This window comes from Kribbella sp. NBC_00889 (assembly GCF_045207705.1).
Lineage (GTDB): Bacteria > Actinomycetota > Actinomycetes > Propionibacteriales > Kribbellaceae > Kribbella.
This window is the reverse complement of record NZ_CP108783.1, coordinates 8,101,921-8,215,944: the sequence shown is the minus strand read 5'-3', so window position 1 is coordinate 8,215,944 and position 114,024 is coordinate 8,101,921. Positions and strand designations below refer to the sequence as shown.

Annotated in this window: 106 protein-coding genes, 3 tRNA genes and 1 pseudogene (1 of these 110 only partly in view); 43 read left to right on the top strand and 67 right to left on the bottom strand. The window is 68.3% G+C overall.

All coding sequences use genetic code 11. The features are described from left to right. The 6 genes from OG817_RS40405 to OG817_RS40380 form a co-directional block, all read left to right on the top strand. A protein-coding gene (locus OG817_RS40405) for an RtcB family protein (RefSeq protein WP_406050251.1) crosses the window boundary here: on the top strand, nucleotides 1-1,122 show its 3' portion. 75 nt of this gene lie to the left of the window's left edge; the window shows 1,122 of its 1,197 coding nt (coding positions 76-1,197); its start codon lies beyond the left edge, outside the window; its stop codon occupies nucleotides 1,120-1,122. 369 nt (nucleotides 1,123-1,491) lie between these two features. Further along, a tRNA-Ser gene (locus tag OG817_RS40400) sits at nucleotides 1,492-1,580 on the top strand. A 36-nt stretch (nucleotides 1,581-1,616) separates the two neighbouring features. Next, nucleotides 1,617-1,689 (top strand) — tRNA-Glu (locus OG817_RS40395). Nucleotides 1,690-1,783: 94 nt separating this feature from the next. Then, on the top strand, nucleotides 1,784-2,620 hold the full coding sequence (locus OG817_RS40390) for an alpha/beta fold hydrolase (protein WP_406050250.1): 837 nt from the start codon (nucleotides 1,784-1,786) through the stop codon (nucleotides 2,618-2,620). 17 nt (nucleotides 2,621-2,637) lie between these two features. After that, the gene (locus tag OG817_RS40385; RefSeq protein WP_406050248.1) at nucleotides 2,638-3,045 is read left to right on the top strand and encodes a methyltransferase family protein; all 408 of its coding nucleotides are present in this window, start codon (nucleotides 2,638-2,640) and stop codon (nucleotides 3,043-3,045) included. Next, nucleotides 3,042-3,125, top strand: a tRNA-Tyr gene (locus tag OG817_RS40380). Before OG817_RS40385 ends, OG817_RS40380 begins: the two co-directional genes overlap by 4 nt. Nucleotides 3,126-3,485: 360 nt before the next feature. Here the strand turns inward: OG817_RS40380 and OG817_RS40375 are convergent. From OG817_RS40375 to OG817_RS40345, 7 genes are all read right to left on the bottom strand, one after another. Beyond that, a complete protein-coding gene (locus OG817_RS40375) occupies nucleotides 3,486-4,865 on the bottom strand; it encodes an FAD-binding oxidoreductase (protein ID WP_406050247.1) in 1,380 nt (459 codons plus the stop codon). Continuing rightward, the gene (locus tag OG817_RS40370) at nucleotides 4,862-5,728 is read right to left on the bottom strand and encodes a U32 family peptidase (protein ID WP_360445620.1); all 867 of its coding nucleotides are present in this window, start codon (nucleotides 5,726-5,728) and stop codon (nucleotides 4,862-4,864) included. Before OG817_RS40370 ends, OG817_RS40375 begins: the two co-directional genes overlap by 4 nt. After that, nucleotides 5,725-6,981: a DUF2088 domain-containing protein gene (locus tag OG817_RS40365; RefSeq protein WP_406050245.1), complete on the bottom strand. Its 1,257-nt coding sequence runs from the start codon at nucleotides 6,979-6,981 to the stop codon at nucleotides 5,725-5,727. Before OG817_RS40365 ends, OG817_RS40370 begins: the two co-directional genes overlap by 4 nt. A gap of 86 nt (nucleotides 6,982-7,067) precedes the next feature. After that, nucleotides 7,068-8,924 carry an IlvD/Edd family dehydratase gene (locus OG817_RS40360; RefSeq protein WP_406050244.1) on the bottom strand — a complete coding sequence of 619 codons (1,857 nt, stop codon included), beginning with the start codon at nucleotides 8,922-8,924 and terminating at the stop codon, nucleotides 7,068-7,070. After that, nucleotides 8,921-10,372, bottom strand: coding sequence for an aldehyde dehydrogenase (NADP(+)) (locus OG817_RS40355; RefSeq protein ID WP_406050243.1), 1,452 nt, complete (start codon nucleotides 10,370-10,372; stop codon nucleotides 8,921-8,923). The genes OG817_RS40360 and OG817_RS40355 overlap by 4 nt, the downstream gene beginning before the upstream one ends. Beyond that, nucleotides 10,369-11,259 carry a fumarylacetoacetate hydrolase family protein gene (locus OG817_RS40350; RefSeq protein ID WP_406050242.1) on the bottom strand — a complete coding sequence of 297 codons (891 nt, stop codon included), beginning with the start codon at nucleotides 11,257-11,259 and terminating at the stop codon, nucleotides 10,369-10,371. The genes OG817_RS40355 and OG817_RS40350 overlap by 4 nt, the downstream gene beginning before the upstream one ends. Before the next feature lie 11 nt (nucleotides 11,260-11,270). Continuing rightward, entirely contained in the window at nucleotides 11,271-13,985 is a 2,715-nt protein-coding gene (locus OG817_RS40345) for a UxaA family hydrolase (protein WP_406050241.1), read from the bottom strand. 120 nt (nucleotides 13,986-14,105) lie between these two features. Here OG817_RS40345 and OG817_RS40340 point away from each other — a divergent pair, with 120 nt between their 5' ends. The 3 genes from OG817_RS40340 (at nucleotide 14,106) to OG817_RS40330 (ending at nucleotide 15,889) form a co-directional block, all read left to right on the top strand. Further along, complete coding sequence (locus OG817_RS40340; protein ID WP_396392801.1) at nucleotides 14,106-14,798, top strand: GntR family transcriptional regulator; 693 nt, start codon at nucleotides 14,106-14,108, stop codon at nucleotides 14,796-14,798. Then, nucleotides 14,795-15,211: a hypothetical protein gene (locus OG817_RS40335; RefSeq protein ID WP_396392802.1), complete on the top strand. Its 417-nt coding sequence runs from the start codon at nucleotides 14,795-14,797 to the stop codon at nucleotides 15,209-15,211. Before OG817_RS40340 ends, OG817_RS40335 begins: the two co-directional genes overlap by 4 nt. Nucleotides 15,212-15,316: 105 nt before the next feature. Next, the gene (locus OG817_RS40330; RefSeq protein ID WP_396392803.1) at nucleotides 15,317-15,889 is read left to right on the top strand and encodes a DAPG hydrolase family protein; all 573 of its coding nucleotides are present in this window, start codon (nucleotides 15,317-15,319) and stop codon (nucleotides 15,887-15,889) included. 10 nt (nucleotides 15,890-15,899) lie between these two features. Here the strand turns inward: OG817_RS40330 and OG817_RS40325 are convergent, their stop codons facing one another. The 17 genes from OG817_RS40325 to OG817_RS40245 all read right to left on the bottom strand — a co-directional run bounded on the left by OG817_RS40325 (nucleotide 15,900) and on the right by OG817_RS40245 (nucleotide 32,711). After that, nucleotides 15,900-16,244: a VOC family protein gene (locus OG817_RS40325; protein WP_406050238.1), complete on the bottom strand. Its 345-nt coding sequence runs from the start codon at nucleotides 16,242-16,244 to the stop codon at nucleotides 15,900-15,902. Nucleotides 16,245-16,535: 291 nt separating this feature from the next. Then, complete coding sequence (locus tag OG817_RS40320; protein WP_396392805.1) at nucleotides 16,536-17,732, bottom strand: Gfo/Idh/MocA family protein; 1,197 nt, start codon at nucleotides 17,730-17,732, stop codon at nucleotides 16,536-16,538. Nucleotides 17,733-17,934: 202 nt separating this feature from the next. Continuing rightward, nucleotides 17,935-18,612: a glycerophosphodiester phosphodiesterase family protein gene (locus tag OG817_RS40315; protein WP_360445598.1), complete on the bottom strand. Its 678-nt coding sequence runs from the start codon at nucleotides 18,610-18,612 to the stop codon at nucleotides 17,935-17,937. After that, a complete protein-coding gene (locus tag OG817_RS40310) occupies nucleotides 18,609-19,943 on the bottom strand; it encodes an ABC transporter substrate-binding protein (protein WP_406050236.1) in 1,335 nt (444 codons plus the stop codon). The genes OG817_RS40315 and OG817_RS40310 overlap by 4 nt, the downstream gene beginning before the upstream one ends. Beyond that, nucleotides 19,940-20,755, bottom strand: coding sequence for a carbohydrate ABC transporter permease (locus OG817_RS40305; protein WP_396392808.1), 816 nt, complete (start codon nucleotides 20,753-20,755; stop codon nucleotides 19,940-19,942). Before OG817_RS40305 ends, OG817_RS40310 begins: the two co-directional genes overlap by 4 nt. Then, nucleotides 20,752-21,705: a sugar ABC transporter permease gene (locus OG817_RS40300; RefSeq protein WP_360445592.1), complete on the bottom strand. Its 954-nt coding sequence runs from the start codon at nucleotides 21,703-21,705 to the stop codon at nucleotides 20,752-20,754. Before OG817_RS40300 ends, OG817_RS40305 begins: the two co-directional genes overlap by 4 nt. Next, the gene (locus OG817_RS40295) at nucleotides 21,702-22,541 is read right to left on the bottom strand and encodes an inositol monophosphatase family protein (protein ID WP_406050234.1); all 840 of its coding nucleotides are present in this window, start codon (nucleotides 22,539-22,541) and stop codon (nucleotides 21,702-21,704) included. Before OG817_RS40295 ends, OG817_RS40300 begins: the two co-directional genes overlap by 4 nt. An 81-nt stretch (nucleotides 22,542-22,622) precedes the next feature. Next, nucleotides 22,623-23,318 (bottom strand): MgtC/SapB family protein, encoded by a 696-nt coding sequence (locus OG817_RS40290; protein WP_406050233.1) that lies wholly within the window; start codon nucleotides 23,316-23,318, stop codon nucleotides 22,623-22,625. A gap of 19 nt (nucleotides 23,319-23,337) precedes the next feature. Further along, entirely contained in the window at nucleotides 23,338-24,363 is a 1,026-nt protein-coding gene (locus OG817_RS40285; protein ID WP_406050232.1) for a 2-hydroxyacid dehydrogenase, read from the bottom strand. Next, nucleotides 24,360-25,820 (bottom strand): FGGY family carbohydrate kinase, encoded by a 1,461-nt coding sequence (locus OG817_RS40280; RefSeq protein ID WP_406050230.1) that lies wholly within the window; start codon nucleotides 25,818-25,820, stop codon nucleotides 24,360-24,362. The genes OG817_RS40285 and OG817_RS40280 overlap by 4 nt, the downstream gene beginning before the upstream one ends. An 11-nt stretch (nucleotides 25,821-25,831) precedes the next feature. Next, nucleotides 25,832-26,632: a DeoR/GlpR family DNA-binding transcription regulator gene (locus OG817_RS40275; protein ID WP_396392812.1), complete on the bottom strand. Its 801-nt coding sequence runs from the start codon at nucleotides 26,630-26,632 to the stop codon at nucleotides 25,832-25,834. Continuing rightward, nucleotides 26,629-27,246, bottom strand: a complete 618-nt coding sequence (locus tag OG817_RS40270; RefSeq protein ID WP_406050229.1) for a histidine phosphatase family protein — start codon at nucleotides 27,244-27,246, stop codon at nucleotides 26,629-26,631. The genes OG817_RS40275 and OG817_RS40270 overlap by 4 nt, the downstream gene beginning before the upstream one ends. Next, nucleotides 27,243-28,616, bottom strand: a complete 1,374-nt coding sequence (locus OG817_RS40265) for an FGGY-family carbohydrate kinase (RefSeq protein WP_406050228.1) — start codon at nucleotides 28,614-28,616, stop codon at nucleotides 27,243-27,245. The genes OG817_RS40270 and OG817_RS40265 overlap by 4 nt, the downstream gene beginning before the upstream one ends. Before the next feature lie 183 nt (nucleotides 28,617-28,799). Then, on the bottom strand, nucleotides 28,800-29,033 hold the full coding sequence (locus tag OG817_RS40260; RefSeq protein WP_360445576.1) for a hypothetical protein: 234 nt from the start codon (nucleotides 29,031-29,033) through the stop codon (nucleotides 28,800-28,802). A 260-nt stretch (nucleotides 29,034-29,293) separates the two neighbouring features. Continuing rightward, nucleotides 29,294-29,575, bottom strand: a complete 282-nt coding sequence (locus OG817_RS40255) for an excalibur calcium-binding domain-containing protein (protein ID WP_406050227.1) — start codon at nucleotides 29,573-29,575, stop codon at nucleotides 29,294-29,296. Between the two features lie 173 nt (nucleotides 29,576-29,748). Further along, on the bottom strand, nucleotides 29,749-32,391 hold the full coding sequence (locus tag OG817_RS40250) for a hypothetical protein (RefSeq protein ID WP_406050226.1): 2,643 nt from the start codon (nucleotides 32,389-32,391) through the stop codon (nucleotides 29,749-29,751). Nucleotides 32,392-32,468: 77 nt separating this feature from the next. Then, on the bottom strand, nucleotides 32,469-32,711 hold the full coding sequence (locus OG817_RS40245; protein WP_393384938.1) for a hypothetical protein: 243 nt from the start codon (nucleotides 32,709-32,711) through the stop codon (nucleotides 32,469-32,471). Nucleotides 32,712-32,838: 127 nt separating this feature from the next. Here OG817_RS40245 and OG817_RS40240 point away from each other — a divergent pair, with 127 nt between their 5' ends. After that, the gene (locus OG817_RS40240) at nucleotides 32,839-34,266 is read left to right on the top strand and encodes a glycoside hydrolase family 43 protein (RefSeq protein WP_406050224.1); all 1,428 of its coding nucleotides are present in this window, start codon (nucleotides 32,839-32,841) and stop codon (nucleotides 34,264-34,266) included. On the opposite strand, the gene OG817_RS40235 is transcribed toward OG817_RS40240, so the two are convergent. Continuing rightward, on the bottom strand, nucleotides 34,263-34,754 hold the full coding sequence (locus tag OG817_RS40235) for a DinB family protein (RefSeq protein WP_406050222.1): 492 nt from the start codon (nucleotides 34,752-34,754) through the stop codon (nucleotides 34,263-34,265). The genes OG817_RS40240 and OG817_RS40235 overlap by 4 nt on opposite strands. 76 nt (nucleotides 34,755-34,830) lie before the next feature. Between OG817_RS40235 and OG817_RS40230 the strand changes: the two genes are divergently transcribed. Then, entirely contained in the window at nucleotides 34,831-35,478 is a 648-nt protein-coding gene (locus OG817_RS40230; protein ID WP_406050220.1) for an alpha/beta hydrolase, read from the top strand. 4 nt (nucleotides 35,479-35,482) lie between these two features. Here the strand turns inward: OG817_RS40230 and OG817_RS40225 are convergent, their stop codons facing one another. Then, complete coding sequence (locus tag OG817_RS40225; protein ID WP_406050219.1) at nucleotides 35,483-36,340, bottom strand: phosphotransferase family protein; 858 nt, start codon at nucleotides 36,338-36,340, stop codon at nucleotides 35,483-35,485. A 39-nt stretch (nucleotides 36,341-36,379) separates the two neighbouring features. On the opposite strand from OG817_RS40225, the gene OG817_RS40220 reads away from it, so the two are divergent. The 5 genes from OG817_RS40220 (at nucleotide 36,380) to OG817_RS40200 (ending at nucleotide 40,081) form a co-directional block, all read left to right on the top strand. Then, entirely contained in the window at nucleotides 36,380-37,417 is a 1,038-nt protein-coding gene (locus tag OG817_RS40220) for a phosphotransferase enzyme family protein (RefSeq protein ID WP_406050218.1), read from the top strand. 110 nt (nucleotides 37,418-37,527) lie between these two features. Then, nucleotides 37,528-37,854: a YciI family protein gene (locus OG817_RS40215; RefSeq protein ID WP_406050217.1), complete on the top strand. Its 327-nt coding sequence runs from the start codon at nucleotides 37,528-37,530 to the stop codon at nucleotides 37,852-37,854. Beyond that, entirely contained in the window at nucleotides 37,851-39,014 is a 1,164-nt protein-coding gene (locus OG817_RS40210; protein WP_406050216.1) for an RNA polymerase sigma factor, read from the top strand. Before OG817_RS40215 ends, OG817_RS40210 begins: the two co-directional genes overlap by 4 nt. Before the next feature lie 42 nt (nucleotides 39,015-39,056). After that, nucleotides 39,057-39,629: a YceI family protein gene (locus OG817_RS40205; protein WP_396392824.1), complete on the top strand. Its 573-nt coding sequence runs from the start codon at nucleotides 39,057-39,059 to the stop codon at nucleotides 39,627-39,629. Continuing rightward, nucleotides 39,626-40,081, top strand: a complete 456-nt coding sequence (locus tag OG817_RS40200; protein ID WP_406050215.1) for an ester cyclase — start codon at nucleotides 39,626-39,628, stop codon at nucleotides 40,079-40,081. The genes OG817_RS40205 and OG817_RS40200 overlap by 4 nt, the downstream gene beginning before the upstream one ends. Nucleotides 40,082-40,500: 419 nt before the next feature. Here the strand turns inward: OG817_RS40200 and OG817_RS40195 are convergent, their stop codons facing one another. Genes OG817_RS40195 through OG817_RS40180 form a run of 4 tightly spaced genes read right to left on the bottom strand, consistent with a single transcriptional unit; the run spans nucleotide 40,501 to nucleotide 47,391 of the window. Then, a complete protein-coding gene (locus tag OG817_RS40195) occupies nucleotides 40,501-44,340 on the bottom strand; it encodes a hypothetical protein (RefSeq protein WP_406050214.1) in 3,840 nt (1,279 codons plus the stop codon). Nucleotides 44,341-44,342: 2 nt separating this feature from the next. After that, on the bottom strand, nucleotides 44,343-45,170 hold the full coding sequence (locus OG817_RS40190; RefSeq protein ID WP_406050212.1) for a carbohydrate ABC transporter permease: 828 nt from the start codon (nucleotides 45,168-45,170) through the stop codon (nucleotides 44,343-44,345). Further along, nucleotides 45,167-46,108 carry a sugar ABC transporter permease gene (locus OG817_RS40185; RefSeq protein ID WP_360456404.1) on the bottom strand — a complete coding sequence of 314 codons (942 nt, stop codon included), beginning with the start codon at nucleotides 46,106-46,108 and terminating at the stop codon, nucleotides 45,167-45,169. The genes OG817_RS40190 and OG817_RS40185 overlap by 4 nt, the downstream gene beginning before the upstream one ends. Then, nucleotides 46,105-47,391 carry an ABC transporter substrate-binding protein gene (locus OG817_RS40180; protein ID WP_406050210.1) on the bottom strand — a complete coding sequence of 429 codons (1,287 nt, stop codon included), beginning with the start codon at nucleotides 47,389-47,391 and terminating at the stop codon, nucleotides 46,105-46,107. The genes OG817_RS40185 and OG817_RS40180 overlap by 4 nt, the downstream gene beginning before the upstream one ends. Nucleotides 47,392-47,601: 210 nt before the next feature. On the opposite strand from OG817_RS40180, the gene OG817_RS40175 reads away from it, so the two are divergent. The 3 genes from OG817_RS40175 (at nucleotide 47,602) to OG817_RS40165 (ending at nucleotide 49,315) form a co-directional block, all read left to right on the top strand. Then, on the top strand, nucleotides 47,602-47,772 hold the full coding sequence (locus tag OG817_RS40175) for a hypothetical protein (RefSeq protein WP_406050209.1): 171 nt from the start codon (nucleotides 47,602-47,604) through the stop codon (nucleotides 47,770-47,772). Then, nucleotides 47,769-48,491 carry a hypothetical protein gene (locus OG817_RS40170; RefSeq protein WP_406050208.1) on the top strand — a complete coding sequence of 241 codons (723 nt, stop codon included), beginning with the start codon at nucleotides 47,769-47,771 and terminating at the stop codon, nucleotides 48,489-48,491. The genes OG817_RS40175 and OG817_RS40170 overlap by 4 nt, the downstream gene beginning before the upstream one ends. 128 nt (nucleotides 48,492-48,619) lie before the next feature. After that, nucleotides 48,620-49,315 (top strand): hypothetical protein, encoded by a 696-nt coding sequence (locus tag OG817_RS40165; protein WP_406050207.1) that lies wholly within the window; start codon nucleotides 48,620-48,622, stop codon nucleotides 49,313-49,315. On the opposite strand, the gene OG817_RS40160 is transcribed toward OG817_RS40165, so the two are convergent. After that, nucleotides 49,312-50,049 (bottom strand): ArsR/SmtB family transcription factor, encoded by a 738-nt coding sequence (locus tag OG817_RS40160; RefSeq protein WP_406050206.1) that lies wholly within the window; start codon nucleotides 50,047-50,049, stop codon nucleotides 49,312-49,314. The genes OG817_RS40165 and OG817_RS40160 overlap by 4 nt on opposite strands. Before the next feature lie 65 nt (nucleotides 50,050-50,114). Here OG817_RS40160 and OG817_RS40155 point away from each other — a divergent pair, with 65 nt between their 5' ends. Then, nucleotides 50,115-51,326: an MFS transporter gene (locus tag OG817_RS40155; RefSeq protein ID WP_406050205.1), complete on the top strand. Its 1,212-nt coding sequence runs from the start codon at nucleotides 50,115-50,117 to the stop codon at nucleotides 51,324-51,326. 194 nt (nucleotides 51,327-51,520) lie between these two features. On the opposite strand, the gene OG817_RS40150 is transcribed toward OG817_RS40155, so the two are convergent. Then, nucleotides 51,521-53,068 carry a serine/threonine-protein kinase gene (locus OG817_RS40150; protein ID WP_406050204.1) on the bottom strand — a complete coding sequence of 516 codons (1,548 nt, stop codon included), beginning with the start codon at nucleotides 53,066-53,068 and terminating at the stop codon, nucleotides 51,521-51,523. Nucleotides 53,069-53,129: 61 nt separating this feature from the next. Here OG817_RS40150 and OG817_RS40145 point away from each other — a divergent pair, with 61 nt between their 5' ends. From OG817_RS40145 to ptsP, 6 genes and pseudogenes are all read left to right on the top strand, one after another. Next, the gene (locus OG817_RS40145) at nucleotides 53,130-53,690 is read left to right on the top strand and encodes an RNA polymerase sigma factor (RefSeq protein ID WP_406050203.1); all 561 of its coding nucleotides are present in this window, start codon (nucleotides 53,130-53,132) and stop codon (nucleotides 53,688-53,690) included. A gap of 57 nt (nucleotides 53,691-53,747) precedes the next feature. Further along, nucleotides 53,748-54,986: an MFS transporter gene (locus OG817_RS40140; protein ID WP_406050201.1), complete on the top strand. Its 1,239-nt coding sequence runs from the start codon at nucleotides 53,748-53,750 to the stop codon at nucleotides 54,984-54,986. A gap of 45 nt (nucleotides 54,987-55,031) precedes the next feature. Continuing rightward, nucleotides 55,032-56,036, top strand: coding sequence for a dihydroxyacetone kinase subunit DhaK (dhaK, locus tag OG817_RS40135; protein ID WP_406050200.1), 1,005 nt, complete (start codon nucleotides 55,032-55,034; stop codon nucleotides 56,034-56,036). Nucleotides 56,037-56,038: 2 nt separating this feature from the next. Then, a complete protein-coding gene (gene dhaL, locus OG817_RS40130) occupies nucleotides 56,039-56,659 on the top strand; it encodes a dihydroxyacetone kinase subunit DhaL (protein ID WP_406057623.1) in 621 nt (206 codons plus the stop codon). Further along, nucleotides 56,656-57,066, top strand: a pseudogene (gene dhaM / locus OG817_RS40125) (dihydroxyacetone kinase phosphoryl donor subunit DhaM); the annotation flags it as partial. The gene dhaL and the pseudogene dhaM, both read left to right, overlap by 4 nt. A 21-nt stretch (nucleotides 57,067-57,087) precedes the next feature. Further along, complete coding sequence (gene ptsP / locus OG817_RS40120; RefSeq protein ID WP_406057621.1) at nucleotides 57,088-59,007, top strand: phosphoenolpyruvate--protein phosphotransferase; 1,920 nt, start codon at nucleotides 57,088-57,090, stop codon at nucleotides 59,005-59,007. Here the strand turns inward: ptsP and OG817_RS40115 are convergent. Continuing rightward, a complete protein-coding gene (locus OG817_RS40115; protein WP_406050199.1) occupies nucleotides 58,986-59,642 on the bottom strand; it encodes a hypothetical protein in 657 nt (218 codons plus the stop codon). The genes ptsP and OG817_RS40115 overlap by 22 nt on opposite strands. Next, complete coding sequence (locus OG817_RS40110; RefSeq protein ID WP_393384976.1) at nucleotides 59,639-60,196, bottom strand: GNAT family N-acetyltransferase; 558 nt, start codon at nucleotides 60,194-60,196, stop codon at nucleotides 59,639-59,641. Before OG817_RS40110 ends, OG817_RS40115 begins: the two co-directional genes overlap by 4 nt. A 270-nt stretch (nucleotides 60,197-60,466) precedes the next feature. On the opposite strand from OG817_RS40110, the gene OG817_RS40105 reads away from it, so the two are divergent. After that, nucleotides 60,467-60,679, top strand: a complete 213-nt coding sequence (locus tag OG817_RS40105; RefSeq protein WP_406050197.1) for a hypothetical protein — start codon at nucleotides 60,467-60,469, stop codon at nucleotides 60,677-60,679. 25 nt (nucleotides 60,680-60,704) lie between these two features. Here the strand turns inward: OG817_RS40105 and OG817_RS40100 are convergent, their stop codons facing one another. From OG817_RS40100 to purS, 5 genes are all read right to left on the bottom strand, one after another. After that, nucleotides 60,705-61,196: a DUF1707 domain-containing protein gene (locus OG817_RS40100; RefSeq protein ID WP_406050196.1), complete on the bottom strand. Its 492-nt coding sequence runs from the start codon at nucleotides 61,194-61,196 to the stop codon at nucleotides 60,705-60,707. Nucleotides 61,197-61,266: 70 nt separating this feature from the next. Beyond that, complete coding sequence (gene purL / locus OG817_RS40095; RefSeq protein WP_396392842.1) at nucleotides 61,267-63,528, bottom strand: phosphoribosylformylglycinamidine synthase subunit PurL; 2,262 nt, start codon at nucleotides 63,526-63,528, stop codon at nucleotides 61,267-61,269. Between the two features lies 1 nt (nucleotide 63,529). Continuing rightward, entirely contained in the window at nucleotides 63,530-65,587 is a 2,058-nt protein-coding gene (locus tag OG817_RS40090) for a hypothetical protein (protein ID WP_406050195.1), read from the bottom strand. Further along, a complete protein-coding gene (gene purQ / locus OG817_RS40085; protein ID WP_360456350.1) occupies nucleotides 65,587-66,258 on the bottom strand; it encodes a phosphoribosylformylglycinamidine synthase subunit PurQ in 672 nt (223 codons plus the stop codon). The genes OG817_RS40090 and purQ overlap by 1 nt, the downstream gene beginning before the upstream one ends. Then, nucleotides 66,255-66,509 carry a phosphoribosylformylglycinamidine synthase subunit PurS gene (purS, locus tag OG817_RS40080; RefSeq protein WP_131359615.1) on the bottom strand — a complete coding sequence of 85 codons (255 nt, stop codon included), beginning with the start codon at nucleotides 66,507-66,509 and terminating at the stop codon, nucleotides 66,255-66,257. The genes purQ and purS overlap by 4 nt, the downstream gene beginning before the upstream one ends. Before the next feature lie 115 nt (nucleotides 66,510-66,624). Here purS and OG817_RS40075 point away from each other — a divergent pair, with 115 nt between their 5' ends. The 4 genes from OG817_RS40075 (at nucleotide 66,625) to OG817_RS40060 (ending at nucleotide 69,734) form a co-directional block, all read left to right on the top strand. Further along, nucleotides 66,625-67,146 (top strand): PadR family transcriptional regulator, encoded by a 522-nt coding sequence (locus tag OG817_RS40075; RefSeq protein ID WP_360456347.1) that lies wholly within the window; start codon nucleotides 66,625-66,627, stop codon nucleotides 67,144-67,146. Continuing rightward, the gene (locus tag OG817_RS40070) at nucleotides 67,143-67,823 is read left to right on the top strand and encodes an ABC transporter ATP-binding protein (RefSeq protein WP_406050194.1); all 681 of its coding nucleotides are present in this window, start codon (nucleotides 67,143-67,145) and stop codon (nucleotides 67,821-67,823) included. Before OG817_RS40075 ends, OG817_RS40070 begins: the two co-directional genes overlap by 4 nt. Further along, on the top strand, nucleotides 67,820-69,148 hold the full coding sequence (locus tag OG817_RS40065; protein WP_406050193.1) for an FtsX-like permease family protein: 1,329 nt from the start codon (nucleotides 67,820-67,822) through the stop codon (nucleotides 69,146-69,148). The genes OG817_RS40070 and OG817_RS40065 overlap by 4 nt, the downstream gene beginning before the upstream one ends. 97 nt (nucleotides 69,149-69,245) lie before the next feature. After that, complete coding sequence (locus tag OG817_RS40060) at nucleotides 69,246-69,734, top strand: hypothetical protein (protein ID WP_406050191.1); 489 nt, start codon at nucleotides 69,246-69,248, stop codon at nucleotides 69,732-69,734. Between the two features lie 13 nt (nucleotides 69,735-69,747). On the opposite strand, the gene OG817_RS40055 is transcribed toward OG817_RS40060, so the two are convergent. Both OG817_RS40055 and OG817_RS40050 read right to left on the bottom strand, forming a co-directional pair. Continuing rightward, nucleotides 69,748-70,623 (bottom strand): phosphoribosylaminoimidazolesuccinocarboxamide synthase, encoded by an 876-nt coding sequence (locus tag OG817_RS40055; RefSeq protein WP_406050190.1) that lies wholly within the window; start codon nucleotides 70,621-70,623, stop codon nucleotides 69,748-69,750. Nucleotides 70,624-70,743: 120 nt separating this feature from the next. Next, nucleotides 70,744-71,814, bottom strand: a complete 1,071-nt coding sequence (locus OG817_RS40050; RefSeq protein WP_406050189.1) for an FAD-dependent monooxygenase — start codon at nucleotides 71,812-71,814, stop codon at nucleotides 70,744-70,746. Nucleotides 71,815-71,865: 51 nt separating this feature from the next. Between OG817_RS40050 and OG817_RS40045 the strand changes: the two genes are divergently transcribed. Further along, entirely contained in the window at nucleotides 71,866-72,453 is a 588-nt protein-coding gene (locus OG817_RS40045) for a TetR/AcrR family transcriptional regulator (protein ID WP_406050188.1), read from the top strand. Here the strand turns inward: OG817_RS40045 and OG817_RS40040 are convergent. The 12 genes from OG817_RS40040 to purD form a co-directional block, all read right to left on the bottom strand. Further along, entirely contained in the window at nucleotides 72,431-72,853 is a 423-nt protein-coding gene (locus OG817_RS40040) for a hypothetical protein (protein WP_396392850.1), read from the bottom strand. The two genes, OG817_RS40045 and OG817_RS40040, sit on opposite strands and share 23 nt — an antisense overlap. Nucleotides 72,854-73,511: 658 nt before the next feature. Then, complete coding sequence (locus OG817_RS40035; RefSeq protein WP_406050186.1) at nucleotides 73,512-75,506, bottom strand: ArnT family glycosyltransferase; 1,995 nt, start codon at nucleotides 75,504-75,506, stop codon at nucleotides 73,512-73,514. Nucleotides 75,507-75,516: 10 nt separating this feature from the next. Beyond that, complete coding sequence (locus tag OG817_RS40030; RefSeq protein ID WP_406050185.1) at nucleotides 75,517-76,749, bottom strand: glycosyltransferase; 1,233 nt, start codon at nucleotides 76,747-76,749, stop codon at nucleotides 75,517-75,519. A 67-nt stretch (nucleotides 76,750-76,816) separates the two neighbouring features. Beyond that, complete coding sequence (locus OG817_RS40025; RefSeq protein ID WP_360456318.1) at nucleotides 76,817-77,230, bottom strand: hypothetical protein; 414 nt, start codon at nucleotides 77,228-77,230, stop codon at nucleotides 76,817-76,819. A gap of 1 nt (nucleotide 77,231) precedes the next feature. Continuing rightward, nucleotides 77,232-77,588 carry a hypothetical protein gene (locus OG817_RS40020; protein ID WP_396392854.1) on the bottom strand — a complete coding sequence of 119 codons (357 nt, stop codon included), beginning with the start codon at nucleotides 77,586-77,588 and terminating at the stop codon, nucleotides 77,232-77,234. A gap of 3 nt (nucleotides 77,589-77,591) precedes the next feature. Next, nucleotides 77,592-79,028, bottom strand: a complete 1,437-nt coding sequence (purB, locus tag OG817_RS40015; protein WP_406050184.1) for an adenylosuccinate lyase — start codon at nucleotides 79,026-79,028, stop codon at nucleotides 77,592-77,594. A 14-nt stretch (nucleotides 79,029-79,042) separates the two neighbouring features. Next, nucleotides 79,043-79,477, bottom strand: coding sequence for a glutaredoxin domain-containing protein (locus OG817_RS40010; protein ID WP_406050183.1), 435 nt, complete (start codon nucleotides 79,475-79,477; stop codon nucleotides 79,043-79,045). 19 nt (nucleotides 79,478-79,496) lie between these two features. Further along, the gene (locus OG817_RS40005; RefSeq protein ID WP_360456306.1) at nucleotides 79,497-79,649 is read right to left on the bottom strand and encodes a hypothetical protein; all 153 of its coding nucleotides are present in this window, start codon (nucleotides 79,647-79,649) and stop codon (nucleotides 79,497-79,499) included. Nucleotides 79,650-79,677: 28 nt separating this feature from the next. After that, nucleotides 79,678-80,325, bottom strand: coding sequence for an RNA polymerase sigma factor (locus OG817_RS40000; protein ID WP_406050182.1), 648 nt, complete (start codon nucleotides 80,323-80,325; stop codon nucleotides 79,678-79,680). 105 nt (nucleotides 80,326-80,430) lie between these two features. After that, the gene (locus OG817_RS39995) at nucleotides 80,431-80,646 is read right to left on the bottom strand and encodes a phosphoribosylglycinamide synthetase C domain-containing protein (protein WP_406050181.1); all 216 of its coding nucleotides are present in this window, start codon (nucleotides 80,644-80,646) and stop codon (nucleotides 80,431-80,433) included. A 73-nt stretch (nucleotides 80,647-80,719) separates the two neighbouring features. Further along, complete coding sequence (locus tag OG817_RS39990) at nucleotides 80,720-83,488, bottom strand: ATP-binding protein (protein ID WP_406050179.1); 2,769 nt, start codon at nucleotides 83,486-83,488, stop codon at nucleotides 80,720-80,722. 313 nt (nucleotides 83,489-83,801) lie between these two features. Then, nucleotides 83,802-85,079, bottom strand: coding sequence for a phosphoribosylamine--glycine ligase (gene purD / locus OG817_RS39985; RefSeq protein ID WP_406050178.1), 1,278 nt, complete (start codon nucleotides 85,077-85,079; stop codon nucleotides 83,802-83,804). A 125-nt stretch (nucleotides 85,080-85,204) separates the two neighbouring features. On the opposite strand from purD, the gene OG817_RS39980 reads away from it, so the two are divergent. The 4 genes from OG817_RS39980 to OG817_RS39965 all read left to right on the top strand — a co-directional run bounded on the left by OG817_RS39980 (nucleotide 85,205) and on the right by OG817_RS39965 (nucleotide 89,305). Next, a complete protein-coding gene (locus OG817_RS39980; RefSeq protein ID WP_406050176.1) occupies nucleotides 85,205-86,107 on the top strand; it encodes a carbohydrate ABC transporter permease in 903 nt (300 codons plus the stop codon). Then, the gene (locus OG817_RS39975) at nucleotides 86,104-86,955 is read left to right on the top strand and encodes a carbohydrate ABC transporter permease (protein ID WP_406050175.1); all 852 of its coding nucleotides are present in this window, start codon (nucleotides 86,104-86,106) and stop codon (nucleotides 86,953-86,955) included. Before OG817_RS39980 ends, OG817_RS39975 begins: the two co-directional genes overlap by 4 nt. Before the next feature lie 22 nt (nucleotides 86,956-86,977). Next, nucleotides 86,978-88,390, top strand: a complete 1,413-nt coding sequence (locus OG817_RS39970; RefSeq protein ID WP_406050173.1) for an ABC transporter substrate-binding protein — start codon at nucleotides 86,978-86,980, stop codon at nucleotides 88,388-88,390. Between the two features lie 63 nt (nucleotides 88,391-88,453). Continuing rightward, on the top strand, nucleotides 88,454-89,305 hold the full coding sequence (locus OG817_RS39965) for an SMP-30/gluconolactonase/LRE family protein (RefSeq protein WP_406050172.1): 852 nt from the start codon (nucleotides 88,454-88,456) through the stop codon (nucleotides 89,303-89,305). Between the two features lie 6 nt (nucleotides 89,306-89,311). On the opposite strand, the gene OG817_RS39960 is transcribed toward OG817_RS39965, so the two are convergent. After that, nucleotides 89,312-90,034, bottom strand: a complete 723-nt coding sequence (locus OG817_RS39960; protein WP_406050171.1) for a hypothetical protein — start codon at nucleotides 90,032-90,034, stop codon at nucleotides 89,312-89,314. Nucleotides 90,035-90,474: 440 nt separating this feature from the next. Between OG817_RS39960 and OG817_RS39955 the strand changes: the two genes are divergently transcribed. From OG817_RS39955 to OG817_RS39945, 3 genes are all read left to right on the top strand, one after another. Then, a complete protein-coding gene (locus OG817_RS39955; RefSeq protein WP_406050170.1) occupies nucleotides 90,475-91,344 on the top strand; it encodes an alpha/beta fold hydrolase in 870 nt (289 codons plus the stop codon). 92 nt (nucleotides 91,345-91,436) lie between these two features. Next, on the top strand, nucleotides 91,437-91,808 hold the full coding sequence (locus OG817_RS39950; RefSeq protein WP_360456282.1) for an FKBP-type peptidyl-prolyl cis-trans isomerase: 372 nt from the start codon (nucleotides 91,437-91,439) through the stop codon (nucleotides 91,806-91,808). 165 nt (nucleotides 91,809-91,973) lie between these two features. Continuing rightward, complete coding sequence (locus tag OG817_RS39945) at nucleotides 91,974-92,585, top strand: hypothetical protein (RefSeq protein ID WP_406050168.1); 612 nt, start codon at nucleotides 91,974-91,976, stop codon at nucleotides 92,583-92,585. 2 nt (nucleotides 92,586-92,587) lie between these two features. Here OG817_RS39945 and OG817_RS39940 read toward each other — a convergent pair whose 3' ends face one another. The 5 genes from OG817_RS39940 to OG817_RS39920 form a co-directional block, all read right to left on the bottom strand. Next, the gene (locus tag OG817_RS39940) at nucleotides 92,588-97,732 is read right to left on the bottom strand and encodes an AAA domain-containing protein (RefSeq protein ID WP_406050166.1); all 5,145 of its coding nucleotides are present in this window, start codon (nucleotides 97,730-97,732) and stop codon (nucleotides 92,588-92,590) included. Then, on the bottom strand, nucleotides 97,729-98,898 hold the full coding sequence (locus OG817_RS39935) for a M48 family metalloprotease (protein WP_406050165.1): 1,170 nt from the start codon (nucleotides 98,896-98,898) through the stop codon (nucleotides 97,729-97,731). Before OG817_RS39935 ends, OG817_RS39940 begins: the two co-directional genes overlap by 4 nt. 171 nt (nucleotides 98,899-99,069) lie before the next feature. Next, nucleotides 99,070-99,975: an ABC transporter ATP-binding protein gene (locus tag OG817_RS39930; RefSeq protein ID WP_406050164.1), complete on the bottom strand. Its 906-nt coding sequence runs from the start codon at nucleotides 99,973-99,975 to the stop codon at nucleotides 99,070-99,072. 3 nt (nucleotides 99,976-99,978) lie between these two features. Then, on the bottom strand, nucleotides 99,979-101,019 hold the full coding sequence (locus OG817_RS39925) for a FecCD family ABC transporter permease (protein WP_406050162.1): 1,041 nt from the start codon (nucleotides 101,017-101,019) through the stop codon (nucleotides 99,979-99,981). Next, nucleotides 101,019-102,095: a FecCD family ABC transporter permease gene (locus OG817_RS39920; protein WP_406050161.1), complete on the bottom strand. Its 1,077-nt coding sequence runs from the start codon at nucleotides 102,093-102,095 to the stop codon at nucleotides 101,019-101,021. The genes OG817_RS39925 and OG817_RS39920 overlap by 1 nt, the downstream gene beginning before the upstream one ends. A gap of 112 nt (nucleotides 102,096-102,207) precedes the next feature. Here OG817_RS39920 and OG817_RS39915 point away from each other — a divergent pair, with 112 nt between their 5' ends. Continuing rightward, nucleotides 102,208-103,023 (top strand): siderophore-interacting protein, encoded by an 816-nt coding sequence (locus OG817_RS39915; RefSeq protein ID WP_406050159.1) that lies wholly within the window; start codon nucleotides 102,208-102,210, stop codon nucleotides 103,021-103,023. Between the two features lie 96 nt (nucleotides 103,024-103,119). Here the strand turns inward: OG817_RS39915 and OG817_RS39910 are convergent, their stop codons facing one another. Both OG817_RS39910 and OG817_RS39905 read right to left on the bottom strand, forming a co-directional pair. After that, a complete protein-coding gene (locus tag OG817_RS39910) occupies nucleotides 103,120-104,319 on the bottom strand; it encodes an alginate lyase family protein (RefSeq protein ID WP_406050158.1) in 1,200 nt (399 codons plus the stop codon). A gap of 322 nt (nucleotides 104,320-104,641) precedes the next feature. After that, entirely contained in the window at nucleotides 104,642-105,232 is a 591-nt protein-coding gene (locus OG817_RS39905; RefSeq protein ID WP_406050157.1) for a TetR/AcrR family transcriptional regulator, read from the bottom strand. Between the two features lie 89 nt (nucleotides 105,233-105,321). Here OG817_RS39905 and OG817_RS39900 point away from each other — a divergent pair, with 89 nt between their 5' ends. Beyond that, nucleotides 105,322-106,026: an SDR family oxidoreductase gene (locus OG817_RS39900; RefSeq protein ID WP_406050155.1), complete on the top strand. Its 705-nt coding sequence runs from the start codon at nucleotides 105,322-105,324 to the stop codon at nucleotides 106,024-106,026. Here the strand turns inward: OG817_RS39900 and OG817_RS39895 are convergent. After that, nucleotides 106,023-106,622, bottom strand: coding sequence for a DJ-1/PfpI family protein (locus OG817_RS39895; RefSeq protein ID WP_406050153.1), 600 nt, complete (start codon nucleotides 106,620-106,622; stop codon nucleotides 106,023-106,025). The genes OG817_RS39900 and OG817_RS39895 overlap by 4 nt on opposite strands. 77 nt (nucleotides 106,623-106,699) lie before the next feature. Beyond that, nucleotides 106,700-107,020, bottom strand: a complete 321-nt coding sequence (locus OG817_RS39890) for a DUF1330 domain-containing protein (protein WP_406050152.1) — start codon at nucleotides 107,018-107,020, stop codon at nucleotides 106,700-106,702. Between the two features lie 125 nt (nucleotides 107,021-107,145). Here OG817_RS39890 and OG817_RS39885 point away from each other — a divergent pair, with 125 nt between their 5' ends. Then, nucleotides 107,146-109,086, top strand: a complete 1,941-nt coding sequence (locus OG817_RS39885; protein ID WP_406050150.1) for a protein kinase domain-containing protein — start codon at nucleotides 107,146-107,148, stop codon at nucleotides 109,084-109,086. Between the two features lie 67 nt (nucleotides 109,087-109,153). On the opposite strand, the gene OG817_RS39880 is transcribed toward OG817_RS39885, so the two are convergent. After that, nucleotides 109,154-110,434: an adenylosuccinate synthase gene (locus OG817_RS39880; RefSeq protein ID WP_406050149.1), complete on the bottom strand. Its 1,281-nt coding sequence runs from the start codon at nucleotides 110,432-110,434 to the stop codon at nucleotides 109,154-109,156. 332 nt (nucleotides 110,435-110,766) lie between these two features. After that, nucleotides 110,767-111,723, bottom strand: a complete 957-nt coding sequence (locus tag OG817_RS39875; RefSeq protein ID WP_406050148.1) for a diacylglycerol/lipid kinase family protein — start codon at nucleotides 111,721-111,723, stop codon at nucleotides 110,767-110,769. Nucleotides 111,724-111,799: 76 nt separating this feature from the next. On the opposite strand from OG817_RS39875, the gene OG817_RS39870 reads away from it, so the two are divergent. After that, nucleotides 111,800-112,609: a DUF1206 domain-containing protein gene (locus tag OG817_RS39870; RefSeq protein ID WP_406050147.1), complete on the top strand. Its 810-nt coding sequence runs from the start codon at nucleotides 111,800-111,802 to the stop codon at nucleotides 112,607-112,609. Here the strand turns inward: OG817_RS39870 and OG817_RS39865 are convergent. Together OG817_RS39865 and OG817_RS39860 are read right to left on the bottom strand one after the other, a co-directional pair. Next, on the bottom strand, nucleotides 112,594-113,301 hold the full coding sequence (locus OG817_RS39865) for a phosphatase PAP2 family protein (RefSeq protein ID WP_406050145.1): 708 nt from the start codon (nucleotides 113,299-113,301) through the stop codon (nucleotides 112,594-112,596). The two genes, OG817_RS39870 and OG817_RS39865, sit on opposite strands and share 16 nt — an antisense overlap. Further along, entirely contained in the window at nucleotides 113,301-113,996 is a 696-nt protein-coding gene (locus OG817_RS39860) for a phosphatase PAP2 family protein (RefSeq protein ID WP_406050144.1), read from the bottom strand. The genes OG817_RS39865 and OG817_RS39860 overlap by 1 nt, the downstream gene beginning before the upstream one ends. Nucleotides 113,997-114,024 lie beyond the last annotated feature (28 nt).

The following is a 114,024-nucleotide window of genomic DNA, read 5'->3' as shown; positions in this document are numbered from 1 at the left end:
GGTGCGCAGGCGCTGCGGCAGCTGCGGAACATCGCGGCCCTGCCGTGGGTGTACGGCGTCCGGGTGATGCCGGATGTGCACCTCGGCAAGGGTGCAACCGTCGGGTCGGTGATCGCGATGTACCAGGCGGTGTCGCCGGCCGCGGTCGGCGTCGACATCGGGTGCGGGATGGAAGGTGTCCTGACCTCGCTGACGGCCGCGGACCTGCCGGATGACCTGTCCTCGATCCGTTCACGGATCGAGGCCGCCGTGCCGGTTGGGTTCCGGGCGCACGGGGACCCGGTGAGCATCCGGCGGCTCGGGCTGGACCCGCGGGGGTGGGAGCGGCTGTGGGGGTCGTTCACCAGCCTGCACGACGGGGTGCAGGACCGGGAGTCGAAGGCGAAGAAGCAGATGGGTTCGCTGGGTGGCGGCAACCACTTCATCGAGGTCTGCCTCGACGACGAGGACCGCGTGTGGCTCATGCTGCACTCGGGCAGCCGAAACATCGGCAAGGAACTCGCCGAGCGGCACATGCGGATCGCGCGGGACCTGCCGCACAACGCGGACCTGCCGGACCGTGATCTCGCGGTATTCCTGTCGGGTACGCCGGAAATGGAGGCGTACCGGCGGGACCTGACGTGGGCGCAGCAGTACGCGTCGGGCAACCGTGCGGTGATGCTGGCGCTGGTGATGCAGGCGGTGCGGGAGTCGTTCGAGCAGGAGGTGCGGTTCGAGCAGCCGATCTCGTGCCACCACAACTACGTGGCCGAGGAGAGCATCGACGGGCTCGACCTGCTCGTCACCCGCAAGGGTGCGATCCGGGCCGGGCGCGGAGACCTCGGGCTGATCCCGGGGTCGATGGGCACGGGGTCGTACGTCGTCCGCGGTCTTGGGTCGGAGCGGTCGTTCTACTCGGCCTCGCACGGGGCAGGCCGGCGGATGAGCCGCAACGAGGCGAAGCGCCGGTACACGGTCGACGACCTGGTCGCGCAGACCACGGGGGTCGAGTCCCGCAAGGACGCCGGGGTGATCGACGAGATCCCCGCGGCGTACAAGGACATCGAGTCGGTCATCGCGGCCCAGTCGGACCTGGTCGAGGTCGTAGCCCATCTCAAGCAGGTCATCTGCGTCAAGGGCTGAAGCGGTGGGCGGGTCCGCGGTCGTGGGCCTGCCTGCTGTGCGCCTCTTCCTTTGCACTAAGCGTACAAGTGCGAGGGCTGAGGACGTGGGAGTTATCCACAGGATGCGCCGCCCGCCGTCGTCAGGGGAGACGGCGGGCGGCGGAGTCGGAGGTCGGCACGGAGGTCCCGCGGCGGGCGCGGAGGTCGGGGGTGAGGTCGGTGGGGCGCGGCGGAGTTGGGGTAGTGAAGGTGCCTGGTGCGTTGGTTCGGCGTGGTTGGGGGACGTAACGACAGGAGGTACTTGGCGTCGGATGAATCTGTCCGGCGTCGTCAGGCGCAGGACGGGTAGGCGCCGGAGAGTACCTCCTGTCGTCAAGGCACGATTCGAGGTGAGGTCCGCCTGTGGGCAGGGGCAGCGGTTTGCTAAACCGTCGATCGGCTTCGGTTGGTCCGTGAGTTCGAATCTCACTCTCACCGCTGGGGCGGCCGGGATGGACCGGCCGCCCCTGCCAGGCCCCGTTGGTCTAGTGGTCAGGACGTCCGGTTCTCATCCGGAAGATCACCGGTTCGAATCCGGTACGGGGTACGTGGTTCTCCGCAGGTGTGGCCGCACCTGGTTGCGTGGTTCTTCGGAAGCGGAAGCGCGTAGCCAGTGCCTACGGTTGGTACCGAGGTGAGCCATGGACGACAGGGCGCGGTTGCTGCGAGGGCTTGCAGTCGATGAGCAGCGGGTCGAGATTGCCGGTGTTCCGACGACGATGCTCGTCGGTGGCGATGGCCCGCCGCTGGTCTTGCTGCACGGGGGAATCGAGTGTGGAGGGATCTACTGGGCACCGGTGATCTCCCGGTTGGCGGAGGAGCACCGGCTCGTCATTCCCGATGCACCAGGGCTTGGCGAGTCTGATCCGGTTGATCGCCTGGATACCGCGACCTTCGACGCATGGTTCACCGATCTGCTCCGGTTGACGTGTGACCGGGCGCCGACCTTGGTCGCGCATTCATTGCTAGGGACGCTGGCGGCGCGCTACGCGGGGAGACGTGGAAAGCTGCTTCAGCGGTTGGTTCTCTACGGTGCGCCGGGAGTCGGGGCGTACCGGATGCCACTTGGACTTCGGGTGATGGCGGTCAGGTTCGCGGTTCGGCCTTCCGAGCGGAACATGGAGAGGTTCGAACGCTGGGCGTTCGCCAACCTGGACCGTGTACGCGAGCGGGACCCGGATTGGCTCAACGCCTTCACCGCCTACACGCGGAGCCGCGCACGTGTGCCACACGTCAAACGGACGATGCGCCAGCTGGTGGCAACAGGTACCGAACAGGTCCACGAAATCGTCGACGTGCCGACGACATTGGTCTGGGGAGCGCAGGACCGATTCGTACCGCTGGCACTTGCCGAGGAAGCGAGGGCTCGGCTCGGCTGGCCGTTGCAGGTGATCGATGCGGCCGGACACGTCCCGCACATCGAGCAACCGGGTGCCTTCACGCGCGCCATCGAGGAAGCACTACGAACGCCGGTCTGACCGCCGCGCTGCGGAATGTGCCGATCCCCGAAGCCGGCCTGGCCGGGATCGCGGCTGGGATCGCGCTCGAGCAGGTCCGCCCGTGGCGGTTGATGCGCCGGCGCTCGGCTGGATGGGCAGCAGTTGGAGCCGGGAGCCTGATCGTTGCGGCCGCCGTGAAACCTGCCGCACGGACGGAGCTTGCAGAGCCGGACGAGCTGGTGACGAGCGGGGCGTACGGCGTGAGCCGCAATCCGATGTACGTCGGCTGCACCCTGCTGCACCTGGGAATCGGCCTTCTCACCCGGTCCGGATGGGTGCTGGCGACGTTGCCGTTGGCCGCTGCGGCGATGCACCGGGACGTAGTTGGTGAGGAACACAGGTTGAGCGAGAAGTTCCCCCATGAATTTCGGCAGTACTGCGAAGCAGTCCGTCGATACCTGTAGGAGCGCCGCCGTGGGAGAGGCGGGGTGGGCTGTAACCCCGTCGCCTTCGGGCTGAGCAGGTTCGAATCCTGTCTCCTGCACGCACAAGGATGCCTTGGGCAACAAACAAGATGAGAAGAGAGGAGGACCGGCCATGGCCGACCTCAGGAACAGGAAGCGAGTGCCCGGCGGTAGGACCGGTGCTCCAGTGAAGCAGGGTCATGCGCTGCGCCGGGTACACCTTGCCTGTGGGCATGTACAGCGTGATCGGATCGCCCACCGTGGCGATCACGTCTGGTGTGAAGCCGACTGCTCCGACTGGGTCCGCGTCGTCTCGGTCGAGGAGTAGAACGCTGCGGGTACGCCGCCCCACCGGCGGCGTACCGGAATCCCCCTGGTGACGGAATTCTCGCCTGGCTCTCCGAAGGCCGGGTTCCTGGTTCGACTCCGGGCAGGGGGACTCAGAGGAAGAGTTTGTCGGGGTTCAGAAGGTTGTCGGGGTCGAAGACCGCCTTGATCTCGCGTTGCAGACGCAAGCCCACCGGGCCCAGTTCCTGGGCGAGCCAGTGGCGTTTGAGTTTGCCGATGCCGTGTTCGCCGGTGATGGTGCCGCCTAGCGACAGGCCCAGTTCCATCACGGCGCCGAAGGCTTGCAGCGCTCGGGCTTCGGCGTCGGGGTCGTCGCGGTCGAAGACGACGGTGGGGTGCATGTTGCCGTCGCCGACGTGGCCGGGGCAGCAGATCAGTACGTCGAATTTCGTGCCGATCTCGGCGATGCCGCGGAGCAACGCGACCAGCTTCGAGCGGGGTACGGCGACGTCGTCGATGAGAGTGACACCGAGGGGTTCGAGAGCCGCATTGACCAGGCGCCGGGCCTCGAGAAGCATCCGGGACTCCTCGGCGTCCGACGCCTCGGCGACGTCGATGGCGCCATGCTCGGTGCAGATCGCCGCGATGCGCGCCACGTCCTCCGCAGCGCGCTGACCGCGGTCCGACTGCGCGATCAGCATCGATCCGACGTCGGCGGGGAGTCCCATGTCGCGATAGTCCTGGATGGCCCGCAAGGTCGGACGATCCAGGAATTCGAGCAGGGAGGGGCGGAGGCCGGAGGACATGACCGCGGCCGCGGCAGCGATCCCCTCCTCGATGGACAGGAAGGTAGCCGCCGCGGTCAACGAGGCTTCGGGGGCGGGCCGCAGCGCGAGCGTCGCCTCGGTGACGACGCCCAGCGTGCCTTCGGATCCGACGATCAACCGCGTCAGGTCGTACCCGGCGACGCCCTTCGCCGACCGGCGGCCGGTGCGGACAACCTCGCCCGACGCCAGCACCACCTCCAGTCCACGCACGAAGTCCGACGTCACGCCGTACTTCACACAACACAGCCCACCGGCGTTGGTCGCGATGTTGCCACCCACCGTGGACATTTCCCACGACGACGGATCCGGCGGGTAGAAGAGGTCCTTCTCGAGCACGGCCCGGGACAGGTCGGCGTTCACCACACCCGGTTGCACCACGGCGACCTGGTCCTCGACCGAGACCTCCAGGATCTGATTCATCCGCGCGGTCGACAGCAACAGGCAGCCGTCCGACGCGTTCGCCGCACCCGACAACCCGGTCCGGGCTCCCTGCGTCACCACAGGGACACGGAATGACCCAGCAGCCTTCAGAACCTCCGAGACGTCAGCGGTCGACGACGGCCGCACTAGCAGCCGCGGTACGCCGGCCGTACAGAAGGTCGCGTGGTCATTGCGATGACTGTCCAGTACGTCGGGATCGTCGACAACCGCGTTGTCGCCCAGGGCCGAACGCAACCGGGCGACCAGTGGATCAGCAGGCGTCATGCCTCATCCTGTTCGGCCAGCAACCGCAGGATCAACTCCGCCCGCCGTACCCGTTCCCGCCCGAGCGCCTCTGCCGTCCCGGTGAGATGCGCACCCACCGGATAGATGTTCGGTGCGTTCCGCAGACCCATCTTCAGATAGACCGGCGCCGCGACCCGGACGATCTCCGGTACGTCGTAGAACCGCACATGCCCACCCTGATCGTCAGGGACCTCGATGTACATGTCGATCGGCACCGACGTCACCGACCGGATCTCCGCCAGCACCGGCACCGGCAGGTCGGTCGACACGTTCAGGCTCGTCGCCCCCAACCGCTCGTACAACCGAGCCGTCGGGGCATTGGGCAACGGCATCAGCACCGACGTCTTCAGCACCAAGTCCGACGGCAACGACCCGTCGACCTTCAGCTCACCGAGGAGCTCCAGTACGCCGATGTCCCCGACCAGCAGGCTCCGCACCCCGAGCTCGACGGCCCGGAACGCGTCACAGAGCGACGCCGCAACCATCTCGTTGCCCCGCGCAACACCGCCGACAGCAGCGGAAACCTTGGCCTGACCACCGATGTCCCACGCACCACGCGGGCCGAGGAACAGACAGACCTCGACTCCGGCCGACGTACCGAGCGAGAGCATCTCCTCGATCTCGCCGTCGGTCAGCATCATCACGCCGCTGCCCTGCGACACCCGGTCGATCCGTACGCCACGGGTCTTGGCTTCCTCCAGCACCGCGGTCATCACCCGCGGCCCTTCACACGAAGGGATCTCCACCTTGTACGGCGCCCCGTCCGGGAACGTGCGCGCGGACGCGCCGCCCGGGCGGAAACCACGATCGGCCAGCAGTGCGTGTGCCTCGCGAAGGTTCATGCGTCTCTCCAGGGTCCGAGCCGGCCGGCCGCTGTCAGGTCCCGCGCCGGCCCGGTGATCTCCAGGTCGAAGCGGTCACTCACCTCGGTCAGCAGTGCCGGCGTCACCATCAACTCGTTCGGGGACAAGGTGTCCTTGATCCGGGCCAGCCGGAGCTCGGACCAGTCGCGCCGGCCGCACATCGTCGCGGCGGCGAGCACGGTGGCCTCGTCGTCTTCCATCACCATCGGCAACCGGGAGCGGCGGGCTCCCCCGGCGCCGGACGTCAGGGCGTTGACATAGCTGACCCTGAAGTCCACCTGCTCCAGCAGACGCGCCGGGATGACGTCGGCCAGGCCGAGGCCGGAGGCGTTCCCGTGCGACGCCGGGGTGAGCGAGTGCACGCTGATCGTCGCGATCGACGGCGACTCGAACTCGGGGATCCCGTGCACCCAGCACCGGCCGATCACGTTCGTGTCCATGCCGGCCCCGGACTTGTCCTTGCCCAGTTCATCGATCACCAGCACGTCCAGTTCGTCGAACGGCAACCGGCCGAGCAACGCGCCCGCCCGTTGCAGCAACGCCTGCTCAGCCACACCAGCGATACCGTCCGGCTCGAGCAGCTCGACCGCGGCGGTCTTCTCCCGTGCGTTCTCCAGGATCGCCAACCCACCAAGGACCTTGCCCTGCGCAACGACCATACGGGCGGCCGCCTCGACGTTCCCGCCCAGTGACGGGATGCCGCCGGCGTGCAGCGAGGCCGCACCGACGTGGTTGCCCAGGCCGATCGCGAGGATCTTCGCGATCCCGCTCTCGATCGGACCGCGGAAGTCGGTGTGCGGCTTGACCCGGTTCACCAGGAGTACGCCGTCCGCCTTGGCGGCAATCGCATCGTGGTGGATCTCGGTGCCGTCGGACAGCGTGCCGACGACCACCGTCTCCATGGTCGCCTCGATCGGGCAACCGACGGATTCCGGCGTGATGCCGAGCCCGGCGAGCATCTCCTTCTGACCGTCCGCGGTCGCACCGCCGTGCGATCCCATCGCGGGGATGACGAACGGCGCGGCGCCCGCCGACTTCAGCCAGTCGACAGCCGCCTTGACCACGGGGACGAGGTCGTGGATGCCACGGCTGCCCGCGGTCACGGCGATCCGCGCGTCAGGGGCGATGCGGGATCGCAGGGGTTCGAGCGCCGCCTGCGCTTCGGCGTACGGGTCTGCTGAGGTCGGGACATCCGAGAGCAACCGGCGGATCGGCGTGACCTGCGGGATCACACCCTTCGGCCGGAGCCCTCGGACAGCTTCAAAAGGTCCCCAAGACGAAACCCTCGCTTCGCTCGGAGGTTGTTGTGCGGATGCCATCAGTGGCTCTGCCTGGCTACGGCCGAACCGGTTCGGCCGATGAGGAAGTCCAGGTCGCAGCCCTGGTTGGCCTGCGTCACGTGGTCGACGTACAGCCGTGCCCAGCCGCGATCGGTCGGTGGCGCCGGCGGCTGCCAGTCGGCGCGCCGCTTCTCCAGCTCCTCGTCCGGCACGTCCAGATGCAACCGCCTCGCCGGCACGTCCAGCTCGATCCAGTCACCAGTCCGTACCAACGCCAACGGTCCACCAACAGCCGCTTCCGGAGTGACATGCAGTACGACGGTGCCGTACGCCGTACCGCTCATCCGCGCGTCCGAGATGCGCACCATGTCGTCGACACCGATCTCGGCGAGCTTGCGTGGGATCGTCATGTTGCCGACCTCGGGCATCCCCGGGTAGCCACGCGGGCCGGAGTTCTGCAGCACCAGCACGGTGTCCTCGTCGACGTCGAGATCCGGGTCCTCGACTGCCTTGTCGTACTCCTCGATGCTGCTGAACACGAGCGCCTTACCGCGATGCTGCAACAACCGCTCAGACGCCGCAGACTGCTTGATCACGGCACCGTCCGGCGCGAGATTCCCCTTCAGTACGGCGGTTCCCGCGCCACTGCCCAGCGGATCGCCGACAGGCCGGATCACGGCGGTCGCCGGCTGACCCTCCTGACCGCTCCAGTCGGTCCGCTCCGCGTTGGCGACGTTCTCGCCCATGGTCTTGCCGGTCACGGTGATCGCGTCGGCCTTGATCAGCGGCAGGATCTCCTTCATCACCGCGGGCAGGCCGCCGGCGTAGTAGAAGTCCTCCATCAGGTACTTGCCGGACGGCTGCAGGTCGACGAGCCACGGCACGCCGCGGGCCCACTCGTCCATGTCGTCCAGCGTCAGGTCGACGCCGACCCGGCCGGCGATCGCGAGCAGGTGGATGACCGCGTTGGTCGAGCCACCGATCGCCGCGTTCGCCCGGACCGCGTTCGCGAAGGCGTCGCGGGTCAGGATGTCGCTCGGCTTCAGGTCCTCGTGAACCATCTGGACGATCCGCTGACCGGCCTGCTGAGCGATCGAGTAGCGGCGGGAGTCGACCGCGGGGATGGCCGCGGAACCCGTCAGCTGCAGGCCCAGTGCCTCAGCCATGCACGCCATCGTGGACGCCGTACCCATGGTCATGCAGTGTCCGTTGCTGCGGGACATGCCGGACTCGGCCGCCGCGTAGTCGGCCTCGGTCATCCGGCCGGCATTGCGGTCCTGAGTGAACCGCCAGACGGCCGTACCCGAGCCGATGTCGCAGCCGCGGAATTTACCGTTCAACATGGGGCCGCCGGTCACCACCAGGGTGGGCAGGTCGACGCTCGCGGCGCCCATGATCGAGCCCGGTGTGGTCTTGTCGCAGCCGGTCAGCAGGATGGCCCCGTCGATCGGGTTGCCGCGCAGCGACTCCTCGACGTCCATGCTGAGCAGGTTCCGGAACAGCATGGCGGTCGGCCGGAGCATGGTCTCGCCGAGCGACATCACCGGGAACTCGAGCGGGAACCCGCCGGCCTGCCAGACGCCGCGCTTCACCGAGTCGGCCAGCCGGCGCAGGTGGGCGTTGCATGGGGTCAGCTCGGACCAGGTGTTGCAGATACCGATCACCGGGCGGCCGTCGAATACCTCGTCGGAGAAGCCCTGCGCACGCATCCAGGACCGGTGGATGAAGCCGTTGCGGTCCTTCTCACCGAACCAGTGGTCGAAACTCCGCCGCCCGATCGGCGCGTCGGGACGCTCCGGCACGCCCGCCGTACCGGTCTTCTCCGGCGTCGGATCACCGCTGTCCGGCGGCACGGCGGCGTCGCGCGGGTCACTGGTCGGTGGCAGATCGGTCATCGAGGCACCTCACCTGTAGTCACGGTCCCGTTCACCCGGCGGCTGATGCCGCTCGGGTTCGCATCCTTGAGTACGTCGGGCAGCACCGCATCCGGCGTGTCCTGGTAGGCAACCGGTCGCTGGAACCGGCGGGCCGCGGTCACGCCGACGCTGGTGTGGATCGAGCCGACGGTCGACGGGAACGGCCCGCCGTGGTGCTGTGCCCACGACACGGCGACACCGGTCGGCCAGCCGTTCCACAGCACCCTTCCGGCCCTTGCCGTCAGCAACGGCAGCAGCTCCGCGGCCAACTCGGTGTCAGACGACTCGGCGTGCAGCGTCGCGGTCAGGTTTCCGTCGAAGGCTTCGACAGCAGCGCGGAGCTCCTCCACGCCGCTGTATTCGACAACGATCGAGACCGGCCCGAAGCACTCCTCGAGGATCTCGTCGCGACGCGCGAGCAGCTCGGGGACTGTCGTCTGCAGCAACGTCGCACTACCGGAGGCCCAGACCCGGATGCCGTCGACCTTCTGCAGCCGGTCGAGGCCTGAGCCGAAGCCGTCCTTGATGCGGTCGTTCAGCATCGGCGCCTCGGCGACTCCACCGACCGCCGACGCCAACTGGTCCTGCAGACCGTGGCCGGCGGGCAGGAAGAGCAGACCCGGCTTCGTGCAGAACTGACCGACGCCGAGGGTGAACGACCCGACGTACCCTGTCGCGATGTCCTTGCCCCGAGCATCGATCGCGGCCTGGGTGACGAAGACCGGGTTCAGACTGCCGAGCTCACCGTAGAACGGGATCGGCTCCGGCCGGGTGACCGCGATCTCGTGCAGCGCCTTGCCGGCCGGAACCGAGCCGGTGAAGCCGGCCGCCGTGATCCGCGGGTCCTTCAGCGCGGTCACGCCAACGTCGAAGCCCTGGATCAGACCGAACGAACCAGCCGGGGCACCGGCCGAGGCCAGCGCCGCGATCATCACGTCGGCGGTCCGCGCGGACAGCTCAGGATGACCGGGGTGCGCCTTGACGATCACCGGACACCCGGCCGCCAAAGCTGAGGCGGTGTCACCGCCACAGACACTGAAGGCGAACGGGAAGTTGCTGGCAGCAAACACCAGCACCGGTCCGAGCGGCACCAGGACCCGGCGCAGATCCGGCCGGGGTACCGGCTTCGCCTGAGCGTCCGCCGTGTCGATGATGACCTCGAGCAGCGAGCCTTCTTCCAGCACCTCGGCGAACATCCGCAGCTGGCCGGTGCTCCGCGCGACCTCGCCGCGCAGCCGCGCCTCCGGCAGCGACGACTCCCGCATCGCGATCGGCACCAGTTCGTCTGCCGCCGCGTCCAGGGCGTCCGCCACCGTGCGGATCCACCCGGCCCGTACGGCGGGTTCCGCGGCGCCCAGCGCCGGTGCGGCAGCCGCGGCGCCGGCGAGAGCCTGCTCGAGCTCGGCGGGGGTGGTGTCCGGGATCATCGCTTCTCCTCCAGGTTCTCGGTCGCCAGGAACGCGAACGGTTCCCGGCCGACGGCCACCGTATTCGTCAGCGTGCCGACCTCGGCGATCGTGATCGTGATGACGTCGCCCTCGGCCAGCGCGAAGTCCAGCTCGGGCACGATCCCGGTGCCGGTCGCCAGGATCACGCCGTCCGGGAAGTCGTTCGGCACGAACAGGACGTCGATCAGGTCCTGCAGCTCCCGCACCAGCTTCGCGGTGGACGTCGTACCCGCGAACACCTCGTCGCCGTCGCGTTCGATGACCAGGTCGATGCTCAGGTCCTTCGGGTTCGCGACCTCCCACGCGGGCCGGATGCCGGCCGCCAGCGAGCAGCCACCGGCGAACAGCTTGGCCTGCGGTACGTACAGCGGGTTCACGCCCTCGATCGAGCGCGAGCTCATGTCGTTGCACACCGTGAAGCCGACGATCTCGCCGTGGCTGTTGGCGACGACCGCGAGCTCAGGTTCGGGTACGTCGTGACCCGAGTCGACCCGGATGCCGACCGGTTCGCCGTCGGCCACCACGCGCCAGGCCGGGGCCTTCTGGAAGAGCTCCGGCCGATCGGCCGTGTAGACCTTGTCGTACACGGACTGCTCGGTGCTTTCCTCCATCCGCGCACCACGCGACCGCTCATAGGTGACGCCCGCACACCAGACCTCACCCCGCCCGTCGAGAGGCGGCAGGAACCTCAGGCCGTCGACCGGGACCGGCTCCCCTAGCTTGGCGACCGCTGTCTTCAGGTCGTCGAGCGGAAGCCGCAGCAACTCCGCGAAACTGCCGACGCCTTCGACGGGCGCCACGGTGTCATCGGTACGCACACCGACAACGGGCCGACCGTCCGGGGATTGGTAACGGACCAAATGCATGGAGATGCCTTTCACATCGAGGTGCCGAGGAGACCGCGGGTGATCTGGAAGCCGACGTTGCCTGACGCAACCGCCTTCGGAACGAACTGCCGGCTCGCCACCGCCGCGATGGTGTCCAGACCGATCCGGGCCTGGTCCACGGCGTTGCCGGTGGCCACCGCGTCGAGGTCGTCGCCGTACTTCGCCACCGTCTCGGGATCGTTGCTGAACTCAACGACCGGGACGAAGCGCTGCGCGGACAAGGTGCCGCCGGCAACGTGCGCGAGGATCTGCTGGACGCCGGACGCGCCGAAGCCGGTCGCCGTCTCCATCCAGTCCGTGCCAGGCATCCGCATCACGTGCCACCCCCGCGCCGCGAACCGCTGCCCATGCGCGATGGTCGGCCCCACGGCCGCGTCAGAGCCGAACGCCGTACGACGGAAGCCGTCGTGCGCGAGCAGTCCGCCTCGGGACGAGAGGACAACGGATCCACCAGAGCCGACGATGTCGCGACCGACCAACGCCAGCGCCTCAGCGGTCTCGGAGGTCAGCGGGCCGCGCGCCTCCAACCCGATGGTGAGTTCGCCGAGGGTCCCGGCGTACTCGACCGGAGCGTCCAGGTCGAAGCTGTTGAACCAGTCGCGCACCTTCGCGCCGACCGCGTCCAGGCCACCGTCGGCCTGGATGCTCGCCCAGCCGAAGCGGGACGGGTCCGCGCCGGCTTCGACCAGGCGCGACCGGAAGTAGTCGTTGTGGGTCTTCTCGCAGCCGTGCTCGAGCAGGAGCGCCATCCGCGTGTTGGGGTGGAGCAGATAGCCGAGCATCGTGCGCGCGAACGTCTCCTCGGAGGCGCCGCCACTGCTGCCGCAGCCCTCGGTGTGCGGCAGCGCGACCATCCGCGTGACCGCGTCGCCGGCCCACTTCTCCAGGTCACCTTGCGCCGCGAGCCGCAGCGCGATCTGCCCAGAGCACAGGCTGGTCGGCAAGATCAGTCCCACGGCCTCCGGCACCAGCCGGTCGTCAACCTGCAACAGCCGTACGGCAGTCCGGGCGTTGGAGCCAAGACCCGCCAGCGGAAGACCGTCCAGCGGAGCGTCGCGGTCCTCGGCCGGGAGGTCGATGAGCTTGCGGCTCATCCGGCCGTCGGTGGTGATCGAGATGCCTTCGCGCGGACCGCTCTGCTTCCAGTTCCGCCAGATCGACACCTGGCTGTGGCCGGCCCGCTCCCCCGCGCTCGGCTCGCCGGACGCGACCCGGACGGTCAGGTCGAAGGTGTCCGCGGTCAGCTCGGCCATCGGCGTACCGGTGAGGTAGCGGCCGGCGTCCACGTCCATCTCGGAGTGCAGGCGCTCGTACCGGTCGTGGGTGGTGACGAACTTCAGCGTGGGCACGAACGGGAAGTTCGTGATCGAGCCGTTCCCGGTGGTGAAGAAGATCAGGTTGCAGCCGCTGCCGATCTGGCCCGCGACCGACTCGAGGTCGTTGCCGGGGCTGTCCATGAAGATGTAGCCGTTGCCGGGCAGCGGTTCGCCGTAGTCGATCACGTGGTCCAGCCGCACTTCGCGCGGCAGCTTCCGCGCCGCGCCGATCGACTTGAGGACGATGTTGTAGAGGCCGCGGTACACGTTGCCGCCGGACGGGTTGCCCTCCGCGGTGTGACCGTGCCAGCCGACGCGTTCCTTGAACGAGCGAATGGTGGCGAGGAACCGCCGCGCGGTCGCGAGGTCGCGGACGTTCTTCAGCACATAGGGTTCCGCGCCGATCAGCTCGTCGGTCTCCGCGAGTACGGCGACGCCACCGTGCTTGATCACCTCCGCACCGACGAGACCGGCGAGCGGGTTGGCGGAGATGCCCGAGAACGCGTCGGATCCACCGCATTGCAAGGCGATCTTGAGGTCGGCGAGCGGGACCTCCTCGCGCTGCTGGGCGTCCACGACCGGCAGCCACGGCTCGACCAGCGCGCCGGCTTCGGTGAGGTCGTGCCCGAACCCGGCCCTGCGGGTGAAGTACGCGTACGGGACCTTGATCGACGGATAGTCGTGCTCCGCCATGAAGTCCTTGATCGCCTGGCCGGACACCACGTCGTCCTCGGTGTCGACGATCAGTACGGCGCCGACGTTCGGATTCAGGGTGAAGCCGGCCAGCGTCGCGAGCAGGAAATGCAGGTTGTTCGGGACCTCGTCCTCGCCGCCCTCGGTGTGAGCCACGGGTACGACGCCGTCCCCGGCAGCCGCGCCGTCGAAGCGACGGGCGAGCTCGGTGACGAACCCACTGCTGCGGGAACTGGTCGCCATCACCACGACGTGGTTGCGGGTGCCGGCCGGGCCCTGCTCGCGGGGGTAGCCGAGGAACGTTCCGGGCTGCTCGACACTGGTCACCTGCGCGCCGAAGTTCAGCGCGGACTCGTCCAGCTCGTACGGGTCGAGCGGCTCGTTGGTGGCCGACGGCTCGTCCGGGAGGCCCTCGACCCCGCGGGCGGTGACTGCCGCGAGGCTGGTCGGCGTACACACGTAGTCGCCCGGGACCAGGTCGCGAGAAGCGCGGGCGAACGGGGTGTTCCAGGAAGTCAGCGCCTCACCGGGAGCCACTCGGGTGACTACGAAGCGGTGCCCCTCGAGCACGGTGTGTGGCAGCGTGACCACAGCATCGCCGAGCTCGATCTCCGCCCCGGCTTCGAGCCGGCGGGAGGCGATTGCAACGTTGTCCCCCGGCTCGGGCAGGACTCCGACCTGTTCGAACCTCACCATTCGTTTTCTGCCTTCCCGTAGCTAGCCCGGGTCGAATCGTGCATGATGCATGATTACAGTGCCACCCTGCCGAAGACGACCGGCCGGGTCAAGACCGCGACCAGGATCCGGAGAGAGCCGATGACGGAACCCACCCTCGGGACCGTGGCGCCGCAGGACCGGCGGCTGCTCCGGCGGCAGATGCTCGCCGACGACGTGTACGAGGCGATCAAGACGATGCTGATGGACCACGTCATCCGGCCCGGCGCGCGGATCTCGATCGACGGGCTGGCGCGGGAGTTCCAGGTGTCGTCGACGCCGGTGCGGGAGGCGCTGGCGCGGCTGGAGTCGGAGGGACTGGCGGTCAAGGAACCGCTCAAGGGGTACCGCGCGACGCCTCTGCTCACGCTGGACGAGTTCGACGACCTGTACCGGTTCCGGCTACTGCTGGAGCCGTGGGCGGCGCGGCGGGCGGCCGAGTTGATCGACGACCACGGGCGCGACCGGCTGCGGACCGAGCTGGCGAACGCGGTCGAGCCGACGTCGGTCGACTACGCCGGCTACAAGTCGCTGACCGCGCACGACAACCGTTTCCACTCGCTGATCGCGGGGCTGTCCGGCAGCGAGCAGGTCCGGCTCGCATTCGAGCGCACCCACTGCCACCTGCACATCTTCCGCCTCCACTACGACCGCGACATCGGCCCCGAGGTCCTGACCGAACACCGCACACTGGTCGAAACCATCGCCTCCGGCGACCCCGCCGCCGCCGAGTCCGCGATGACCCAACACATCGAGAACTCGATGACGCTCCGGCTGCGCAAGATCTACGAGTGACCCGCCGTCCCTTTCCCCTGGCGGACCAGGTCCCGCCGGAGCTGTCGTCGTACATCCTCGACTTCCACTGGGACCTCTCGCTCCTCCACCAGCTGGACCTGCCGACCCTTCGCGTTCCGCTGTGTGAGCTCGCCGGGCATCTCGACCTCCCCTTCTGGGCGTACGACGGCCGGCCGTTCCAGGTCACGCCGTACCAGGTCGCGGGTGATCCGATGCTGTACCGCGAGCAGTACGACCGGACGATGGCGGCCGACCTGAGTCACCCGCTGGACGTCGTACGCCGACCGGACGGACGGGTCACGATCCTCGACGGGATCCACCGGCTGTTGCGGGCCGAACTCGAGGGGCGGACGGCGGTCGACGTACGTGTGCTGCCGTGGGAATTGGTGGATCGGATCGCGGTTCGAGACTGAGGGTTTGGGGTGGGAGGGTTGGGGCACGGCGGGGGGATGGATGCTGTGGAACTCCCTGCTCCGCGGCCTGTTCTGTGGCCGTTGCGGCCGACGGAGTCGGCGCAGGTGTCCACGTCTTCGGACGGTGGGCGGACCGTCGTGACGATCCGGCACGCGCCGCTCGACCAGGTGACGCCGGAGATGCTCGCCTGGTGGTACGGCCACGTGCCCGGGACGATGCGGTACGCCGGTGCCACCTGGCCGCGGTACCTCGTCTGGCACCCGTTGGACCACATCTCGTACGAGCTGACGACCCCCGGCCAGGTGGTCGCTCCCGGCGCCCGGCTGCACATCAAGGAGGCGCTGGGCCGCGACCTCGCCAACCTGACCGATCTCCAGGTCACCGTCGAAACGGTCGACCAGCAGTTCGCGATCATCTCCAAACGCATCCTCGGTACGTCGATCGTCCGGTTCGAGAACGAGTTCGAGCCGTACCACGGCGGCAGCCGCTACACGACCCGCCTCACGCTGGGCGACACCACGGTGCTGGCCGGTCTGTTCCTGAACAGGGTGGCGCACACCCGCGCGTTCCCCGCCCCGAAGCTCGCGGCGTGGATCCGTCACCACATCGAGGAGATCGGCAACCTGGAGAACTTCCTCCCCGACCTCGTCCGCCACCGCGCCGACCACGAACCGTGACCAACCGGCGTTACTCCACTGGGGCGCCGCCGTACGAGATCTCGTTGCCCTCGGGGTCGTAGTACGTGACGTGGCGGACGCCGTTCTCGTAGGTCTCGCGTTTCGCGGGTTCGATGCCGCGTTCGGAGATCGCCTGGATCCGGGCCTCGAAGTCCTCGACGAACAGGGTGTGCTGAGCGTGCCCGGCGTGCTCGGGAACGACCTCGATGTAGAGGAACTGGTGGTCGCCGACCTCCCAGACCGCCTCGATGTCGTTCGGCAGAAAGCTCGGCGGCGCCCCCAGCAGCTTCGTGTACCAATCGACCGCGGCCGCGTAGTCGCTGACCGAGATCCCGGCGAACAAGTCCAGAGCCATACCGGATCCTACTGGCAGAGGAAGGCGGACGCCGGGCACTCACCAACCGGTGCGGGTGGTCAACGCGCCCGCTCAAGTCACCCGACGTCCGCCACCTGAGGTGACTTTGGTGAGTGCTGCAGGTCCGTCACAAGCCAGGAGATAGTCCGTGGGCTCGGCGAACGGAGCTGCCGCGGCAGCACACGAGGGCTCGCCCACTCGTGTGCTCCCGAAGAAGCTCCCAGGAGAAGCACGCCGGGGTGGAGTGGGAGCGGGTGCGGGAGCACCCGGGGGTTCGTGCTCGCGGGATGCTCAGGCCGGCGCGTCTCCGTGGTCGGGGATCTCGAGTTGTACGCCGCCCTGCAGGGCCGACTGGTGGGCGTAGATGCCGGGGAGGGTGTAGCGGGCGGCGACCCAGGCGTTGACGGGCGGGAGGGTCTTGTCGGCGACCGCGCGGACGAAGTCATCGGCGAGGAAGTGGTGCGAACCCTCGTGGCCGTTGTGCATGCCGTCGAACTCGGCGGGCAGCCGGCTCCGGTCGTGCACCGGCGACAGGCCGGACCGGAACGCGTCCCGCAGTGCCGGGTCGACGTTCGCCAGGTCGGCGTCGTCCATCGAGCTGCTCGGCTTCGTCTCCATCAGCTGGCTGATGTCCTCGACACCCTCCTTGGTCTGCCAGACCGTGGTGGTGGCGAGTTGCTCGAAGCTGCCCTCGGTGCCGAACACCCGCAGCCGCGACTCACGGATGTGCGACGGGTAGCCGACGCGGCGCATCTCGTTCGTCCGCATCACTCCGCCGTCGGCCAGCTTGAACAGCGCGGTGGCGTTGCTGAAGTCGTTGTCGAACTGGCTGACGTCCTTGTCGAAGACGCCGTCGCCGCGGTCGTCCTTCACACCGATGCACGACACGTGCGTGGCGTGCTGGCCGGTCACCGAGAGAACGTTGCCGACGGCATGCGTCGGGTAGAGCATGGGCGGGAACGACGCGGTCTTCTTCCACTCCTCGCCGCCGCTGTACTGGTACGCCGCGTAGAAGCCGAGGTCCATGTCGTGGACGTAGTCGCCCTCGGAGTAGAAGACCCGGCCGAACTCACCGGCGGCGAGCTTGTTCCGGCAGTAGACCGACGACGGGTAGTAGAAGCTGGTCTCGCCCATCATGTAGGTCAGGCCGGTCTCCTTGACCAGCTCGATGATGCGGGCGATCTGGTCCGCCTCGATCGCCATCGGGACGGTCGAGTAGACGTGTTTGCCGGCCTCCAGCGCGCGGATCGCCATCTCGCCGTGCAGCCACCGCTGGGTGAAGATCGCTACCGCGTCCACGTCGGAGGCGAGCATCTCCTCGAACGACTGGTAGGTGATCGAGATGCCCTGCTTGGCCGCCATCTCGGCGGTCCGTTCCGGCAGTACGTCGGTCAGTCGCACGTCGGACACATCCGGGTGCGCGGACCACAGCCGCAGGAACGAAGGGGCGAACTGGCCGGCGCCGACCACACCGATGCTGAATCCCATGCGGATAGGCAATCACACATTTTTCTTCCACGGAAGAACAAATTCAGACGTTGGAACGTGTGACGCGGGCCACGCACCCCCGACTCGCCGGGGAGGCTGGGGTGGGGTGCGGACCGCCAGGCCATCACAATGCGCGGATTCGCGGGAGTGGCACGCTGGGGCCCATCGGGGTGGGTCAGATGTGATGGCCTGGCGGTTCGCTCTATGCCACTCGGTGTAGCAAGTGCGGGTTGTCGGTGGTGATGCCGTTGACGCCGAGGGCCGCTGCCCGGACCAGGGTGTCCTGGTCCGGTACCGGCCAGGCGGTGACCTCCAGCCCCGTGGCCTGGAGCTCCGCCACACCGTCCGCGGTCAGGCCGGCGATCCCGCAGAGCGCCGTACCTGCGTCGGCCTCCTTCGTCAGCATGAGTACGTCGGAGATCGCAGGAGTACGCCCGAAGATCCGGCCGGTGGACGCAGTCGGCATCGCGCGCCGTACCGCCAGCAGGATCTCCGGGTGGAACGACGTGACCAGCGTCCGCGCCGCCAGCGACGGATCCGCCTGCAGCGACTCGACCAGCAGCGGGATGGCGTCGACCGCCTTCACCTCGGCCTGGAAGCGGATACCGATTTCGGCGGCCGTCTCGGCCCACGTCGGCACCACCTCACCGAGACCGGCGTCGAGCGACCGCAACTCGTCGTACGACATCGCGGCGATCTCGCCGGACCCGGAGGTCGTCCGGTCGACGGTGGCGTCGTGCATGATCACGAGCTCACCGTCGGCCGTGACCCGCAGGTCCAGCTCGATCTCGTCGCAGCCGTCGGCGACCGCCCGCCGGAAGGACCGCAGCGTGTTCTCGGGTTCGGTACCGAGCGCGCCACGGTGGCCGGTGATGATCACAGAACTTTCTCCTCGTAGAGTCGCTTGACCTCGTCGCCGATCGCCTCGAGCCGCTTGGCGACCGAGCCGAACACCTTCTTCACCGCCGTGTTGTCGGCGTAGATCTGCTGCAGCCCGGTGTAGATCGCGACGTTCGCGTTCCGGCCGTAGAGCCGGATGCCGTCCTGCTGCCGGGCGTTGGTGAGCTGCGCGATCGCGACGCCGAAGTTCGGCTGCTCGGCGATCAGCTTCTTCAGATCCGGATTCTCCCTGGCCTTGTCGACCACCGGGAGGTACCCGGTCTGCGCGGTCCAGAAGGCCGAGTTCTCCGGCAGGGCGAGGAAGGTCAGGAACGTCGCGGCGGCCTGCTTCCGCTCGGTGGAGATGTTGCGCATCATCCCGATGCCGCCTCCGCCCGTGGCGAGCCCGGACGCGACCTCGGACGGGATGAAGCCGGCGCCGACGGGGAACTTCGCCTTGCTGGTCATGCTCTTCAGGCCGCCGGTCGACTCCTGCATCATCGCGACCAGCCCGTTCGCGAAGTCGGTGCTCGGGCTGTGGGCCATGTAGGCCAGCTTGTCCACGTGCACCATCTGCCGCTGCCACTCGCCGGCCGCGACCGCACCGTCCTGGTCGATGGTGACGTCGAGGCCCTTGGAGTACGCGCCGCCGAACTGCCAGACGTTGCCCTGGAACTGCCAGTCGCCGTCGACCTTGGCGAGCGCGAGCGTGCGCAGCGAGCGTCCACCGGACTGCACCTTCGACAGCTCCGGCCCCCAGGACCGCAGCTCGCTCCAGGTCCGCGGCGCCCGGTCCGGCAGGCCGGCCTTCGCGAACGCGTCCTTGTTGTAGTAGAGGATCGGCGTACTGCGGGCGAACGGGACCGCCCAGCTCTGCCCCTTCACGACGTACTCGCCGAAGAGCTTCTGCTGGAACACGGCCGGTCCGAACCCGTCGGTGAAGTAGCTGTTCAACGGCTCCAGTGCGTCGTTGAGGAAGAACCGCTCCCAGGTCACGTCGGACAGAATGGCCAGGTCCGGCGCCTGCTTGGCGACCAGCGCTGCGGCGACCTTCTGGGCCACGTCGTCGTAGCTGCCCTGGAACTGCACCTCGACGTACACGTCCTGCTGCGAGTCGTTGAACTTGGCAACGAGTTTGTCGACCGCCTTGCCGTTCGTGCCGCCGTACGACGTCCAGAACACGACCCGGACCCGGTTGCCGTACTTCGCCGGCACCGCACCCGGCGGCTGCGAGTACTCCGCGTCGACCGACCTGTAGCCGCAGCCCGCGAGGGTGGTACCTGCCGCAAGTCCCAAGAACATTCTGCGGCGCATGATTGTGGGCATCGTCATCCCTTCAACGCTCCCTGGGTGAGTCCGCCGACGATGTAGCGCTGCGCGATGAGGAAGATCACCAGCATCGGCGCCAGCATCATCAAGGTGCCGGCCATGATGGTGCCCCAGCTCGCCACGCCCTCCTCGGTCTTCAGGATCAGCAGGCCGATCGGCAGCGTCCGCATCGAGGCCGAGTTGGTCACGATCAGCGGCCAGACGAAGTTGTTCCACTCCTCCACGGCGGTGATCACCACGACCGTGACCAGCATCGGCCGCGACATCGGCAGTACGACGCGCCACAGGGTCCGCAGGTGCCCGGCCCCGTCGACCGCGGCCGCGTCCGTCACCTCGGTCGGCAGGGTGAGGAAGTGCTGGCGCATCAGGAACGTCGCGAACGCCGACCCGATGCCCGGGATGATCAGACCCGCATAGGTGTTGATCCATCCCAGCGTCGCCACGGTGAGGTAGTTCGGCAGCAGCGTCACATGTCCCGGCACCATCATCGCGCCGAGCACTCCGAAGAACAGCACCTTCTTGAACGGGAACCGCAGGTAGGCGAAGGCATACGCCGTCAGCACCGCGTTCGTCACCTTGAGCAGGGTGCCGAGCACCGTCGTGATCGTCGAGTTCAGGAAGAACCGGTCGAACGGCGCCGCTTCCCAGGCCAGCTTGAAGTTCTCCCAGGTGAAGTGGTCCGGCCACCACGACGGCGGCCACTGGTAGATCTCGGTCGGCTGCTTCACCGTCGTACTGATCAGCCAGTAGAGCGGGCCGAGGAACACGGCCGCCACCCCGATCAGTACGACGTACTGGATCGCACGTGCCTTCATCGGTAGTGCACCCGCCTCTCCATCACCCGGGCCTGCACGGTGGTCACGACCAGCAGGATGACGAACATGATGATCGACAGCGTCGCCGCGCGGCCCGCGTTGAACGCCCGGAAGCCTTCGTTGTAGATCGACCAGCTCAGCGTCGTGGTGGCATCACCAGGGCCACCGCCGGTCATCACCGCGATCACGTCGAACGCCTGGAAGGTGCCGATCACCGTGGTGATCAGCAGGAAGAAGGTGATCGGGGCAAGCAACGGCAGCTTGATCGCCCAGAACCTCGTCCAGGTACTCGCGCCGTCGATCGCCGCCGCCTCGTCCAGGTCCTTCGGCAGGCCCTGCAGGCCGGCCAGGTAGATCAGCGCGGCGAAGCCGACGTTCTTCCACAGGTACACGATGACGAGTCCCGGGAGCGCCCAGTCGGAGCTGTTCATCCAGTCCGGCGGCTCGGCGCCGAGCGGTTCGATCAGTGCTCGCAGCAGGCCGTAGCCAGGGTCGAACATGAACGCCCAGATCGTCGCGACCGCCGCGCCGGACAGCACGTGCGGCGCGAACGCCATCGTCCGGACCGCGCCCCGGCCCTTCAGCGGCAGGTTGAACAGGAACGCCAGCGCGAGGCCGATCACCAGGCTGCCGACCACGATCAGTCCGGTGAACACGAGCGTGATCCACAGCGTCTTGTGGAACGCCGGATCGGACAGCGTACGGGCGTAGTTGGCCAGGCCAACGAACGTCGGCCGGGCCGCGATCATGTTCCAGTCGGTCAGGCTGAGGAACGCGTTGTAGATGATCGGCCAGTACGCGAAGACCGCGATCACGATCAGGTTCGGCGCCACCAGCAGCGCGAACAGGCCGTACTCGCGGCGGCGTCTGCGGCGCCGGTGGTTGTCGGCGTCGCCGGTCAGAACGCGTTCGTCCGGATGGGTCCGGACCGGCAGGTCCAGTGCGGTCACACCGGCCTCCTCGGGGTTGACGGGGCTAACAGTTCGACCAGCGCGGCCGCCAGGGAGGGCTCGGCCGCGAGGATGCCATGCGGTAGTGCGGTCCCGGGTCCGCCGATCGTCTGTGCACCCGCTTCGCGGGCGATCAGGGCGCCGGCGGCGATGTCCCAGGGCTGAATGAGGTGCTCGTAGTAGGCGTCCGCCGTACCGTCGGCGACCGAGCAGAGGTCGAGGGCGGCCGATCCGCCGCGGCGCACATCCCGTACGGCGGGCAGCACGCGCAGCAGGTGGTCGGCCTGTTCGGCGCGACGCTCGGGCAGATACGAGAAGCCGGTGCTCACCAGGGCCGACGCGAGTACGACGTCGCGCGGTGGGCCGAGCGGGACCACGTCGCGTGGTGCGCACACGCGGAAGTCGTCGCGCCATGCGCCCTGGCCGCGGAGCGCGGACCAGGTGATGCCCGTGCGCGGCTGGTGAACCACGCCGACCAGTGCACCAGCCTCGTCCTCGACCGCGATGGAGACACACCAGTCGAGACGGCCGTAGAGGTAGTTCACCGTCCCGTCCAGCGGGTCGATCACCCAGGTCAGACCGGTCTCAGAGGCCCGCGCCGTACCCTCCTCGCCGAGCAGACCGTCACCGGGCCGCGCCGCGCTGAGGCCATCGGTGATCAGCTTCTCGGAGGCGCGGTCCGCGGCGCTGACCGGGTCGCTGGCCGAGGATTTGGTCTCGACACCGACGGCGTCAATGGATAGACCTGGTTGGCGCGCCAGCAACTCCTCGCCGGCCGCGGCGGCCAGCCGCAGGGCCAGCGTCTGCAGCTCAGTGAGGGGCGGAGTGTTAAGCACGCCGCGAAATTATCATCGTTCTATGGTGACGTATAGAGAATCTATGTGATTTTCTCACTGACTTCACAACGATCAGGCAACTCAGTCGTCGACGTCTTCCCGCAGGCGGACGCCGGTGACGCCGTCGAGGTCGTCCAGGGCCAGCACCAGATTCTGCAACGGCGGCCGGCCGGTGAACCGCATCGACGCCCGGACCTGCGGCCGGCCGGCCTCCCGGTGCACGTCGGTTCCGAGCACCGACGCCTCGAAACCCATCGATGTCGCGGTCGCCAGGATCGCCCGCAGTACGCCGTAACCGTCCTCGTAGCGAACGGTCACGATGCGCCGGCGGTCCGGCGACGGCAGGAAGCGGCCGAGCCGGCCGAACGGGCCGACCGCGACAAGATGCAGCAGGGTCGCCGCCACAGCCAGCACCGGCATCCCCGCACCACAGGCCATTCCGATCGCAGCCGTCATCCAGATCGTCGCCGCGGTGGTCAGTCCGCGGACCACGTCGCGGCGCATGAAGATCACCCCGGCGCCGAGGAACCCGACGCCGGAGACGACCTGCGCCGCGATCCTCGACGGATCGAGGTTGACCTCGGTCCCCAGGACGGCGTCGAAGCCGAAGCCGGAGACCAGCGTGAACAGAGCAGCCCCGGTGCCGACCAGGGTATGCGTCCGCATCCCCGCACTCTTCTGCTGCAACTGCCGCTCGATGCCGATGACCATCGACAGCACGAACGCGACCAGCAGCAACACGAGCTCGGTCCAGGTGGTGGATGTTACGAGTTGCATGGTGTTTCCAGTTCCCTAACTACGCCGAGACCAGTCCTACGGGGTCGATCCCGGCCAGGTACGCCGCTACGGCTTCGGCGGCGATCGAGCCGGCGCGGAGGGCGGTCTGCTTGGTCGCACCGGCAAGATGTGGCGTCATCACTACGTTCGGTGCTGTCAGCAGGCGTGCACCTGCCGGTACCGGCTCAACCGGGAAGACGTCGAAGGCGGCCGCACCGAGCTGCCCGGACTCCAGCGCGTCCACCGTCGCGTCGTAGTCGAGCAACCCACCACGCGCTGTGTTCACGAGTACGGCGCCTCGTGGCATCAGGGCAATCTGCTCGGCACCGATCATGCCGCTGGTCTGGTCGGTCAGCCGCGCATGCAGGCTGACCACGTCCGACCGCCGCAGCAGGTCGTCCAACTCGACCACCTCGACGCCGGCCGGCGCCTCGGCCGGATCGATCGCCGGGTCGACCACGAGGACTTCGGCGCCGAAGGCAAGCATCACCCGGGCGACGCGCTGCCCGATCGCGCCGTACCCGACCAGGCCGACCGTGGCCCCGTCCAGCTCCAGGCCACACTCGTCGTACGCGTAGAGGTCGCTGCGCCACTCGCCCTGCTCCAGCGTCCGTTGCAGTCGCGGAAGGTTGCGCAGGGCACCCATCATCATCGCGACCGCATGCTCGGCGGCGGCGACCGCGTTGCGGCCCGGGGTGGAGGCGACGATGATGCCACGCTTGGTGGCCGCGGGCACATTCACGTTCACCGGGCCGCCGCGGCAGACGACCAGGAAGCGCAGGTCCGGCGCGGCGTCCAGTACCCGTTCGGTGAACGGGCCCATCTGGGTGACCGCGATCTCGACTCCGGGCAACGCCGCGATCAGTTGATCCTCGGCGTCGCTCGCCTCGTCCACCTCGGCCACCCGCCCGTATGGCGTCAGCGGCCAGGGCAGCGTGACCTCGCGGAAGTCGAACGTGACGTTCTGGACGGAGGACAATGCTGCGGCGAGCAGATCGTTGCGCACGAAGTGGTCGCCGGCGAGCAATGTCTTGATGGTTCTCATCGAACTCCTGAGGTGAAGGTTGGTGCTGGGTCAGACCAGCGCGGGCGGGCTGCCTCGATCCGGCGCAGGTAGTGGGCGTACCCCTCGGCGTAGAACTCGGCGCGGGCGGGATCGGGATCGACCTGACGGGTCTCGGCGATCCAGCCGTCGGCGCTGTCCGGGTCGACCGCGCGGCGGGCGCAGATCACGGCACCCCGGGCCGCGACCTGCTCGGCCTCGGCCGTGTGCAGCGGCGCGTTCAGCACGTCGGCCAGGATCTGTGTCCATTCGGTACTGCGGGCGCCACCACCGCACACCGTGACGCGGCCCTTCCATCCGGCTGCCTCGAGACAGTGCCGAGCGGCGTACGCGATGCCTTCGCAGGTTGCGCGCACGAGGTCGGCCGTTGTCGTGGACAGCGAGATCCCGTCGATCGTGCCTCGCGCGCGGGTGTCGACGAACGGCGCGCGCTCGCCGGCCTCGGACAGGTAAGGCAGCACGGTGACGCCTTGGGCGCCGACCGGGCTCTCGGCGAGCAGCTCGGGCAGTCGGTCTGTGCCCGCACCGACGAGTGCGAGAACCCGGTCGAGTGCGGCGGTGCCAACCATCGCGGGCATCGCGCGCAACCAGACGCCGGGGGTCCAGGTGCCGAGGAACAACCCCGCCGGTTCGCCGTCCACGCGGAGCTCTCGCGTCACGACTTGGCAGGCGAGCGTCGTACCGACAGTAAGTAGGGCATCGCCGGGGTCTTGGACGCCGGCGCCGGCTGCTGCGGCTGGGAGGTCGTACGGGCCGGCCGAGACCCTGGTGCCGCGGGCCATGCCGGTGGAGTTGTCGCATAGCTCGCCGACGGGTCCGCCGGGCTCGACCGGCGCGAGCAAGTGGCTCAACTCCGAGAGGCCCGTCGCCTTCAGGGCTTCTTCGTCGTACTGGTTCGTGCGGGGGTCGAGGAAAGGTGCGGAGGCATCCGACACGTCGGTCGCACGGACGCCGGTGAGTTGCTGCATCACGACGTCCTTGCAGTACGCCGCTGTCCCGGCGCGCTCGATGACGTCGGGCTCCTCGGCGCGGACCGCGGCCAGCAGCGGACCGGAGGCGCCCGGGAACATCCGGTTGCCGGAGCGGCGGAAGACACGTTCGGCCACGCCGTCGTCGGTCCAGCGCTCGAGGATCGCGCTGCTGCGGGCATCCAGCCAGGAGATCGCCGGGCGGACCGCCGTACCGTCCGCGTCGACGAGCCAGAGGCCGTCACCCTGGGCGGTGATCGCCAGGACGCCGGGGCGGTCGCCCACCGTGCCGGCCAGCTCACCGATCACCTCGTTGACCGAGGCAACTATCTCGACCGTCTCGTGCTCGAACCGCCCGATCGCCGGCCGGACCAGCCTGGTCGGCCGGGAGGCCTCGGCTACCGGCCGTCCGTCGTCGTCGAACGCGACAGCCTTGGTGACAGTGGTGCCAACGTCGACTCCGACGTCCATACGCTCCCCTCCTAGAGTTTGGCGACCTCCACGGTCGCGCCGTTGTCGCGCAGTGGCTGGATCAAATCGTCCGGGGTCTTCTCGTCGACGACCACGACGTCGAAGTCGGTGAGTGGGGCGAGCCTGTGCAGGGCGGTGCGCTGGAGTTTGCCGTGGTCGACCAGCAGGACCTTGGTCCTGGCCGACCGCAGCATCGCTCGCTTCACCAGGACGATCTCCTCCTCCTGGTGGAACGCGTGCGTCGGCGACACCGCCGACACCGAGCAGAACAGCAGGTCTGTGTGCAGCGCCTCGACCGCCTCCGCGCACGGCATCCCGCCGAACGAGTCGTGGGTCGCGGAGTACAGGCCGCCGAGGGCGAGCAGGGTGACGTCGCGCAACTCGGTCAGCCTGCTGATCGCGGGCAGGAAGTTCGTTGCCACGGTCAACGGAGTGATGTCCTCGAACAGCTCGACCAGAGCGAGCGCGCTGGTCGAGTCGTCGAGCATCACCGACATACCGGGCTCGATCATCGCGCGAGCGTGCCGGGCCAGCGCGGCCTTCTCGGCGGTCGCGGTGTTCAGCCGGTACGCGACGTTGCTCTCGAAGACGCTGGTCGGCTGCGCGCTGACGCCGCCGCGGTACTTGCGCACGACGCCCTGCCGCTCGAGCTCGTCCAGGTCGCGGTGCACCGTCATCACGCTCACCCCGAACGCCTCGACCAGGTCGTTGGCCGAGACCGAGCCGTGCTTCACGACGTACGCCGCGATCTCGGCCTGCCGGCGGGCAGGCCGGCTCAGTTCGGTGGTGTCACCGTCGACATCGGATGTCATGCCAGGGTCTCCATTCGGACAGCAGGAACGTTGTACGCCTCGAGACCCACTGTGCCGTCCTGCCAGCGGAAACGCACCAGCGCCGCGGGACCGAGCGCAGGTAGCAGTCTGCGGTACTCGCTCAACGGCAGTCCGAGCACCCGGCACACCAGCAATCGGATGAGCGTGTTGTGCGCCAGCACCAGCACCTTGCGGCCTTCGTGCTGCTTACCGATCTGATGGAAGACCTCGTGCACCCGGTCCGCCGCCTCGGCCGGATCCTCGCCGCCGGGGAAGTGATCCTTGACCGGGTCCAGCTCGAACGCCTTGGCGACGACCGGCGGAAGTTCGCTCAGCATCTTGCCCTCGGCCGACCCGAAGTCGACCTCGCGCAGCCGGGCGTCCACGGTCGGATCGAGACCGAGTGCCTCGGCGATCGGCGCGATCGTCTGCCGGGCGCGCAGCATCGGGGACGACCACAGAGCGTCCGGCGCGTAGTCGGACGCCCACTCCTTGAGCAACCGCGCCTGCTGAACGCCGACCTCGTCGATCGGCAGGTCCGTCGACCCGGTATAGCGGTTGCCGTGGTGCCATTCGGTCCGGCCGTGCCGGGCCAGAACGATCGTGGTCCTCATCCGCGGTACCCCCGCCAGTCCAGCTCGGCGACGAACTCGCCGTACAACGTGTCGAGGGGTTGCGGTCGCGGCTCGAGGACGCGCTCGACCCGGACCATCCGGCCGGCTGTTTCGGTCAGCGAGCCGCCGGCCGAGGCCGCGAGGACCGCCATCCCGTACGCCGGGTCCGGGGCCGCCGGGAGTTCGACGGGTACGCCGAGGACGTCGGCACGAAGCTGGTTCCAGTAGCCGCTGCGGATGGCGCCGCCGGTGAGAGAGACGGAGCGAACAGGCTCGGCGCCGAGGCCGACCAGGTGCTCGAAGGCGAGTCGTTCGATGAAGGCCACGCCCTGGAGGACGGCGGCGTACGTCCGCAGCTTGCCGGAGACGTCGCCGAGGGTGAACCGCTCGGCCTGCGGCGCTACGAACGGGAACCGCTCACCGGTCTTGGTCAGCGGGTAGATGACCGCATCGATCGGGCCCAGTTCACGCGCGGCCTGGTCGAAGGCGTCGAGATCCTCGCCGGGCAGCAGTTCGGTCAACACGCCCGCGCCGGTGCTCGATGCGCCACCGGGGAGCCAGCCGCCGTCCGGGTGGCGGTGGCTGTAGACCGCGCCGGTCGGGTCGTCGAGGAGGTCCCTGCTGACGCCCTTGAGGACGAGCGTCGTACCGAGGACCGAGTTCCAGGCTCCGGGGGCGAGTGCGCCGGCGGCGATCTGGGCCGCGCAGCCGTCGGTCATGCCGGCGTAGACGGGGACGCCGGCCGGAGTGCGGCCGAGCTCGGCGCCCGGGAGGACGACCTCGGGGAAGGCGGACAGGGGCAGGCCGAGTTTGTCGAAGGCCGCGGCCGGCCAGGTGCCGGCGACCAGGTCATAACCGGTCTTGAGGGCATGGCTCGTGTCGGTGGCGACCGGGTGACCGACCAGGTGTGCTGCCACGAGGTCGGCGCTGTGGACGATGCGGTGGTCGGCGAGGTCGTAACCGTCAGCGACCAGCGAGAGGATCTTGGGGAGCGCCCAGGTGGGCTGCATCGAGGTAGCCCAGCGCTCCGGGTCAGCGTCCACGATCTGGACCCGACGGTCGGCCGCGCGGGCGTCGTCGTACATCAGAGCGGGCGTCACCGGGCGGCCGGAACGGTCGGTCAGGAGGACAGTGCCGGAGGTGGAACAGATCGCGATGCCGGCCAAATGGTCCGCGTGCGGAGCGACTTCGGCGATGCTGGAGTCGACGGCGTCGAGCCAGCTCTGCGGGTCCTGCTCGTGCCGGACACCGTCGCGATGGCTGGTCAGCGGCCGGGCCGCGCGGGCCAGGACAGTACCGTCGGAGTCGGCCAGTACTGCGCGCACGCTCTGCGTGCCGAGGTCGACGCCGATCCAGGCCGGTCCTGCCACGTGTCGCCTCCCGACTGAGTGTTATCTACCCTGATAACATAACATCAGAAGACGATAAGAGAACGCCAGCCCTCCGTCCGATCCCGGCCACACCTGCCCGGAACGCACCGCGGCTCCCGCATCTGGGAAGCATGCGGGAGCCGGTCCTCCAGCCGGCTGCGCCTGGCCAGGAGGAGGTAACTGTCAGGAGTGCATCAGGACGAGGGCCGGGTCGACAGTGGCCAACTCGAGGCGGCCGGCGTCGATGGCTCCGTAGGCGCCGATCGGACCGCGGGACGGACGGCCGCTGCGGTTGAGCCAGAAGCCCCAGCCGGCCGGCGCGTCCGGCCACTCCGGGTCGGGCTCCCAGCCCGGCGGCGGACGCCAGGTGTCACTCGGCGGCTCGGGCCACTCAGGTGGCGGATTGAATCGGTGCACGGGCGGTCCTTCCCAGTTCCCCAGCGCGATGGACCCCAGCGATCCCTTGCTCACAAACTGTCTGACTGATCAACGACCTGGCGCGCCGGTGGTTACGACTAAGTTTTCGTAAAGTTTCGGCGCACAGCCACTCATGAGATCACCGCTGTGGAGCAGCAGGCAACCGTCCGCTCACCAGCCGGACTGCACGTGCATCAGCACCCGCGATCGTTGCCTTGTCCACAGCACACCCCTGGTTATCCACAGGCAACGCGGCGTGATCACTCGAACGCGACGCCGTCGTGATCCCGGTCGAGATGCGACGCATAGCCGGGATCCCCGGTGTACAAGGGCGCTTTGCCCGCGGCCCGGACCTCCGCGCAGTTCGCGTAGTACACGTCGGCGGGTGGTGCTGTCGTCCGCTTCGGCTTGGCGGTCTGGGTCGACCGCACCAACGGCGCCGGAGCACTGACCGTTGCCTGCGGCGCCTTCACCGTCACGGTCCTGGCCGGCAGCGGCGGCAGCGTGACCGTTGCCGTCGGCCCAGGAACGGTCTGCTGCACGGTGACAGTCGCCGTCGCGGTCGGCCCGGCCACGGTCGTGCGGGGCGCCGGCGGAGCAGCCGGGCGGTGGTTGCCAGTCGGGTGCCGGTGGTGCCGGCCACCCCGGCGGTGAATTGAATGTTGACATGGTGAGTTCCCCCTCGGGGGTTACATCCAGTCACGGTGACGGAGTGTTACAGGTCGTCGAGGCGGTCGCGGACCCGGTGGTGGTCGGTCAGGGATTGGGTCAGGGCGTAGCCGAGCGCCCGGTAGGCCTCGAAGTCCCATTCGTCGTAGAACTGGTCGTTGGTGGTCCGCCGCGGGAAGTCGGCGTGCTCGACGGCGTACTGCTCGACGTCCCAGTCGAGCGCCCCGGCCAGGAGCGCCTTCACGAAGAAGATCTCGGTCTTGTACGGCGTCCGTTCGCCGTCCTTCACCGGGTGCGTCGCGATGCCGTAGGCCCAGGCCCGGTCGGCCCGCTGCTTCGACCCGCGGATCATCGGCGACGGGTCGATGTCGATCCGGATCCCGTGGTCCATCCGCGCGGTCGCGATCGCCTCGGCCAGCGCGGTGAACCGGTCCTCGGCGTCGTTCGACGCGTCGATCACGATCACCTGGGCCGGCTCGCGGCGCAGCGCCTCGACCAGGCCGAGGTTGTCGTAGTGGCCGCCGTCGGTGACGTAGATCCGCCGGTCGTACATCGACGGCGACCCGATCGCCTCCCGCAGCAGCCGGTACGGTCCGGGCTTGTCGATCACGCTGCCGACGTACCGCCGTACCTTCGGGACGATGCCGTGAACCTCGGGAAACGCGGGTCGCGACCCGTTGTTCCAGTACGGGTTCGGCAGCCATACGCCCAGACGCGCGTTGAGTACGGCGAGCAGCAGCCGGACCGGCCTGGTCCGCGCGTTCACGCGGCCGGTGAGCGGGCTCAGCGCGGCGCCACTGATCGCCATCGCGGCCGGGACCGTCACCTCCCGCGTCAGTACGTCGGCCTCCCGCTCGTAGTCCGCGGTCTGCCGCCGGCCGCCGTCCGGCAGCGACCGGTCCCCGACGATCCCGATCTGCTCGGGATCGAACACGAACGGCACGCAGTCGCGCTGGGTCGGTACGAAGTCCGCATCGTCGACGTTCGCCACGCCCGCGATGACCAGCTGCGGCCCGCCGTTCGGCGGCGTCGCCCAGTCGGAGAACCGCAGCCGGAGGTGGTACTCGAGCGCGACCGCGGCGCCGTTGTCCTGCCGCTTCACCAGGAACGCGCGCGACAACCGCTCCCGGTAGAAGGAGTGCAGCGAGGTCCGGTTCGCGTCGGTGAGCACCTTGATCGCGACCGCGATCGCGGCCAGGATCAGCGCGACGCTCCAGTCGGACTGGTAGGAGCTGTCGATCGCGTAACCACCGGTCCAGCGCAGCAGCACGATGATCGCGGACACCACGATGATGGCGCTGGCCAACCACGGCGCGAGCTTGGTCCGCGCGAACGCGAGCAGCCGTGCGCGCATCCCGGTCGCCGCCTTTGCATCGACCGCGAGCCCGTTCCACACCGCCTTGCCGAGCCCGATCAGGACGAGGACCAACGCAGTGAACGACGCCACACCTTGTTTGGTGGGGTCGACCAACGCCAGCAGGGCGGACGGCAGGCTCGAGTCGCCGGGGAGTTTCCCCAGCAGATAAAGGCCTCCCGGTACGCCGAGTAGTAGTACGGCGACCGGGACGCCGTACCAGAGGGTGACGTTGCCGATTGTGGTCAGCACCCGCCGGATCACGTCGGGCATCCTGGCCCAGCGGTCCCAGACCTTCTCCACCACGAACATCGCGGCGCTGATCGCGAGCAGGGCGACCGAGAGCCCGATGAAGTGCCAGGAGCCGTGCGGGCGCAGGTCGACGTGGATCTCGGTATATCCGGCCACGACCACTTGCTGGTCGGCCAGGAACCAGCCGAGCACCCAGGCGATCGCGCGCAGCGTGATCCCGATCAGCAGCAGGTTGACGACGAGTCCGAACAGCACCGACAGCGCGGCCCGGAACATCGCGCGACCGCCCTGCAGGAGATAGCGGGTCTGCCGGCGCAGCCGGGCGAGCTCGGGCGAGCTCGGCGAGAAGGGATCGGTGCAGAACTTGCGGAGGATGTGGAACGCGGCCGCCATGTAGCCGCCACCGCTGACCCCGATCACGGTCGACGCCTTGTCGTACAACCCCTTCTCCCGCAGGAGTTGCAGCGCGCCGAGGCAGAACGACGCCGACCGGATGCCGCCGCCCGAGCAGGTGATCACGAGCCGGCCCGCATCCTTGCTTTCCTCCTTGATCGCCTTGAACGTCACCGGTGGTTCGAGCTGGACGCCGTACAGCTTCCGTTGCCCGAAGCGACTGGTCGCGAAGTAGCAGACGGCGAGGACGAGCGCCCCGGCCAGGCCCACCGCCCGCATCAGCCAGGTGAGCCAGCCCGTCGACAGATCCACGCAGGGGCTCGTCGGACCGAACTCGGTCCACAGCCGGATGTCCTCGACGACGTCCAGCGCCGCCGCACCGAAGACGAGCCACGAACCGATGGCCGCGATCTGCTTCCAGGACTGGCGATCGAGGAACTTGACGTACGTGTAGGCCTGGAACGCCGCGTAGGCGTAGGCCATGACGAACGTCGCATCGACCAGCAACGACAGCCGGGCCGGGACCTCACAGCCGAGCGCCGAGCCGGCCGCGTCGTGGACGGCGTCGCGCATCGGCCACTGGACCACGGCGAGCACGACCGCCAGTTGCAGGGTTCCGGTGAAGGTCCGGCGCCGGCCGACCTGCTCGATCGTGGCGTCGCCTTTGGTGCCTGCCGATTCCCCGAGCATCGCCCCATGATGCCGTGCCGTCACCCGCCCGGCCAGAGCTGCGGCCGGGTAGTCGCCGAGCCTTTTGACCTCATGCCCTAGGCGGCTGCTGTTCGGGACCGGGTCTCGCTGATGCGGCGCGGGAGCGTGCCTGCGGCAACCGCTTGGTCGAGGACCGCGAGCTGGGCGCACGCGGCCGTGATCGCATCCGCCTGAGTGCGGCAGCCGTCGGCGTACCAGAACGGGTCGTCCGGCTGCCGGTCGTCGGCGTCGTCGATGTCGGCGTACCAGCAGTCGCGGCCCTGACATCGGTAGTGCACGACCCGAACCTTCAGCTTCATGCCGGGTCCGACGCCCGCCCCGAGCGGCCGGTTCCGGTGGGTGGTATTCGATCCTGGTGGGAAGGGTTTACAACGTTGGTAAAGGCGGCATAGAACTACCGACAGGTCCACTTGGAAGAGGTGTGACATGCGGTTCCTCCGCCCCGTCCTCTGCACCATGCTCGCCGTCGTGCTGACCGGCGGCCTGGCCACCACCGCTCCAGCCGCCGAACGACAGGAGAGCGTGGTGGCGTCACAGAACTTCCGGAATCCGGTGAACCCGTCGGCGGATCCGTCGCTGATGTTCTACAACGGCAAGTACTACGTCGCGACCACGCGCGGCGACCGGATCGGGATCTGGTCGTCACCGAGCCTGGCGACGCTGCTCGTCCAGCCGGAGCAGGTGGTGTGGCGGGACACCGACACCAGCCGCAACACGCAGATGTGGGCGCCGGCGTTCCGGCATGTCGGCGGGCGCTGGTACATCTACTACACCGCGTCCGACGGGGTCGACACGAACCACCGGATGTACGTGCTCGAGTCCACCGGTGACGATCCGCTCGGGCCGTACAACTTCAAGGCGAAGATCGCGGACTTCGGCGAGTACGCGATCGACGGCGAGCCGATCACGGTGAACGGGCAGCAGTACTTCGTCTGGACCGGGCCCGGCCGCGGGCAGGGTGGGCCGGCGCAGCTCTACATCGTCCGGATGAGCAACCCGTGGACGTCCACCGGCGCGCGGGTGGCGATCCCGGCCGACGGCGGGTGCAGCGAGGTGCGAGAGGGGCCGACTCCGCTGTACGGCGCCGCGCGGACCTTCCTCACGTACTCGACCTGCGACACCGGCAAGCCGGACTACCAACTGTGGATGAAGAGCATCGCGAACGGCGCCGACCCGATGGTCGCGTCGAACTGGGTGCAGCACGCCGGGCCGATCTTCTCCCGCAACGACCAGACCGGGGTCTGGGGTCCGGGTCATCACTCGTTCTTCACGTCGCCCGACGGTACGCAGGACTGGATTGCGTACCACGGTAAGAACACCAGCACCTACACGTATTCCTTCCGGACCACGCGCGTACAGAAGATCAGCTGGAACGCCGACGGCACGCCGAACCTCGGGCAACCGCTGGCTGCTGGTGCGACTCAGACCTTGCTGTCGGGTGATCCGGGCTCGTCGAACTACTGGATCAACGACTTCGACACCGGGACCGGGCTCAACCAGGTCGAGTACGCCGGTAACTGGAACTCTGGCTCCGGGTGCGGCAACCAATGCTTCTGGGGAAACGACCATTGGAGCGGCGAACGGGACGCGTCCGCCACCATCCGCTTCACCGGCACCAAAGCCGCCCTCCTCAGCGTCGTCGACACCGGCAACGGGATCGCCGGCATCTCCGTCGATGGAGGTCCGGAACAACGGATCGACTACTACAGCTCGATCCGCGTCGGCGAACAACTCATCCACACCACGCCGACCCTCCCGGCCGGCCCGCACACCCTGAAGGTCCGGGTCACCGGCGACAAGAACCCAGCCTCCGGCAGCACCGTCATCAGCCTCGACCGCATCGAGGTGTACTAGTAGCCGGTGGTGCCGTCGATCAGTTCTCGGAGGGCGTCCAGATGGCCCAGGTGGCGGGCGGTTTCTTCGAGGAGATGGGTGATGATCCAGCGCAAAGAGACGAGATCCAGGCCTTCGGGCGCCCAGGCTTCCAGCTCGTCGAACTCGTGACCGGCGACGATCTCGCGGGACCGGGCGCACTGCTCGTCGTACTCGTCCAGCAGTTCATCGAGTGAGGCGTCGGGCGATTGCGGGAGCTCGAGAGGGTCTTGGACAGCCAACTCACGCGCACCCAGGAAGCTGGTCTCGAACCAGGACAGCTCCGCCCAGCGCAGGTGCGCGACCAGCGTCGTCACAGTCATCCGGGGCGACGACGGCAGTACGGCGAGTCGAGCCTGCTCGTCCGTCAGGTCGGCGCACTTCAGCCTGACCGTGGCACGCTGCACATCCAGCCAGCCGGTCAGCATCGTGCGTTCGTCAGCCGCGGCGGGCGGGAATCGGCGAGTCACCGGGTCAGCGTAGCCACGCTGTGATCTCTCCCAGGACTAGGTTGGTTGAGAGCCGCTACCAACCAGGAGGCGCATGATGCCGGAAGAGTTCGTCACCGAGACGTTCGAGTACGACGGTGGTCGGCAGGTCACGGCGTACGTCCCATCCGAAACGCCCCAGGCGGTCGTGTACGCCGGCGACGGTCAGCTGATCTCGCAGTGGGGCGCGTTCCTCAACGAGGCGGCCGACGTACCGCCGACGATGATCGTCGCCGCGCACCGCCTGGACGACGAGATGGAGCGGCTCTACGAGTACTCACCGGGTTTCGACGCGCAACGGTTCGCGGCTCACGAGGCGTTCTTCGTCGAGGACCTCCGCGACTGGGCGAAGTCACGCTTCGGCGTCGCCCTGCCCGCCGAACGTACGGCGGTCTTCGGTGTCTCGGCCAGCGGCGAACTGGCACTCGCCATCGGACTTCGCCATCCCGACATCTACGGCGCGATCTTCAGCGCGTCGCCCGGCGGGGGCTACAAGCCGCCCGGCGACATGCAGACCTCACTGCCACGCACCTACCTCGTCGCGGGCACGGACGAGCCGTTCTTCCAGGAGAACGCGGCCCGCTGGGCGGACGCGCTGCGCGATGCAAAGGCCGATGTCGTCATGACCGAGCGGGCCGGAGGGCACGGTGACCCGTTCTGGCGGGACGAGTTCCCACTGATGGCAGCCTGGGCGTTCGGACAGTGAGGCCTTAACGCCCCAACCGGATCACTGCGTCCTGGAGGAATGCGTCGCGGCGGTGCGTCGGGGCTCCGTCCAGCTCGGTGGGGGTGTTGAGGGCGGCCACGGCGTCCCAGTAGGCAACGTCGTTGGCCTTGGTGCCGGTTGCGCGTTGCCAGCCGTCGAGGACGTGATCGGGCGCATCCGGTCCGAACGTGATCGCGACCTGTTTGCGGAGCTCGCACAGGTCGACGCCCGGTGAGCCGACACCTGCGGTCTTCCAGTCGATGAGTGCCGCGACCTCATCACCGGACCAAATCAGGTTGCCGGGCCAGACGTCGCCGTGGAGAAACACGTTCTCCTCTGGCGGGCTGTCGATCGCCGTGACCAGTTCGTCGGCCGCCTTCAGAAGCGGTGTCGTCGGCATCCGGCCACAGCGGCGGTCACCGGCGAAGTCGTCCACGGCAATCGGCCGCGGGCGGAACGGCAGGTCGTCGCTTGGAGGCATCTCGAAGGTGTGCACGCGAGCGAGCGCGGCACCGGCGGCACGCAGCCGTTCAACGGACGGAGTCGGCCATGCTGTCGTACCTGGGACGAGGGTCTCGAGCGTCGTCGGTGCGTCGCCCTGGAGGTCGGCGCCAACAAGGCGCGGCGCAGGGAGCCGATGTCGTTCGGCCACCTCCAGTGCGGCGGCAGCGGTGGCAACCATCGCGGCGTCGATCCGCGGAGTCGGTGCCCGCAGTACGAAGCCCGCCGTACGACCGCGGTGGTCGATGCTCAGCCGCCACGGCCCCTGGCCATCGTGGAGAGCCCGTACGTCGACGATCCTGGCACCTGAGCCGACCGCTGCGGCCGCCCAGTCCAGCATGCGCATGTCACTTTCCCTCATGCCGGAGTCTACCGTCGGCCGCGTGAGAGAGTGGAGCTCATGCGCGAGCCGTCAAGACTCACGGGCGAGCAGATGGTGGCCGACACGTTGATCGTTGCCTATGGCATGCAGCCGGCCCAGATCACCAGGATCGCCGCTGGGACGGCGACGTTGAATTTCCACATCACCGATCACGAGGGTGATCAGTGGTTCGCCAAGGTCTACCGCGACCGCGCGGTCCTGCAGAACGAACGGGCTGCGGTGGAACTGGCCGAGGTCGCCCGAGCCGGGGGCGTGCCGGTGCCGGGCGTACGTCGTACCCGCACCGGCGAACTGATCGAGGACGCGGGTCCGTTGCCGATGTCCCTCTGGGAGTACGTCGCCGATGCCGAGACCGCCGAAGGCGGCCTCACCGGCGGGCGGTGGCAGGCGGTCGGCGCCGTACTCGGCCGGCTTCACCGCCGCCTCGCCGAGCACCCGGCGGCCGTGCCCACGGTGCGCCCCGCGGCTGGGCTGAAGGACGCGGATCGGTCCCGGGCGCGGTTCGACTGGCTGATCACGGAGTACAGCCGACGCGGAACACTCAGCCCGTTCGAGGAGTGGGCGTTGGATGCCGCCAAGCAGCGGCGGGGACTACTGCACAAGGTCGATGCGATCCTGGCGCGCCTGCCCAAGCTCACCGAGCAGGTCGTCCACGGCGATCTCGCCTCGCCGAACCTGATGCTGCGCGGCGACGACGTAGCAGCCGTGATCGACTTCATGCCGCCGACTCCCCGCTACGTCTCCTGGGAGATCGCCCGCATCGGCTGCGACCCCCGGACCATCCTCCTCGGCGACCAATGGATCACCGGCCTGCCCGACCTCCTCGCGGCCTACCGAGACGAACACCCTGCCGCCCGTGCGGACGACCTGACCTCCACAGTCGCCGTCGGCTGCGCCTACACCCTCGCCTCGACCTACCCGCTGGCCGAACCCCTGGACGACCCAACCGCAGTCACCCCCTCCCTGAAGACCTACGCCCAAGCCCGCCACCAAGCAGCCCTAACCCTCCTGTCCCACCTCACCGACACCCAAGACCTCCTCCACGACCAGACCTAGCCGAAACCCGGTGGCAACCCGGCCGGTCCACTGCCAGGCGCAGTAGGTCGTGTCGCATTTCTGGGCGTTCGTTCGTCAGGGGGGTGAGAGACGACTGTCTGGAGGTTGTGATGCAGTACGCCCTGATTGTTTACAACGAGGCTGAGTACGACGCGGCGCCGCCGGACGAGGTGCATGCGGAATACTCCGAGCTGGCCCATGAGTCCCGCTTCGTCGACATGGCGCAGTTGGCGCCGGCAGCGACGGCGACGAGTGTGCGGGTGGCCGGTGGGCGGACGCTCACGACCGACGGCCCGTTCGCGGACACCAAGGAGGTGCTCGGCGGATTCTGCGTGATCGAGGCGGCCAACCTGGACGACGCGATCGAGCTCGCGGCCCGGATCCCCGCCGCCCGGCTCGGCGGTGGCGTGGAGATCAGGCCGGTGGTACGCCGTTGAGCACGCTCGAGGACGTGTTCCGCGAGCAGTGGAGCCGGGTACTGGCCTCGCTGGTCGGCTTCCTCGGTGACTTCGACAAGGCCGAGGAGGCCGTCCAGGAGGCGTTCGTCATCGCGGCGCACCGCTGGCCGACGGAAGGTACGCCGTCCAGCCCGGCGGCATGGCTGACGACCACGGCGCGCAACCGCGCGATCGACCGGATCCGCCGGGAACGCACCCTGGCCGAGAAGATCCACCGGCTACCAGTACCCGAGGCAGTCATGGACGAGTTCGACGACACCGTGATCAAGGACGAACGGCTCGAGCTGATCTTCACCTGCTGCCATCCGGCTCTTCCGCTCGACGGTCAGGTGGCGCTCACGTTGCGTGCCCTCGGCGGCCTGCAGACCGCCGAGATCGCCCGGGCGTTCCTGGTCTCCGAGGAGACCATGAAGCGCCGCCTGACCCGCGCGAAGAACAAGATCAAGGCGGCAGGCATCCCGTTCGCGGTCCCCGCCGCACACCTGCTGCCGGACCGCCTCGATGCTGTGCTGGCCGTCATCTACCTGATCTACAACGAGGGCTACAGCGGTCGCGTCGACCTCGGCGCCGAGGCCATCAGCCTGGGGCAGGTGCTCACCGCGCTGATGCCGGATGAGCCAGAGGCGCACGGGCTGCTCGCGCTGATGACGATCCACCACGCCCGGCGCCGAGCCCGCTTCTCCGGTGAGGATCTCGTACTGCTCGACGACCAGGACCGCTCACTCTGGGACAGGCCTCAACTCGCAGCGGGCCGCGCCCTGCTCGACCGGGCGATCGCGTTGGGCGGCCGCGGTCCGTACGTCGTACAGGCCGCGATCGCATCCCTCCAGACGCGGGAGCAGATCGACTGGCCCCAGGTCGCCGAGTTGTATCGGCGCCTGGTCGAACTCACCAGTTCCCTGGTGGTCGAGCTGAACTACGCCGTTGCGGTCGCGCAGGCCGGTGACCCCGCCAAGGCGCTGCGCACGGTCGACCGCCTCGAGTTGGACGGCTACCTCTACTTTCACTCGACCCGCGGCGAGTTGCTTCGGCGTCTCCACCGCGACGCCGAGGCCAAAGCGTCGTACCGGCGCGCGCTCGATCTGGCCACCACGACACCGGAACGACGGTTCCTGGCCCGGCAGCTCGAACGACTCTGATCCGAGCTGTCCCCAGGGCGATCGTTCGTTCGTCACCTGGGTATGAGCGACCAACTTTCCAACCTTGCCCACGAACTGATCCCGGGGTACCTGCCCGGCACCTGGACAGCCGACCCGGCACATTCCGAGATCGCCTTCTCCGCCCGCCACCTGATGGTCACCAAGGTCCGCGGCCGGTTCACGACGTACGACGTCACGATCGTCACCGGCGAGGATCCGCGGGACTCGTCGGTCACCGCGACGATCGACCTCGCGTCCCTGGAGACCGGCTACGAACCGCGGGACAACCACCTCCGGACCGCGGACTACCTCGAGGTCGAGAAGTACCCGACGATGACGTACCGCTCCACCGGCGTCCGTCCATCCGACGACGGCTGGATCATCGACGGTGAGCTGACGGTGCACGACGTCACCCGTCCCGTACCGCTCGCCGTGGAGGTGAACGGGTTCACCGCGGACCCGTTCGGCGGACAGCGGGCCGGCTTCTCGGCGACCACGCAGATCAACCGGCGCGACTTCGGCATGACCAACACCATCCCGATGGACGGCGGCGGCGTCGTGGTCGGCGACAAGGTGTCGATCACCCTCGAGATCCAGGCAGTCCTGCAGAAATGACCATCCAGGAGAACCCCATGTCAGCAACCACGGAAACCACCAAGGCAATCTTCGCCCGTCTGCACGAAGCGATGAACAGCGCCGATCCCGACTTCGTCGCGAAGACCATCGACGAACTCTTCGACCCGGACGTCGAGCTCGGCACTCCCCTGCCGATCGAAACCACCGGCGTCGAGGCAGTGAAGCACGTCTGGTCCCTGCTCCTGCACGCCTTCCCCGACCTCGACGTTCACGTCGAGGACGTGATCGCAGAAGGCGACAAACTCGTCTGCCGCAATACCGTCACCGGGACTCACGAGGGCGAGTTCATGGGCATCGCCCCCACCGGAAAACGCATCACCTACAAGGAAATCATGATCATCCGCGTCACCGGCGGCCGAATCTCCAAAACCTGGGGCGTAGTAGACACCCTTTCCCAACTACGCCAACTGGGCGCCATCCCCACCCCCTGACCAGGCGGCCCGCAAGCCGCGGCTCGCCGCCCGGCTTGCGGGCCCTAGTGTCCTGAATCATGCGTCCTGCTGTGAATCCCGCCGGGAGCGGCCGACCCGCCGAGGCTGTCGATCAGTTCGCTTCCCCAGATGCGTTGCTGGCCCGAAACGTGACCGCCGTTGTCGCACGAGTGAACGGCACGCCCGCGTCCTGCGCGATGGTCATCCACAACGGAAACACCGCAGGCATCTACTGGGTAGCAACCACCACCCGCAACCGAGGCCTAGGCACCCTCGTCACCACCGCAGTCGCCCGCCTGGCTTCGAGTACGGCACCAAAGCCGTCGTACTCCAAGCCACCGACTCAGGCACCCCCGTCTACCGCCGAATAGGCTTCACCCCTTCACCACCTACCGACGCTTCCTCATCCCAGCTCCGGTCTAGCTCGTGCTGAGGGTTATTGGGCCGTGGAGTCCGGAGGTTTTTTGGGTGGGGAAGATGAAGTGGGTGGGGCTGGTGGCGTTCAGGTGGGGGGCGAGTGTGTTGAAGACTTCGATGGTGAGTGTGTGGGGGCCGGCGGGGGTGGCGGGCAGGTTGTAGGTGTAGGGGGTGCAGAAGCGGGTGCCTACGGAGACGCCGTCGAGGAGGACCTCGGCGGTGCCGCGGACACGGCCTAGGTCGAGCTGGAGATCGCGGGTTTCGGGGATGTGCAGTTCGCGGGTGTAGCGGACTCCGCCGGAGTACTCCGACAGGCCCTGGTCTTCCCAGTTGCCGAGGGACATGCGGCCAGGTCCGACGTGGGCTCGGATGGGTCCGGCGAGGGCGGCGCCGGCTTCGAAGCCGGGTTGGGTGAGGACAGTGAGCCAGCCGACGCGGGATCCGGCAGGTACAACGACGTCCAGGTGATCGGAGCTTGCAGGTACGGCGACGTCCAGGTGGCCGATGCCGGTGGGGTCGGCGGCGGACGACTGGCCGGTGGGGTCGGCGGCGGACGGTTGGCCGGTGGTGGCGAGTTCGGTGCCGTCGACCATGAGAACTGCTTCGCCGACCACGTCGAGCTCGAGCCGGGTCGTACCTGGTGGGAGGTCGAAGCGCAGGTGTTCGATGCGCTCCGAAGCCGACCGCGGTACGGCGAACGTCACGGCCACGACCGCGGACGACTCGAGAGCAGCCGTCGGGGTGCCGTCGAGCCAGGAGGCGGCGGGCAACGGGTGCGGTCGGCGGGTCAGGTAGAGGTCGGCCAAGGCACGGTGTTGCGGCCGGCGCCGGACGGTTGGTACGACGGCATCCGCGACCTCAGCCTTCCAATCGTGGTCGCTGATGGCCAGGCCGTCGACGAGGATCGGGGTCGGCTGAGTGACCTCGACGGCGATCGTATTGGCCCCCGGGTGCAGCGCCGACGAAGCGTCGTACCGGCGGACTCGCGGCGTTGTGCGTTCGTACGGCATGAACCCGCCCTGCCGCCCGACCTCCGCACCATTGACGAAGAGCTTCGCTGAACCCCATGCGGTCAGGGTCAGCTCGGAGCACTCTCCCGGTACGACGGTTGTGGTGTAGCGGATCGCGGTGCCGGGTTCCGGCGGCTCGGCGACAGCGATCCAATCAGGGCGGCGGTACGACGTGATGTCGCGGACGAAGGCGACATTCGCGCGGAGGTGGAGATCCACCTCGGGAGTCAACCTGAGCTCGAGGTGATGTGGACCGGCGGCGAGGCTGACGGCGCCCGACGCGAAGTGACCGCCGAAGTCGGTGATCGGTACGAGACTGCCGTCGATCAGGAGTTCCTTGGCCGCGGCGGCGCCGACGACGATCGTGGTCTCGAGGGCATCCACCGCGAACGTGGCGGTGAAGGTCACGGTGTCGCCCGCGGACACGGTGCCGAAGTCGAGGAAGTCCTCGGGGACGTGGCCTTTCGGACCGAGCGCGTGATGGTGGATCGGGTCCTTGTGGATGCCGAGCCTCTCGGAGTACTCGATCGGCCGGCCGTCGATCAGGCCGTGCGGCCCGAACGTCGCGTGGGCCGGGCGCCAGTCGTCGGAGCCCTCGACACGGTGCTCGAGTGCCCACCGCTCGACCACGGAACCCGAGGACGGCGAGGCCGGCCAGGCGAAGTCGCCCCACCTGTTGTCGAGCGTCGGGATCAGCGCCACGTCCCAATCGCCCTCCAAGGTCTCCACCTCCCGCACCACCGGGACCGCGAGAGACGCCGATGGGTTGCCTGAGGCAAACACCAGCAGGGCCGCGGGACCGGCGTCGAATGGTACGACGACCTCGGTCAGGTCGCCGACAGTCTTGTAGGCAAGGGCTCGAGGCTCACCACCAAACGGACCCACAAGCAGCGGCGGTCCCGGTACGTCGCGAACCTGTACGACGACCTCGCTGCGATAGCGTCCGGGATCGAAGGTGTAGCCGACACTGGCCCATTCATGACTGATCCCGCGCCCGACCGGCGGTCCCGCGATCTCCGTCGCACTCCATTCCGTCGGCGTGACGAACACGACCACCGAGCCGTCGACCTCGCGGGCCAGCACCGGTACGTCGGCCTCGACCCGTCGCTGCAACCTCCCAAGCTCCTCGGGGACCTCGGCGGCCGTGGAGACGAGTACGACGCCCTCCGGCAAGCCGGGCGGAACGGTGCCGACAGCAACCACCAACCCACCGGCAAGGACGAACTCGGAGAGTCGTCCCGCCACCTCGCCCTCGAGCACAGTTGCCGCAGGCAACACCACTGCAGCATAGGACTCGTCGGCAACGCACAACCGCGGATGGGCAGCGCCGCGTACCTCTGCGCCTGCCAACGATTCGTCGTCGATCACGTCGGCGTCGATCCGCGCCCGGTCGAGCACGCCGGGCACCGGCGAGAACCAGGTGGCGTCACCGATCAGCTCGCGATAGGTCTCCTGCGCGCGCAGAGCAGCTGGCCCAGGGCCGCTCAACGAGGTGTCGGATTGAGCGGTTGTCGTGGGGAAGAGCACAGCGACGTCGCACACATGCCGCCCCAGCGACAGCGCGGCGCACAACCGCGTCACCGCATCGGCGAAAGCCTTGTGATGGCGCCAGTACGGCTGGCGCCAATCCGTTGCCGGCGGCGCCCACTCCCACCACCCGGCGCGCGTCGTGTAGTAGACGGCGTGCGGGTTGTAGAGCGTCGCCCCGGTCCGCAACCACGGCAGCAACCAGTCGAACGTCTCCTCCAGCGTTCCGCCCCACCCGGTGGAGTGGAACGCCTCGATCCACGTCCGCGGCCGGTCGTACAGATGCGCCAACGACGAGTGGATTCGCGCATCCCCGTGATGATCGGACCCCGGCGCACTGAACCACCGGTGCGTCCGCGCATAGTCGGCGTACAACTCCACGCCCTCGACCGGACGCCCGGCCCGCGCCGGATCCTGCTGATCGCACCCGACGATCAGCCCGTGCTTCTCGTGCCACTCGTGCAGCGGCCGGAAGAACGCCGCCTCCGCGAGCGTAGACCGCAGCGCGTGGTAGTCCCGCCGTACGCGAGCACCATCCGGTACGTCGAGATCCCACACAGCGGCCAGATGGTCGCGAACGTCGTACCCGTAGCGCGCGACGAACCGTTCGGCGAAGTCGGCAGACCAGGTCGGCACGGATGGCAGTTCGTCCTGGAACGAGCCCACGACCACCTGGCCGAGGCGATCTCCCAACCGTCGTTCGAATTCCCCGTGCACCTGGTCGAGCAACGCGGCACACGCGGCAGAACTGAGGTAGTCGAATCCGTGATCCGTCTCGTAGAACAAGGACAGGCGTGACTCGGAAGAAGCCTCGCACTCGACAACGCCATCGACGACCGGCACAGACTCCGAGCCGAGCACAGCTGCCAGAACGCGGCCCCCGGCGGGGCAACGGAGTACCAACCGACCAGTGCCAGTCACGGTCAGCCGGTGCAGACGGCGACCCGCGAAGGCAGCCTGCCGAGCGACCAGTCGCGCCTGGATGTCCGCGCCGGAGAAGCCCAGCTGGTCATAGAACCACAACGACACCCCGAGCTCCGAAGCGTCGTCGCAGACGCCGAGGAAGATCTCCCACCACCGCTCGGAGAAGAACGGCGGGTCGTCGGCGTCGCAGCCGTGGTCGGTCCCGGCCGGCGCCAGGTTCATGACGACGAGCTGGTACACGCCGCCTTCGACGAACCGCTCCAGCTGCCAGCGCAGCCGCGCCGGGTCGAGCGGTTCACCGCTCCACCACCACAGCGGCGCAGGTGAGAAGGCCCTGGGCGGATCGGTGAGGATCGACGCCAGGCGCTCGGGGAGAGCCACAGTTATCCCTTCAGGCCACTGGAGAAGCCACGAATGACGTACCGCTGGAGAATCAGGAAGACGACCAGGATCGGCAGCGCCGCGAGAGCGAGACCGGCCGCGACGAGCCCGTAGTCGGAGGTGTATTCGTTGACGAAGGCAAAGACCCGGACAGGTACGGTCTCCCGGCCCGAGCCGCCCAGATACAGCAGCGGGGTGAAGAAGTCGTTCCAGATGTGTACGGCGTTCAGGATCAGCACGGTCCCGGTGATCGGCCGAAGCAGCGGGAAGATCACATGCGCGAACGCCTGCAGGTGCGAGGCCCCGTCGATCAACGCCGCGTTGGTGTAGTCGGCCGGCAGCGAGCGGATGAACCCGGTGTACAGGAACACCGTGAACGGCAACTGGATGCCCGTGTAGAACAGGATCATGCCCTGGTACGTTCCGAGCAGACCCATGTCGTTGACCAGCTGATACAGCGGGATCATCCCGAGCTGGAACGGCAGGATGATGCCGACCAGAAACAGGATGTAGAGGCTGTAGCTGAGCCGCGTGACGGTCCGGGCCAGGAAGTACGCCGCCAGCGACCCGAGAACGATCAGCACGATCACACTGGCAACGGTGATCAACGTGCTGTGCAGCAACGCCGATCCGAGCGATGCGGACTGCCATGCCTCACCGAAACTGCCGACGGACGGCGGCGAAGGCAGTGACAACGGCTTGTTCGCGATCTGCTGCGGATCCTTGAACGCCAGCGTCACCAGCGCGTAGACAGGGAACAGGAACGCGATCGCAACCGCGACCATGATGATCTCGAGCACGAACGTGCGGGGACGATAGCCGGTCCTCATGCCGCCGTCTCCCTCGATCGCAGGTACCCGATCTGGATGAACGACACCGCCGCGACGAAGATCGCCAGGACCAACGCGACGGCCGTGCTGTAGCCGAACTTCCCGTACACGAAGGCCTGCTTGTACAGAACGGTCGACAACGTGTCCGTCGCGTACCCAGGCCCGCCGTTCGTCATCGCGATGATCTGGGTGAACAACGTCAGCCCACCCACCGTCGACAGCATCACGTTGATCGTCACCGCCGGCGCGAGCAGCGGCCAGGTGATGTGCCGGAACCGCGCGACCGTGCCGGCACCATCCACCATCGCAGACTCGTGCAACTCCTGCGGTACGCCTTCCAGCCCGGCCAGGAAGATGACCATCGAGTACCCCGCGCATTGCCAGATCACCGTGAACGCGACCGACCAGATCGCGAGCGACGGGTTCCCGAGCCAGTCCTGCCGGAGGGCACCGAGCCCGATCGCGTTCAGGGCCGCGTTGAGGCCCGCGTCCGGCGCCGGGTTGTAGACGTACTTCCACAGGAACGACACCATCACCGGGCTGACCACGACCGGCGCGAAGAAGATCACCCGCAACGCCATCCGGCTCTTGATGTTCGTGTGTACGCCGAGGGCGAGCAGCAGGCCGATCCCGTTCTGTACGACGACGATCGCGATGGTCAGCAACAACGTGTTCCGCAACGCCCCCAGCGCCTGGTCGTCGTGTACCAACTGCTTGAAGTTGTCCACGCCCACGAACGACCGTGCCTCGCCGACGCCGGACCAGTCGGTGAACGCCGATCCCGCGCCGACGATGCTCGGGTAGAGCATCACCAGCGCGTAGACGACCAGGGCCGGCGCTGCGAACAACCACGGCGGCGCGACCCCGCCGCCCCGCCGCCGCGGTGGTTTCGAGGCCTCCCGTCGTACCGGCGCGACCGGCGGAGCGGTGACGGTCATGCGGTCTTCCGGTAGGCCTCGTCCATCTTCTTCAGCGCGCCCTGGACCGTTGTCTTGCCGCCGAGGAGTTCCTGGACGACGGCGAAGTGGGTCGGCTGGACCTCGGCGTTCGGCCAGCGCTGGTCCATGAACGGCACGGCCTTGTTGTCCTTCAGGTACGGCAGGAACGACGTCAGCACCGGGTCGACCTTCGCGTCGCCGTCGGAGTACAGCGGAACGCAGGCGACCGCCTGGGACCAGGCGCTCACGACCTCCGGCTGCCCGCAGTACTCGATGAACTTCTTCGCCTGCTCGGCCTTCTTGCTCTTCGCGCTGACCGCGATGCCGACCACGATGCCGCCCGGGATCCAGTTGTCGGCCGCGACGTCGGTGGCCGGGAACGGGAACATGCCGAGGTCGTCCGGCGACGGCGACGCGTCCCGGAACGCCTGCAGCACCGCGGACACCTGCACGGCCATCGCGGCTTTGCCGGTGCCGACCATCGAGGTGGCCTGCTCGTACGTCGTCCCGTTCGGGTTGTCGTTGAAGAAGCCCTTCTTCTGCAGCTCCAGGTACTTGTCCATCGCGTCGGCCCAGCCGGAGTCGCCGAACGACGCGTTGCCGGCGATCATCTTGTCGTCGAAGTCCGGGTTCTTCGCGTAGACCGTGCCGGGCACCAGCGCGTAGTCGATCAGCTGAGTGACCCACGGGGTCTGCGCGCCGAGTGCGATCGGGACGATGCCCTTCTTCTTCAGCTTGTCGCAGACGGTCAGCAGCTCCGACCAGGTCGTGGGCGGCTCGACGCCGGCGGCGGCGAACGCCTTCTTGTTGTAGATCGCGCCGAGCACGCTGGTGCCGGGCGAGAAGATGAACGTCTTGCCGTCCTGCTGGAAGGCGCCCTTGAAGCCGTCCGGGATCTTCTGCGTCCAGGACTGGGCGCTGAGGTCGGTGAGCAGGTTCGCCTTGCTGAGCTGGACCATCGACATCGCGCTGCCGTTGCCCGGGTAGACCGCGTGCATGTCGGGCGCGTTGCCGGCCGCGAGCTGGGCCCGGAGCGCGGTCTGCAACTGGTCGGCGGGCGAGAACGAGAGGTTGAAGTCGAAGTCGGCGTTCGCCTTCTTGTAGTCGTCGAGCGCCTTGCGCAGGCCGGCCTCCTGGCTGCCGGCGCCGATCACCTTCAGCTGCCCGCCGGACGACGACGAGCCGCCGCCGTTGCCTCCGCAGGCCGCCAGTGTCCCGACCGCGGCGGCGCCTCCCATCAGCTGCAGGACACGCCGCCGGCTGACGGTCTTATCGAGTGCCATGAGTTCCTCCTGAGCGAGGCGAGAGCCGCCTCCGAAATACCGCTGTGGGATGTGAAATAATCGCGCATTCGTGTTACTTTTTTCACGCGGGACGCTACGGTCGCCTCGGAGGGGTGTCAAGGCCTCGTTGAAAGGATTCAGTCCGAGCCGGCGGGGAAACCGGATCACACGTTTTGGGTCCCTGCCCGGGTCGCCTGAGAAGATGAGGATGTGTCCGCGACCGCCTGCGCCCGACCGGTCAGCCCGCCGTACGCTCCGCGGCTGCCCGGACGCTGCAGCCTGCCCTCGAGCCGATCCCCCGGCAGCCTGCGGGTCCCGCCGTACGACGCCCTCCTCGACGCCACCGAGCAGGCGCGGAACCGAGGATCGGTGGGCCGGTGAAACGTCCGATTCTGGTCATCGTTCTGCTGCTGATCACAGTCCTCGGGGCGGCCGGCGGCTACTTCGCCGGCGATCGCTGGGACATCCCGGCGGCGACGGCCTCCGGTGATGCGGCACCGCTCGGTCAGGTGACACCGGCCGGGCCGACCCCGTCCCAGACACCGTCCGATCCCCCGTTGCCGGTCAAGACTCCGGTGCCGAACACGATCCCGCCGCTCGAGACCGATCTGAGCTTCCGGCGGCGTACGTTCACGGTCTCACCGAAGGACTATCAGGCGGTGCAGATGGCGATCGACGTACCGGACGGCTGGCACTTCAAGACGGACCCGAAGCGTCCGGCCGAGGTCAAGTACCTCGATCCGCGCAACGAGCGGGGCGTCCGCGTGGAGGCGAGCCGCCCGCCGATCTCCACGAAGGACGCGCTGGACGGCCTCATCATCGACCTGAAGAAGAGCCTGCCGCCGCAGGACGACCTGCGGATCCAGTCCCAGACCACCGAGCAGATCGTGGGCGACGACGACCAGACGCGGACGGTCTCGACGCTGGTCTACACCTACATCCCGACCGACACCCTGCGCTACGTGATCGTCCGCTGGGTCTCGACCAACGGTGACGACCTGGCCAACGTCGAGATGAGCATCACCGGCCTGCCCGACGACTCGGCCGCGCTGGAGGAGGTCCTGCTCCGAGCCACCCAGTCGGTTCGCGAGACCGGCTGAGCCGGTGCCATCGGAGGTCTGCTGCCAGGACGGGCAGCTTTTTCATGGAATCGTTACCGGGATGCCGCAACCTTGCGGCGGGCTGAAGTGTCATTGAAGTAGAGCTTCAAGTGGGAGGTGAGGCAGGCGTGGCTCGTCGGGGGACTGTTGGCGCCCTGCTGGGATCCGGGCTCGTGGTGATCACGGCACTCGGAGGCGCGGGCGGATACGGGGTCGGACTGCTGATCGGCGAGGCGCAGCCCGCGGTGGCGTCCGGCGCGGCGGCTCCGCTGGGGACTTCGGTGACACCCATGGCGCCGATGCGCACACCCAAGCCCGACGACAGGCCTGCGTTGCAGGCGGACGACCTCAGCTACAGGACCCGGTCGTTCACCGCGGAGCTCGTGGTCAAGTCCCACGTCAGCGCCAAGGTGCCGTACAACTGGCGGATCACCCAGCCAGATCCACCCAACTACGCCCGGTTCACCGATCCGACCTCGAAGCGCTGGATCCGGATCGAGGCGGGCTTCACCATCAGCCGTCCCCCGGCGGCGTCGATGGCCGCGCGGATCAAGGACCTCAATGCCCTGGACAAGAACCAGTTGCTGAAGATCGTTTCCCAGCAGGTGGACGACGACCAGGCCACGCTCGCCTACACGTATCTTCCGCCGGAGTCGCAGTCATCCGAAGGGGTGATGCGGTACGTCATCGTCCGCTGGGTCGCCGACGACAGCGGCCTCTGTGCGATCGAGATGAGCTCGACCGGTCTCCCGCAGGACAAGGACGCGTTGCTGGACGTTCTCGACCACGCGTCGAAGAGCGTCGTACGCCGGGACACGCCCTAACCGAGTAGGTCGCGCAGAGCGTGCCGACCGGCATCCGTGAGGTCGACTGCTCGTTGGCGAGGCCTTCGGCGTACCCAGTCTTTTTCCAGCGTCGCGTTGGCGACCATCGCACCGAGGCGGCCAGCCAGGTGATGCCGTTGCTCACTCCAGTCGACGCAGAACCTCAGCAACCGCCGGCCGGATGCCTTCTCCGACAGGTCGACACCCAGCTCGCCGAAGACCTCGGCAGCCGCAGGACCCAACGCGTACGGCCCATCCGGGAGCTGCTGCGCCAGCGGGTCCTCCGGCCGGCGGTCCGTGCCGGTTCTGCCATCGGTCCGCACCAGTGCCTCACGTCGTACCAAGCCTTCCAGCAGAGCAACGCCTAACCGACCGGCCAGGTGGTCGTAGCAGGTGCGCGCCTCGCGGAGTGCCGCGGCGCGAGTGCTCTGCCGGAGCGAGTTGATCGGCTGCGGCTTGGCTATGCGTGCCACGGCTTCCACCGCCGCGGCCACCTCGGGACCGGCGAGCCGGTAGTACCTGTGCCGCCCGGAGCGCTCCATCTCCAGCAGACCGCCGTCCAGCAGCTTGTGGAGGTGTGAGCTGACCGTCTGCGGTGACACACCGGCCTCTGTCGCGAGCAGGGACGCGGGGAGCGCTCGGCCGTCCGCCAGCGCCATCAGCACCTTCGCGCGGGCCGGCTCAGCCAGCAGTGCGGCCGCGCGGGCCACATCAGCATCCCCGGTGAACTCCATGCCTCCATGCTCACACCGTCACACTTCGACGCAACCCGAAGTGATTCGGTGCGAGGTTGGAACACATGCTCCTCGCCCTCCTCTGCGTCGGCATCTTCCTGGTCCAACTCGACGTGACCGTGGTCAACGTGGCGCTTCCGGACATCCGGATCGACCTCGGTACGACGCTCGCCGGGCAGCAGTGGGTCGTCGACGGCTACATGATCGCGCTCGCCGCGCTGCTCCTCATCTGCGGTGCACTGGGCGACCGGATCGGCCACCGGCGCGTGGTGCTTGCAGGCCTCGCGGTGTTCGGTCTGGCCTCGCTGGGCTGTGGTGTGGCGCCGAACATCGAGCTACTCGTGGCAGCGCGCGCAGTACAAGGCATCGGCGCCGCGCTGCTCCTCCCCGGCACGCTGGCCGTCATCACCGACCTGTACGTCGACCGTGCGGCAAGGGCACGTGCGGTCGGCATCTGGGCCGGCGCCGGAGCACTCTCGCTCCCGTCCGGTCCGCTGCTGGGCGGTGCGCTGGTCAGTGGCCTCGGATGGCGGGCCGTCTTCCTGATCAACCTCCCGATCATCGCCGTCGGCCTACCACTGGCCTTCCGCCTGATCCCTCACCATCAATCGGCCAGGCAGGGAACGCGGAGCCCGCTCCGCATCGGCAAGGACTTCGTCGGCGCGAATGTCACCGCCGGCCTGATGAATCTGGTCGGTCTCGGCACGATCCTCGTACTGACGCTGTATCTGCAGGAACACCTTGGCCACAACGCGTTCCGGGCCGGTCTCGAGCTCATCCCCTTGTTCCTGCCGCTCGCCGTACTCGCTCCGCTGTCCGGCCGCATTACCGCCCGCTACGGACCCCGCCTGCCCATGACCATCGGCCTGGTGCTCGGGGCAGCCGGATCGGCCTGTCTGCTTATGGTCCACGGCGGCTACCGCGAACTCGTCCCCGTCGAACTCGGCCTCGGCATCGGCATGGGCTTCCTCACCGCCGCCGTCGTCAGCGCCGCGGTCGCCTCACTGCCGGCCGATCGCGCCGGATTCGCCAGCGGCGTCAACAACACCTGCAGGCAGGCATTCGGTGCCGTCGGCATCATTCTGTACGGCGCAATCGTCGGCAGACCCGCCGGCATGATCACCAGCCTCCACACCCTCGCCTACCTCGGCACCACCCTCTGGCTGCTGGGCCTCGCCATCACCTGGCTGACCGTACATCCCCACGCAGAAACGGCATCAGCCGACCGAGCGTCTCGGCCGGAGCTTCCCCGGACACCGGTGCGTCGAACTTCGTGAAACCGTCGAACACGCTGTACGCCGTACCCGAAGTCCGGTCAGTCAATCGGCCAGATGGCTCGGAAGACGGTGGAACGGAGGCGGTGGAAACTGCGGCGGATGGACTGGATCAGGGCAGGCGACGGCCGCAGCCGATCGAACGCGAAACGCAACACCAGGGACTTCCTCGGGACCGAGCAGGACAGAAGCGCTCGTCAGCCGGTGAACGACACCGAGTGGGCGATCTCGAGGGCCTGGTCGCGGCCATCGGCCGGCACCAGGACCTGAACGAGCATCGAGCCGGTGGTCCCCGTGTCCACGACTCGCTGCAGGAGCATACTGCTGCCCTCGCCGCAGCCGGTGGAGAACCGCTCGGTCACCGCGGAACCGTTGACCGTCGAGGTCGTGATCTCCTCGTCGGCGACGCAGCCGAACGACTTGCCGCTGCCGACCGACAGGCGCGTGACCTGCGCGTCGGTCATGCCGATGAAGACCCCGGGCGACCTCGTCGACCAGCTCGGGTCCTGGCTGACCCGGAGCGCCGGATAGGAGTTGGTAGTGCCCGGCGGCTGCCAGTCCGCGTCGGCGACCGACTTGGCCCAGCCCTTCGGCATCTCCAGGTTGACCCAGCTGTAGGACAGCGGCACGACCTCGCGCGCGGACAGGTAGCGCTGCGCTCCGAAGCCGACCCCACCGCCCACGATCAGTGCCAGAACGGCAGCGAGCACCCATCGACCTCGGCGCCGCCTTCGTTTCGGAGCAGCCGCAGGCTCTGTGGCGGGCTCGACCGATGCGACCGCGGGCGCCGTCTCCTCGGGCTCTTCGGGCGCCGGCTTGACGATCGTGGGCTGGTTGGCGTCGCTGAGGGCGGTCGTCTCGCTGTCGTCCGCCGGGCTGTCGACCACGGAGGTGTCGCGGATGCCGTACGACGCGGGGACGAACCCGTGGGTCGTCTCGTCCAGGCCCCCGACGAGCTCACGGGTGAAGGACTGCACATCCGGCCAGCGCTTCTCTGGGTCCGGGTCCAGAGCGCGCACGATCGCGGCGTCGACCTGCTCCGGCAGCTCGAACCCGAGTGAGCTGGGCGGTGGCGGCGCCGCGACCCGGCCGGCCGCACCCAGGCCGTCGAGCTGGTGGGGTGATCGCCCGGTCAGAGCGGCGTACGCGACGGCGCCGAGGGAGTACTGGTCGGCGCGCTGGTCCAGCCGTTCACCCATCGCCTGCTCCGGGGCGACGTACGACGGGGTGCCGCCGGGCATTGTGATCCGTGACACCTCGTCCAGCGACTTGCCGAGGCCCAGGTCGGACAGGACGGCCCGCTCGCCTTCGTCCGTGCTGCGGAACAGCACGTTCGCGGGTTTCACGTCGCGGTGGAGCAGGCCGCGTCGGTGCAGCGCCTGCAGGCCGCGGCCGACCTGGACGACGACGTCTACCGCCTCGGCCAGCGGCAGCGGTGCCTTCTTCAGGCGGTCGGCCAGGGTGCCGCGATCGGCGTAGGTGAGGACGAGGAACGGGCGGCCGTCGTCGAGCTCGCCGACGTCGTGCACCTGGACCACGTGCTCGGACTCGACCCGGCGCAGGAACCGGCCCTCCTCGAGGAACCGGCGCCGGACCGAGTCGTCGTGGCCCCAGTTGTCCGCGAGCACCTTGATCGCGACCTCGGCATCCAGTTGCTCATCGTGAGCAAGCCATACCGTAGCGAAACCGCCCGAGCCCAGGCGTCGGCGCACGACGTAGCGGCCAAGTCTGGTCGGGACCCCCATACAAGGCATTATGGATCACTGGGAGTCCCCTGCCGGGGGCGGAACGACAGCAAAGGCGCAGATGAGCGACAGCACCAGCCCGACGGACGACCTCGGAGCGCTGGCCGAGCAGGCCCAGGCAGGGGACAGGAACGCGATGGACGACCTGCTCAGGCTGGTCCATCCGCGCGTCCTGCGGATCTGCCGCAGCGTGCTGCCGTACTCCGCGGACGCCGAGGACGCGGCCCAGGAGGCGCTGCTCAACATCGCGACCAAGATCAACTCCTACTCCGGCCGGAGCAGCTTCTCCACCTGGGTCCACTCGGTCGCGGCGAACTCGGCGCGGTCGACGTACCGCAAGCTGAAGCGCACCGCCCAGGCTGCGCACAGCCCGGAGACGATGGAAAGGCCGGACCCCCGCACCACCAGCGTGATCGCCGGCACCCGCCTGGACCTGCTCGAGGCGCTCGAGACCCTGGAGCGCGACCGGCCCCAGATGGTCACCCCACTGGTCCTCCGCGACGTCTACGGCCTCTCGTACGAGGAGATCGCCGCCGAGGTCGGCGCCCCGCTCGGCACGATCAAGTCCCGCATCCACGACGCCCGCGAGGTCGTCCGGCCCCTCCTGCGCCCGAAGGACTGACTGCAGCAACCTGCAAGCGGTCCATAGTTGACCCGGTATAGACCTAACCTCCCAGTTATGTCGGGTCGGGGGCTACTGCGCAACGGTGACTACCTCAAGCTCCTGAGCGGTCAGACGATCAGCGCCCTCGGCTCGGCGATGAGCACTTTCGTCTTCACGCTGCTCGCCATGGCCATCACCGGCTCGCCGGCGCAGGCCGGTCTGGTCGGTGCGGCGTACGCCCTGGGCGCCACCATGTCCTCCTTGCCGGCCGGAGCAGTGGTCGATCGGACGAGCCGCCGCGTGATTCTGATCAGCTGCGGCGTAGCAGGCGCCGTACTGTACGGCTCGGTCGCCGTGGCCGGCTGGATGGACCGGTTGACCATCTGGCATCTGCTCGCGGTAGCCCTGGGTAGCGGCGTGAGCACCGCCTTCTTCATGCCGGCCCAGAACGCCGCCCTCCGGCAGATCGTCCCGCCTGAGGACATCGGCACCGCGGTCGCCGCCAACCAGGGCCGTGGGTACGTCGCTTCGCTGGCCGGTGCCCCTCTGGGCGGACTGCTCTACACCGTTGGCCGTGTGGTCCCGGTCGCGATCGACGCACTGTCCTACCTCGTGATGTCCGGTCTGCTGGCGCTGATCCGCCACCCACTGGGTGCTCCCGAAACCCGCGATGCCAAGCCCGAGCCGATGCTGCGCTCCATCCGCTCCGGTATCACCTGGCTGTTCCGGCAGCCCGCCCTGCGCACGATTGCACTGGTCGCCACCGCACTGAACTTCGCGGCCAACGGGACGATCCTGGTCCTCATCCTCGACCTGCAGCAGCGCGGCGTCCGGCCGTCGGTGATCGGGTTGCTGGAGACCGGTATGGGCGTCGGCGGACTGCTCGGCGCTGTCATCACGCCGAAACTGCTGGCCATGTTCAGCACCGGTGCCATCGCGATCGTCGGGTCCTGGATCGTCGCGTGCACGTTCACCGCGACCGCGTTCACCACTGCACCTGCCGCACTGGTCGTGCTGCTCTCCCTGGCGATGCTCCTGCTCCCGGCGCTCAACTCAGGTCTGTTCGGCTACCAGATGCTGATCACACCGGACCATCTGCAAGGCCGGGCACAGAGTGCCGTGATGTTCCTCGCCACCAGCTCCCAGCCGCTGGCTCCTGCCCTGGGCGGCCTGATGCTGGCGAGCTTCGGGCACCGGGCCGCGGTGGGCGTTCTGGGCGCGATCCTCACCGTCGCGTCTCTTCTGCTCACGCTGAGCCGACCGATCCGGACGATTCCGTTGCTGTCCGAGGTGAAGGCCGCGGCGACCGTCTGATCAGGGGACTCCCGTTCCGGGCGGGCGTGTGCTCAGATGGGTGACATGAAGAAGCTCATCAACGAACCTGGTGATGTTGTGAGTGAGGCGCTGCGGGGGATGGCGGCAGCGCATCCGGATCGGTTGCGGGTGGATCACGAGAACCGGATCGTGTACCGCAAGGACGCACCGAGGCCGGGGAAGGTGGGACTGATCTCCGGGGGTGGATCCGGGCACGAGCCGATGCACGGCGGCTTCGTCGGGCTCGGGATGCTGGACGCGGCCTGCGCGGGTGAGGTGTTCACCTCGCCGGTGCCGGACCAGATGATGGCGGCGACCAAGGAGGTCGACGCGGGCGCCGGCGTACTGCACATCGTGAAGAACTACACCGGCGATGTGATGAACTTCGAGATGGCCGCCGAACTGGCCGCGGCCGACGCGGGCACCGAAGTACTCTCGGTCGTCACCAACGACGACGTCGCCGTGCAGGACAGCCTCTACACCGCCGGCCGACGTGGCGTCGGGGTGACGGTGCTGCTGGAGAAGATCGTCGGCGCGGCCGCCGAGGAGGGTCAGCCGCTGCAGCAGGTCGCGGACCTGGCCAAGAAGGTCAACGACAACGGCCGCAGCATGGGCATGGCACTGACGTCGTGCACGGTCCCGGCAGCGGGCAAGCCGACGTTCGACCTGGCCGACAACGAGATGGAGGTCGGCATCGGCATCCACGGCGAGCCCGGCCGGCAACGGTTGCCGCTGGCACCGGCGCGCGACATCGCCGCCATGCTCGTCGACCCGGTGGTGTCCGATCTTCCTTACCAGCAAGGCGATTCCGTGATCGCCTTCATGAACGGCATGGGTGGTACGCCGCTGATCGAGTTGTACCTGATGTACAACGAGGTGGCCCAACTGCTCGACCGGGCCGGGATCACCGTCGCCCGCTCGCTGGTCGGCAACTACATCACCTCACTGGAGATGGCCGGCTGTTCGGTCACCCTGCTGAAGGTGGACGACGAACTGGTACGTCTCTGGGACGCACCGGTGAACACCCCCGGCCTACGCTGGGGCTCGTGAGTATGGGAGTCGACAACTTCGTCAACTGGCTGCGTGACGCCGCGAGTTCCTTGCACGACAACGCGGCGTACCTGACCGAGCTGGACTCGGCGATCGGCGACGCGGACCACGGGGCCAACATGGACCGTGGTTTCCAGGCGATCGTCGCGCTGCTGGACGAGACCAGCTTCGAGACGGTCGACGAGCTGATGAAGAAGGCCGGGATGACGCTGGTCAGCAAGGTCGGCGGGGCGAGCGGGCCGCTGTACGGCACGTTCTTCCTCCGCTTCGGGACCGCGCTGGCCGGCGCCGGCCTGACGCCGGCGACGATCGGCGAGGCCTTCAGGGCCGGCGTCGGCGGCATCCTGCAGCGCGGTAAGCCCGAGCTCGGCGACAAGACCATGTACGACGCCTGGGCGCCGGCGCTCGATGCGTACGACGCGGCGGTCGCGGGCGGATCGGATCTCGACGGAGCGCTCACCGCGGCGGCGGAGGCGGCCGCGAAGGGCCGGGACGCGACGATTCCGCTGGTGGCCCGGAAGGGCCGCGCGAGCTACCTGGGCGAGCGGAGCGCCGGTCACATGGACCCCGGGGCCACGAGTACGACGATGTTGCTGGAGTCGGCTGCCCGCACCCTCGCATGATCGGGATCGTGGTCGTGTCGCACAGCCACGCGCTGGCGACCGCGGCGGTCGGGCTCGCCACGGAGATGGTTGCCGCGGACAACCGTCCGGTGATCGCGGTCGCGGCCGGGCTGGACGCGACGACGTTCGGTACCGACGCGATGGCGGTCTCCGAGGCGATCACGACGGCTGACAGCCCGGACGGCGTACTCGTGCTGCTCGACCTGGGCAGCGCGGTGCTGAGTGCGGAGCTGGCACTGGAGTTCGTTGATCCGGATCTTGCCGAGCGCGTGCGGTTGTCGAGTGCGCCGCTGGTCGAAGGGCTGGTGGCGGCTGTGGTGACAGCCTCCACCGGTGCCTCGCTGGACGCGGTTGCGACAGAGGCTGAGCGTGGGTTGCTCGGGAAGCAGGATCATCTCGGTGAGGGTGGAGCTGCTGAAACGGCTGCCGTGGTGGAGTCGGATCAGACGGTGGAAGTTGTTGTCGGCAACGAGCATGGGTTGCATGCTCGGCCGGCGGCGCGGTTGGTGGGGCTGGCGAACTCGTTCGATGCTGTGGTGACGCTGACCGATCTGGACACCGGGCGAGGGCCGATCGACGCAGGCAGTCTGAGCATGGTCGCAACCCTGAACGCCCAGCAGGGTCACCGGTTGCGAGTCGGGGCGAGCGGGCCGCAGGCCGACGAGGCGCTCGCGGCGATCGGCAAACTGGCTGCCGAGAACTTCGGCGACGAGCCGGCCACAACCGCCGCTCCCGACAGCATCGGAATGGCAGCGACCTCCGCCGGTGGGTCCGGGCTTGATGTGGCTCTGGGGCCGGCGGTTGTTGCCGGGGCGCAGGTGGACGTGAGCGGCTACGTCGCCAGTGGTGACGAGTGGGCACGGCTCGAGGACGCGATGGCGACGGTTGCCGAGGAGCTGGGGCAACTTCGGGAGCGCAGTGGCGAGCTCGGCGGAATCTTCGAGGCACATCTCGCGCTTCTCGAGGATCGCAAGCCGCTCGACGAGATTCGGGCCGCGATCGCCGCAGGTACGCCGGCACCGGTCGCCTGGAAGCAGACCTACGACAACCTGGCGAAGACGTTCGAAGGGCTGGATGACGCCTATCAACGGGAGCGCGCGCAGGACGTCAGAGCAGTGCGGGATCGGGTACTGCGGGCTCTGACGGGAGCGACCGTCGACGAAGCGGCCGACGGTGGGATCCTCGTCGTACCCGAGCTGGACGCCGCGACCGCGGCCACTCTCGACGCCGCCAAGGTTGCCGGGATCGCGGTGCGGGCGGCCGGGACGACCGGGCACGGGGTGATCGTGGCTCGATCGCGCGGGATACCTCTCATCACCGGCATCGGAGATGTCGACGTGCCGGTCGGAGCGACCGTCGCTTTCGACGCCCGGGCGGGTTCGTTCGACGTCGCGCCGGACGAGGACGCGGTCCGGCGGACGATCACCGAGCGGCAGACCGAGCGGGATCGCGCGATCGCCGAGGCCGATCAGCCGGCGACGACCGTGGACGGCAGGACGATCGCCGTACTGGTGAACGTCGGCTCGGTGCAGGACGCTGTGGATGCGCGCGGTGCGGATGGGTCCGGGCTGGTGCGGACCGAGGTCCTGTTCGGCCACCGGCGTACGGCGCCGAGCGTCGACGAGCAGGCCGAGCAGTTCCGTGCGATCGCCCAAGCGCTGCAAGGAAAGCCGATCACCATCCGGACCTGGGACATCGGCGGCGACAAGCCGCTGCCGTTCCTCCCGCAGGACCAGGAGCCGAACCCGTTCCTGGGTGAGCGCGGCCTACGGGTCTTCCGTCGCCGTCCTGAGCTGCTGCAGGACCAGCTCGAAGCCGTACGCCGGGTCGCGGCCGAGACACCGGTGCACGTGATGTTCCCGATGGTGACGACCGCCGACGAGGTCGCCTGGGCGCTCGACCAGCTCGACCAACGAGGTCCGCGGCCCGACGGCCTGGAGGTCGGCATCATGGTCGAGATCCCGGCCGCCGCGCTCCGCATCGACACCCTCGCGGCCGGCCTGGACTTCGTCAGCATCGGCACCAACGACCTCACGCAGTACACAACCGCCGCCGACCGCACCAACACCGCGGTCGCGGCACTGGCCGACGGCCTGGACCCCGCCGTACTGCAGCTGATCGACCACGTGGTCAGGCGGGCCGGCGTCCGGGTAGCCGTCTGCGGTGATCTGGCCAGCGATCCGCAGGCCGCCGTACTCCTCGCTGCTCTTGGTGTGGACGAGCTCAGTGCGGTCGGTCCGCAGGTTCCGCTGGTCAAGGAACGTCTACGGCGCGCAGATCTCCACCAGATCGACACTGCCGCGGTGCTGGCTGCCCGGGACGCCGCTCAGGTGCGTGGCTTGCTGTAGTAGCGCAGCTCGACCAGATTGAAGCCGGACGTCCGCGTCGGTTTGGCGGGCAGCGTGTAGGACTCGCCGGGCTCGAGGTACGTGACGTCCGGGTGCTCCAGATCGAGGTCGACCACCAGAGCCGGGTACGCGCCGGTGTGCCAGGTGTAGGACTCCCCTGCGTCAGGCGTGACGTGCTGCACGCGGACGTCGTCCTCGTCCACGACAACCTTCGCCGGGACCTCGCCCACCTGCTCGAACCCCGCCTCCGCGGGCACGCCGGCGACCAGGAAGTACGGATCGCCCGAGGCCTCCTCACCCAGGTCGAGCACCTCGATCAACCGGTTCAGGTACGGCGTTTCGCCGTCGTTCGTGAGCATGTGGACCGGCGACACCGGACGGTAGACCGAACCACCGACGGTCTCGCTCAGCTGCCGGGCCGGGCTGCCGTCGAGCCAGTCCATGTGACACGGCGACGTCGACAGGCACAGCACGACGTACGGGTTGTGGTGCAGGTGCCAGCCCTGCGCCTCGCCCGGCGCGAGCGAGACCTCCCAGACGCGGACCCGGGAGTTCTTCAGCAGGACGCGCGTACCGATCTCACCGAGGACGACCTCGGTGCCGTCGGGTGCGGCGACGGTCGTGCCTGAGCTCATACGGACTTCTCCTTCACGGGCAGGTCGATTGGGCGTTCCATCGCGACGGCGCCGAGGACGACGCCGTCGGGCATGGGAAGTTCGGCGGATTCCACCTCGGTGAATCCGAAAGCCTTGTAGAGCGGTACGCCGGGCAGCGTCGCCATCAGGGCCAGTTGCGTGAAGCCCTCGGCCCGGGCCGCATCGGTGCAGGCGTCCAGGATCGCCCGGCCCAGGCCCCGACGGGTCCAGTCGCTGCGGACGAACATCGCACGGATCCGGGCCGGCTCGGTCGCCGGATCGAGCAGTCGCGCGTCGGCTCCCGCCGTACTGGCGTTGAACAGCTTGTTCCGCCGGCTCCAGCCACCGCACGCGACGATCTCCCCGCCGGCCTCGTGCACGTAGTAGGTCCCGTCGTCGATCAGCGCGGTGTCCAGCGTGGTGATGTGCTCCGCGGCGCTGGCCGTCTGGGCGGGGTCGTAGTACGCCGGGAACAGCTCCCGCACCGAGGCGCGCGCCAACTCGGCCACCGCGGGCCCGTCCGCCCGCACCGCGACCCGCAACACAGCCTCCACGCCTCACAGGCTAGTTCCGCAATACCCGTGCGGTGAAATGGGTCGGACCGTCGCCGGACATCTACCGGGTATGACGCAGACACCGATCAAGGCCTGGGCAGGGCCGGTGAGTGAGGGAGCCGTGCACCCACCACCGGATCCACGCAGGGACCGGTTCGAAGACCTGTTCGGCGGCCGAACTGTATCTCGGTGCTGCCGTCGTAGTGCCGGAAGGCCAAGCCGGGCGAGAGGTACAAGCATTCGTCGTCGTCGGCGACCGACAAGGGCGAGGTGCTGGCCGGTCTGGTCATCGACAACAAGACGGTCGCGCAGGTTCTGCCGCTGATCGAGGCCCGCGGCGTACAGGTCGAGGGCTACCTGGTCGGTTCGGGCCCGAACTACGACTCCAAGGACTCCGTTCCCGACGACTGGTACGTGTACGGGTCCGGGACAAGGCATCCGGGCAAGGTCAGCCTGTGGGTCGCTCCGAATCCAGCCAAGTAGATCCGCTGGAGCGCTCCCGCCGGCCTCAGGATCGGCGGGAGTGTTTGGTTTTGCCGGCTGCCCAGCGGTAGGCGACGAATGTCCAGAGGATCGCGGGCAGGCCGAAGATCGCGGCGGCGACCTCGCGACCGAAGACCAGGAAGACCAGTCCGAGCAGGAAGAACGGCAGGGCCAGCCAGACCGCACCGACGAACGCGGCCCAGCGCCACCGGCCCGTCTTGCGCGGCTCGAGCTGGTACAGCGACGGCGCCGGCAGCCCAGCGAAGATCGGCTGCAGTTCGCCGTGCGTGACGGCCTCGTTCAGCCGATCCACCCGCCGGTGCAACTCGTCCTCGTCCAGCCGCCCGACGGCGAACGCCTCCGCCAGGTCGTCGGTACAGATCCGGCGCTCCTCGTCGGTCAGCCGGATGTTCGCCAGCCGCCGCCGGGCCGCCGCCACCCGGGCTTCCTGCCCGGCCGCGGACGCCAACCCGATCAGGTCGCCCACAGACGGCTTAGCCGGCCGCTGCTCCACCATCCGCCTCACCTCACTCGTCCTTTCGAGTGTGCCAGACGACCGGGCAGCGGCCGGGTCCTCGAGGGGCTGGTCAGCTGAGGGCGGCCGGAAGCGTCTGGGTCCAGGCGGTGCGGAGCTCGGTGAGCGGGAGCTCGAACTGGTCCTGGACGTCCAGGGAGTCGCCGGTGATGACGCCGATCTTCGCGTGCGGGAAGCGGCGTGCGGTGCACATGTCGGTGAACCGGACCTCTTCGGTGCGCGGTACGGCGACGACCGCACGGCCGGCCGACTCCGCGAACAGGAACAGGAACGGGTCGAGCCCGTCCGGCGCCCAGACCCGGGCACCCACCCCACCGCGGAGCGCCGACTCGACCAGCGTCTGCGCGACACCGCCGTCGCTCACGTCGTGCGCCGCGTCGATCAGGCCGTCGCGGGACGCGTTGATCAGGATGTCGGCCAACTGCTGCTCCGCGGCCAGGTCGACCGCCGGCGGCCGCCCACCGAGGTGGCCGTGGACGACGTGCGCCCACTCCGACCCGGACAGCTCCTCCTCGGTCTCACCGAGCAGGTACAGCTGGTGGCCTTCCATCTCGGCCGTGAAGCCGATCGGCGTACGGCGGGTGACGTCGTCGATGACACCGAGCACGCCGACCACCGGCGTCGGCAGGATCGGGGTCTCGCCGGTCTGGTTGTAGAACGACACGTTGCCGCCGGTGACCGGGATGCCCAGCTCGATGCAGCCGTCGACCAGGCCGCGGATCGCTTCCGCGAACTGCCACATCACCGCCGGGTCCTCGGGCGAGCCGAAGTTCAGGCAGTCGGTCACCGCGATCGGCCGGGCGCCAGTGGTGGCCACGTTGCGGAACGACTCGGCCAGTGCGAGCTTCGCACCGGTGTACGGGTCGAGCTTGGCGAACCGCCCGTTGCAGTCGGTCGACACCGCGACCCCGAGGCCGCTGGTCTCGTCGACCCGGATCATCCCGCTGTCCTCGGGCTGCGCAAGCACGGAGTTGCCCAGCACGTAACGGTCGTACTGGTCCGTGACCCAGGACTTGTCGCACAGGTTCGGCGACGCGACCAGCTTCAGCAGCGTGTCCCGCAAGTCCTCCGGAGTGGTTGCGCGCGGCAACTTCTCGGCGCCGTCAGCCTGCAGGTCGTCCTGCCACGCCGGCCTGGCGTAAGGACGCTCGTACACAGGCCCCTCGTGTGCGACGGTCCGCGGCGGTACGTCGACCACCCGCTCGCCGTGCCAGTCGATCTCGAGCCGGCCGGTGCCGGTGACCTCGCCGATGACGTCGGCCTGGACGTCCCACTTCGCGCAGATCTTCAGGAACGCCTCGACGTTGTCCGGCGTGACGACCGCCATCATCCGTTCCTGCGACTCGCTCATCAGGATCTCTTCCGGCGCCAGCGACGCGTCCCGCAGCGGCACCTTGTCGAGCGAGACATACATGCCGCCGTCACCCGCGCTGGCCAGCTCGGAGGTCGCGCAGGACAACCCGGCGCCGCCGAGGTCCTGGATGCCCTCGACCACCCGCGCGGCGAACAGCTCGAGCGTGCACTCGATCAGCAGCTTCTCCATGAACGGGTCACCGACCTGGACCGCCGGCCGCTTGGTCGGACCGCCCTCGGCGAACGTCTCGCTGGCCAGCACCGACACTCCGCCGATCCCGTCGCCACCGGTCTTCGCGCCGTACAGGATGATCTGGTTGCCGAGACCGGTCGCGTTCGCCAGGTGCAGATCCTCGTGCCGCATCACGCCGACGCAGAGCGCGTTGACCAGCGGGTTGCCGAGGTACGTCGGGTCGAAGACGACCTCACCGCCGACGTTGGGCAGGCCGAGGCTGTTGCCGTAGCCACCGACGCCCGACACGATGCCGGGCAGCACGCGCTTGGTGTCCGGCGCGTCCAGCGGGCCGAACCGCAGTGGGTCCATCACCGCGACCGGCCGGGCGCCCATCGCCAGGATGTCGCGGACGATGCCGCCGACCCCGGTCGCCGCGCCCTGGTACGGCTCGACGTACGACGGGTGGTTGTGCGACTCGACCTTGAACGTGACGGCGTACCCCTCGCCGATGTCGATCACACCGGCGTTCTCGCCGATCCCGGCCAGCATCTTCCCGGCCGGTGTCTCCTGCGGGATGTCGCCGAACTTGCGCAGGTGCACCTTGGACGACTTGTACGAGCAGTGCTCGCTCCACATCACCGAGTACATGGCCAGCTCGCAACTGGTCGGCCGCCGGTCCAGGATGTCGCGGATCCGCTGGTACTCGTCCGGCTTCAGACCGAGCTCGGCCCAGGGCTGCTCGACGTCCGGGGTACTGGTGGCGTTGCTAACGGTGTCGGTAGACACTTCAGGACTCCTGCACTAGGTGGGACTCAGGTGAAACGGTAGCGGGCTGCTCGGAAGCCAACAGGTGGGCCACCAGCAGTGGAAGGCTGAAGCCGGTCATGATCGCGGGCAGTGCGACCCCGGCGTCGTTCAGCAGCATGCCGACCAGACCGCAGGCCGACAGGGCGAGCAGAGTCGGCCGGATCATCGGCAGACTCGGGTAGAAGGTCCGGTACGCCGGGAACGGCACCCGGTCCGGCAACACGGTGGCGAGCATGGCCAGCACCACACCGACGAGCATGGCCCAGCCGGCCGGCCCGGTGAAGAACTGCACCGCCATGTCCAGCTTGCGGATCAGTACGTCGCTCACGTCGCCGTCCAGCAGCCGGGCCACGAACGTGCCGAAGTGACTCCGCTGGTCCGGGGGCCGCAGGTAGTCGAGGAACGCGACAGCCGACACCGCCAGTACGCCGGCAACACCCACACCGATCAATGCACGCACCGAGATGCTGCCGCGCCAGGTCAGCCAGGCCATCAGCAGCACAGCCGGTGTGAGAGCGATGATGCCGCCGAAGTCGGTCCCCCAGCCCGGTCTGCCGTCCACCACGATCGCAGCGCCACCGATGACGAGGACAGCGACTGCGGCCTGCACTCTGCTCTTGTCGATCAGCTTCTGCGCGGCCCAGCCGGCGGTGACGAGTGCAGCAACCGCCAGCGTCGCGAACGTCGAGTTGCCGAAGCCGTAGAACCGTCCACCGATGACCGGACCGTCGGTGAACATGCTGCCGAACTGCAGCGGCGTCCCCAGTACGCCGTCCACCAGCAGGATCAGGTACGCCGCCAGGGTGATCCCCAGGAACGCATAGCGTTTCAGGACCAGCTGGGACACCGCCGCGAGGATCGCGCTGATCCCCAGAACCACGCAGTACAAGGAGAATCCGGGCGCCGGCCAGCGCCACCACACTGTCGCGGTGGACAGGAAGACCGCGATGAAGAACCCGCCCTGGGTGAGCAGCGTGAACACGAAGGTACGCCGGGACCGCGGGCTGCGGGTGAACCAGAACCAGGCGAGCGCGAGGAGCTCCGCGGCCAGGATCGTCATCGAGACCGCGACGAGCATCGGTCGCGGCTGCTCGAACCGCTGGTTGGTGTCCAGCCGGTTCTCGATGACCGCGTCCGCGTCGGTGTGCACGTCACCGGTGGAATGGATCTCGTTGCCGTCCAGCGGACCAGCCTTCGCCGCCCCGGCGGGATCCACCTCGGCGGCGGTTCGCCCCTTGAGGATCGTCGCGGTGATGTCAGTCAGCTGGATCAGACCGGGCCGACGGGTGCTGTCACTGGTCAGCCACCGCGGTCCGGTGTCCGGCGGGAGCTGCATGGCGACCAGGGGCTCCTGGTGCGAGTTGGCCAACTCCTGGCTGACACCGACGAGCAGAACCCACCCTCCGGCCGCTCGGGCGTCGGCGACGAGGTCCGCAACCTTCTTGCGGGCCTCGGCCCGCCCCTCGCGTAGCGGCAGCGCCCCGGCGTCGATGATCGCGTCACCGCACGCTGGGCTCGCCAACCGGGCCTGGTCGAGCTCTGGCTGCCAGTTCGTCACCGAGCCGTCAGTCCGCGCCAACGCGATCGCGGCGCCCGGACCGAACCCGCAGATCGGGTAGCCGGTCTGACCGAGCCGGCCGATGGGCGCACCGGTGTGGTGGTCGGCCTGGCGGTCGACGTACGTCTGCCAGCCTGCGACCTTGCCGTCCGTGACCGCCGGCAGCTCACCGCAGGGCTCGTCCGGGACGCTCCCCCAGGCCCGTGTGCCGGCGCTGATCGTCAGCCAGCCGTCCACCGGGCAGGTGTGCGGACCGGCGGTCTTCACCGTGATCGAGCCGACGTTGGACTGGTTCACCAGCGCGGTCAGCTCCGGCGAGGCCTTCACGTCGTTCCAGGTCAGCCCTGGTACGCCGATCACCACGACTTTGGCCATCAGGCTCGCCGGCTGCGCGTTCGCCGTACCGGCGGCTGCGATCAGGATCGCCGTGGTGAGGAAGAGAGTGCGGGCCAGCAGGCGCCACACTCCTGAAGACTTCATCAGCTGGAGACGACGGCCTTCAGCACCGAGGTGAAGAAGCCCAGGCCGTCCGTGGTCGGGCCGGTCAGTGTCTCGACGCAGTGCTCCGGGTGCGGCATCAGGCCGACCACGTTGCCGCGCTCGTTGGTGATCCCGGCGATGTCGCGGTACGAGCCGTTCGGGTTCTCGGCCAGGTAGCGGGCGACGACCAGGCCCTCGCCCTCCAGCCGGTCCAGCGTGGCCTCGTCCGCGACGTACGAACCGTCCTGGTTCTTCAGCACGATGGTGATCTCGTGGTTGGCGTCGTAGTCGCTGGTCCAGGCGGTGCGGTTGTTCTCGATCCGCAGCGGCTGGTCCTTGCAGATGAACTTGCGGTGGTGGTTCTTGATCAGCGCGCCGGGCAGCAGATGCGACTCACACAGCACCTGGAAGCCGTTGCAGATCCCCAGCACCGGCAGACCCTCGCCGGCCTTCTTGATGATGGTCTCCATCACCGGCGCGAATCGGGAGATGGCGCCGGCGCGGAGGTAGTCGCCGTACGAGAAGCCGCCCGGCAGGACGACTGCGTCCACGCCGCGCAGGTCGGCGTCGCCGTGCCAGAGGGCGACCGGCTCGGCGCCGGCCACCGCGGCCGCGCGGCGGGCGTCCGCGTCGTCCAGCGAACCCGGGAAGGTGACGACCCCGATCTTCACTGCGCGTCGCCCTCGACGTGCAGGGTGTAGTCCTCGATCACCGGGTTGGCCAGCAGCGTGTCGGCGGCCTTGCGGATCTCGGCGACCCGTTCCTCGGTCGCCTCGCCGTCCAGGGTGATCTCGAACCGCTTGCCCTGCCGGACATCGGCCACGCCGTCGAAGCCGAGCCGGCCGAACGCGCCGTGCACCGCCTTGCCCTGCGGGTCGAGGATCTCGGGCTTGAGCATGACGTCGACGACAACGCGAGCCACTGACTACTCCAGGTTTCGTTCCGGCGTGACGCCCTGAATCCTACCGACCGGGCGCCAGAACGCCGCATCGCGGACTATTCACTCAGTACATACACTAGGTGTATAGTCCTGGTTCATGGCAACAGCCGAGCTCGTTCTGGGACTACTCTCCGCCGGTCCGGCGCACGGGTACGACGTGAAACGCGGCCACGACTCCTGGTTCCCGGACAGCCGTCCGCTGGCGTTCGGGCAGGTGTACACGACGCTCGGGCGACTCGAGCGCGACGAGTTGGTCGAGGTGGTCGACCGGGCATCCGAGGGCGGTCCGGAGCGGACCGTCTACGCGCTGACCGCGAAGGGCCGCGAGCACCTGGCCCGCTGGCTCGCCGAGCCGATCGAGCCCTCGCCCGGGGGCGTCGACGAGATGGTCCGCAAGGTGGTGGCGACCATCCGGACCGGCGAGGACGCGTCCGCCTACCTGGCCCGGCAGCGGGCGATCTACCTCCACCGGATCCGCGAGCTCAAGTCCGCCGAAGCCGGGGGCGACTCGTCGTCCTGGCTGGTGCGGGACTACCTGGCGCTGCACCTGGACGCGGACCTGCGCTGGCTGGACCGGGCGCTGGACCGGATCACCGAGCAGAAGGAGATCAGTCAATGACCGACGCCGCCCTGGACATCCAGCGGGTGGAGTACGCCTACCGTCGTGATGTCGCCCTACGCGGCGTCTCGCTCCGAGTCGACCCCGGCGAGATCGTGGCGGTCACCGGGCCTAGCGGCTGTGGCAAGTCCACTCTGTTGCACTGTGCTGCCGGCATCCTCCGTCCGCACGCGGGCACGGTGGAGTTGGCCGGCCGCAACCTCGCCGAGCTCTCCGAGGCCGAGCGGACGCGGGTACGCCGTACTCAGGTCGGCATCGTGCTCCAGTTCGGCCAGCTCGTGCCCGACCTCTCGTTGAAGGACAACGTCGCCCTGCCGCTGCTGCTGGAAGGGCACGATGCCGCCGCCGCGCGCCAGGCAGCGCTCGACTGGCTGGAGCGGGTCGGTGTGGCAGCGGACAGCGAGGCCCTGCCGAGCGAACTGTCCGGCGGTCAGAACCAGCGTGCGGCAGTAGCGCGGGCGCTGGTGACCGAGCCGGCGGTCGTGTTCGCCGACGAACCGACCGGCAGTCTCGACAGCCGCGCCGGCGAGCAGATGATGGAACTACTCGTCGCCTCCACCCGCGATGGCGGCGCTGCGCTGGTGATCGTCACGCATGACAACCTGGTAGCCGCCTACGCCGATCGAGAGGTCCGGTTGCGGGACGGCGTCGTCCAGCACGAGGTGAGGCTGTCATGACCCTCACGACTCTGATCACCTTGGCTCGGCCGAAGTCGTCCAGCGACCAGCGCCGATCGACATTGCTGGTCGCGGCCGTCGCCGTGGCCGGCGTCTTCCTCCTCGCCGGCCAACGCATCGTGCGACTCGACGGTCTCGACAGCGCGACGTACAGCAGCTATCTGACCGAGGACGGCCTACGCCCCGGCGTCGTGACAGCCGCCGTACTCCTGGCGGCTGCCGCCTGCGCTCTGGCGTTCCAAGCGCTCCGGCTCGGTACGGCGGCACGCGACCGGCGACTGGCAGCGCTGCGACTGGCTGGCGCGACGCCCAGCCAAGTGCGGCTGATCGGCGCGGCCGAGGCCGGCCTCAGCGGTCTGCTCGGTGGTGTGCTCGCCGGGCCGGTGTACTTGGCGTTGGCGGCTGTCCTGCAGTCTCTGCCGCGGGTGGGTCGGGTGCTTCCGGCGCCCGCTCCGGGTGACCTGGTGGCCTGGCCTGTCCTCGCTGTCGTCCTCGCCCTGGTTGCCGGCGGCGCCGGCGGTCTCCTCCGCCGGCAGCTCTCGACCGAACCGAAGAACGAGCCGGATCGGGCAGGCTGGCAAGGCAGGTACCTGACCGTCGGCGCCGTCGGAACAGTTCTGGTCGTGCTGAGCCTGATGCCGATCAGCCCGATGCTGATCTTCGTCCAGGCCGCTGGGGTCCTCCTGGCGGCGTCCGGATTCGCGCCCGTCGCCGTTGCCGCGTACGGCCGGCGGCTGGAGCGGTCGGGCGACCCGGTGAGAATGCTGGCCGGCGGCCGGCTGCTCCACACCGCCCGATCGGTCGGCCGCATGCTCGCCCTGCTGGTCGTCTGCGGTGGCGTCGTCGGGGCGGTGCTGGCGATCGGCCGGGACCACCAGCTCAGTGAGCGTGAGTTGACCGCGAGCGGCGACTTCATCTACACCGGCCTCGGTTTCGTCGCGCTGCTCAGCCTGTTCGCGGCCTTGGCGGCCGGAGTGGCGATGCTGGCGGGAGCGGCGGACGACCTGATCGACCAGCGAAGCCAGTTGGCCGCGCTCAACGTCTTCGGGATGGGCGCATCGCAGGTTCTGCGGTCGGTGCGGATCCAGTTGACCGGCCCGGCCGCGGTAGCCGTCGGTGCAGGTGTGCTGATCGGCGGTGGGCTGGTCTGCCGCCTCCAGGCCCGGGTGGACCCCACCGCGGACACGTCGTCCGTGGTCGTGTTCGTCCTGATCGTGGCCGCCGTCGTCGGTGTACTGGCCGGGGTGCTGGCGGCGTTGGCGAGCGGCGTACTGAGTGGTCAGGTGCGGGACGCGGTCGACCCCGCCAACCTGCGCACCAGCTAGGGAGAGCCGGGATCCGGGGTTGAGGGGCCCCGGGTTCCTCCCTGAAGTGGTGCAGGCACCACTGCCCGGACTGTGGTCCGCCGCCTACGCTTCCAGCATGTGGGTGTGGCAGCTGGCGCTGGCGGTCGGATTCGGGATCGGGTCCGCCGTCATACCGGTGATGAACGCGGAGGCATATGTCCTCGGCGTCGGAGTCTCCGGCGCGCTGGACCCTGTGGTCGCCGCGATCGGGGTCTCGGTCGGCCAGACTCTCGGCAAGGTCGCGATGTTCCTCGCCGTCCGCTACCGCCCGGGGTACGCCGCCCGGATATCCAAGGAACCCAAGCCGGTGAACCTCGACACCCGCTGGGGACGGTTCGTGCAGTGGAACCGCGACGTCAGCAAGCGGCTCCTCGACGCAATGAGCGACCGCCGCTGGGGCGTCCCGGTCACTCTGCTGAGCGCCTCGGTCGGCATCCCGCCGCTGTACGGCGTCGCGATCATCGGCGGCGCCTCCCGGATGGGCGTCGTCACTTTCGCCCTCTCCACCCTGGCCGGCCGCGCCGCCCGCTTCATCACCCTGGCCCTAGGAGTCGGCCTCTTCTGAGCGGCGGTGCGGGTCAGGCGGTGAACGTCCGGCCGGTCAGTTGCTCGTACGCCCCGATGTACGCCGACCGGGTGCGCTCGATGACCTCGTCGGACAGCGGCGGCGGGGCGTCGCCGGACGTGCGGTCCCAGCCGGACTCGAACTGCAGCCAGTCGCGGACGATCTGCTTGTCGTACGACGGTTGCTGCCGACCCGGCGACCATTGGTCGGCCGGCCAGAAGCGGCTCGAGTCCGGGGTCAGCACCTCGTCGGCCAGCACGATCGTGCCGTCCGCCCGGGCACCGAACTCGAACTTCGTGTCGGCCAGGATGATCCCGCGCTCCTCCGCCGTCCCGTGCGCCCGCGTGTAGATGTCCATCGTCAGGTCCCGCAGCGCCGCCGCCACGTCCGGGCCGACGGTCGCGACCACAGCGTCGTACGAAACGTTCTCGTCATGCTCGCCGAGCTCGGCCTTGGCCGCCGGGGTGAAGATCGGCTCGACCAGCCGCGAGCCCTCGACCAGCCCGGCCGGGAGCGGGATACCGCAGACCGCGCCGGTGGCGTTGTAGTCGAGCAGCCCGGTGCCGCTGAGGTAGCCGCGGGCGACGCACTCGACCGGGAACATGTCCAGCTTCTCGCACACCACCGCACGGCCCGCGACCTCGGCCGGTACGTCGGTGGACAGGATGTGGTTCGGTACGTCGAGCTGCTCGAACCACCACAAGCTCATCGCGGTGAGCACCTTGCCCTTGTCCGGGATCGGCGTCTCCAGGATCCAGTCGAAGGCACTCATCCGGTCGCTCGCCACCATCAGCAGCTCGCCGGAATCCAGCTCGTACAGATCGCGGACCTTCCCGGAGTGGATGTGCTTCGCACCGGCGATCTCGGCTGCCTGAGGAGATGTGGTCACCCCAGGATTCTTCCACCCGGACCTGCGCCACTCACCAACCCCCCAAGTTCGGTCAGCGCTCCGCCTGGCCGGACCCCGGCCGCTCGGATCGGGCGAGGTTGGTGAGTGGTGGGGATCCGCTCACCGCCGACGGAGCCCTGCCAGCTTGCCGCCGATCGTGAAGAGACCGTCGCGGAGGGCGCGCACCAGCGGGTTCTCCAGTTGGCCGACTCGGCCGATGGCCCGCGATCGCTTGACCAGCTTGGTCGTCGCGGGGCGCCGCTCGGCGTCGTACTGGTTCAAGGCGGTAGCGAGCTCGGGGGTCTCGCGAAGGTGGCGTGCGAGGGCGCCGGCGTCCTCGATGGCTGAGCACGCACCGCGGCCGAGGTCCGGCGTCATCGCGTGGGCGGCGTCGCCGAGCAGGACCACGCGACCCCGGACGAACGGGACCAGCGGCAGTTGCAGGTCGTAGATGTCGCTGTGCAGCACGTTCCCGGTGCCGGCGAGGAGCTTCGGGATCGGGTCATGCCAATCGCCGAACGCGTCGCTCACCGCCGCGTGATCGCCGCCGTGGCCGGCCGGCTGGTTCGCGGTCGCGTACCAGTAGATCCGCCCGTCGATCAGCCGCGCGAAGCCGAACCGCCTCCCGCGTCCCCACGTCTCACCGCCGCCGTCGTCGACCTCGAGGTCGGCGATCCCCCGGTACGCCGTGTACCCGGAGTACCGCGGTCCCTCGTACTCCGGGTAGAGCGCGCCCCGGATGACACTGCGGATCCCGTCGGCCGCGACGACCAGGCCGGCCCGTAGCTCGTCGTTGATCGTCACGCCGGTCTCGTCCTGGCTGATCTTCGTGACCGTGTACCCGGTCCGGACCGTGACGGCCGGACCGAACTCGGCCGTGATCAGCTCGTGCAACTGGGCGCGGTGGATCATCACCGGGATCTCGACACCGAGGTCCGCCGCCGCCAGCACCCAGCGGCCGCTCGGCTTCCGCATCCCGGCCGGCTTGGCGATCACGGCCGCCTTCTCGACGCCGTTGACTCCGAGCTCCTCCAGAACGGCGACCGCCGACGGCCAGACGGAGATCCCGGCGCCCACCTCGCCCAGCTCAGGCGCCCGCTCCAGCACCGAGACCTGCCATCCGCACCGTTGCAGTGCGACGGCCGCCGTGACCCCGCCGATTCCCGCTCCCACCACGATCGCCGTACTCATGAGCGATACTCTACACTTGTAGAGTGTGAGACGGAATGGGAGACTGCCAGCGTGACGAAGCAGGTTCCGCTGGGTGCGGATCGCCGGGACGCCATCGCCGACGCCGCGATCCATCTCGTCGCGACCCGTGGTCTGCGCGGGCTCACCCACCGCGCGGTCGACGCGGAGGCGGGGCTGCCGCCGGGATCCACGTCGTACTACCTGCGCACGCGGAGCGCGCTGCTGACAGCCTGCGTGAACCGCATGGTCAGCCGGGATCTGGCGACACTGCCACCGGATGCCGAGCGCGGGCCGCTCGACCTTCTGATCGGATTGACGATCGGGCTGGCGCGAGACCGGCCGGACGACCTGGTCGCGCGCTACGAACTGTCACTGGAGGCGAGTCGTCAGCCTGAACTGCGGGCGGCGATCGACGAGGGCGGACGGCAATTGCGGGTGGGCCTGGCGCAGCTGCTTGACATGCTGGGCATTCCGCGGCCGGACGAAGCCGCCTGGCCGGCGGCCGCGATGATGGACGGCCTTTTGTACGACCGGGTCGCCGGAGCCGGCGCCACGCTGTCACAGGAGGACTTCGAGGCCGGCGTACGGCGGTCGATCGCCGCACTGCTGGACGGGCTCAGAGGCGATCCGTCAGCGTGATGAAGGTGAAGTAGCCGACGCCGATGACCGTCCCGACGTGGCCGAGCAGGGACAGGCCGGCGCCGGAGCCCCAGGCGTCTGTTGCCGCGTCCTCCGAATGTTTGCCGCCGCTCGGCAGCCAACGGGCCAGCAGCAACAATCCGACGATTGCCAGCAGCCACCATCCGACCAGGGCCAGGTAGGCGATCTCCTGCCGGCCGGTGACCAGGGCAACGATCCACACGAGCAACGTCAGCACGCCGACGGTGGTGTGAAGTCGCAGCAGGACAGCGGAATACCCGTGGCGGCCGGCGCCATGGCCCGTGCCGTCCACCACCGTTCCACCGAGCCGGACGCGCGTCAGTAGTACGACGACCGCCCCGAGGGCGGTCAGGAACCAGGTGACGTTCGACCATTCCACGCCCCCATCCCTACCCCACCCACGCCCAACCCGAACCGTCTGCGCGTGTCGTCACCTTCCTTCGCCGACAGTCCGCCCCATTTGGTTGCCTCTCTCACTGGGCGAAAATCACGGCGGTGCCCGACGGGCCGAGTGTCCGCTCGAGGCCCGCCGGGCTGCTCCGTCAACCATCAACTCGTCTGCGTCTGACCACCCGAGCTACCGCTCCCCGTCCCAGGCTGCGTACCGGTCCCCGGCTGAGTGCCCGTCCCCGGCTGAGTGCCGGTGCCGGGCTGAGTGCCTTGGCCCTGCTGACCCGGGAACTGTCGGCCACCACCGGGCCCGAACTGGTTCTGCTGCGTGGGGGCGCCGTCCCACGAGTGCCCAACCGCCATCCCACCAAGGAACGCGAGCACCGCAAGCAAAGACCCAGCCCCCGCCAACATCAGGTTGCCCGGCCGCCCCCCGCTCTTCCCCTCCCCCACACCCGCCGTCTGCGGCGCGGTCAGCGGGGTCAGTGGCGAAGAGGGCTGCGCCCCCCGAGCGCCCGCCGATGGCGCGGCGGGGTGTGCTGGTGGCGGGGCGGGTGGGTTGCTGGCGGCTCGGGCTGCTTGCCACTGGTTCTCGGGGTCGGCGCCCGCCGGGTAGGTGGGGTGCTGTGTCATCGTCGTGCTCCTGTTCAGGTTGTGAGGTCGTAGATGGTGGTGTTGCCGACGGTTTGGGCCTCGTAGTTCTCGGCTACCCAGGTGGCGATCTCGTTGGAGGTGCCGCCGCGGCCGCCGCTGAAGCCGCCACCACCGCTGCCGACGAAGTAGTGGATCTTGCCTTGGGCAACCAGACCCTGGAACTCCGCGAGGGACGGCGCCGGGTCCGTTCCGTTGAACCCACCGATCGCCATGATCGGCTCGCCAGCCGCGATCTGCAGTGGTGCGGCTCCGTTGGCCGTCACCGCGGCAGCCGCCCACGTGTAGCCCTTGGCCCCTTGCTGCAACAGCGTCACCAGCTCACTCGACACTCCACTGGTCCCACCGCCACCGAGGAATCCACCGGCACCACCGTTCCCGCCCCCCACGGCCCCGGCAGGCCCGTTGCCCGTCGTACCGTTGCCGGCCTGTCCGGGCGGCGTACCCATCTGACGTCCGCCGCCGAAGCCACCACCAGGCCCACCGCCCATCCCACCGGAGCCCGATGGCCCGGCGGACGGGAGGGCACCGGCATGCGCCGTGCTGATCGTCTCGACCGAGTACGCCGTTGGCCCGGCCAGCGCGCTCACCGCCAGCAGCACGGCCGCGAACATCCCGGCCCGCCGAGCCGCCGTCTTGTGCAACCCCAACTCCGGCAGCAACAACACGGCACCAGCTCCGAGTACGCCGGTCAGCAGCACCACCCACCGCAACCACGGATGCCAGGACGAGTTCTGGTTCAGCAGCGCAAAGCTCCACCCCGCGGTCAGCACGATCCCACCGACCAGCGTTGCCCGCGGCAACCACTCCGACCGTCGCCGCCAGAGCACGACCATCGCCGCACCGATCAGCGCACCGATCGCCGGCGCCAGCGCGATCATGTAGTAGCTGTGGATGATCCCCTGCATGTAGCTGAACGTCAGGCCAGTGACCACCAGCCATCCACCCCAGATCAGAGCGAACGCCCGCGTCCGATCTGTCCGCGGAGCCTTGCCCGCAGCAACCACCAGCACGATGGTCGCGAGGAGAGCGGCCGGCAGCAACCAAGCGATCTGCGAACCGAACTCACCACCGAACAACCGCTGCAGTCCGGTAGCACCACCCCAGCCCGGATTGCCGACACCTCCGCCGACAGAGCCCGTCTCGTTCCCGCTCAACCGCCCGAGCCCGTTGTAGCCGAGCGTCAACTCGAGAATGCTGTTCGTCGAGGAGCCACCGATGTACGGCCGAGCCGATGCCGGCAGCAGTTCCACGATCGCGATCCACCACCCTGCACTCACGATCAGCGAGACCAGCGCGAGCACGCTGTGGACGACCCGCTTCCCGAGCGCGGGCTTGCCGGCGACCAGATACGCCAATCCGAACGCCGGCAGGACCAGGAACGCCTGCAGCATCTTGGTCAGGAACCCGAAGCCGACCAAGGCCCCGGCCAGCATCATCCACCGCGCCGCGTGCTTCTCGGAGTCGATCGCCCGCGTCACCGCCCACGCACCCGCGCACAGCAGCAGGATCAGCAGCGCGTCCGGGTTGTTGAAGCGGAACATCAGTACGGCGACCGGCGTCATCGCGAGGATCGCACCGGCCAGCAAGCCGGCGTTCGCGGAGAACCATCGCCGGACCGACACGTACACGAACCCGACGCTCGCGACGCCCATCAGCGCCTGCGGGACCAGCATGCTCCAGGTGTTGAAGCCGAAGATCCGCCCGGACAATCCCATCGCCCACAGGGCGGCCGGGGTCTTGTCGACGGTGATGAAGCTCGACGCGTCGAGCGCCCCGAAGAACCAGGCCTTCCAGCTGGTCGACCCGGCCTGGACCGCGGCCGCGTAGTACTCGTTGGCGTAGCCGTTCTTGGACAGTCCCCACAGGTACGCGATCGCGGTCAGCGCCAGCAGGCCGCCGTACAGGATCTTGTCCCGGCCGATCGTGTACTGGGTCGCGACCGATCGTGGTCCGGTGCGGCGTGGGGACGCCTCGACGGGATCAGTCATGGTGGCCATGTCAGTTGCTCCGGGTCTGGTCGAGAACCGCGGGGGGTTCGAAGGTGGGCAGGGTGGGTGCGTCGTCGTTGAAGACCCAGGCCTGGAAGAGGCTGAACCGGACCACGGTCGCGGCCAGGTTCGCGATGGTCAGGACGGCGACCTCCAGCGCCTGATGGGGCGAAGCCACCGCGGTGTGCAGCAGCCAGAGGGACGACGCGGTCAGGCTCCAGCCGATCCCGAACGTGACGAGTCCGCGCAACTGATGTCGCCAACGGTTCTCCACGCCGGTGACCCCGAAGGTGATCCGCCGGTTCAGTGCGGTGTTGCCGACGGCCGTGATCAGCAGCGCCAGCAGGTTCGCCACCTGGGCCGGCATGCCTTGCCGCAGTACGAGATAGAGCAGCGCGTACGCCGCTGTGCTCAGCACACCGATCGCGCAGAAACGCAGTACCCGAGCGGCCAGCGCCGTCCGGGGATCGAGGATCCGCGGGCGGCCGTACGCCCAGCGGACCGGATTGAGATCGGTCCGCCCGCGACCGAGGTCACGTGTCAGCCGGGCGATCCCGCGCAGGTCCTCGCCGACGGTCTTGACGATCGCGACCCGTGAGTCGAGGTCGTCGATCCAGTCGACGGGTACTTCGTGGATCCGCAGGCCGGCCTTCTCGGCCAGGACGAGCAGCTCGGTGTCGAAGAACCAGCTGGTGTCCTGGATCAGCGGCAGCAGCTCGCGCGCGACGTCGGCGCGGATCGCCTTGAACCCGCACTGGGCGTCGGAGAAGTGCGCACTCAAGGTTGCCCGCAGCAACAGGTTGTACGAGCGCGAGATGAACTCCCGCGTCGGCCGCCGTACCACCCGGGAGCCGTTCGACAACCGGGTGCCGATGGCAACGTCACTGTGCCCGGCGAACAGCGGTGCGACCAACGGCAGCAGAGCGTTCAGGTTCGTCGACAGGTCGACGTCCATGTAGGCGAGCACCTCGGCGGTGCTCTCGGACCAGACCTGCTTCAGCGCCCGGCCGCGACCGGACTGCTCGAGCCGGACGATCCGGACTCCCGGCAGTTCGGCGGCCAGCCGCGCGCCGATCTCATAGGTGGCGTCGGTGCTTCCGCTGTCCGCGATGCAGACCTCGGCCGGGAACGGGAAGGCGGTGTCGAGGAACTCACGCAGTCGCCTGATGTTCGGGCCGAGGTCGTTTTCCTCATTCTTGGCGGGTACGACGATCTCGACCCGAGGATGACCGGATATCTGCATGTCATCGATGCTGTCCGGTCAACCTTGGCCAACCCCTGCGCGCGGCTGGCAGTTCGCTGGGAGATCGTCAGCGAGTACGCCGCAACCAGAGCAGACCGAGGACCGGCAGCACCACCGGGACGAACCCGTAGCCCTGACCGAAGTGCGACCACACGGTCGAGTCCGGGAAGTCGTCGGGGGCGGCGTAGCTGAAGGCGCCGATCGCGAGAACGCCGATCAGCTCGATCGCGATCGCAGCGGTCGCGACCCGGCGCGAGACCTTCGTTGCCTTGGCCAGCGCGAAGGTCGCGGCGCAGTAGATGATCGCGGCAACGGCCGACAAGAGGTAGGCGATCGGCGCCTCCGAGAACTGGGTCGCGATCTGTACGCCGGCCCGGGCGGTGGCCGACAGCGCGAAGACGCCGTACACCAGAATGAGGATCCGGCCAGGCCCGTGCCTGGTCGCCTCGGGATCATGCTGGGTCTCGACAGGGTCGGTCATGTCAGGCGGTCCAGATCTCGTACAGGCGCAACTCGACCACCGGGATCACCAGGCAGGCGACGGCCAGTGCGCCGGCACCCCAGCGACTGCTCTCCGCCAGCGCCCACAGCGCACCGATCGGCAGGATGATCAGCGAGCCGATCAGATAGCCGATGAAGAACGGGCTGGAGACATCACGGGACGTCCCGGCCAGCTGAACGATGCCGATGACCAGCTGGACCAGCAGACCGACCTCGATCACACCGAGGGCAGCCAGCAATGTCCAGTTGATCCGCTTGTTCAGCGCGGCCAGCACGATGGCGTAGACCATCGCGGCCAGCGAAAGGCCTACCAGCACCCAGGTCAGCGGTTCGAACACGAGCTAGAGGATGTCACCTGGCGTGTAGGTGGCGGCGTCCGGGTAGCGCTTGGCGAGGTCGTCGATCTGTGCGACCACGGCGTTGACCTGCGCGACCGCCGCGCCGGTGAAGGACAGCGGCTCGCCGACGATGCCGACGATCTGGTCCTCGGTCAGGCCGAGGCGGCCGTCCTGGCCGAGCCGGCGGAACAGGTCGTTATCCGCCAGGCCCTTGCGCAGGTCGAGCGCGGTGGCGACCGCGTGCTCCTTGATCACCTCGTGCGCGGTCTCCCGGCCGACGCCGTTCTTCACCGCGGCCATCAGCACCTTGGTCGTGGTCAGGAACGGCAGGTACCGCTCCAGCTCCCGGCTGACCACGGCCGGGTACACCCCGAACTCGTCCAGCACGGTCAGGAACGTCTCGAACAACCCGTCCAGCGCGAAGAACGCGTCCGGCAGGGCGACCCGGCGTACCACCGAGCAGAAGACGTCGCCCTCGTTCCACTGGTTGCCGGCCAGCTCGCCGGCCATCGCGGCGTACCCGCGCAGGATCACCGCCAGACCGTTCACGCGCTCACAGGACCGGGTGTTCATCTTGTGCGGCATCGCCGACGAACCGACCTGGCCCTCCTTGAAGCCCTCGGTGACCAGCTCGTTCCCAGCCATCAGCCGGATCGTGGTCGCCAGGCTCGACGGCGCGGCGGCGAGCTGCACCAGCGCCGAGACGACCTCGTAGTCGAGGGACCGCGGGTAGATCTGGCCGACGCTGGTCAGCGTCCGGCTGAACCCGAGGTGCTGGGCGATGTCGCTCTCCAGCTTGTCCAGCTTCGCCGGGTCGCCGCCGAACAGGTCCAGCATGTCCTGCGACGTACCGACCGGGCCCTTGATGCCGCGTAGCGGGTACCGCTCGATCAGCTCCTCGATCCGGGCGATCGCGACCAGCAGCTCGTCGGCGGCCGATGCGAACCGCTTGCCCAGCGTGGTCGCCTGCGCAGCCACGTTGTGAGAGCGGCCGGTCAGCACCAGCGCAGCGTGGTCGGCCGCCTTCTGACCCAGCCGTACGGCGGTCGCCACCGCGCGGTCCCGGACGAGTTCGAGACCGGCCCGGATCTGCAGCTGCTCGACGTTCTCGGTCAGGTCCCGGCTCGTCATGCCCTTGTGGATGTGCTCGTGCCCGGCGAGGGCACTGAACTCCTCGATCCGCGCCTTGACGTCGTGCCGGGTGACCCGCTCGCGGGCCGCGATCGACTCCAGGTCGACCTGCTCCAGCACCCGCTCGTAGTCCTCGATCACGCCGTCCGGCACCGCGACCCCGAGCTCCTTCTGAGCCTTCAGCACCGCCAGCCACAGCCGCCGCTCGAGCACGATCTTGTACTCCGGCGACCACAGCTGGGCCATCGACACACTGGCGTAGCGCGACGCGAGAACATTGGGAATCCGGGGCTTGCTGGGCTTCGACACCCGTCTATTGTCCGCTACTCGCCCACCGGTCCGGTACGCAGCCGATCCCGCACCCACCGCGGCCCGGGATTCACCCGGCTGACGCCGTCCACCACCACGGTCGGTACGGTCTCGTTACCGTTCGCCACCGCCCGCACCGCGGCAGCGGCCTCGGGATCCGCCCAGATGTTGACCCACGACGCTCGACCGGCCACACCGATCAGCGCCAACCGCAGCCGCAGGCAGTACTGGCACCCGGGTCGCCAGTAGACGACGAGTTTGCCTCGAGCGGCCGCCTCGGCGGTGCTCACGGATCGCGGGAACACCAGCGGCGAGAACAGGAACGCGAGAACGACGAAGGTCGCCAGCTGTACGACGGCGGACCCACCGGACCCACGGAACGCAGACCACGCTGCGAGCGCGACTCCGATCAGCAGGGCGAACAGGGCGACCTTCCAGCTGCGCAACACCCCGCCATCCTCGCAGGCGTCAGGGAAGCCAGTTCCAGGTGCTGGCGCGGAGACAGGTCTTGGGGTCCGGCATGCCGGCCGCGGGATGCTCGGTGGAGAGGTTCAGCTCGCGGTCGGTGATCTTGAAGCCCGGCGGGTACGGCTTCAGGAACTTCTCGCCGGTGGCGTCCACAACGCAACGAGCGTCCCTGGCCTGGCGCTCACCCCTGGTCTTCGGACCGGTATAGATGAGCGCGCCGCTCGCGTCGTACGCGCGGACCATGTACTCCATCGGAGTGCTGTCGGCGCCCCTCCCGGCGAAAGGCACGTCCGGCACGGACGCGTAGAAGAACCCGTGCTGGAGGTCCGCTTCGTACGGATGTCCACCGAGCGGAGACACAGAGCTCGACGATCTCGCGCTCGTGCCGGCGCAGGTGTTTCAGCGACTCGCGGGCCGCGCGGATCCGCCGGTCGTCGTCGAGCCGGCCGGCCACGTCGTCGGCGTGGTCGTCGATCTCGGTGGGCAGTTGTTCCGCCGCGGCCAGAGCACGCCGATAGCGCAGCTTGGAGCGCCGGTCGTTGCGCATCGTGTAGTCGGCGGTGCGGAGCAGCCAGGGCAGCGCGGAGTCGCGGTCGAGCACCAACTCGTGCCGTCGCCGCCACGCCTGCAGGAAGACCGCCGAGGCGAGGTCCGCGGCATCACTCCAGGACGCCGTCCGGCGGTGCAAGAAGTTGTAGACCGCCCGAGCATGCCGGTCGTACAGCTGTGCGAACGCCTCCGCGTCACCGTCCGCGGTCCGATCCCACAGCCGCCGCTCCGATCCCGCGGGCACCACCACTCCGTCCCAGACTGCCTGCAGCCCGCTCATCCGAACGGTCCGTTCGTTCCGCAGCGCATGCCGCTCCCTCCGACTCACGACCCTTGCACTGTGTTTGTGTCGGCCGGAGCGAGGAGGTTCCCGGGGAACGTCGGATCAGACGGTGATCTCGCCTCGAGCGGCTTTGAGAGCGATGTCGGTGCGGTGCTGGGAGCCTTTGATCCGGATCTGGCCGACGGCGGCGTACGCACGCCGGCGGGCCTCGTCCAGGTCCTCGCCGGCCGCACTGACCGCGAGCACGCGGCCACCCGAGGTGACCAGGTCGTCACCGTCGAGCGCCGTACCCGCGTGGAAGAAGTGGACGCCGTCCACCTCGGGCCGAACACTTGCCCACCCTACGTACGACGCAAACTCTTGACGAGATGCTGGATCGCTGCGATCCCCTTCAGACGCCAACCGCAGCCTTTATGGCTGCAGCAGCTACAGCGGTTCCGATCGTCGTAGCGGCACCCAATGCCCACCTGCCGGCACGCCGCAGATGGCCGGCCGTTGCCTCCATATCCTTAGAGTCCGCGGTCACGGCAGCAGCTTCAATTTCGGCAGCCACCGTCCTCTCCGCGGCGGTCGATGCCTGCCCCACAAGATGATTATGTAGAAGCGTCAGTTCCTCGACCAACTGCCTGGCCTGATCTGGTCCACTGGGTTGCCACGCGGACCCGATTGACACCGCGTGGGATGTCGCGCCTGGCCCAACCGCACCTGTCGGACCGTTAATGTTATAGGTGTCTCCCACGGAATTTCCCTTCCAAAGTGGCGCAGACGTCGACGAAACATTGTTGTATATGACGATCCCGTCTGTGCGGCCATCAGTTCTACGAGCAGAATCATCCCGCGTGGAACTCTCCTGCCCGGGCGAATCGGTCGATCTCGACAACAGCCGAACGCGATCAATAATTTGCGGTCTGATCACAGAATCCGCCGCCTCCAATCGCGTCAGGTCCACCGACAATCCGGTCAAACGGGCCGGAAGGCGCGGAAAGTAGAAGGCAGGGTATGTCTCGACAACGGACGGAATCTCGTCCCAGATCCTCAACCACAGATTCGGATCGGCACGTTCTTCCTCTGTCAGGCTTCTCCTAAGACAACGACCAAATGCACTCGCCGCGACCGCTTCCTTGTTTTCAGCAAGGGCAAGCACGCCACCGAGCCACTCGCTCGCTGGATTGGACACCATTAACCTGCCATAATACACCGAGGCTGCGCCCGCAATATCACCGCACACCAAGCGAGAAAAGGCTCGAGAGGAGGTGACAGCCTGATACCTTCCCGCCTCGATAGATCCGTATTGCGCCGCCGCTTCAAACTGATCGATACACTGGAGCTCCAGCAGTCGACAAAGAGTCTTCATGTGTTCAGTACGGTCACATTGGGGAATGAGCGACTCAAGTCTTCGAATAGTATCGACGTCACGCCGAGCAAGCGCGGGGAACAGTCCCCCCTCTAAGACTCGATGAAAATGCCCTCCATCAGGATCAACCGACCCCAGGCCTTCCACAACCAACTCAACCGCCGCGGGATAATCACCATCTCGCAGCATGAGCGCGCAGCCTAATTGATACAGGGTGAACTCGTGCCCGGGCGCACCTCTCGATAAGCATGAGCGGATCACGCCGATCCCTTGCTTAAGGTGTCCAGCCTGACCGAGGAGCTTTGCCTCCGCGATTCCTATTACCGCACTGCTGGCGCTCGACAGCTGCTTGTAAGCTTCTGCTGCGCTGGTGCGGACTGCATCAATGCCTTCAACCTTCGCCAGTAGTCGTAGGTGCAGAATCCAGACCGCTGGGTCCGCGGATTCTGACACAGCCACGCGAGTCTGCCGAAGTGCCACTATATCGTCGCCGGTCCGTCCCCGAGACATGAGAAGCCGTGCAAGGTAATGTCGCAATTTCGGGCTGCCGCGTCGCGAGTCGCTCAAGATCGAGGCAAGAAGCATGATCAGCTCCTCTATCTTGCCTTCGCTTTCCGGCACCTTGTTTGAGGTCGAGTATGTTGCAACGATCCGCTGATGCATCCGGCCAGCAATACGCGAGAACTCTTCACTGCGATCACTCTTCAGCAAGTGATACCGCGCCTCCACAAACTCACTCGCGTGAGCGACAGGATCATCGATCTTCTTGGCCACGAAATGGCGACTGTAATGATCGGCCGCTGAATTGTGTGCGCGTAGGAGTTGCCGAGGCTCAGCGTCGAGTTGCTTCAATGCCAACTGCCGTCCCACCGGATTCAGCGAATACCAATTCCGATGCAATTCAAGGAGGAACCGTGCCGTTAATACTTGCTTTGATTCAAGGTGCTCACCAGCGACAACATTAGCTCGCGCGATGGCATCCTTTACAAACGGTTTGCGGTAAACAGAGAGTTGGCGCAGCAGAATTAGTGAGGCGCTATTGAGACGCGATAGAGTCCGACTTAAGAACAGCTCCTCCAGGCGCTTCACCAGGGAGGGAGCAATAACATCATCCCTCAATTCCCATGCCTTCTGATCCAGCGCGATAAGGTCCTCGAGAGCGTCCTCTGCCAGACACCCAACCAAGACCTGCAGCGCCCTAGGATTCCGGCCGAGCCATCGCACTACATCAGAGCGCTGCGCTCTTGGTACGGCGTCACTCCGGCCGGCAGCAGTAAGCAGGTCGGCGAGGAGATCGGTGCACTCATCCTCCGATGGAGGATGCAGGGTTCGGACGGCAATATCCTCACGCCAATGCCCCTCCGGCAACGCCTCGTTCGTCACAAAAAGCAACCGACCGGGCCATGCCGGATGGTTGCCAATGCGTCTGATTATCTCAAGCAGCCCGCCACCCGGTAGGCGCGTTGTCGGATCGAGAATCTCGTGCAGATCGTCGACGACGATAAGACATTTCTTGCGCATGGCGTCATCAAGACCAAGCCGCAAATCAAGCTCCGGCTGTTCTGCCATGACGTCCAGACCAGTACTTTGAAGGTCGCTAGCAATCTCAAGTAGCAGGTCTTCGACCCCAAGACAGTCTTCTGTCACCTTAACGAAGGCAGTGGGCCCGTCAAACTTGCGCACCATCTCCCGGGCGACCCAACTCTTTCCGATGCCCGAGAAGCCCTGAAGTACACAGATAGGCGGGCCGACCTCCGGCCACTCCTGAAGCCATCGAAGTTGCCGATCCCGATCATTGTGATCCATTTCCCCCCACAACAGTCCCCAGCACAGCCTACGTCGTCAAATGCCTCTAGCAAGGGCACTCCGGCACCGTGCCGCTTGACCAAGAAGCGCACCTGAGTCCCCACCCAGCGCAACTGGCTGTATCTACTCTGGCGATGGATTGGCTCCGAGTCAATACGTTCGGCTCGGAGCGGAAACTACCTATGGTTGCTACAAGGCCCCCGGGCAGGCTGGCCTTCAGTCATCGATGACGTCGGCGCGATTGCAGCCCTAACTACGGTGCAGGATCTGCTTGGAGCGCACTTGCGCGACTTATACCCTTGCGCGCTCCAACTCAGACGGTGATTTCTCCGCGCGCCGCCTTGAGAGCGATGTCGGTGCGGTGCTGGGAGCCCTTGATCCGGATCTGGCCGACGGCGGCGTACGCACGCCGGCGGGCCTCGTCCAGGTCCTCGCCGACCGCACTGACCGCGAGCACGCGGCCACCCGAGGTGACCAGGTCGTCACCGTCGAGCGCCGTACCGGCGTGGAAGACTTGGACGCCGTCGGCCTCGGCCTGGTCGACGCCGCTGATCACGTCGCCGCCGCGCGGGCCAGCCGGGTACTTCTTTGCGGCGACCACGACCGCCACGGCGGAAGCGTTCTGCCAGGCCAGGGGCTCCTGGTCGGCCAGCTTCCCGGTGGCGGCGGCGTACAGGACTCCACCCAGCGGGGTCTTCAGCAACGGCAGCAGCGCCTGCGTCTCGGGGTCGCCGAAGCGGCAGTTGAACTCGATCACCCGGACACCGCGCGACGTCAGCGCGAGACCGGCGTACAGCAGTCCGGTGAACGGCGTACCGCGATGGCGCAGTTCGTCGATCGTTGGCTGGAGCACCTTCTCGGTGATCTCCTCGACCAGCCGTTCCGGTGCCCAGGGCAACGGTGTGTAGGCGCCCATGCCGCCGGTGTTCGGGCCCTCGTCGTTGTCGCCGAGGCGCTTGAAGTCCTGCGCCGGCTGCAGCGGCAGCACCGTCGTACCGTCGGTGATCGCGAACAGCGACACCTCCGGACCGTCGAGGTACTCCTCGATCAGCACCTGCTCGCAACCCGCCGCGTGCGCGAGCGCCTCGTCGCGGTCGGACGTCACCACGACACCCTTGCCCGCGGCCAGCCCGTCATCCTTCACGACGTACGGCGGCCCGAACGCGTCGATCGCGGTCGCGGCCTGCTCGGGCGTCGTACAGACGTAGGCCCGGCCGGTCGGCACGCTCGCCGTGGCCATCACGTCCTTGGCGAACGCCTTCGACCCCTCGATCCGGGCGGCGTCCTTGGACGGCCCGAACACCGCGATGCCCGCGTCGCGGAGCGGATCGGCCAGCCCGGCGACCAGCGGCGCCTCCGGCCCGACCACGACCAGGTCGGCGCCCATGTCCTTCGCGAGCGCGACGACCGCATCGTGGTCGGAGATGTCCACCGAACGGCAAACAATCGTTTGCCCGTCGTACGCCGGACGCAACACGGCGATGCCAGGGTTGCCCGGGGCCGCGACGACCTCGTCGACCTCAGGGTCCTGGGCCAGCGCCCAGACCAATGCATGTTCGCGGCCACCCGAGCCGACCACCAAGACCTTCACGGGCCCTCAGCCTAGGGCATGCCGGTCCGGACTGCCCCCGGGCGGTGGTAAGACTGCGCCTGACTGGAGGTAAGCGATTGACTACACGTACGGTATCGGCCGCAAGAAGCCGCCCGACCACTACGGTGTCGGCCACGGCGCGCCGCCGCCCCACACCTGCGTCCCTGCTGTCCTGGCTGATGCTCGTGCCCTGCCTGGTGGTGTTCGCACTCTTCATCGTCTGGCCGCTCGGCAAGTCGGTCTCGCTGTCGCTGCACGGCTCGGACCTGTTCGGCCGGCCGGATGCGTTCGTCGGACTGCAGCACTACCGCGACATGCTCGGCTCCGCTGAGTTCCGGCACATCCTCTGGGTGACCTTCGCGTTCGTGCTGCTCACCGTGATCCCCGGCGTCCTCGGCGGCCTGGCCGTCGTGCTGCTGCTCGAGCAGCACATCAAGGGGATCCGGATCTTCCGGACCGCGTTCGCGCTGCCGTTCGCGTTCTCGGTCGCGAGCGCGTCCGTCATCTTCGCCACCATCTACAACCCGGCGATCGGACTCGCGAACGGCCTGCTCGGCCGGTTCGGTGTGGACCGGATCGGCTGGCTCACCGATCCGTCCTGGGCGCTGATCAGCGTTTCGATCACCACGGTCTGGATGAGCATCGGTTACAACGTACTGGTCCTGTCCGCGGGCATCGGCGCGATCCCGACCGAGATCAACGAGGCCGCGACGCTGGACGGCGCCGGCGGCTGGCGGGCGTCGTGGCACATCACCATCCCGTTGCTCGGTCCGCAACTGTTCTTCCTGGTCGTGATCTCGACGATCCAGTCGCTGCAGGGCTTCGGCCAGATCAAGATCCTGACGCCGGAAGGCGGCCCGGAGCAGTCGACCAAGACGCTCGTCTACTCGATCTACCACACCGCCTTCGCGAACAACGCGAGCGACTTCGGCGCCGCGTCCGCGCAGGCGATCGTGCTGCTGGTGATCCTGCTCGTCTGCACGGCGGTCCAGTTCGGCGTACTGGAGAGGCGGGTGCACTACAAGTGAGGCGACTCACCGCCGGACGGCTGATCACGTACGCCGTCCTGATCCTCGCGGCCCTCGCGGTCATCTTCCCGGTGTACTACGTGATCGCGGGCTCGATCATGTCGCCCGGGCAGATCTCGTCGTACCCGCCGGATCTGTTCCCGCACGGGATCTTCACCGGCAACTACAAGGGCGCCTCGTCGTCCGGGACCCCGATCGGGCAGCAGTACCTGAACTCGATCCTGCAGACCTCGATCATCACCGTGTCGCAGCTGATCACCAGTGTGCTGGCAGCGTACGCGTTCGCCTTCATGAAGATGTGGGGACGCTCACTGCTGTTCGGGTTGTTCCTGGCCACGCTGATGGTGCCGTGGGAATCGATCGTGCTGCCGAACTACCTGACCATCACGGGCTGGGAGCTCGGTGGTCAACGGCTCACCGCGACGTACGCGGGGACCATGATCGCGCTGGTGCTGCCGTTCCTGGCGAACGCGTTCGGGGTGTTCCTGCTGCGGCAGTCGTTCCTGCAGTTCCCCACCGAACTAAGGGACGCGGCCACCATCGACGGCTGCGGGCATTGGCGGTTCCTGCGCCGGATCCTGCTGCCGCTGAACAAGCCGGCCCTGACCGCGGTCGGGCTGTACGTGTTCCTGTCCGCGTGGAACCAGTTCTTCTGGCCGTTGCTGATCGGCGACTCGGCATCCCGCCGTACCTTGCAGATCGGCATCAGCCAGCTCAACGACGTCGAGGCGGCCGACCCCGGCCTGATCCTGGCCGGCGTCACCCTGTCCATCGTGCCCACCCTGGCCATCGTGATCTTCGGCCAGCGATTCATCGTCCGCGGACTGACCGCGGGCGCCATCCGATGATCCTTCGAGAGAGGTGACTGTGATGCGATCAGTCCGACAACGACGTACGGCGATCGGCGCTTCACTGCTGGCCGTGCTCGCCCTGGTGGCAGCCGGCTGCGGCAGCAGCAACAACGACTCCGGCGACTCCGGCAGCGGGGGCCAGGACGTGCCCGGCGCGGACGCGCTGGACAAGGCGTCCGGCGTCACCAAGATCACCTTCTGGCACGGCATGAAGGGCGCCAACGGCGAGGCCGTCGACAAGTTGGTGAAGGCGTTCAACGCCGCCCACACCGGCAAGATCGAGGTCACCGCGGTCTACCAGGGTGACTACGACGAGACGATCACGAAGTACAAGACGTCGGTGCAGCAGGGCAACACGCCTTCCGTCGTACAGATCTACGACATCGGCTCGCGGTTCATGATCGACTCCAAGCAGACCGTGCCGGTGCAGAGCTTCGCCGACAAGGACGACTACGCGCTGGACTCGATCGAGCCGAACATCGCCAACTACTACTCGATCGACGGTAAGCTGAACTCGATGCCGTTCAACACGTCGATGCCGCTGCTGTACATCAACAAAGAGGCCTTCGTGAAGGCCGGCCTCGACCCGAACAAGCCGCCGACGAACCTCGACGAGATCATGGCGGACGCGAAGAAGCTGACGATCAAGCAGGGCGGGAAGACCGTCCAATACGGCTTCAACGCCGCGATCTACGGCTGGTTCATCGAGCAGTTGATCGCCCAGTCCGGGTCGACGTACTGCGACAACGACAACGGCCGCAAAGACCTGGCCACCCAGGTGAACTTCGCCGACGAGCAGGGCGTCAAGGTCGCCACCTGGTACCAGCAGATGGTCAAGCAGGGCCTGATGCCGAACACCGGCAAGAAGACCGACGACGCGCAGGCCGTCTTCAAGTCAGGTACGTCGGCGATGCACCTGGAGTCGACCGGATCGCTGCGCGGCTACCTGGACGCGGCGAAGGGCAAGTTCACCGTGCTCACCGCGCCGTTCCCGCACCTGACCGCCTCCGACAGCGGCGGCCCGATCATCGGCGGCGCGTCGCTGTGGATCGACGGCCCGGGCCACTCGGACGCCGAGAAGCGCGCCTCCTGGGAGTTCGTGAAGTTCGCTTCCTCGCCGGAGCAGCAGGCCGCGTGGCACACCGGCACCGGCTACTTCCCGATCAACTCCAAGGCCCTGGACCTCCCGGAGGACAAGGCGTGGGTGGCGCAGTACCCGCAGTTCACCACCGCGATCACCCAACTCCACAACACCAAGCCGACCAACGCGTCGTCCGGCTGCATCCTGGGCGTCATGCCCCAAGCCCGCAAGGCCTCCGAAGACGGCCTCGAAAAGGCAGTCCTGGGCACCGACCCGGCCCAGGCCATGAAGGCCGCCGCCGACTCCATCAAGCCCCAGATCGAGCAATACAACAAGACAGTCAAGAAGTAAGTCGGTACGCGGTGTCGATCACCACTCCTTCCGTTCGTATAGGGGTAAACGGAAGGAGTGGTGATGTCCGAGGTACTGATGAGTGGGCTGGTGATCGGGGAGTCGGCGCGGTGGCATGACGGGCGGTTCTGGTGCTCCAACTGGGGTGCTCAGGAGGTTCTGGCCGTTGATGCGTCAGGTAAGAGCGAGGTGATGGCCCGCGTCCCGACCACGCTGCCGTTCTCGATCGACTGGCTGCCGGATGGGCGGCTGCTGGTGACCTCAGGTCCGGAAGGACTGCTTCTGCGGCAGGAATCGTCCGGTGACCTCGTCGTCCATGCCGACCTCTCGTCGTACGGCGGACTGAACGAGATCGTCGTCGACGGTCGCGGCAACATCTACGTCAACGGTGGTTGCGACTTCCACCCGGATGAAGGCAAGCGCCCCGGCTTCATCCTGCTCGTGACCCCCGACGGCGCCGTACGACGCGTGGCCGACGAGCTCGCCTTCCCCAACGGCATGGTGATCACGCCGGACAACTCGACCCTCGTCATCGCCGAGTCCTTCGCCGAGACACTGACGGCGTACGACGTCTCACCCGATGGCTCGCTATCGAACCGGCGAGTGTGGGCACCTCACACCGGCGACGGCATGGTCATGGACGCCGACGGCGCCATCTGGACCCCCGGCTGGGCAGACAACGGCCCCGCCTGCCTCCGCATCGCCGAGGGCGGCGAGATCCTCGAGACCGTCCCACTGGAGCACGCCGGCTTCGCCTGCACCCTCGGCGGCCTGGACGGTCGCACCCTCTACATGCTGTCCGCAGACTGGCAGATGCAGGAGTCGTTCGAGGCCAACCTCGACCGCCTACTCTCCAACCGCACCGGCCGCATCCTCACCCACCCCGCGCCCCGCCCACCCGCCGGCTGGCCGTAACTCGGGTCAGTAGTGCCAGTAGTAGCGGGCGTCGGCGTTCCAGGGGACGGGGACGGTGGTGCGGTTGGTGAAGGCCATGCCTTTGCCGCGGGCGATCTCCAGGGTGCGGGAGAGCTGGAGGGAATAGGCGTGGTTGTTGTCGTCCCACCACTGCTCGAACTGCGTGATGCAGGTCTGGCCGGTCAAGTACGGGTTGGAGCAGGGGTGCGGCGGGAGCCACTTCTGCAGGTGGCGGAAGTTGACCGCGGTGGAGCCGCTCGGCGGCTTGATCGTGCCGGACGCGTCCAGGCAGTAGCCGGTCGTGGGGATGGTCCACTTCACGTAGTGCTGGCGGCCGTCGGCCGACGGGATCGGCTGCAGGTTGTTGCAGTCCGCGTCGCCGATCTTCTCGGAGGTGACGCGCTGGGCCTGGGTGAGCGGGCGGCCGGCGCCGTCGTTGTAGCCGTCGAGGAGGACCCATTCGCCGTCGTGGACGAAGTGCTCGGCGGACTTCGGCGGCCAGGTCTTCGGGTCTCCCCAGGAGATGTCCGACTCGGTGGCACTCAGCGGCGTCCACGCCCACTGGCCCGCCGCGGCCTGACCGGCCCAGTACTGTCCGGCCGACTTCTCGAACATCAGCGAGTACTGCCCGTAGTTCTCAGCCGCCGTGCTCGCGTCGGAATTCCGCGGGTGTACGACAGCGGCCACAAGGACAGCAGCGGCGGTCACGACAACGAGTCTCTTCAGCACAGAGTGCGAGTCTAGCCCTGAATCCGTGGGCACCAGTTGGTTGCTGCGGGCATCGGTAGCGCGATCCTTGCCCGCCGGGCAGACTACGTTGGCCGGTGTGACGCCAGGCCCGGGCGTGCACCGGGTTCGTGGAGACTTCCTACCCCGATCCGGACTGTTCGGCTCCCCGCATCGCGATGTTGATCTCCCCGAACCGGTTTGGGGAGGCCGGCCTCTGCTGATCCGGGAAGCCCCGCGCCCGATGATCCGCTGGCGGGTTATGTCATCGCTGGCCCCAAAAAGTGCGCTATCGGCGAGATAACCTGCCAGTGGGAGCGCGTCACTGGCGGTTGCTAGTGCCGGTTGGGTGCACTCTGCGTACCTGTTCCGGTCACCTGACCCGGTCTAGGCTCACCTCACGAGCCCAACCGGTGGGGATGGGCCGGACCAGAGGAGCTGTCATGCCGGACCCTGTCACCCGGACGCTCGACGTCCCCGGAGCCACCCTGACGTACGACGTCCGCGGTGATCTCGCCGATCGCGACCAGCCGGTGCTGCTGGTGATCGGTTCGCCGATGGGTGCGAGTGGTTTCCCGACCCTGGCGTCACACTTCACCGACCGGACGGTCGTCACCTACGACCCGCGCGGGGTGGAGCGGAGCGTCCGTAGCGACGGTGCCGGCGAACTGACGCCCGACGACCACGCCGCCGACCTCATCGCGCTGATCGAGTCGCTCGACGGCGGCCCGGTCGACATGTTCGCCAGCAGCGGCGGCGCGGTGAACTCGCTGGCCCTGGCCGCCAAGCGACCCGACCTCCTCCACACCCTCGTCGCGCACGAGCCGCCGCTGGCCGGGGTCGTGCCGGACAGCGAGGCAGCGCTGGCGGCGTGCGAGGACATCTACCAGACCTATCAGCGCGACGGCATGGGCGCCGGGATGGCGAAGTTCATCGCGATCGTCAGCTACGACGGCGAGATCCCGGCCGACTACACCCAGCAGCCGGCGCCCGATCCGGCCATGTTCGGCCTCCCCACCGAGGACGACGGCACCCGCGATGACGCTCTCCTCGGTCAGAACATCCGCGGCTGTACGTCGTACCAACCCGACTTCGACGCCCTGGACAAGGCCAAGGACCGCCTCGTCATCGGCGTCGGCGAAGAGTCCGCCAACCAACTCGCCGGCCGTGGCGGCACGGCAGCCGCAGAGCGTCTCGGCCTCGAGCCCGTCGTCTTCCCGAGCGGCCACGGCGGATTCCTCGGCAACGAGTACGGCCAGCCCGGCAAACCCGAGGAGTTCGCCACCAAACTCCGCGAGGTGCTCGCTCGCTAGTCGTGCCTTCGCGCGGCGCGAGGTATGAAAGCTCCTGGCGCGGGGGACCCTGGGCGCGCGGATCCGGGCGGAGGTCTGGTTAGCTGGTAGCTATGACTGAGAAGCCAGAGATCGACTTTCCGGACGGTCCGCCGCCGGCGGATCTCGAGATCACCGACATCACCGTGGGCGACGGCGACGAGGCCAAGGCCGGGTCGCGGGTGAACGTGCACTACGTGGGCGTGGCCCACTCGACCGGCGAGGAGTTCGACGCGTCGTACAACCGGGGCGCGCCGCTGGCCTTCCAGCTCGGCGTCGGCCAGGTCATCCAGGGCTGGGACACCGGCGTGCAGGGCATGAAGGTCGGCGGCCGGCGCAAGCTGGTCATCCCGCCGCAGCTCGGGTACGGCGACCGCGGCGCCGGCGCCTCGATCAAGCCCGGCGAGACCCTGATCTTCGTCGTGGACCTCATCAGCGTGAGCTGAGCCCGGCCCGTCTCCTCAGCTCAGCCGGCTGGGACCACAGGTCCGGCCGGCGAGGCCGACTGCTGTTCGGGACCCCCGCGATCCGTCACAATGGCGGTCATCGCGGGGGTCCTTCGCGTAGTTGTACTCATCCGCCTCGCCCAGCGGTCGGTTTGACTGAGAGGCGTGACGACGATGACTGCGACAACGGTCGCCGCGACGCGAGTGAGCTGGGCGCGGTACGCCGCCCTGGCCGCGAAGGTGCTGCTGTTCGGTTTGTTGCTGTCGGCACTGATCTGGCCGGACCTGAGTGGGATCAAGGGGAAGGCGTCCACCGCGCGGCTGGTCGTGTACCCGATCGGCGCGATGATCCTGCCGCTGTGGTGGTGGGCGTACGGGCGGACGAAGAGCAAGCTGCACCGCCGTTTCCCCTGGACAGCAGACCTCTTGATGACGTTGCCGTGGCTGATCGACCTGATCGGCAACCGGCTCAACCTGTTCGACACGGTCGGCTGGTGGGACGACGCCATGCACTTCATCCTCTGGGGCTTCCTCACCGCCGGCGTCCTGCTCGCGTTCGCGCCGCGCAATCTCTCCCGCGGCCTGACCGCCTTCGTGGCCCTGGGCTTCGGCGCGACCGCGGCAGTCGTCTGGGAGGTCGGCGAGTACTTCACCTTCATCCGTAGCTCTCCCGAACTCCAGTCCGCCTACACCGACACCCTCGGCGACCTGGCCCTCGGAACCCTCGGCGCTCTCCTGGCCGGTCTGGTCCTGTACCAGTTACGCGCCCGCGACTGAGCTCAGCCGTCGACCGGGCGGTGCAGCGCATCCAGGAGGTGAGTGATTACGGTCTCCGGTGAGCGAGTCCAGTCGGTGGAGAGCACGTGATGCACGCGCCAGCCGGTCGTCATGAGGGCTCTTGGGTGCGTCGTGAGCCGCTCCAGAAGTGTGTCCGCGGCGACTCGCTCCGGGGTGTCCACCAGCACCGCCAAACGGTGACCGTCGTCCCTCGGCAACTTCAACGCCAGGTCGCAGCGGAACACGGACTCTCCGACGGCCGTCTCCACCTCCACGCCGCGTGCCTCCAGCGCCGTACGGAGTTGATCGACGACGGAGGTGCTGGTCGGTCTGGTGCGCTGACCGAGCGGGTACGGCGTCAGCGCGGACTTGGCGGCGGTGGCGTCGCCGCGGGAGATGGCTGTTGCGTAGGTGAGGAAGCGGCGGAGGGTGTTGGCGCCGTCGTTGTAGGTGTTGGTGATGGCTTCGGGTTCGATGCTGCTGACGACGACCATGTGGTGACGGGCGCGGCTGAAGATGACATTCAGGCGTTTCTCTCCGCCCGAAGTGTTGATCGGGCCGAAGTTCATCAGCATCCGGCCGTCGGGTCCGGCGGCGTAACACACGCTCATCAGGATGATGTCGCGCTCGTCGCCCTGGACGTTCTCCAGGTTCTTCACGAACAGGCCGACGTCCTGCTCGCCACGCGTCCGCACCTGCTCGGCCTCGTACTGCGCGCCGAAGATCGGGTCCGCCTCGGCCAGGTCGTCGAGGGCTCGCTCGATCTCCGCCTGCTGCGCCTCGGAGAACGCGACGATTCCCAGGCTCTTCCCGGTGTCGCGGCTCAGCACCTCGCGCACCAGTTCGGCGATCCAGCGTGCCTCGGCCGGGTTCGTACGCCGTACGTAGACGCCGTCGACGAGGCGGACGGACGTGATGCTGCCGGACAGGACGCTGTCGCAGACATCAGCCACCGCAGGCGCATCGGACCGCAACGTCCACGGCGGTGCGGCGTGTGCCGGCAGGCGGTCCGGGACTGTGGCGAGCTTGCCTTGGTAGAACGCGGCGTTGCTGAAGGAGATCAGCGCCTCCGAACGGCTGCGGTAGTGCCAGGTCAGCATGGTCGACGCCAGCCGGAGCGCACTGATCGAGAGGAAACTGTCCTCGGTCAGCGCGATACCCACCTGCTCCGTCCCGTCGTCGTCGAGGTCATCCAGCCCGGCCGAGGCGGAATCGAGGTGCTCGGGTTGGCCCTCGGCGGAGGCGCGATCAGCGGGCCCGGAGTCGGTCCGCGTCTGTGGGCCGGCAGGCCCGGCACTCCATTCGGTGGCGACAGGGTCTGTGCGGACTCGGAAGTACTGGGTTGGTGGTAGCTGCATCTGATCGCCGACAACGATCGCCTGCGGCGCGCGGTGCAGCGCCGGGATCGCTTCCTCCACAGGGATCTGGCTCGCCTCGTCGTACACCACGACGTCGAACGCGCTGGTCAGCGGCAATGTGTCCGACACCGACGACGGGCTCATCAACCAGACCGGCCGCAGCAGCGACACCACCGCACCGGGCGCACCGGACGCGAGGTCGCGGATCGACTTGTACCGCATCACCTTGCCGAACTCATGCTCCAGCTCACGCCGCCCGGTCGAGAAGGTCTTCTTCCGCTCCCGGTCCTCCGGCGACATCCCGGTGACACTCTGCTCGGAATGCGTGACCTCGGCCAGGAACCGCCGCCGTACCTGCGCGACGATCAGCTCGGCGTTGAGCTCGGTCAGCTCGTCGTAGACCAGACTCAGCTCGCCGACGATCGAATCCACCCGCGCAGACGACAGCTGCAGTGGCGCGGCTGTCCGGGACCGCTCCCACTCCGCCGCACACACGGCGTACTCAAGCTGGTCCGGCGACGCGTCCAACCGTCGTACGGCGGTCCGCACCGACGCCGGCGCATCCTCCAGCTCACGTAACGCGGGACCAACAGCCCGTACGACGTGGTCCGCCGCGACCAGCTGGTCCGCCAGCGCAATCACGCCGTCCACCGTCAACGTGGCGTACTGCGCTGCCAACAACTCCTGCGTCGGTCCCTCGGCGTGATCGACTGCGTCAGCGAGCTGGGCCAGCGTCGCCGGCGCGTCAGCTCGTAGAACGAACCGCCAATCCGTCAGCAGGCCCCTCCGCGCAGACGCCAACCGCTCGCTCAGTGCGAGCGGATCATCCACACCCCAGTCACGCCCTGTTTGCTCGGCGTGTTCCGCGACGGCGACCGTTGCCGACTGAGCAGCCACCAGGTCGGTCAGCACCTCGACCACAGACGGCCGTACGGCGCGCGTCGTACTGTCGAAGCGGCTCCGAACCAGGTCCCTCACCCGGCGCCAATCCCCGCTGAGGAAGGAGAACAACCCGCCTTCCTTGCTCTCGGCAACCTTCAGGGCCGACTTCGCGTCGGCGTGCGCCAACGGCTCACTCCATCCCGATGCCGCCTCCCACGCAGACCGCTCGGCCGCAATCAGTCTCGTCCGCTCGGCACCGACAGCCGTCAACTGCCGGGCCTCCTCCGACCGTGGATCGATGGCGTCCACGCGATCCCGCGAATCCATCGGTGCGAGGGTCCGCCCGAGTTCGGCAAGCACTCGCACCTGTTGCACGGTCCAACCTTCGGCCGGCGCAGCAGCGTCGACATCGGCCAGTGTGGAGGCCACCGAGGCCCACGCAGTCCGCACATCCCGAGCGCCCGCGGACACATCGGCATCACCCCAGCGCTCCGCCGCAACGAACGCCAACGGGCTACGAGCGAGCACCCCACCACTCGCCGGGTCAGCCGCAGCCAGCTCCCGCGCCACCGCCCGTACGACGGAGCGTGCGGACCACCACTCACCTGTCGCCGGCACCAAACGCCGTACGGCCGGCTCCAGCTCGTCACCCCAGCGATCGTCCCGGAGCTCGGCCAGCCGGTTCACGACGTCCCGCAGCCTCGGATCGCCGGTGGTCAACCGCTGCTCGAACTCGTCGATCGTGCGGAGCAACCGGTCCACTCGGGCGACCAGCACATCCCGGCGTACGGTCAGGTCGTCGAGATCGTCCTCGGCCGTCATCCAGCTCTCGTACGTCTCCCGCAGCCCATGGACGAACGCCTTCTTGTCGGCCTGCGAGTCGTGGATCAGCGTGCACAGTCCGTCCAGCCGACGGCTCGCCAGTCGCGCGTGGACGACGTCCAGCGCAGCCCGCTTCTGGCACACGAACAGGACGCGCCGCCCACGGGCCACGAAATCCGCGATCATGTTGGTGATCGTCTGCGACTTGCCGGTCCCCGGCGGTCCCTGGATGACGAAGCTCTCACCCCGCTGCGCCCGGGCGATCGCCGCGACCTGTGAACCGTCCGCGGACACCACCAGATGCCGATCGGCGGTCGGCAACTCGAGCGGCGTACTGCTGATCGGCCGCGGGCGATCGGAGAACAGCTGGTCGAACGAAGCGCACGACCCACCGGTCCCGAGCAGTTCGTCGTAGTCCCGGACCAGTCCGAGCGTGCGGTAGTTGAAGTTCGCGAGGGAGACCGCGCAGAGGTCGACGTCCCACGAGTACGGGCCGCCCTCGGTGTCGATCGAATAGGTGTCGGTCTCGATCGCGCCGGGCCGCCGCGGCTCCGAGCCGAGCGTGATCCCGAGGGGCAGCGGCTGCCGCGCGAGCTGCGTCCGGAAGATCTGTACGCCGAGCGGCTGGTAGTCGGTGCCGCGGTACGAATACGCGTAGTGCCTGCCGCCGAACGCTGTCGCGGTGTTGCCGTGCTTGCGCCGTTGATAGTTGCGCAGCCGGACCATCGCGCGCTGCCGGACCAGGTCGATCCGGGGCTTCTCCCGCAGGTGCAGCCGCAGCCCTGGCTCTGTCGCCTGGATCTCCTTCGCCAGCCGCTCGTGCAACGCCGGGATCGCTCCGGGCTCGGACAGGTCCACAGTCTCCGGCAGCGTGATCCCGTACAGCTGACGCAGGTGGTGACGCAGCGTCGGATTGACCTCGGCGACCGGCTCGGTCACCCGGAGCGTGTACGAGTCCCGCACTCCGCGCTTCTTGGTCAGCTCGACCTTCGCCAACACGAGCGGCGAGGTGAGCCGGGTGTCCCGATCGTTCTTCAGGTCGTGCCAGCGCAGGAACGCCGGAACCAGCCGCAGCTGGTCCTGTCCGTACTCCGCCCGGTCCCGCCTGGCTGTCGCGATCAGCTTGTCCAGTGTGTTCGCGGCGTACGGCGCTTCGTCGTATCGGATCCATTTGCCCAGCGGTTGGGGCTTGCCGAGGAGCTGGGCACCGAGGTCGTCGCGCCAGGTGAACAGCTGCTCCGGGCGGATCGTCCGGACGTCGAGCATCAGCGGCACCGAGACCTCGGTGAGGTTCAGCATCTGAGCGGTCGGCCGGAAGTTGATCAGCCGGTTCCGCCGGGACAGGTCGAACAGCCGGTCCCGCAGCGCTCCGAGCACCGCGGTACGCCTGTCGGCCGCGCCGCGGGTGATCGCGTCGACGTCGAAGTCGAGCGGCTGGTCGCGATAGTTCTCGAGCTGCTCGATCAGTGAGTGCAGGTCCTGGGCCCGCTGGTGCCGGTCCGGTTCGGCCATCTGCGCGGCGACCGAGACGATCACCGGGTGCAGGTCCGGGTCGAGCGCGTAAAGGTTGCCTCGGGCATCGATCAGTTCGGCGACGTCACCGGTCCGGGACAGGTCGAGTCCGCAGCCGAGCGCTAGCAGCAACTGGCCGAGGCTGAAGATATCGGTGAGCGGGTCGTGGTGGCCGACCACGTGCTCCCAGCTCTGCCAGCCGGGCACATGGACGGGAGCGCTGATCGCGTCCGGGACCGGCTCGGTGACGACTGTCGTCGCACGGGCGCCGCTCTCACCGAGGTCGAGGTCGGTCCGCCGATGCGCAACCACCTCGACCGCAGTCGGACCCGGGCCCTGCCGGGCGTCGATCTCGCGCTGCGCGAGGGTGGGGCGGCCGGCATCCTCGGGAGCGAAGCCGAGGCGGTTCTGCTCGTCCACGGTGATCCGGCCGAGACCGCGCAACGGCGCGACCAGGCCGCGCTCGTGCACCGCCGCTGTCGCGTGGAACAACGGGAGCACTGCCGCCAGCAACGCATCGTTGCCGAGTCCGTCCTCGGAGACAGCCAGTGCGACCAGGTCTTCGACGCTCACGCGACCACCTCGTCGGCTGCGCGGGCGAGCCGTGCTCGTTGCCTGTCGCTCCACCCCAGTTCGTCGTCCGCGACGTCGTCGTACCCCTTCAGGCCGGACCGTCGCGCGATCGCGAGCGAAGCGACCAGACCGTCATCGCCGGTCTCCGGGTCGGCGGTGGCGAGGTCGAGCAGCAGGTAACACAGGTAGCGTCTGGTTGCCTCGGTCAGCGGCCGAGGCCGCGACATCGGCGCACCGTCCACCGGCCGGACCGTCAGCGGCTCGTCGAATCGGGACATGGCGCCACCCGGTACCCCGAGCGGCCCGGGAGGATCCGCGAAACCCGCAGCGGCCGTGGCCACCGCGTCCGTACGCAGTCCCTCGGTGTGCGCGATCGCGGCAGCGAAATCGCGGCTCAGCTCGCGGAGCAGGACCGCGTCGAGCAGGTCGGGCGCGTCGACGTCGAGTGGCCCGGTCACCAGCGCCTCGACGTCGTCGCCGGCTTGCCAGTTCTTCAACGCCCAGGCGCGGCCGACACCCTCCGGATGCGTGGTCCCCCGGCTGCCGGTGCTGAGATCCAGCCCGTCCGCCTGCCGCAGGTACGCCGCGGGGTCGGCGTTACTGAGCCCGGTCTGAAGCTTGAGCAGCGCGCGGACCGTCGTGCTGAGGTCGCCGCAGGCTGTCAGGGCACCCCGGTCGGCGAACAGTTCGGTCGCGAGGGACCAGCGGCGATGCGTCTCCAGGTACTGCTGCGGGGTCCGCGCGTCGGCGGCCGCAGCATCCAGCAACCGATCGACAGCGAGGTACCCGCCTTCCTCGGCCTCCCACAGCAGCCGATGGGCGAACTCATGCCCGATGACGGCCGTCAACTCGTCCTCGCCCAGGCGGTCGAGCAGTGGTCCTTGGAAGACGATGACCGCCGGGCCGTCCTGGTGCAGGTAGACGGCATTCGGCTCCCCGTTGACCTGGAAGCACTCGATCGCGGAGTCCATCCCCAACGCCTCGGCCGCGCGCCGTGCAGCCCGGTGTACGACGGGATGCGCCTCGGCCTCGAGCCGATACGCGTTCCGCAGCAGTAAGTCGCCGACGCCGTCGAGCGGTCCGCCTCGCAGCGCCGCCCACGCGCGCTCATCCAGGCTGCGCACAACGGCGAGCACAGCCCGGTGATACCCCAAGACGGACACCATGGCCGCCACCCTAACCACCCCGACCGACGAAACCCCGGGCTCGTCCGATGGTGCAGCTCGACAGGAGGTGTCCGGCGATGACGTCAGCTGTCCGGTGGGCTCAGGCGGGGAGCGGCCGGCAGTGGGCGTATACGTCCTGTCGATCTGCACCTAGGCGGGCTGCGGTTGTGGTCAGCGGTCGGTGGGGCGGCAGACGCCGTTGGCGGCTGCGGAGGCTGCGAGGGCGGCGGCGGCTGGGGAAGCGCCGGGCTGGGATTTGGGGACGGTGTCGGACCGGGTCGTGTGGCGACCGATCGGGACGACCATCGGGGTGCCGGCCACAGGGTCGGGGATCACCTTGACGGCCAGGCCGAAGACGTCGTGGACGACCTGTTCGGTGATCATTTCCCGCGGGTTGCCCTCGGTCACGATCGCGCCGTCCTTCATCGCGATCAGGTGGTCGCCGAACCGGCAGGCCTGGTTCAGGTCGTGCAGCACCAGGACGATGGTGCGCGCCTCCTGCTTGTTCAGATCGACCAGCAGATCGAGCACTTCGAACTGGTGGGTCAGATCGAGGAACGTCGTCGGCTCGTCCAGCAGCAGGATGTCGGTCTCCTGCGCGAGCGCCATCGCGATCCAGACCCGCTGCCGCTGACCACCGGACAGTTCGTCGATCGGCCGGTCGGCGATCTCGAGTACGTCGGTCGATGTCATCGCGGCTGCGACCGCTTCGTCGTCGGTCTTGCTCCACTGCCGGATCCATCGGGTCCGCGGGTACCGCCCGCGCCCGACCAGGTCGGCGACCGTGATCCCCTCTGGTGCGGTCGGTGACTGCGGCAACAGTCCCAGCTTGGTCGCGACCTCGCGGGTCGGGATCGACTGGATGCTCTTACCGTCCAGCAGCACGGTGCCCCGCGACGGCTTCAGCAACCGAGCCAGAGTCTTCAGCAGCGTCGACTTGCCGCACGCGTTGGCGCCGACGATGACGGTGATCTTCCCGGTCGGGATCCGCACCGACAGGTCGTGGATGATCTCCCGCTGGTCGTATCCGACCGCCAGACCGTCGGCGGCGAGGCTGTGTTCCACAGGGTTCTCCATCTCTCAGCCACCACTCCCCACCCGGTTGGACCGGGCCAGCAGGAACATCAGGTACGGAGCGCCCACCACGCCGGTCACCACACCGACCGGCAACTGGGTGTCCCCGAAGGCGTGCTGCGCGATCAGATCGGACAAGGCCACCACCAGCGCGCCGAGCAACGCGGACGCGATCATCGCCGGCCCCGGCGACCGGGTCAGCCGCCGCGCGATCGGTGGCGCGACGAACGCGACGAACCCGATCGGACCGGCCGCGGCGGTCGCGAGTGCCGCGAGCAGTACCGCGATCACGATCAGCCCGAGCCGCGAACTTTCCACCCGAAGACCCAGCCCGTACGCCGTCTCGTCGCCGAGCTGCAAGATCCGCAGCCGGTGGACCATGAACACCGTCAACGGAGCCAGCACGGCCAGGGTGATCGCCATCGACCGCACGTTCGACCAGTCCCGGCCGTTCAAGCTGCCGGTCAGCCAGATCAACGCCTGCTGGGCGATCTCGACCCTTGCCTTGGTCAACAAGTACGACGTCAGACTCGTGGCGATCGCACCGATCCCGATGCCGATCAGGATCAGCCGGTAGCTCGACACCCCGTGGCGCCAGGCCAGCACGTACATGATGAACGCGGTCAGCAGGGCACCGACGATCGCGAACGCCGACACCGCGACGCCGGTGAGTCCCAGCGTGACGATCGCGAAGACGGCGAAGGCGCTGGCGCCGTACGTGACGCCGATGATGTCGGGGCTGGCGAGCGGGTTGCGGGCGATGCTCTGGAAGATCGCGCCGGACATGCCGAGCGCGGCGCCGACCATCAGGCCGGTGAGTGCCCTGGGCAACCGCAGCGAGTTGACGATGAACTCGGTCGCCTTGTCACCGCCACCGAACAGGGTCTTCACCACGTCGATGACCGGGATCTTGAAGTCACCCAGCGAGAGCGAGACGCAGAAGGTCACGAACGCGATGGCCGCGAGAACCACGATCACCAGCAGCGATCGTGCCTGCCGGGCCGCCCGCGCCCGGCTGATGACCTGAACTGCTTCGGCTGTGGTCATCAGAGATCCGCCAGCTTCCGTCGACGGACCAGGATGATGAAGAACGGCGCGCCGATCACCGCGGTCACGATGCCGACCTGCAGCTCACCGGGCCGCGCGACGATCCGGCCGACGATGTCGGCTGCGAGCAGCAGGATCGGCGCCAGCAGCATCGAGTACGCCAGGATCCACCGGTAGTCCGGGCCGGTCACCAACCGCGCCACGTGCGGGATGGTCAGCCCGATGAAACCGATCGGTCCCGCGGCGGCGGTCGCAGCCCCACAGAGCAGTACGACGATCACCGCGACGAACAACCGGGCGAGCCCGACCCGCTGGCCGAGCGACTTCGCCACGTCGTCGCCCAGAGACAATGCGTTCAGCACGCGGCCCGACACCAGCGCCAGCACGATGCCGATCAGGATGAACGGCGCGACCTGTCCGGCGATGTCCGAGCCTCGGCCGGCCAGCGATCCGACCGACCAGAACCTGAACTGGTCGAAGGTGTCGACATCGCCGATCAGCAGCGCGGTCGTCAGCGACCCGAGCATCGCCGTCAGCGCGGCACCGGCGAGCGCCAGCTTGACCGGCGTCACCCCCTCACGACCGAGCGACCCGAGCAGATAGACCACCACCGACGCAACTGCCGCCCCCACGAACGCGAGCCAGACGTATGCCGTCAGACTCGACAGCCCGAACCAATAGATGCCGCCGACAACGAACAGCGCTGCACCACCGTTGACGCCGAGGATGCCGGGATCGGCCAGCGGGTTCCGGGTGACTCCCTGCATCAGAGCCCCGGACAGCCCGAGCGCGGCACCGACCAGCAGACCGAGCACGGTCCGCGGCACGCGAAGTGAGCGGACGATCACCTGATCGGTGTTCGCCTCGTTGTAGTGCCGCAGGGCATCGATCACCGTCGGGAACGGGATCTGCTTCGAGCCCACCGCGATGCTGAGCAACGACACCACGACGAGCAGGGCGACACACACGATCAGCCCGGCGACCAGGGTGGCCCGCCGGGTCCGCCGGGGGCGTGACGGAACAACAGCGGAGGTGTCGCGGCCGGCGGATTGCGCGACAGCGCTGGGGGGAGGCATTGGACTTTGAGATCCTCTTAGGTAAGGCTAACCTCTAGACGCCTCAGAATAGCCCGGTCGTCCACGGGTCCGCATCTGAGCCTCCCCTGCGCTCCCCTTGGAGAAACCGGACATGACCACAGTGCTCGAGCGGCCGATCGAGTTCGACTCGCTGCTGGCGACCGTCGCGGCGGTCGAGGACCTGAGCCCGCACCTGCGCCGCGTGACCTTCGTCGCACCGCGCATCGCCGACGTGGTGACCGCCGGTCCAGACCAGCGGATCAAGGTGCTGCTGACGCCGCCCGACGGTGGCGAGATCAAGCTGCCTTCCGGGCCCGAGTGGTACCCGGAGTGGTGCGCCCAGCCGGTCGACGAGCGTTTCATCATGCGGACGTACACCATCCGGGCGCTCCGGCCAGAGGTCGCCGAGCTCGACATTGAGTTCGTCCTGCACGGCATCGACGGACCCGCCTCGGCGTGGGTCAGCCAGGCGCAGCCGGGTGACCAGATCGGCCTGATCCTCCCGTTCGCGGTCGACACCACCAGCATCAAGGGACTGCTGCACTCCGGCGTCGACTACGTCCCACCGGTCACCAGCGTCCGCCGGATCCTGGTCGCCGACGAGACCGCCCTGCCCGCGCTGGTCGGCATCCTCGAGCAGCTGCCCGCCACCGCCCACGCGACCGTCTTTGTCGAGGTGCCGGACTCCGGCGACATCCGGCCGCTGCCGACACCCGGCAGCGCGGACATCACCTGGATCACGCCACCGAACTCGTTGCTCGAGGCCCTGAAAGGCGCCGAGCTCCCGTACGACGCCGACTACGCCTGGGTCGCCGGGGAGTCGTCGATGATCAAGTCGGTACGCCGCCACCTGGTCAACGCCGCCGGGATGGCGAAACCGGCGATCTCGTTCCAGGGCTACTGGAAGCGCGGCGAGGCCCAGGTCTGACAACGACAACGGCCGGCCACGTCAAGGTGAGGTGGCCGGCCGGTGGTGATCCGGGAGAGCTGAAGGGCAGATGGGTTCAGCACTCCCGGAAGCTTGTCAGGCTGGGTTCTCCGCGTGCGTGAGGGTCTCCCATGCGACGAAGAGGTTGTTCGACCCGGCCGGACGGCGGGACTCCGTGATGACCTGGGTGTTGGTCATCGCGATCCCGAGCCGGGTGTGCAGTGCGTTGAACCCGACCTCGGTGATCGGGCCGAGACCGCGCTTCAGCGTGCCCGTACACAGCCAGGACGGGACCGGCTCGAGGTTGCGCTCCCACTTGGATTGGAAACCGAGCGCCTGCCGCAGCCGCTCACCGAACTCCGGGTACATGTCGATGCCCTGGATCCGCGCCGTCTCCAGCACGTGCGAGATCGACGAGATGCCGTAACCGGTGTGGACGAAGTCGCGACAGGTCTCCTGAGTCAGACCGGTCACGAACGTGCTCTGCTTCTGCCAGTAGTTGATGATCTTGTCGCGGGTGTCGAGGTTCTGGCTCGGCACCGTCTTCGGCAAAGCACCGTCGGACTCGAGGTACACGTACGCCGGCACGCGGAGCCGGAACAGTGCGATCCCCTTGTCGTACACGGCCTGGTCGCCGAGGAACACGCCGATGCCCTGGATCGCCTCGGTCATGCTCAGCTCCCAGTTCCCGTTGGAGTTCGAGCCGTTGATGATCTCGGGCAGGTAGACGTTGCGCAGCATGGTGGCGAAGCGGCCGGCGTTCGGCCAGTTGCCGTACACGTGCTTGATGATCTCGGCGACCTTCGGCCACGACGACGCCGACCACGCGGTCTGCAGTGGAGCGTTGCTGTTGGTGTGGTCGCGGATCGTCGCCGACCACGCGTCCATCAGCTGGATCGCCTTCTGTGCATAGCGATCGTCGCGGGTGAGGTACCACAGCAGTGCGTCCGTGTACGCCGCGATCGCGTCCTCACGCTCGTCGGTACACCCGTAGTTCGGGTCCGAGTACGACCCACACTCGACCACCGCGCGCGGCTTCGGCGTGCGGGACAGCGACGCGTAGGAACTGTTCTTGGCCTGGTTGAACGCGTTCGTCCATGGCTGGGCGCCGGCCTGCACCTTGGCCCGGACGAAGTCCAGCTGGGCCCGGCTCGATCCGACACCTGGGTGGGTGAACGTCGCGGGCGCTTGCACGGCACTGGGCTCGGCGTTCGAGGCGGCAACTGCTGGGCTGCTGAGTGTCCCGGCGACCAGCGCTGCACAGGCAGCGGCCAGGACCAGGGGTTTGTTTCGCATGGGCGGATGTCCTGTTCTTCGGGGCGGTAGACACCTGCGCTTCCCCCACTAGCGCAGGGTCTTTTCGAAAGTTTGACGACGGACGGTGAGCACGTCAATATCCCGGCAGGTACGAAATCACCGTGGAACAGCCGAACGACTCTTCCCAGCTCAGTGGAACAAAGTGAGGATCTGTCCCATGAAACGACGCCAGTTCCTGACTGTCGGAACCGCAGTCATGGCCGCCCCGGCGCTACCCTCCGTAACCCGCCCGCCTCCGCCGCGACCGACACCCTGCGGCGGATGGTGAACAGCACCAAGGTGGACGACCGGTGGTAGTGGCTCAGCCTGCCTGGGTCGCCAGCTCGCTCGAACGCAGCCCGGCCGCGTCCAGCAGCGCGGCAGCGGTGAGTACGCCGATGCCGCCCAGGTCCTGGGCGCGGACGACCGCCCTGGCGCTGGCGCCATCGAAGATCATCGTCAGCTGGATCGCCAGCGTGCCCGGATCCTCGGCACCGGCCTTCACCAGTTCACGGTGGAAGAAGTCGGTCAGGTGCTGCTTGAAGTGCCGGGCGACCACCGAGCCCGGGTGCTCCGGGTTCTTCAGCTCGACCGCCGTACTCACGTAGGGACAGCCCAGGAAGTCGCCCTGGGCAACCAATTCGTCCTGCCGCTCGAACACCGTCAGGATCCGGTCCCGGGCCGGCCGCTCGTCCTCCGGCCCCGGATGCAGCAAAGCCTGGTACGACGGGCCGCGGCTGGCCAGACTCTCCGCGATCAGCTCGTCCTTGGAACGGAACAGCTGGTACATCGACTTCTTCGACACCCCGGCCGCCTTGCACAGCGCGTCCACTCCGATGTTGACGCCGTCGCGGTAGAAGAGTTCGCCCGCGGCCTCGAGGAGGCGTTCGCGGGGTGTCGCCGAGGTGGTCATGGAACGAGGGTACCGGCTGGATTTGATTTCGGAAACCGATCGGTTTACAGTCGTGCAAACAGATCGGTTTCCAGCTTAGGAGTTCGGATATGACCTCACTCGAAGGCGCAGTCGTCCTGGTCACCGGCGGCCAGCGCGGTATCGGCAAGGCGATCGTCGACGACCTGCTCGACCGCGGCGTGGCGAAGGTCTACGCGACCGCGCGCACCCCCAAGCCGAGCACCGACCCACGCGTGGTCCCGCTGCCGCTGGAGATCACCGACCAGGCATCGATCGACGCGCTGGCCGCGGCCGCACCCGATGTCACGGTGCTGATCAACAACGCCGGCGCCAGCTCCCCGGACACCTACCTGGATGCGCCGATCGACGACATCCGCGCGGTCTTCGAGGCGAACTTCTTCGGCCCGCTCGAGCTGACCAAGGCGTTCGTCCCGATCATCGAGCGCAACGGCGGCGGCCACATCCTGAACGCCCATTCGGCGCTGTCCTGGGTCGCGCGGCACGGCGCCTACTCCGCCACCAAGGCCGCGTTCTGGCTGCAGACCAACGCGATCCGCCTCGAACTGCTCGGGCGCGGCATCGACGTCACCGGCCTGCACATGGGGTACGTCGACACCGACATGACCGCTGCCGTCACGGCACCGAAGTCCCGGCCGGAGGACATCGCCAAGAAGGCACTCGACGGTATCGAGTCCGGCGCCCATGAGGTGCTCGCCGACGACACCGCGCGCGGCGCGAAGGCGGCGATCTCCGGAGACCTGACCGCTCTCTACCCGGAGCTCGTCCAGGCCTAGTTGCCTGAGGCAACATAGACGTCCCGGTCGCGGGTGTACTCCAGTGCGCCCGCGATCCCGTCGGCGACATCCGCTCCGCACACCCGCTCGACGACGTACAGGGCGAGGTCGATGCCGGAGGTGACGCCACCTGCGGTGATCAGGTCGCCGTCGTCGACGACTCGGTTCGTCTTGAGGTCCGCGCCGAACGCCTCCAGTTCGGCCCAGGCGCCGCGGTTCGTGGTGGCTGGGCGGCCCTTCAGCAACCCGGCCTCGGCGAGGAGCATCGCGCCGGTGCAGACCGAGGTGAGCAGGCTGAGGGTCGGCGCGAGCTCGGCGATCCTCGCCGTCATCACGCCGCGCCGCGCCTCGGCCCACGAGCCCGTCTCGGCCCGGTTCATCCATCCGCCGCCGGGGACGAAGAGTGCGTCCGGAGTACCGAGACCCTCCGGTGCCTTGAACTGCAGGCCGTGCAGCCCGGTCACCTCGACCGGACCGGCCAGGCCGACCAGCGCCATGTCGAACTCCGGCCGCCGCCTGGCATGACTCCAGACCTCGAACGGACCCATCACGTCCATCTCGTCCACACCGTCGAACACCAGCATCTCGATTCGCATGGCTCTACCCAACCGCCCGGCAGCGACGCCAGCCAGTGGCCGAGACGACGGTGTTCGCAAGGATCTGGCCACGAAGATCAGACCAGCACATCGGTGGCCTTGTGGTCGCGACCGCACCCTTTGACGAAGATGACGGTGCTGTCGGAGTTGTCGGTGCGCAGGTGCAGGATCTCCCGGTACGCCGCCGAGTCGTACCAGCCGCGCAGCTGGTCGTAGTCCGGGAACTCGATCACGATCGGAGCGCCGCCCCACTCGCCCTCGATCGGCTCCGCGTCGTCGCCGTGCACGATGAAGTGCCCGTCGTACGGCGCCAGCGTCGCGTCGACGCGGTGCAGGTACTCGATGATGTCCGCGCCGAACTTGATGTTGCGCAGGTAGGCGATGGCGTACGCCGTCATGGTGATGTCTCCTCATTCTTTCGGACGATTCCGATGCGACAAGCCTCCGGCAGAAGCCGAATCGAGACGATTACCTCAGACGTCATCCCGCCTGCTTGGTCTGCTGCCGACGTACCGTAGATGGCATGTCAGCCACAGGGGGACCGCCTTCCGCGCCTGTCGAGGAGGTGGGGGAAGAGCGGGTCGGGCCGTACCGGTTGATCCGGCGGCTCGGACAGGGCGGCATGGGTGTCGTCTACCTGGCCGAAGGACCCGAGCGCCAGGAGGTCGCGCTCAAGGTACTGCGCCCGCACGTCGCGCACGACCCGATCGCACGGGCCCGGTTGCAGCGTGAAGCGACCACACTGCAGAAGGTGAGTCACCCCGGTGTGGCGGGCATCCTCGACCACGACCTGGCGGGCGACCAGGCCTATCTGGTGACCCGGTTCGTGCCGGGGCGCCCGCTGGACGAGCAGGTCGACGAACGCGGGCCGCTGACCCCGCGCAAGTGGCTGCCGCTGGCCGGATGCCTGGCGGAGTCGCTGCAGGCGATCCACCAGGTCGGCGTGATCCACCGCGACCTCAAGCCCGGCAACGTGATGATGTTCAACGGCAAGCCGGTGATGATCGACTTCGGTATCGCGCAGGCCGCGGACGACCTGCGGCTCACCCAGACCGGCCTGGTGATCGGTACGCCGGGCTACCTCGCACCGGAGCTCATCGCGGGCGAGATGGTGTCGGAGTCGGCGGACTGGTGGGGCTGGGCGGCCACTGTGGCGTTCGCGGCCACCGGACGGCGGCCGTTCGGCAAGGGACCGTTCGAGGCTGTGCTCCATCGGGTGCACAGCGGGCAGGCCGATCTCGACGGACTCGACCCGCGACTGAAGCCACTGCTCGCCGCGGCGCTCGCACCCGACAAGAACGACCGGCCGACGCAGGTCGAGATCATGGAGGGGCTCAACCGGTACGCCGAGGGCCGCGACGCGTTGCCGGCGCGAGAAACGCCCGCGCCCGAGACTGTGCAGCTGAACCCGCCGACCGCGCTGATGACTCGTGAGATGCCGTCGGACGAGCACTCACCCACTGACGTGGCGGAGCTCGTGCCGTCGGTGATTCCGCCGCTGTCGGCGTTCGCTCCGATCCGCGACAAGCTGCGTGAGGCTGCTGCGGCCAAGAAGGCGGCTCAGCCGTTGCCGACGGCTTCCCCGCCGGTTCATCCGGTGAACTACAGCCCGACGCCCACCGCGGCGCCACCTGCAGCGATGCCGTTGCCGTATCAGAGCGGTCCACAGGACATCGCGCCGTACTACGGGGCGCCCTCGCCGTACCAGCAGCAGAGTCCCGTGCCGGCGCCGTACCAGCAGGGCGGACCGCCGTACCAGCAGCCTGGGCCGCAGGAGCGTTCGCCGCAGCCGCAGGCTCGGCCGGAGAAGACTCCGCCGACCGGGAAGCGTACTGCGGTCATCGTCGGGTTGATGGTGGCGCTGACCGGGCTGATCGCGCTCTACCCGGGCCTGGGTTCGCTCATCACCATCGTGCTGTTCGTGATCGCGCGGACCGTCGACCGATCGAGTACTGCGCTGATGCGACGCCGCCAGATGCGCGGTCGGTCCGGCCGCTCCGACAGCGTGGTCGCCGCAGCGTCCACACCGTTGCAGCTGGTCATGGCGGGTCTTGTCACACTCCCGTGCCTGATCCTGCCCGTCGTCATGGGCGGTGTTGTCGGGATTGTCGTGACCGGAGTGCTCGCCACAGCCAACGATCTGGATTGGCAGCCGCTGTCAGCCTTCGGCTTCGGTTCCGCCGCACTCACCGCACTGGTCACTGCCTGGTGGGGCCCCGGCGGCACCTCACTCCGCCGCGGAGCCCACATCGCCGCCCGCAACACCTTCCGCCGGCACTGGCTCTCCGCCACCATCGCCGCCGTACTCCTGGCGATCGGCGTCCTCACCTTCTACCAAGCCACCCAGGGCGAAGGCTCCACCTGGGCCCGCACCCCCATCGAAACCCCCACCATCGACCGCCCCACCCTCAACGACCTCCGAGACGCCCCCTTCATCCGAGACCTCCCCTTCATCGGCCGCTGAGAACAGCGTCGGCCGCTGAGAACAGCACCGGCCACCCCGACGAGCGGGGTGGCCGACACAGGCTGGGTCAGGGCTGGATGATCTGGGATCGTTCGGGGCCTACTCCGATGGCGGAGATGCGGGCGCCGCTGAGGGACTCGACGGCGCGGATGTAGGTTTGGGCCTGCTTCGGGAGGTCTTCGAAGGTGCGGCAGCCGGTGATGTCGTCGGACCAGCCGTCGAACTCCTCGTAGACCGGGACCGCGTGGTGGAAGTCCGTCTGCGTCATCGGCATCTCCTCGTGCCGTACGCCGTTCACGTCGTACGCGACGCAGACCGGGATCTTCTCGCGGCCGGTCAGGGTGTCCAGCTTGGTGAGGACGAAATCGGAGACGCCGTTCACGCGGGCGGCGTACCGGGCGATGACCGCGTCGTACCAGCCACAGCGGCGCGGCCGGCCGGTCGTCGTACCGAACTCCGCGCCCTGCTGCCGCAGCCACTCGCCGTCCGCGTCCAGCAACTCCGTCGGGAACGGACCCTCGCCGACGCGAGTCGTGTAGGCCTTCACGACCGCCATCACGCGATCGATCCGGGTCGGCGGGATGCCCGCACCCGTGCACGCACCGGCAGAGATCGCGTTGGACGACGTGACGAACGGGTACGTCCCGTGGTCGACGTCCAGCAGGGTCGCCTGACCGGCCTCCATCAGCACCGTCTTGCCGTCGTCCAGCGCCTTGTTCAGCAGCAGGCTGGTGTCGGCCACCATCGGCCGGAGGCGTTCGGCGTACCCGAGCAGTTCGTCCAGCACCTCGGAGATCTCGACCGCACGCCGGTTGTAGACCTTCACGAGCAGCTGGTTCTTCTGCTCCAGCGCGCCGGTGACCTTCTGCTCGAGGATCTTCTCGTCGTACAGGTCCTGGACCCGGATGCCGATCCGGTTCATCTTGTCCGCGTACGTCGGCCCGATGCCGCGGCCGGTGGTGCCGATCCGGCGGCTGCCGAGGAAACGCTCGGTCACCTTGTCGAGGGTGCGGTTGTACGGCGGGATCAAGTGCGCACCGGCGCTGACCACGAGCCGCGAGGTGTCGAGGCCGCGGGCCTGCAGCGCGTCGAGCTCCTCGAACAGCACGTTGAGGTCGATCACCACCCCGTTGCCGATCACCGGGGTGACACCGGGAGTCAGGATCCCGCTCGGCAGCAGGTGCAGCGCGTACTTCTCGGAGCCGATCACGACCGTGTGGCCGGCGTTGTTCCCGCCGTTGAACTTGACCACGTAGTCGATCACGGCGCCGGTGTTGCCGAGCAGATCGGTCGCCTTGCCTTTGCCCTCATCGCCCCACTGGGCGCCGACGAGCACGATTGCGGGCATCTCAGCCCTCCTCTTCACGCGCCGGCTGACGGCCTCACGACTGCGCGACTGCCGGACGCTGGAAACGGTGAAGCCCGGAGACGTTCACCGGACATTCATCCGGCAACGCATCCAGGCTCTTGCGACCAAAGCCTACCGGACCCCGGTCCACTGGCCGGCCTGCTGCTCACCGTCTTGAAACGCCCACTTCAAGTAGCTGTTTCATCAATCGACGGCTTGCCATTCAGCGTGATCGCGTGCACACTCTTAGTCAGCGGCCCGCCGAAACTGCCGCAGGGGACGGTTCCGGCGGGCCGCTGTCTCGTGCTCTGACGAGAACAGTCGTCGTGCCGTCAGGCGCTGTCTCGTCCGATGCGTACGACGAGGCAGGCCGACTGCACCGCGAAGCGCAGCCGGCCTGCCTCGGTCAGCACGTCACCGTCGACCTCACACAGCTGTGGCGGATCGACTCGCACCGTGAGGTCACGACCCCGATCACGCCGGAGCGACGGTCCGTCGCCCCGCTCGGCCAGCACCCGCGAGGCCACCCCGATCCACTCGGTCAGGCTCCCGGGGCTGACCGTCGCCACGTCCAGCCGGCCATCATCGACCTCGGCATCGGGCAGCAGCACCATGCCGCCGGTGAGCTCGCCGCAGTTGCCGACCACGACCGTGCGGGCCTGGCCGGCGTCCGCGGTGCGCCCATCCACCACCAGGTCGACCGCGAACGGGTCGTCGTTCAGGTGCGTGCCACCGCTGGCGACGTACGCCGCCCAGCCGGCCTTGTCCTTCACGCCCTCGGGCGCGTCATTCATGATCTGGGCGTCGAAACCGAGCCCGGCCATGACAGTGAAGCAGTGGACGTTGTCCGCGTCGGTGCGCAGGTCACCGGCGCGCTGGCTCTCATCAGGGTCGACGACCAACCATCCGACATCGATCGTGCGGTCGTGGCCGGAGAAGGCCGCGGCGGCCGCCTCGGCCAGGGAGTCGACCGGGAGGCCGAGGTTGCGGGCCAGCAGGTTCCCGGTACCGCCTGGAAGGAGACCGAGCGCGACGCCGGTGCCGACGAGCTCCTGCGCCACCGCCCGCACGGTCCCGTCGCCCCCGAGGGCGCACACCAGACCGGCCCCGTCGCGAACTGCCTCGCGCGTCTGGCCGAAGCCGGGATCGTCCTCGGTCGTCTCGACCAGCGTCGGCGCCTCGACGCCCGCCGCCCTGGCCGCGTCCTGGAGAACCTCGCGCACGTCGGCGAGGTCGACCTTCGTCGGGTTGACGACGACGACGACGACCTCAGGACCCTTAGCTTTCATCCGCGTACTGTTGCACGGCGCCCGCGAGGCTTACCAGCGGCGGTGGCTGGGTACCCGTAGGCGAGGGGAGAACATCATGAACAGCAGCGGCGATCGGCCCGGCGACGTGAGCGGCGAGGCGCAGAGGGCCGCAGCCACGGCCGGTGACCATCCCGTGGTCGAGTGGGGGGCTCGCCTCGGCTACGGTGCCAGCGGCGTCCTGCACCTGCTGCTCGCCTACCTGACCGCACGGATCGCTCTCGGCCTCGGCGGACAGGAGGCGAGCCAGTCGGGGGCGCTGGCGACACTCGCCGAGGAGCCGGTGGGACAGGTCCTGCTCTGGGTGATCGCGGCCGGGTTCACCCTGCTCGCCCTCTGGCAGCTCACCGAGCTCGTCGCCCGGCACGAGGCGTCGGACAAGGCGAAGGCCGGCGGCAAGCTCGTGCTGTACGGCGCGCTCGCCTGGACGTCCTTCACGTTCGCCTCGGGCGGTCGTACGTCGACCAACCAGCAGACCAAGGAATTCACGGTAACCCTGATGGAGGCACCGGGTGGCCGGGTGCTCGTCGGTCTGGTCGGCGTCGCCGTCATCGGCATCGCCGCCTACCACGTGGACAAGGGTTGGCGGAAACGGTTCCTCGGGGATCTGCAGGAGCACCCGGGCCGGTCGGTGGTCCTCGCCGCCAGGGTCGGCTACATCGGCAAGGGCATCGCACTGGCGGCCGTGGGCGTCCTCTTCATCACGGCCGCGATCCAGCAGCGGGCGGGCAAGGCGACCGGCCTGGACGGGGGCCTCCGATCGATGCGGGACCTGCCCGCCGGCACGGTCATTCTGTTCGCCATCGCGCTCGGCCTGGCGGCGTACGGCGTGTACTCCTTCGCGCGTGCCCGCTACGCGCGCGTCTGATCCTCCACATCGCCGCGACGCAGCCAGCACCAGGCGAGCAGGGCCGCCACCGAGCCGTTGACGATGGCCACCACCACGTCGCTGACGAAGTGCATGCCCCGGTAGAGCCGTGCCGTCGCAACGAGAAACGGGATCGCCACGCACACGGTGACCACCACGCTGCGGAGCACCGGGTTCGTGATCCGCAGGGCCATCAGCCCCAGCGTGAAGTACAGCGCGGTCGCGGCACCGGTGTGCCCGCTCGGGAAGCTGGAGGTCGGCGCCGAGTTGTCCAGCTTCTCGACGTCGGGGCGCTGGCGGACGATGAGGAGCTGGGTGAAGAAGAAGACCAGCCCCTGCAGGCTGATCGCGATGAGCGGCACGACCGCGAACCACCACTGCTTGGTCCGCCGCCAGACCAGAACGACCACGACCAGGCACACGCCGATGATGCTGACCGTCGCGCCCGTCCACGAGAAGAACAGGGTGACCGCGTCACCGAACGCCTCGCGTGACGACTCCAAGCTCTTGCTGACGCTGTCCTCGGAGACGCCCAGCTCCTTGAGCGGGCCGTCGGTGAGGAGCCACCCCATCCCGACCACGACCAACCACCACACCACGAGAGGGGCCAGTGCGCGGACCACCAGGTCACGGCCCGCCTCCTTGGCGGTGGGTCGGGACGTGTCTTCCTGCCAGCGGGTGAGGAACGCCATCAGTCTGAACCTTCCGTCGTGCTGTCGGTGGGGGTTGGCGGCCTCCAGCCCAGGTAGCCCGCGTACGACGCGGCCGTCAGCCCGCACCCGAGCAACACACCGGCAGTGACGTCGGACAGGAAGTGGGCGCCCGCAAAGAGCCTGTCGGCACACGTCACGATCACCCAGACCGCACCGAGGCCGACCAGCAGCCTCCGGATACCGGTACCCACCAGAGGCCATATCAACAGCACGACCACGGTGACGACGATGGCGTTGTTGGTGGCGTGACCGGAGGGGAAGGAGAATCCGGCGTGCTGGGCGAACGGGTCCTCGATCTCGGGGCGGGCACGGCGTACGAGAAGCTTCAGCACGGCCGCGATCGCCCAGCCGGCGGCCATCGTCGCCAGCGCCCACCAGGCCCGCGTCCGCAGGTGCTTGCCGAACCAGACGTAGAGGGTCACCGGCAGGCCCAGGACCAGGAACATCACCCAGGGCTGGCTGATCAGTTCCCACGTGTCGACGAACGACCGGAACCGTGGGTGACCGCGTGTGTAGTCGGTTGCGGTGACGATGAGGTTCTCGTCGAGGGTCACCAGCGGGTCGTACTTGGTGCGGACGAGGAACGCCAGCATCGCCAGCGGGACGGCGACGACAACCGCGTAGACGACCGCCCGAGTCAGTCGGCGCCAGGGGGAGACGGCGGCGGGGTCCATGACGGCATCCTTGCACCGTCGGCGGCTT

Excerpts from the sequence above, each read along its gene's own strand:
- OG817_RS40390 (WP_406050250.1), top strand. The coding sequence starts at position 1,784 with ATGGACGACAGGGCGCGGTTGCTGCGAGGGCTTGCAGTCGATGAGCAG.
- OG817_RS40375 (WP_406050247.1), bottom strand. The coding sequence starts at position 4,865 with ATGACGCCTGCTGATCCACTGGTCGCCCGGTTGCGTTCGGCCCTGGGC.
- OG817_RS40370 (WP_360445620.1), bottom strand. The coding sequence starts at position 5,728 with ATGAACCTTCGCGAGGCACACGCACTGCTGGCCGATCGTGGTTTCCGC.
- OG817_RS40360 (WP_406050244.1), bottom strand. The coding sequence starts at position 8,924 with ATGACCGATCTGCCACCGACCAGTGACCCGCGCGACGCCGCCGTGCCG.
- OG817_RS40355 (WP_406050243.1), bottom strand. The coding sequence starts at position 10,372 with ATGATCCCGGACACCACCCCCGCCGAGCTCGAGCAGGCTCTCGCCGGC.
- OG817_RS40350 (WP_406050242.1), bottom strand. The coding sequence starts at position 11,259 with ATGCATTTGGTCCGTTACCAATCCCCGGACGGTCGGCCCGTTGTCGGT.
- OG817_RS40345 (WP_406050241.1), bottom strand. The coding sequence starts at position 13,985 with ATGGTGAGGTTCGAACAGGTCGGAGTCCTGCCCGAGCCGGGGGACAAC.
- OG817_RS40340 (WP_396392801.1), top strand. The coding sequence starts at position 14,106 with ATGACGGAACCCACCCTCGGGACCGTGGCGCCGCAGGACCGGCGGCTG.
- OG817_RS40325 (WP_406050238.1), bottom strand. The coding sequence starts at position 16,244 with ATGGCTCTGGACTTGTTCGCCGGGATCTCGGTCAGCGACTACGCGGCC.
- OG817_RS40320 (WP_396392805.1), bottom strand. The coding sequence starts at position 17,732 with ATGGGATTCAGCATCGGTGTGGTCGGCGCCGGCCAGTTCGCCCCTTCG.
- OG817_RS40310 (WP_406050236.1), bottom strand. The coding sequence starts at position 19,943 with ATGACGATGCCCACAATCATGCGCCGCAGAATGTTCTTGGGACTTGCG.
- OG817_RS40305 (WP_396392808.1), bottom strand. The coding sequence starts at position 20,755 with ATGAAGGCACGTGCGATCCAGTACGTCGTACTGATCGGGGTGGCGGCC.
- OG817_RS40290 (WP_406050233.1), bottom strand. The coding sequence starts at position 23,318 with ATGCAACTCGTAACATCCACCACCTGGACCGAGCTCGTGTTGCTGCTG.
- OG817_RS40285 (WP_406050232.1), bottom strand. The coding sequence starts at position 24,363 with ATGAGAACCATCAAGACATTGCTCGCCGGCGACCACTTCGTGCGCAAC.
- OG817_RS40280 (WP_406050230.1), bottom strand. The coding sequence starts at position 25,820 with ATGGACGTCGGAGTCGACGTTGGCACCACTGTCACCAAGGCTGTCGCG.
- OG817_RS40275 (WP_396392812.1), bottom strand. The coding sequence starts at position 26,632 with ATGACATCCGATGTCGACGGTGACACCACCGAACTGAGCCGGCCTGCC.
- OG817_RS40270 (WP_406050229.1), bottom strand. The coding sequence starts at position 27,246 with ATGAGGACCACGATCGTTCTGGCCCGGCACGGCCGGACCGAATGGCAC.
- OG817_RS40250 (WP_406050226.1), bottom strand. The coding sequence starts at position 32,391 with ATGCTCGGGGAATCGGCAGGCACCAAAGGCGACGCCACGATCGAGCAG.
- OG817_RS40245 (WP_393384938.1), bottom strand. The coding sequence starts at position 32,711 with ATGAAGCTGAAGGTTCGGGTCGTGCACTACCGATGTCAGGGCCGCGAC.
- OG817_RS40240 (WP_406050224.1), top strand. The coding sequence starts at position 32,839 with ATGCGGTTCCTCCGCCCCGTCCTCTGCACCATGCTCGCCGTCGTGCTG.
- OG817_RS40230 (WP_406050220.1), top strand. The coding sequence starts at position 34,831 with ATGCCGGAAGAGTTCGTCACCGAGACGTTCGAGTACGACGGTGGTCGG.
- OG817_RS40225 (WP_406050219.1), bottom strand. The coding sequence starts at position 36,340 with ATGAGGGAAAGTGACATGCGCATGCTGGACTGGGCGGCCGCAGCGGTC.
- OG817_RS40220 (WP_406050218.1), top strand. The coding sequence starts at position 36,380 with ATGCGCGAGCCGTCAAGACTCACGGGCGAGCAGATGGTGGCCGACACG.
- OG817_RS40215 (WP_406050217.1), top strand. The coding sequence starts at position 37,528 with ATGCAGTACGCCCTGATTGTTTACAACGAGGCTGAGTACGACGCGGCG.
- OG817_RS40205 (WP_396392824.1), top strand. The coding sequence starts at position 39,057 with ATGAGCGACCAACTTTCCAACCTTGCCCACGAACTGATCCCGGGGTAC.
- OG817_RS40200 (WP_406050215.1), top strand. The coding sequence starts at position 39,626 with ATGACCATCCAGGAGAACCCCATGTCAGCAACCACGGAAACCACCAAG.
- OG817_RS40190 (WP_406050212.1), bottom strand. The coding sequence starts at position 45,170 with ATGAGGACCGGCTATCGTCCCCGCACGTTCGTGCTCGAGATCATCATG.
- OG817_RS40185 (WP_360456404.1), bottom strand. The coding sequence starts at position 46,108 with ATGACCGTCACCGCTCCGCCGGTCGCGCCGGTACGACGGGAGGCCTCG.
- OG817_RS40180 (WP_406050210.1), bottom strand. The coding sequence starts at position 47,391 with ATGGCACTCGATAAGACCGTCAGCCGGCGGCGTGTCCTGCAGCTGATG.
- OG817_RS40160 (WP_406050206.1), bottom strand. The coding sequence starts at position 50,049 with ATGGAGTTCACCGGGGATGCTGATGTGGCCCGCGCGGCCGCACTGCTG.
- OG817_RS40155 (WP_406050205.1), top strand. The coding sequence starts at position 50,115 with ATGCTCCTCGCCCTCCTCTGCGTCGGCATCTTCCTGGTCCAACTCGAC.
- OG817_RS40150 (WP_406050204.1), bottom strand. The coding sequence starts at position 53,068 with ATGGGGGTCCCGACCAGACTTGGCCGCTACGTCGTGCGCCGACGCCTG.
- OG817_RS40145 (WP_406050203.1), top strand. The coding sequence starts at position 53,130 with ATGAGCGACAGCACCAGCCCGACGGACGACCTCGGAGCGCTGGCCGAG.
- OG817_RS40140 (WP_406050201.1), top strand. The coding sequence starts at position 53,748 with ATGTCGGGTCGGGGGCTACTGCGCAACGGTGACTACCTCAAGCTCCTG.
- dhaK (WP_406050200.1), top strand. The coding sequence starts at position 55,032 with ATGAAGAAGCTCATCAACGAACCTGGTGATGTTGTGAGTGAGGCGCTG.
- dhaL (WP_406057623.1), top strand. The coding sequence starts at position 56,039 with ATGGGAGTCGACAACTTCGTCAACTGGCTGCGTGACGCCGCGAGTTCC.
- OG817_RS40115 (WP_406050199.1), bottom strand. The coding sequence starts at position 59,642 with ATGAGCTCAGGCACGACCGTCGCCGCACCCGACGGCACCGAGGTCGTC.
- OG817_RS40100 (WP_406050196.1), bottom strand. The coding sequence starts at position 61,196 with ATGGTGGAGCAGCGGCCGGCTAAGCCGTCTGTGGGCGACCTGATCGGG.
- OG817_RS40090 (WP_406050195.1), bottom strand. The coding sequence starts at position 65,587 with ATGAAGTCTTCAGGAGTGTGGCGCCTGCTGGCCCGCACTCTCTTCCTC.
- OG817_RS40075 (WP_360456347.1), top strand. The coding sequence starts at position 66,625 with ATGGCAACAGCCGAGCTCGTTCTGGGACTACTCTCCGCCGGTCCGGCG.
- OG817_RS40070 (WP_406050194.1), top strand. The coding sequence starts at position 67,143 with ATGACCGACGCCGCCCTGGACATCCAGCGGGTGGAGTACGCCTACCGT.
- OG817_RS40065 (WP_406050193.1), top strand. The coding sequence starts at position 67,820 with ATGACCCTCACGACTCTGATCACCTTGGCTCGGCCGAAGTCGTCCAGC.
- OG817_RS40060 (WP_406050191.1), top strand. The coding sequence starts at position 69,246 with ATGTGGGTGTGGCAGCTGGCGCTGGCGGTCGGATTCGGGATCGGGTCC.
- OG817_RS40050 (WP_406050189.1), bottom strand. The coding sequence starts at position 71,814 with ATGAGTACGGCGATCGTGGTGGGAGCGGGAATCGGCGGGGTCACGGCG.
- OG817_RS40035 (WP_406050186.1), bottom strand. The coding sequence starts at position 75,506 with ATGACTGATCCCGTCGAGGCGTCCCCACGCCGCACCGGACCACGATCG.
- OG817_RS40030 (WP_406050185.1), bottom strand. The coding sequence starts at position 76,749 with ATGCAGATATCCGGTCATCCTCGGGTCGAGATCGTCGTACCCGCCAAG.
- OG817_RS40025 (WP_360456318.1), bottom strand. The coding sequence starts at position 77,230 with ATGACCGACCCTGTCGAGACCCAGCATGATCCCGAGGCGACCAGGCAC.
- OG817_RS40000 (WP_406050182.1), bottom strand. The coding sequence starts at position 80,325 with ATGAGCGGGCTGCAGGCAGTCTGGGACGGAGTGGTGGTGCCCGCGGGA.
- OG817_RS39990 (WP_406050179.1), bottom strand. The coding sequence starts at position 83,488 with ATGGATCACAATGATCGGGATCGGCAACTTCGATGGCTTCAGGAGTGG.
- OG817_RS39970 (WP_406050173.1), top strand. The coding sequence starts at position 86,978 with ATGCGATCAGTCCGACAACGACGTACGGCGATCGGCGCTTCACTGCTG.
- OG817_RS39965 (WP_406050172.1), top strand. The coding sequence starts at position 88,454 with ATGTCCGAGGTACTGATGAGTGGGCTGGTGATCGGGGAGTCGGCGCGG.
- OG817_RS39955 (WP_406050170.1), top strand. The coding sequence starts at position 90,475 with ATGCCGGACCCTGTCACCCGGACGCTCGACGTCCCCGGAGCCACCCTG.
- OG817_RS39950 (WP_360456282.1), top strand. The coding sequence starts at position 91,437 with ATGACTGAGAAGCCAGAGATCGACTTTCCGGACGGTCCGCCGCCGGCG.
- OG817_RS39935 (WP_406050165.1), bottom strand. The coding sequence starts at position 98,898 with ATGGTGTCCGTCTTGGGGTATCACCGGGCTGTGCTCGCCGTTGTGCGC.
- OG817_RS39930 (WP_406050164.1), bottom strand. The coding sequence starts at position 99,975 with ATGGAGAACCCTGTGGAACACAGCCTCGCCGCCGACGGTCTGGCGGTC.
- OG817_RS39925 (WP_406050162.1), bottom strand. The coding sequence starts at position 101,019 with ATGACCACAGCCGAAGCAGTTCAGGTCATCAGCCGGGCGCGGGCGGCC.
- OG817_RS39920 (WP_406050161.1), bottom strand. The coding sequence starts at position 102,095 with ATGCCTCCCCCCAGCGCTGTCGCGCAATCCGCCGGCCGCGACACCTCC.
- OG817_RS39915 (WP_406050159.1), top strand. The coding sequence starts at position 102,208 with ATGACCACAGTGCTCGAGCGGCCGATCGAGTTCGACTCGCTGCTGGCG.
- OG817_RS39910 (WP_406050158.1), bottom strand. The coding sequence starts at position 104,319 with ATGCGAAACAAACCCCTGGTCCTGGCCGCTGCCTGTGCAGCGCTGGTC.
- OG817_RS39905 (WP_406050157.1), bottom strand. The coding sequence starts at position 105,232 with ATGACCACCTCGGCGACACCCCGCGAACGCCTCCTCGAGGCCGCGGGC.
- OG817_RS39900 (WP_406050155.1), top strand. The coding sequence starts at position 105,322 with ATGACCTCACTCGAAGGCGCAGTCGTCCTGGTCACCGGCGGCCAGCGC.
- OG817_RS39895 (WP_406050153.1), bottom strand. The coding sequence starts at position 106,622 with ATGCGAATCGAGATGCTGGTGTTCGACGGTGTGGACGAGATGGACGTG.
- OG817_RS39890 (WP_406050152.1), bottom strand. The coding sequence starts at position 107,020 with ATGACGGCGTACGCCATCGCCTACCTGCGCAACATCAAGTTCGGCGCG.
- OG817_RS39885 (WP_406050150.1), top strand. The coding sequence starts at position 107,146 with ATGTCAGCCACAGGGGGACCGCCTTCCGCGCCTGTCGAGGAGGTGGGG.
- OG817_RS39880 (WP_406050149.1), bottom strand. The coding sequence starts at position 110,434 with ATGCCCGCAATCGTGCTCGTCGGCGCCCAGTGGGGCGATGAGGGCAAA.
- OG817_RS39875 (WP_406050148.1), bottom strand. The coding sequence starts at position 111,723 with ATGAAAGCTAAGGGTCCTGAGGTCGTCGTCGTCGTCGTCAACCCGACG.
- OG817_RS39870 (WP_406050147.1), top strand. The coding sequence starts at position 111,800 with ATGAACAGCAGCGGCGATCGGCCCGGCGACGTGAGCGGCGAGGCGCAG.
- OG817_RS39865 (WP_406050145.1), bottom strand. The coding sequence starts at position 113,301 with ATGGCGTTCCTCACCCGCTGGCAGGAAGACACGTCCCGACCCACCGCC.
- OG817_RS39860 (WP_406050144.1), bottom strand. The coding sequence starts at position 113,996 with ATGGACCCCGCCGCCGTCTCCCCCTGGCGCCGACTGACTCGGGCGGTC.